This is a genomic window from Lentzea sp. NPDC058436, assembly GCF_042721515.1.
Taxonomy (GTDB): Bacteria; Actinomycetota; Actinomycetes; order Mycobacteriales; family Pseudonocardiaceae; genus Lentzea.
In genome coordinates this window covers 57029-148432 of sequence record NZ_JBHXLF010000015.1, presented here as the reverse complement: position 1 = coordinate 148432, position 91404 = coordinate 57029, and the positions used below count along the sequence as shown (strand labels likewise).

At 69.4% G+C, this 91404-nt stretch carries 95 protein-coding genes and 1 riboswitch (1 of these 96 running past the window's edge); of the genes, 65 read left to right on the top strand and 30 right to left on the bottom strand.

Going from position 1 to position 91404, the window contains the following annotated elements; all coding sequences use genetic code 11:
• Positions 1 to 453: 453 nt before the first annotated feature.
• The 7 genes from pgeF (at position 454) to ACFWN2_RS35050 (ending at position 5116) form a co-directional block, all read left to right on the top strand.
• Entirely contained in the window at positions 454 to 1158 is a 705-nt protein-coding gene (pgeF, locus tag ACFWN2_RS35080) for a peptidoglycan editing factor PgeF (protein ID WP_382434822.1), read from the top strand.
• The gene (locus tag ACFWN2_RS35075; RefSeq protein WP_382434821.1) at positions 1155 to 1853 is read left to right on the top strand and encodes a YggS family pyridoxal phosphate-dependent enzyme; all 699 of its coding nucleotides are present in this window, start codon (positions 1155 to 1157) and stop codon (positions 1851 to 1853) included. The genes pgeF and ACFWN2_RS35075 overlap by 4 nt, the downstream gene beginning before the upstream one ends.
• Before the next feature lie 67 nt (positions 1854 to 1920).
• On the top strand, positions 1921 to 2577 hold the full coding sequence (locus ACFWN2_RS35070; protein ID WP_382434819.1) for a cell division protein SepF: 657 nt from the start codon (positions 1921 to 1923) through the stop codon (positions 2575 to 2577).
• A gap of 18 nt (positions 2578 to 2595) precedes the next feature.
• Entirely contained in the window at positions 2596 to 2871 is a 276-nt protein-coding gene (locus ACFWN2_RS35065; RefSeq protein ID WP_089917696.1) for a YggT family protein, read from the top strand.
• Between the two features lie 48 nt (positions 2872 to 2919).
• Positions 2920 to 3735, top strand: coding sequence for a DivIVA domain-containing protein (locus ACFWN2_RS35060; RefSeq protein WP_089917266.1), 816 nt, complete (start codon positions 2920 to 2922; stop codon positions 3733 to 3735).
• 15 nt (positions 3736 to 3750) lie between these two features.
• Positions 3751 to 4239, top strand: coding sequence for a hypothetical protein (locus ACFWN2_RS35055; protein WP_382434817.1), 489 nt, complete (start codon positions 3751 to 3753; stop codon positions 4237 to 4239).
• 112 nt (positions 4240 to 4351) lie between these two features.
• Positions 4352 to 5116, top strand: coding sequence for a hypothetical protein (locus tag ACFWN2_RS35050; RefSeq protein WP_382434815.1), 765 nt, complete (start codon positions 4352 to 4354; stop codon positions 5114 to 5116).
• A gap of 39 nt (positions 5117 to 5155) precedes the next feature.
• On the opposite strand, the gene ACFWN2_RS35045 is transcribed toward ACFWN2_RS35050, so the two are convergent.
• Positions 5156 to 5317 carry a hypothetical protein gene (locus tag ACFWN2_RS35045; RefSeq protein ID WP_382434813.1) on the bottom strand — a complete coding sequence of 54 codons (162 nt, stop codon included), beginning with the start codon at positions 5315 to 5317 and terminating at the stop codon, positions 5156 to 5158.
• Positions 5318 to 5320: 3 nt separating this feature from the next.
• Entirely contained in the window at positions 5321 to 5665 is a 345-nt protein-coding gene (locus ACFWN2_RS35040; protein ID WP_382434811.1) for a DoxX family protein, read from the bottom strand.
• A gap of 243 nt (positions 5666 to 5908) precedes the next feature.
• On the opposite strand from ACFWN2_RS35040, the gene ileS reads away from it, so the two are divergent.
• Positions 5909 to 9013, top strand: coding sequence for an isoleucine--tRNA ligase (gene ileS / locus ACFWN2_RS35035; RefSeq protein WP_382434809.1), 3105 nt, complete (start codon positions 5909 to 5911; stop codon positions 9011 to 9013).
• A 51-nt stretch (positions 9014 to 9064) separates the two neighbouring features.
• Here ileS and ACFWN2_RS35030 read toward each other — a convergent pair whose 3' ends face one another.
• From ACFWN2_RS35030 to ACFWN2_RS35020, 3 genes are read right to left on the bottom strand one after another with little or no spacing between them, the layout of a single operon-like run.
• The gene (locus ACFWN2_RS35030) at positions 9065 to 9205 is read right to left on the bottom strand and encodes a hypothetical protein (protein WP_382434807.1); all 141 of its coding nucleotides are present in this window, start codon (positions 9203 to 9205) and stop codon (positions 9065 to 9067) included.
• Complete coding sequence (locus tag ACFWN2_RS35025; RefSeq protein WP_382434805.1) at positions 9205 to 9942, bottom strand: RNA polymerase sigma factor; 738 nt, start codon at positions 9940 to 9942, stop codon at positions 9205 to 9207. The genes ACFWN2_RS35030 and ACFWN2_RS35025 overlap by 1 nt, the downstream gene beginning before the upstream one ends.
• Positions 9939 to 10505 carry an RNA polymerase sigma factor gene (locus ACFWN2_RS35020; protein ID WP_382434804.1) on the bottom strand — a complete coding sequence of 189 codons (567 nt, stop codon included), beginning with the start codon at positions 10503 to 10505 and terminating at the stop codon, positions 9939 to 9941. The genes ACFWN2_RS35025 and ACFWN2_RS35020 overlap by 4 nt, the downstream gene beginning before the upstream one ends.
• Before the next feature lie 306 nt (positions 10506 to 10811).
• On the opposite strand from ACFWN2_RS35020, the gene ACFWN2_RS35015 reads away from it, so the two are divergent.
• Positions 10812 to 11699 carry a hypothetical protein gene (locus tag ACFWN2_RS35015; protein WP_382434803.1) on the top strand — a complete coding sequence of 296 codons (888 nt, stop codon included), beginning with the start codon at positions 10812 to 10814 and terminating at the stop codon, positions 11697 to 11699.
• Here the strand turns inward: ACFWN2_RS35015 and ACFWN2_RS35010 are convergent.
• Positions 11666 to 12142 carry an SRPBCC family protein gene (locus ACFWN2_RS35010; RefSeq protein ID WP_382434801.1) on the bottom strand — a complete coding sequence of 159 codons (477 nt, stop codon included), beginning with the start codon at positions 12140 to 12142 and terminating at the stop codon, positions 11666 to 11668. The genes ACFWN2_RS35015 and ACFWN2_RS35010 overlap by 34 nt on opposite strands.
• A 60-nt stretch (positions 12143 to 12202) precedes the next feature.
• Between ACFWN2_RS35010 and ACFWN2_RS35005 the strand changes: the two genes are divergently transcribed.
• On the top strand, positions 12203 to 12739 hold the full coding sequence (locus ACFWN2_RS35005) for a TetR/AcrR family transcriptional regulator (protein WP_382434799.1): 537 nt from the start codon (positions 12203 to 12205) through the stop codon (positions 12737 to 12739).
• On the opposite strand, the gene ACFWN2_RS35000 is transcribed toward ACFWN2_RS35005, so the two are convergent.
• A complete protein-coding gene (locus ACFWN2_RS35000; protein ID WP_382434797.1) occupies positions 12740 to 13672 on the bottom strand; it encodes a M28 family metallopeptidase in 933 nt (310 codons plus the stop codon). It lies immediately after the preceding gene.
• A gap of 140 nt (positions 13673 to 13812) precedes the next feature.
• Between ACFWN2_RS35000 and ACFWN2_RS34995 the strand changes: the two genes are divergently transcribed.
• From ACFWN2_RS34995 to ACFWN2_RS34975, 5 genes are all read left to right on the top strand, one after another.
• On the top strand, positions 13813 to 15291 hold the full coding sequence (locus tag ACFWN2_RS34995; protein WP_382434795.1) for a potassium/proton antiporter: 1479 nt from the start codon (positions 13813 to 13815) through the stop codon (positions 15289 to 15291).
• Between the two features lie 73 nt (positions 15292 to 15364).
• Positions 15365 to 15479, top strand: a riboswitch (SAM riboswitch).
• 34 nt (positions 15480 to 15513) lie between these two features.
• Complete coding sequence (locus ACFWN2_RS34990) at positions 15514 to 16845, top strand: aminotransferase class V-fold PLP-dependent enzyme (protein ID WP_382434793.1); 1332 nt, start codon at positions 15514 to 15516, stop codon at positions 16843 to 16845.
• 23 nt (positions 16846 to 16868) lie between these two features.
• Positions 16869 to 17588 carry a signal peptidase II gene (lspA, locus tag ACFWN2_RS34985; RefSeq protein ID WP_382434791.1) on the top strand — a complete coding sequence of 240 codons (720 nt, stop codon included), beginning with the start codon at positions 16869 to 16871 and terminating at the stop codon, positions 17586 to 17588.
• 100 nt (positions 17589 to 17688) lie between these two features.
• A complete protein-coding gene (locus tag ACFWN2_RS34980; protein ID WP_382434830.1) occupies positions 17689 to 18573 on the top strand; it encodes an RluA family pseudouridine synthase in 885 nt (294 codons plus the stop codon).
• A 73-nt stretch (positions 18574 to 18646) separates the two neighbouring features.
• A complete protein-coding gene (locus tag ACFWN2_RS34975) occupies positions 18647 to 19237 on the top strand; it encodes an NAD(P)-dependent oxidoreductase (protein ID WP_382434789.1) in 591 nt (196 codons plus the stop codon).
• On the opposite strand, the gene ACFWN2_RS34970 is transcribed toward ACFWN2_RS34975, so the two are convergent.
• Positions 19226 to 20122, bottom strand: a complete 897-nt coding sequence (locus tag ACFWN2_RS34970; protein WP_382434787.1) for a LysR family transcriptional regulator — start codon at positions 20120 to 20122, stop codon at positions 19226 to 19228. The genes ACFWN2_RS34975 and ACFWN2_RS34970 overlap by 12 nt on opposite strands.
• A 23-nt stretch (positions 20123 to 20145) precedes the next feature.
• Here ACFWN2_RS34970 and ACFWN2_RS34965 point away from each other — a divergent pair, with 23 nt between their 5' ends.
• Positions 20146 to 20928, top strand: coding sequence for an inositol monophosphatase family protein (locus ACFWN2_RS34965; protein WP_382434785.1), 783 nt, complete (start codon positions 20146 to 20148; stop codon positions 20926 to 20928).
• Here ACFWN2_RS34965 and ACFWN2_RS34960 read toward each other — a convergent pair.
• Entirely contained in the window at positions 20925 to 21761 is an 837-nt protein-coding gene (locus tag ACFWN2_RS34960; RefSeq protein WP_382434784.1) for an AsnC family protein, read from the bottom strand. The two genes, ACFWN2_RS34965 and ACFWN2_RS34960, sit on opposite strands and share 4 nt — an antisense overlap.
• A 304-nt stretch (positions 21762 to 22065) precedes the next feature.
• Here ACFWN2_RS34960 and dnaE point away from each other — a divergent pair, with 304 nt between their 5' ends.
• A complete protein-coding gene (dnaE, locus tag ACFWN2_RS34955) occupies positions 22066 to 25578 on the top strand; it encodes a DNA polymerase III subunit alpha (protein ID WP_382434828.1) in 3513 nt (1170 codons plus the stop codon).
• A 160-nt stretch (positions 25579 to 25738) separates the two neighbouring features.
• Here dnaE and ACFWN2_RS34950 read toward each other — a convergent pair whose 3' ends face one another.
• Both ACFWN2_RS34950 and ACFWN2_RS34945 read right to left on the bottom strand, forming a co-directional pair.
• Entirely contained in the window at positions 25739 to 27334 is a 1596-nt protein-coding gene (locus ACFWN2_RS34950; protein ID WP_382434783.1) for an MOSC domain-containing protein, read from the bottom strand.
• Positions 27334 to 27810: a CGNR zinc finger domain-containing protein gene (locus tag ACFWN2_RS34945; protein ID WP_382434782.1), complete on the bottom strand. Its 477-nt coding sequence runs from the start codon at positions 27808 to 27810 to the stop codon at positions 27334 to 27336. The genes ACFWN2_RS34950 and ACFWN2_RS34945 overlap by 1 nt, the downstream gene beginning before the upstream one ends.
• Positions 27811 to 27894: 84 nt before the next feature.
• Here ACFWN2_RS34945 and ACFWN2_RS34940 point away from each other — a divergent pair, with 84 nt between their 5' ends.
• The 5 genes from ACFWN2_RS34940 (at position 27895) to ACFWN2_RS34920 (ending at position 32308) form a co-directional block, all read left to right on the top strand.
• A complete protein-coding gene (locus ACFWN2_RS34940; RefSeq protein WP_382434781.1) occupies positions 27895 to 28740 on the top strand; it encodes a DUF427 domain-containing protein in 846 nt (281 codons plus the stop codon).
• Positions 28737 to 29393 carry an SDR family oxidoreductase gene (locus ACFWN2_RS34935; protein WP_382434780.1) on the top strand — a complete coding sequence of 219 codons (657 nt, stop codon included), beginning with the start codon at positions 28737 to 28739 and terminating at the stop codon, positions 29391 to 29393. The genes ACFWN2_RS34940 and ACFWN2_RS34935 overlap by 4 nt, the downstream gene beginning before the upstream one ends.
• 1 nt (position 29394) lies before the next feature.
• Entirely contained in the window at positions 29395 to 29799 is a 405-nt protein-coding gene (locus tag ACFWN2_RS34930; RefSeq protein WP_382434779.1) for a VOC family protein, read from the top strand.
• Positions 29800 to 29835: 36 nt separating this feature from the next.
• A complete protein-coding gene (locus ACFWN2_RS34925; RefSeq protein ID WP_382434778.1) occupies positions 29836 to 31041 on the top strand; it encodes a cytochrome P450 in 1206 nt (401 codons plus the stop codon).
• Positions 31042 to 31105: 64 nt separating this feature from the next.
• Positions 31106 to 32308: an adenosylmethionine--8-amino-7-oxononanoate transaminase gene (locus ACFWN2_RS34920; protein WP_382434827.1), complete on the top strand. Its 1203-nt coding sequence runs from the start codon at positions 31106 to 31108 to the stop codon at positions 32306 to 32308.
• Here the strand turns inward: ACFWN2_RS34920 and ACFWN2_RS34915 are convergent.
• Complete coding sequence (locus tag ACFWN2_RS34915) at positions 32281 to 32523, bottom strand: glutaredoxin family protein (RefSeq protein WP_382434777.1); 243 nt, start codon at positions 32521 to 32523, stop codon at positions 32281 to 32283. The genes ACFWN2_RS34920 and ACFWN2_RS34915 overlap by 28 nt on opposite strands.
• A gap of 36 nt (positions 32524 to 32559) precedes the next feature.
• Between ACFWN2_RS34915 and bioD the strand changes: the two genes are divergently transcribed.
• The 4 genes from bioD (at position 32560) to ACFWN2_RS34895 (ending at position 35170) form a co-directional block, all read left to right on the top strand.
• A complete protein-coding gene (gene bioD, locus ACFWN2_RS34910; RefSeq protein WP_382434776.1) occupies positions 32560 to 33279 on the top strand; it encodes a dethiobiotin synthase in 720 nt (239 codons plus the stop codon).
• Between the two features lie 70 nt (positions 33280 to 33349).
• Entirely contained in the window at positions 33350 to 34366 is a 1017-nt protein-coding gene (bioB, locus tag ACFWN2_RS34905) for a biotin synthase BioB (protein ID WP_189158691.1), read from the top strand.
• Positions 34366 to 34563, top strand: coding sequence for a hypothetical protein (locus ACFWN2_RS34900; RefSeq protein ID WP_382434774.1), 198 nt, complete (start codon positions 34366 to 34368; stop codon positions 34561 to 34563). Before bioB ends, ACFWN2_RS34900 begins: the two co-directional genes overlap by 1 nt.
• Before the next feature lie 13 nt (positions 34564 to 34576).
• On the top strand, positions 34577 to 35170 hold the full coding sequence (locus ACFWN2_RS34895) for a DUF2567 domain-containing protein (protein WP_382434772.1): 594 nt from the start codon (positions 34577 to 34579) through the stop codon (positions 35168 to 35170).
• 27 nt (positions 35171 to 35197) lie between these two features.
• Here the strand turns inward: ACFWN2_RS34895 and ACFWN2_RS34890 are convergent, their stop codons facing one another.
• The 4 genes from ACFWN2_RS34890 to ACFWN2_RS34875 form a co-directional block, all read right to left on the bottom strand.
• Complete coding sequence (locus tag ACFWN2_RS34890; protein WP_382434771.1) at positions 35198 to 35920, bottom strand: putative hydro-lyase; 723 nt, start codon at positions 35918 to 35920, stop codon at positions 35198 to 35200.
• A complete protein-coding gene (locus tag ACFWN2_RS34885) occupies positions 35917 to 37161 on the bottom strand; it encodes an MFS transporter (protein ID WP_382434769.1) in 1245 nt (414 codons plus the stop codon). Before ACFWN2_RS34885 ends, ACFWN2_RS34890 begins: the two co-directional genes overlap by 4 nt.
• Before the next feature lie 757 nt (positions 37162 to 37918).
• Positions 37919 to 38599, bottom strand: coding sequence for an LON peptidase substrate-binding domain-containing protein (locus ACFWN2_RS34880; RefSeq protein WP_382434767.1), 681 nt, complete (start codon positions 38597 to 38599; stop codon positions 37919 to 37921).
• 10 nt (positions 38600 to 38609) lie between these two features.
• A complete protein-coding gene (locus ACFWN2_RS34875) occupies positions 38610 to 39305 on the bottom strand; it encodes an NUDIX domain-containing protein (RefSeq protein ID WP_382434825.1) in 696 nt (231 codons plus the stop codon).
• 73 nt (positions 39306 to 39378) lie between these two features.
• On the opposite strand from ACFWN2_RS34875, the gene nadA reads away from it, so the two are divergent.
• Genes nadA through nadC form a run of 3 tightly spaced genes read left to right on the top strand, consistent with a single transcriptional unit; the run spans position 39379 to position 42844 of the window.
• Entirely contained in the window at positions 39379 to 40398 is a 1020-nt protein-coding gene (gene nadA, locus ACFWN2_RS34870) for a quinolinate synthase NadA (protein WP_382434765.1), read from the top strand.
• A complete protein-coding gene (locus ACFWN2_RS34865; protein ID WP_382434763.1) occupies positions 40398 to 42011 on the top strand; it encodes an L-aspartate oxidase in 1614 nt (537 codons plus the stop codon). Before nadA ends, ACFWN2_RS34865 begins: the two co-directional genes overlap by 1 nt.
• Positions 42008 to 42844, top strand: a complete 837-nt coding sequence (gene nadC / locus ACFWN2_RS34860) for a carboxylating nicotinate-nucleotide diphosphorylase (RefSeq protein ID WP_382434761.1) — start codon at positions 42008 to 42010, stop codon at positions 42842 to 42844. Before ACFWN2_RS34865 ends, nadC begins: the two co-directional genes overlap by 4 nt.
• On the opposite strand, the gene ACFWN2_RS34855 is transcribed toward nadC, so the two are convergent.
• Positions 42815 to 43243: a hypothetical protein gene (locus ACFWN2_RS34855; RefSeq protein WP_382434759.1), complete on the bottom strand. Its 429-nt coding sequence runs from the start codon at positions 43241 to 43243 to the stop codon at positions 42815 to 42817. The genes nadC and ACFWN2_RS34855 overlap by 30 nt on opposite strands.
• Positions 43244 to 43265: 22 nt before the next feature.
• On the bottom strand, positions 43266 to 44045 hold the full coding sequence (locus ACFWN2_RS34850) for a carbon-nitrogen hydrolase family protein (protein ID WP_382434757.1): 780 nt from the start codon (positions 44043 to 44045) through the stop codon (positions 43266 to 43268).
• 24 nt (positions 44046 to 44069) lie between these two features.
• On the opposite strand from ACFWN2_RS34850, the gene ACFWN2_RS34845 reads away from it, so the two are divergent.
• Positions 44070 to 45569, top strand: coding sequence for an ABC transporter substrate-binding protein (locus tag ACFWN2_RS34845; protein WP_382434755.1), 1500 nt, complete (start codon positions 44070 to 44072; stop codon positions 45567 to 45569).
• On the opposite strand, the gene ACFWN2_RS34840 is transcribed toward ACFWN2_RS34845, so the two are convergent.
• Positions 45562 to 46053 carry a hypothetical protein gene (locus tag ACFWN2_RS34840; protein WP_382434753.1) on the bottom strand — a complete coding sequence of 164 codons (492 nt, stop codon included), beginning with the start codon at positions 46051 to 46053 and terminating at the stop codon, positions 45562 to 45564. The two genes, ACFWN2_RS34845 and ACFWN2_RS34840, sit on opposite strands and share 8 nt — an antisense overlap.
• A 34-nt stretch (positions 46054 to 46087) precedes the next feature.
• Here ACFWN2_RS34840 and ACFWN2_RS34835 point away from each other — a divergent pair, with 34 nt between their 5' ends.
• Entirely contained in the window at positions 46088 to 47209 is a 1122-nt protein-coding gene (locus ACFWN2_RS34835) for an aminotransferase class V-fold PLP-dependent enzyme (RefSeq protein ID WP_382434751.1), read from the top strand.
• Here the strand turns inward: ACFWN2_RS34835 and ACFWN2_RS34830 are convergent.
• Entirely contained in the window at positions 47193 to 48488 is a 1296-nt protein-coding gene (locus ACFWN2_RS34830; protein WP_382434749.1) for a M14 family metallopeptidase, read from the bottom strand. The genes ACFWN2_RS34835 and ACFWN2_RS34830 overlap by 17 nt on opposite strands.
• Before the next feature lie 132 nt (positions 48489 to 48620).
• Here ACFWN2_RS34830 and hisD point away from each other — a divergent pair, with 132 nt between their 5' ends.
• The 4 genes from hisD to ACFWN2_RS34810 are packed head-to-tail and all read left to right on the top strand — an operon-like array spanning position 48621 to position 51791.
• Entirely contained in the window at positions 48621 to 49937 is a 1317-nt protein-coding gene (hisD, locus tag ACFWN2_RS34825) for a histidinol dehydrogenase (protein ID WP_382434747.1), read from the top strand.
• Positions 49934 to 51040, top strand: a complete 1107-nt coding sequence (locus ACFWN2_RS34820) for a histidinol-phosphate transaminase (RefSeq protein WP_382434746.1) — start codon at positions 49934 to 49936, stop codon at positions 51038 to 51040. Before hisD ends, ACFWN2_RS34820 begins: the two co-directional genes overlap by 4 nt.
• A complete protein-coding gene (hisB, locus tag ACFWN2_RS34815) occupies positions 51037 to 51636 on the top strand; it encodes an imidazoleglycerol-phosphate dehydratase HisB (protein ID WP_382434745.1) in 600 nt (199 codons plus the stop codon). Before ACFWN2_RS34820 ends, hisB begins: the two co-directional genes overlap by 4 nt.
• The gene (locus tag ACFWN2_RS34810) at positions 51636 to 51791 is read left to right on the top strand and encodes a hypothetical protein (RefSeq protein ID WP_382434744.1); all 156 of its coding nucleotides are present in this window, start codon (positions 51636 to 51638) and stop codon (positions 51789 to 51791) included. The genes hisB and ACFWN2_RS34810 overlap by 1 nt, the downstream gene beginning before the upstream one ends.
• 62 nt (positions 51792 to 51853) lie before the next feature.
• Here the strand turns inward: ACFWN2_RS34810 and ACFWN2_RS34805 are convergent, their stop codons facing one another.
• On the bottom strand, positions 51854 to 52378 hold the full coding sequence (locus tag ACFWN2_RS34805; RefSeq protein WP_382434743.1) for an RNA 2'-phosphotransferase: 525 nt from the start codon (positions 52376 to 52378) through the stop codon (positions 51854 to 51856).
• A 45-nt stretch (positions 52379 to 52423) separates the two neighbouring features.
• Here ACFWN2_RS34805 and ACFWN2_RS34800 point away from each other — a divergent pair, with 45 nt between their 5' ends.
• On the top strand, positions 52424 to 53275 hold the full coding sequence (locus ACFWN2_RS34800) for an alpha/beta fold hydrolase (protein WP_382434742.1): 852 nt from the start codon (positions 52424 to 52426) through the stop codon (positions 53273 to 53275).
• Here the strand turns inward: ACFWN2_RS34800 and soxR are convergent.
• Entirely contained in the window at positions 53219 to 53692 is a 474-nt protein-coding gene (soxR, locus tag ACFWN2_RS34795) for a redox-sensitive transcriptional activator SoxR (protein ID WP_382434741.1), read from the bottom strand. The two genes, ACFWN2_RS34800 and soxR, sit on opposite strands and share 57 nt — an antisense overlap.
• Positions 53693 to 53739: 47 nt before the next feature.
• On the opposite strand from soxR, the gene ACFWN2_RS34790 reads away from it, so the two are divergent.
• The 4 genes from ACFWN2_RS34790 (at position 53740) to hisH (ending at position 56912) form a co-directional block, all read left to right on the top strand.
• Complete coding sequence (locus ACFWN2_RS34790) at positions 53740 to 54402, top strand: thiamine pyrophosphate-dependent enzyme (protein ID WP_382434740.1); 663 nt, start codon at positions 53740 to 53742, stop codon at positions 54400 to 54402.
• The gene (locus ACFWN2_RS34785; protein WP_382434739.1) at positions 54402 to 55295 is read left to right on the top strand and encodes a transketolase family protein; all 894 of its coding nucleotides are present in this window, start codon (positions 54402 to 54404) and stop codon (positions 55293 to 55295) included. Before ACFWN2_RS34790 ends, ACFWN2_RS34785 begins: the two co-directional genes overlap by 1 nt.
• 161 nt (positions 55296 to 55456) lie before the next feature.
• Entirely contained in the window at positions 55457 to 56269 is an 813-nt protein-coding gene (locus tag ACFWN2_RS34780) for a hypothetical protein (protein WP_382434738.1), read from the top strand.
• Positions 56270 to 56279: 10 nt separating this feature from the next.
• The gene (gene hisH, locus ACFWN2_RS34775) at positions 56280 to 56912 is read left to right on the top strand and encodes an imidazole glycerol phosphate synthase subunit HisH (protein WP_382434737.1); all 633 of its coding nucleotides are present in this window, start codon (positions 56280 to 56282) and stop codon (positions 56910 to 56912) included.
• Positions 56913 to 57378: 466 nt separating this feature from the next.
• Here the strand turns inward: hisH and ACFWN2_RS34770 are convergent, their stop codons facing one another.
• A complete protein-coding gene (locus ACFWN2_RS34770) occupies positions 57379 to 58245 on the bottom strand; it encodes a hypothetical protein (protein ID WP_382434736.1) in 867 nt (288 codons plus the stop codon).
• A gap of 618 nt (positions 58246 to 58863) precedes the next feature.
• Between ACFWN2_RS34770 and priA the strand changes: the two genes are divergently transcribed.
• Positions 58864 to 59595 (top strand): bifunctional 1-(5-phosphoribosyl)-5-((5-phosphoribosylamino)methylideneamino)imidazole-4-carboxamide isomerase/phosphoribosylanthranilate isomerase PriA, encoded by a 732-nt coding sequence (priA, locus tag ACFWN2_RS34765; protein ID WP_382434735.1) that lies wholly within the window; start codon positions 58864 to 58866, stop codon positions 59593 to 59595.
• Here the strand turns inward: priA and ACFWN2_RS34760 are convergent.
• Both ACFWN2_RS34760 and ACFWN2_RS34755 read right to left on the bottom strand, forming a co-directional pair.
• Entirely contained in the window at positions 59561 to 60262 is a 702-nt protein-coding gene (locus ACFWN2_RS34760; RefSeq protein ID WP_382434734.1) for a Clp protease N-terminal domain-containing protein, read from the bottom strand. The genes priA and ACFWN2_RS34760 overlap by 35 nt on opposite strands.
• Before the next feature lie 263 nt (positions 60263 to 60525).
• On the bottom strand, positions 60526 to 60906 hold the full coding sequence (locus tag ACFWN2_RS34755; protein ID WP_382434733.1) for a PPOX class F420-dependent oxidoreductase: 381 nt from the start codon (positions 60904 to 60906) through the stop codon (positions 60526 to 60528).
• A gap of 45 nt (positions 60907 to 60951) precedes the next feature.
• Here ACFWN2_RS34755 and hisF point away from each other — a divergent pair, with 45 nt between their 5' ends.
• Genes hisF through hisI form a run of 3 tightly spaced genes read left to right on the top strand, consistent with a single transcriptional unit; the run spans position 60952 to position 62413 of the window.
• A complete protein-coding gene (gene hisF / locus ACFWN2_RS34750; protein WP_030477027.1) occupies positions 60952 to 61710 on the top strand; it encodes an imidazole glycerol phosphate synthase subunit HisF in 759 nt (252 codons plus the stop codon).
• Positions 61707 to 62066 (top strand): hypothetical protein, encoded by a 360-nt coding sequence (locus ACFWN2_RS34745; RefSeq protein ID WP_382434731.1) that lies wholly within the window; start codon positions 61707 to 61709, stop codon positions 62064 to 62066. Before hisF ends, ACFWN2_RS34745 begins: the two co-directional genes overlap by 4 nt.
• Complete coding sequence (hisI, locus tag ACFWN2_RS34740; RefSeq protein WP_382434729.1) at positions 62063 to 62413, top strand: phosphoribosyl-AMP cyclohydrolase; 351 nt, start codon at positions 62063 to 62065, stop codon at positions 62411 to 62413. Before ACFWN2_RS34745 ends, hisI begins: the two co-directional genes overlap by 4 nt.
• Positions 62414 to 62430: 17 nt before the next feature.
• Here the strand turns inward: hisI and ACFWN2_RS34735 are convergent, their stop codons facing one another.
• On the bottom strand, positions 62431 to 63033 hold the full coding sequence (locus ACFWN2_RS34735) for a TetR family transcriptional regulator (protein ID WP_382434727.1): 603 nt from the start codon (positions 63031 to 63033) through the stop codon (positions 62431 to 62433).
• 47 nt (positions 63034 to 63080) lie between these two features.
• On the opposite strand from ACFWN2_RS34735, the gene ACFWN2_RS34730 reads away from it, so the two are divergent.
• The 7 genes from ACFWN2_RS34730 (at position 63081) to ACFWN2_RS34700 (ending at position 69103) form a co-directional block, all read left to right on the top strand.
• Entirely contained in the window at positions 63081 to 64619 is a 1539-nt protein-coding gene (locus ACFWN2_RS34730) for an anthranilate synthase component I (RefSeq protein WP_382434725.1), read from the top strand.
• Entirely contained in the window at positions 64609 to 65025 is a 417-nt protein-coding gene (locus tag ACFWN2_RS34725) for a Trp biosynthesis-associated membrane protein (protein WP_382434723.1), read from the top strand. The genes ACFWN2_RS34730 and ACFWN2_RS34725 overlap by 11 nt, the downstream gene beginning before the upstream one ends.
• Before the next feature lie 132 nt (positions 65026 to 65157).
• Entirely contained in the window at positions 65158 to 65967 is an 810-nt protein-coding gene (gene trpC / locus ACFWN2_RS34720; protein WP_382434721.1) for an indole-3-glycerol phosphate synthase TrpC, read from the top strand.
• 35 nt (positions 65968 to 66002) lie between these two features.
• Positions 66003 to 67223: a tryptophan synthase subunit beta gene (gene trpB / locus ACFWN2_RS34715; RefSeq protein WP_382434719.1), complete on the top strand. Its 1221-nt coding sequence runs from the start codon at positions 66003 to 66005 to the stop codon at positions 67221 to 67223.
• Positions 67223 to 68014 (top strand): tryptophan synthase subunit alpha, encoded by a 792-nt coding sequence (trpA, locus tag ACFWN2_RS34710; protein ID WP_382434717.1) that lies wholly within the window; start codon positions 67223 to 67225, stop codon positions 68012 to 68014. Before trpB ends, trpA begins: the two co-directional genes overlap by 1 nt.
• Positions 68015 to 68265: 251 nt before the next feature.
• Positions 68266 to 68826 carry a Uma2 family endonuclease gene (locus ACFWN2_RS34705; RefSeq protein ID WP_382434715.1) on the top strand — a complete coding sequence of 187 codons (561 nt, stop codon included), beginning with the start codon at positions 68266 to 68268 and terminating at the stop codon, positions 68824 to 68826.
• A gap of 64 nt (positions 68827 to 68890) precedes the next feature.
• Positions 68891 to 69103, top strand: coding sequence for a hypothetical protein (locus tag ACFWN2_RS34700; protein ID WP_382434714.1), 213 nt, complete (start codon positions 68891 to 68893; stop codon positions 69101 to 69103).
• Between the two features lie 53 nt (positions 69104 to 69156).
• Here ACFWN2_RS34700 and ACFWN2_RS34695 read toward each other — a convergent pair whose 3' ends face one another.
• A complete protein-coding gene (locus ACFWN2_RS34695) occupies positions 69157 to 70305 on the bottom strand; it encodes an FAD-dependent monooxygenase (RefSeq protein WP_382434712.1) in 1149 nt (382 codons plus the stop codon).
• 131 nt (positions 70306 to 70436) lie between these two features.
• Here ACFWN2_RS34695 and lgt point away from each other — a divergent pair, with 131 nt between their 5' ends.
• The 3 genes from lgt to ACFWN2_RS34680 are packed head-to-tail and all read left to right on the top strand — an operon-like array spanning position 70437 to position 73526.
• Positions 70437 to 71438 (top strand): prolipoprotein diacylglyceryl transferase, encoded by a 1002-nt coding sequence (gene lgt, locus ACFWN2_RS34690; protein ID WP_382434824.1) that lies wholly within the window; start codon positions 70437 to 70439, stop codon positions 71436 to 71438.
• Positions 71439 to 71441: 3 nt separating this feature from the next.
• Positions 71442 to 72104 (top strand): response regulator transcription factor, encoded by a 663-nt coding sequence (locus tag ACFWN2_RS34685; RefSeq protein WP_382434710.1) that lies wholly within the window; start codon positions 71442 to 71444, stop codon positions 72102 to 72104.
• Between the two features lie 48 nt (positions 72105 to 72152).
• The gene (locus tag ACFWN2_RS34680; RefSeq protein WP_382434708.1) at positions 72153 to 73526 is read left to right on the top strand and encodes an ATP-binding protein; all 1374 of its coding nucleotides are present in this window, start codon (positions 72153 to 72155) and stop codon (positions 73524 to 73526) included.
• On the opposite strand, the gene ACFWN2_RS34675 is transcribed toward ACFWN2_RS34680, so the two are convergent.
• Positions 73495 to 74394 (bottom strand): TAXI family TRAP transporter solute-binding subunit, encoded by a 900-nt coding sequence (locus tag ACFWN2_RS34675; protein ID WP_382434706.1) that lies wholly within the window; start codon positions 74392 to 74394, stop codon positions 73495 to 73497. The two genes, ACFWN2_RS34680 and ACFWN2_RS34675, sit on opposite strands and share 32 nt — an antisense overlap.
• A gap of 110 nt (positions 74395 to 74504) precedes the next feature.
• Here ACFWN2_RS34675 and dctA point away from each other — a divergent pair, with 110 nt between their 5' ends.
• The 6 genes from dctA to ACFWN2_RS34645 all read left to right on the top strand — a co-directional run bounded on the left by dctA (position 74505) and on the right by ACFWN2_RS34645 (position 85196).
• Complete coding sequence (dctA, locus tag ACFWN2_RS34670; RefSeq protein WP_382434704.1) at positions 74505 to 75863, top strand: C4-dicarboxylate transporter DctA; 1359 nt, start codon at positions 74505 to 74507, stop codon at positions 75861 to 75863.
• Between the two features lie 545 nt (positions 75864 to 76408).
• Positions 76409 to 80932 (top strand): glutamate synthase large subunit, encoded by a 4524-nt coding sequence (gene gltB, locus ACFWN2_RS34665; protein WP_382434702.1) that lies wholly within the window; start codon positions 76409 to 76411, stop codon positions 80930 to 80932.
• A complete protein-coding gene (locus ACFWN2_RS34660; protein WP_382434700.1) occupies positions 80925 to 82430 on the top strand; it encodes a glutamate synthase subunit beta in 1506 nt (501 codons plus the stop codon). Before gltB ends, ACFWN2_RS34660 begins: the two co-directional genes overlap by 8 nt.
• 473 nt (positions 82431 to 82903) lie before the next feature.
• Positions 82904 to 83221 carry a hypothetical protein gene (locus tag ACFWN2_RS34655; protein ID WP_382434698.1) on the top strand — a complete coding sequence of 106 codons (318 nt, stop codon included), beginning with the start codon at positions 82904 to 82906 and terminating at the stop codon, positions 83219 to 83221.
• 60 nt (positions 83222 to 83281) lie between these two features.
• A complete protein-coding gene (locus ACFWN2_RS34650) occupies positions 83282 to 83854 on the top strand; it encodes a carbonic anhydrase (RefSeq protein ID WP_382434696.1) in 573 nt (190 codons plus the stop codon).
• A 13-nt stretch (positions 83855 to 83867) separates the two neighbouring features.
• Positions 83868 to 85196: a SulP family inorganic anion transporter gene (locus tag ACFWN2_RS34645; RefSeq protein WP_382434695.1), complete on the top strand. Its 1329-nt coding sequence runs from the start codon at positions 83868 to 83870 to the stop codon at positions 85194 to 85196.
• A 4-nt stretch (positions 85197 to 85200) separates the two neighbouring features.
• Here ACFWN2_RS34645 and ACFWN2_RS34640 read toward each other — a convergent pair whose 3' ends face one another.
• Complete coding sequence (locus ACFWN2_RS34640) at positions 85201 to 86031, bottom strand: NAD-dependent epimerase/dehydratase family protein (RefSeq protein ID WP_382434693.1); 831 nt, start codon at positions 86029 to 86031, stop codon at positions 85201 to 85203.
• Between the two features lie 85 nt (positions 86032 to 86116).
• Between ACFWN2_RS34640 and ACFWN2_RS34635 the strand changes: the two genes are divergently transcribed.
• Entirely contained in the window at positions 86117 to 86749 is a 633-nt protein-coding gene (locus ACFWN2_RS34635) for a ScbR family autoregulator-binding transcription factor (RefSeq protein ID WP_382434692.1), read from the top strand.
• Positions 86750 to 86952: 203 nt separating this feature from the next.
• Here the strand turns inward: ACFWN2_RS34635 and ACFWN2_RS34630 are convergent, their stop codons facing one another.
• A complete protein-coding gene (locus ACFWN2_RS34630; RefSeq protein WP_382434691.1) occupies positions 86953 to 87876 on the bottom strand; it encodes a ScbA/BarX family gamma-butyrolactone biosynthesis protein in 924 nt (307 codons plus the stop codon).
• A 262-nt stretch (positions 87877 to 88138) separates the two neighbouring features.
• On the opposite strand from ACFWN2_RS34630, the gene ACFWN2_RS34625 reads away from it, so the two are divergent.
• The 4 genes in view from ACFWN2_RS34625 to ACFWN2_RS34610 are tightly spaced (at most 30 nt apart) and all read left to right on the top strand, a layout consistent with a single transcriptional unit that may run on beyond the window.
• Positions 88139 to 89131 carry an aldo/keto reductase gene (locus ACFWN2_RS34625; RefSeq protein WP_382434689.1) on the top strand — a complete coding sequence of 331 codons (993 nt, stop codon included), beginning with the start codon at positions 88139 to 88141 and terminating at the stop codon, positions 89129 to 89131.
• 30 nt (positions 89132 to 89161) lie between these two features.
• Positions 89162 to 89854 (top strand): hypothetical protein, encoded by a 693-nt coding sequence (locus ACFWN2_RS34620; protein ID WP_382434688.1) that lies wholly within the window; start codon positions 89162 to 89164, stop codon positions 89852 to 89854.
• 24 nt (positions 89855 to 89878) lie between these two features.
• Positions 89879 to 90541, top strand: coding sequence for a hypothetical protein (locus ACFWN2_RS34615; RefSeq protein WP_382434686.1), 663 nt, complete (start codon positions 89879 to 89881; stop codon positions 90539 to 90541).
• Positions 90538 to 91404, top strand: partial view of an MFS transporter gene (locus ACFWN2_RS34610; protein ID WP_382434685.1) — the 5' portion only. 621 nt of this gene lie beyond the right edge of the window; only the first 867 of its 1488 coding nucleotides appear in the window; its start codon is at positions 90538 to 90540; its stop codon lies beyond the right edge, outside the window. Before ACFWN2_RS34615 ends, ACFWN2_RS34610 begins: the two co-directional genes overlap by 4 nt.

Sequence of the window (91404 nt, the reverse complement as noted above, 5' to 3'; positions counted from 1 at the left end):
GCGGCTGCCTGTTTCGTAGAAGGGTTGCGTTGGCGGTGGGGTCCCATCACGAGCCGCACCAAGAGCGGGCCACACCTGGTCAGGGGTGTCAAGCGGACGAAGAGCGTGTCCGCTTGACACCCCTGACCAGGTGCAGCAAGAGCTATGGCGCGACTCGTGATGGGACCCCACCGCCGGTTCCTCTTGGTAAGGACGGCTCGCCTGCGGCATCGCGGCAATCGTGCGGCTCGCCTGCGGCATCGCACCTGTCGCACGGCTCGCCTTTGGCATCGCACCCAACATGCGGCTTGCCTTCGGCGTCGTGCCCGCCCCCGACCTGCCTTCGGTCTCGCGTTCGATCCGGCGTGCCCGCGCCGTGTGCTCGGCTCCGGCTTGCCTTCGACCTCCCGCTCCATCCGGCCCCCATGACGTGCCCTCGCTCGGGCCGCGTGGTGTGCGAACTAGGGTGTGGGTGTGCGCATTCGTCGTGTTGTCAGCACCCGCGCCGGTGGCGTGTCCAAGGGGCCCTACGAGTCGTTCAACCTCGGTGATCACGTCGGGGACGACGTCGAGGCGGTCGAGGCCAACCGGGTTCGGCTGGCTGAGGGGATCGGACTTGCGCCCGACCGGTTGGTCTGGATGGAGCAGGTGCACGGGCGGACTGTCGCCACGGTCGACGGGCCGGTTGCCGAGGCGCTTGAGGCCACTGATGCTGTTGTGACGAAACGGGCCGGGCTCGGGCTGGTCGTGTTGACGGCTGACTGCGTGCCCGTGTTGCTCGGAGATCAAGAGGCCGGCGTTGTCGGGGCCGTGCACGCCGGGCGCGTCGGGGCTCGGGTCGGGGTGGTCGTCGAGGCGCTCAAGGCGATGATGGCGTTGGGGGCCGAGCTTGAGCGCATCGAGGTGTTGCTGGGGCCCGCTGTCTGCGGTGAGTGCTACGAGGTGCCCGCTGACATGCAGAAGGACGTCGAGAAGCACCTGCCTGGGAGTGCCTCCAAGTCGCGGAGGGGGACGCCTGCGCTGGACCTTCGGGCCGGGCTGTGGAACCAGCTCGCCAGTGCCGGTGTCGGGAAGATCGGTGTCGACCCGCGCTGCACGTTCGAGGAGAAGGACCTCTTCAGCCATCGGCGGCAGGCGCCCACCGGGCGGCTCGCGTCGGTCGTGTGGATCGAGCCGTGAACCGCGTCGAGGAGTTGAAGGAGAACCTCGCGGAGGTCGAGGAGCGCATCGCCAAGGCCTGTGAGGTTGCGGGGCGGTCGCGTGGCGAGGTGATGTTGCTCGCGGTGACGAAAACCTGGCCCGCGAGCGATGTGGAGATCCTTTATGACCTCGGTCTCCGGAATTTCGCGGAGAACCGCGATCAGGAGGCGAGTGAGAAAGTCGGCCAGTTGAGACACCTCGCGGAGGCGCGGTGGCACATGGTCGGGCGGTTGCAGCGGAACAAGGCGAAGTCCGTCGTCGAGTGGGCCGACCAGGTCGACTCCGTGGACAGCGTCCGGCTGGCCGAGGCGCTCGCGCGGGCGGCGCACGCGCGGGGCACGAAGCTCGACGTGTTGTTGCAGGTCAGCATCGACGGGGACACGTCACGCGGTGGGGTGGCCATCCCGGACGTGGCGGAACTGGCTGGCGTGATCACTCGTTCGGGTGATCTTATTCTCCGAGGTGCGATGACTGTCGCGCCCCGGACGATGAAGCCATCGCAGGCGTTTCAGGCGTTGGTTTCGGTGGTATCTGGCCTACGTGATGATCATCCCACTGCCATCGGAGTGTCAGCGGGAATGAGTGGTGACCTGGAAGATGCCATCTCGCACGGATCGACCTGTGTGCGTGTCGGAACTGCGTTGCTCGGCAACCGGCGACTAACCTCGCCCTAGGTTGTCGGGAACCTCGGGACCGTCCGCACCGTCCCTAAGAGTGGGGAACCGCCGAGGAGGGGCTGGAATGAGCGCTTTGCACAAGCTGAAGGCCTACTTCGGGATGGTCCCCGCCGAGTACGCAGACGACCCCGGCTACGACGACGACCGAGGTCGCTACGGCGACTACCGGTCCGAGTACGCGGCCGAGGCAGACGACTACGACCCGTATCCGCGGCGCAGCCGCGTGTTCACACCGGGCCGGCCCGAGCTCCAGGGCTCCGGGTACCGGCCTGACATCGACGAGTCGGACGACTACGAGCCGGAGTCGCGGCGCGGGGGCAGCCCCCCGAGCACGCGGCGCTGGAGTGCCGATGCACCCGTGCACGGCGCACTCGCTGTCGAGCCGCAGCGCGAGCCCGTGAGCAGGCTGCGTCCGGTTGCTGCCGAACCGGCAGGCAACCCGTTGGCGCGCATCACCACGCTTCACCCCCGTACCTACAGCGAGGCGCGCACGATCGGGGAGCACTACCGCGACGGCACCCCGGTGATCTTGAACCTGACCGACATGGACGACGCGGACGCCAAGCGTCTCGTCGACTTCTCGGCCGGACTCGCGTTCGCTCTGCGCGGATCCATGGACAAGATCACCAGCAGGGTGTTCCTTCTCTCACCGCCGAACGTTGACGTCACGGCGGAGGATCGCAGGAAGCTGGCGGAGGGCGGGTTCGGGAACCACGGTTAGAGTTGACCCGTGGCCCCTATCCTCCTCGTCATCTTCTACGTCCTGTTCGCGTTCTCCCTGTTCCTGACCGCGCGTGTCGTGGTCGAGATGGTGCGGACGTTCGCGAGGGAGTGGCGCCCGGCGGGCGGCGTAGCCGTGACGCTTGAGACCGTCTACACGGTCACCGACCCACCGGTCCGCGCACTGCGTCGGGTGATCCCGACTGTGCGGATCGGAGGCGTCGGGCTGGACCTATCGATTATTGTGCTGTGGCTGGTCGTTATCATTCTGATGCGATTCGCAGATCCCAGGTGACGGGGAACCGTGGGATGACCGCAGCCCAGGAGTGCGAGAGGTGATCCGATGCCGTTGACCCCCGCTGATGTGCACAATGTTGCATTCAGCAAGCCGCCGATTGGCAAGCGGGGCTACAACGAGGACGAGGTGGACGCGTTCCTCGACCTGGTTGAGGGCGAACTGGCCCGCTTGATCGAGGAGAACAACGACCTCCGTCAGCAGGTCGAGCAGCTCGACCAGCAGCTCGAGACCGCGCGTGCAGACCTCGACGACGCGCGTGCGAAGGCTTCTTCCGGCCCCATGACGAGCCGTATGCCGGTGGAGGAGCCGCGCCGCCTGGCGCCGGTCCCGCCGCCCACGGTGATGGAGCAGACGTCCCCGGGTGGTGGCGGAGACCACCACGTGCAGGCCGCGAAGGTCCTGGGTCTCGCCCAGGAGATGGCGGACCGGCTGACCGGCGAGGCGAAGGCCGAGGCGGACGGCATGCTGTCCGAGGCCCGCACGAAGTCCGAGCAGCTGTTGTCCGAGGCTCGCGCCAAGGCCGACACGATGGTCAACGAGGCGCGCACGCGTGCCGAGACCATGCTCAACGACGCGCGGACGCGTTCCGAGACGCTGGAGCGGCAGGCCCGTGAGAAGGCCACCGCGCTGGACCGTGACGCGCAGCGCAAGCACGCTGAGGTGATGGGCAACATCACCCAGGAGAAGAACACGCTCGAGAAGCAGATCGACAAGCTGCAGACGTTCGAGCGCGAGTACCGCACGCGACTGAAGACGATGCTCGAGTCGTCCCTGCGCGACCTCCAGGACCGCGGCCCGGCCGCACCGTCCGAGGGCCGTTCCCAGGGCTACTCCTTCGGCGCACGCGCCGAAGCGGGCTGAACTACTGTTCGCTAGGTGCTCTTCGTAGTTCTACTTCTGGTGCTGGCTGCCCTCGGGTTGCTCGTGCCTGCGCTGACCACGTCCAACACGATCTGGGCGTGGTCGTCCGTGGGCGCGAGCGTGCTCGCCGCCCTGGTCCTCGCTTGGGACTGGTGGCGGAGGCGACCGGGGGACCCCGCAGCCGACGCGCAGAGTGTAGATCAACTTGCTGTAGCCGATGATCAACGGGTAGTCGTGCCGGCGGTAGCCGACACGCCGCCCGCTGACGAGGAACCACCGGAAGAGGACACCGACGCGGCGGACCTGCTCGTCGTGGCCGATCTGGTGGACGAGGTCCGGGTGCTGGACGAGCGGCCCCGGTACCACCTGAGCTCGTGTTCCTGGCTTGCCGGGAGGCCCACGCTGGGCCTCCCGGTGCAGGAGGCACGGCAGCTGCAGTTCACGCCCTGTGGTGTGTGCACGCCGGACGGCGTCCTGGTTCGCCGGAGTCGTTCCGCGGGTTAGGCTCATCGGCTGCATTTCGGCGGGGTCACTACCGCTTTGATCTTCGTTGGGTTACGAACTGCGGATGCTGCCGAGATCGGTGTTCCGTGTCCTTGTGGTTGCCGTGGCCCTGGTGTTCAGTGGCGTTCCGATCGCGCACACACGAGCCGCGCCCGAGAAGTGCGAGCTCTCCTCGCGGCTGGGTGAGAAGGTGCGGTTCCCCACCAGCGACGGCTTTGACCTGCCGGGTCTGGTGCTTGGCGGCGGATCGCGCGGCGTGCTCTTCGCCGACTTCCTCGGCGCGGACGTCTGCGGCTGGATCTCGCTGGGGCAGCAGCTCGCCGACGACGGTTACCAGGTGCTCCTCTACCAAGGTCGCAGCACCGCGCCCACCATGGACGCCGACATCGGCGCGGCGGCACAGGAACTGGCCGACCGAGGTGCCACCTCGATCATCGCGGGTGGGGTGCTGCACGCGGGTGCGGCGGTCGCACTGAGAGCGCCGCGGATCAGCGGACTGGCCGGCGTCTTCCTGCTGCACCTGCCGTTCGAACCCTCCGACGGTGTCAACGTGCCGACGCGCGAACTGGAGGCCGTCAGGAAGCTCGACGTGCCCGTGTTCATCGGTGCGGACTCCGGGGGCGAGGAGCAGGCGAGGAGGTTCGCCGAGGCCGCGTCCAGGGACACGCTCGCGATCGAGCCGGACGCCCCCGGTGGCGTCGAGGTGATCAAGGATGGCGAACCGATGCGCGACAAGCTGCGGGCGTTCGTGCTCGCCAGCATGCCGGTACCCGCGTACGAGCGGTGGCGGTGGCCGGTGGGTGGTGCGGTCGCCCTGCTGGTTCTCGCGGCGCTCGGTGTCGTCGTGCACCGGCGCCGGAGAGGTCGTACTGCCTAGGCGTTCCGCCGGGACGTCCCGTGGAGGCCGAGCGGGAGGTCAGCCGCCGCCTCCGTCGCCGCGGTGACGGTCGTTGTAGTCGTGGTCGTAGCCATCGGGGAAGGGGAAGCCACCTGTGCGGTCCCTGATGGTCTGCCAGGAGAACCACGCGCCGAGCAGGAGGACGACGACGAAAGCCGCCGCTGAGATCCAGATCCACATGGCTCAGCGGTCCAGGAACAGCAGCGTGATCAACAACGCCAGCAGCACCAGGTCGAGGACCACGCCGGTCGGCTTCGAGTCGTAGCGCAGCCGCGTGATCGTGGCGCCGACCATCAGCAGTCCGAGGCCGACGGTGGCCGCGTGCGCGATCCCTTCCCACGTGACCAGACCGGCCACCAGGCCCGCCGCGCCCGCCCACTCCAGCGCGCCGATGGTGCGCCACAGCGCCGGGTTCATCCGGAAGTGGTCGCGGGCCTCCAGTGACGCCTTCGCGCCGAACAGCTTGCCCGCGCCCGTCGCGACGAACAGCACGGCCAGCACGATCGACAGCGCGATGGTCAACGTCATCCGGCGAGCATACGGTTTGCGCTCCCCCGTACCCTGTAACCACAGGCACCGATCCGGCCATCACCGGGGAGCCTCCGGAAGAACGGGCGCGAGCCTCAGTAGAACCGGACGGGACCGGCCCGTCACAGCCGAAGAACGAGAGGCCCGTGGTCAACGCGGGCAAGCGGGGTGGTACCGCGGCCCGCCGAGCCACATCGGCGTGTCGTCCTCGCGTGTCGCATCTGACCGCGAGGAGCAGTGGAGATGGCCTACCCCAGGGCCGGAGCGAACGAGGTCCCGGCGCAGCCGTCCTTTCCGAACCTCGAGCAGGACGTGCTCGGGTACTGGAAGGACGACGAGACCTTCCAGGCGAGCATCGACCGCACCCCGGCGGGTGAGCACGGCGAGAACGAGTTCGTCTTCTACGACGGCCCGCCGTTCGCGAACGGCCTGCCGCACTACGGCCACCTGCTGACCGGCTACGTCAAGGACGTCGTGCCGCGCTACCAGACGATGCGCGGCAAGCACGTCGAGCGCCGGTTCGGCTGGGACACGCACGGCATGCCCGCCGAGTACGAGGCGGAGAAGCAGCTCGGCATCACGCAGAAGCACGAGATCGACGAGCTCGGCATCGAGAAGTTCAACGAGGCGTGCCGCACGTCCGTGTTGCAGTACACGGACCAGTGGCGCGACTACGTGACGCGTCAGGCTCGTTGGGTCGACTTCGACAACGACTACAAGACGCTCGACCTCGACTACATGGAAAGCGTCATGTGGGCGTTCAAGGCCTTGTGGGACAAGGGCTTGATCTACGAGGGCTTCCGGGTGCTCTGGTACTGCTGGCGTTGCCAGACGCCGTTGTCCAACACCGAGACCAAGATGGACGACGCGTACCGCGACCGGCAGGACCCGGCCGTGACGGTGGCGCTGCGCCTGGAGTCCGGTGAGAAGGCCCTGGTCTGGACGACCACGCCGTGGACGCTGCCGAGCAACCTGGCCGCCGCCGTGCACCCCGATGTCGACTACGTGACCGTGGTGGGCTCCGACGGCGACAAGTACCTGCTGGCCGAGGCCCGTGTCGCGGCGTACGCGCGCGAGCTGGGCGAGGAGCCCGAGGTCGTCGCGCGCTACAAGGGCTCGGACCTGGTCGGCAAGAAGTACCTGCCGCCGTTCGACTTCTTCGTGGGCCGCGAGAACGCGCACCAGGTGCTCACGGCCGACTACGTGACCACCGACGACGGCACGGGCATCGTCCACATCGCGCCTGCGTTCGGTGAGGACGACAAGGTCGTGACGGACGCGGCGGGCATCGAGGTCGTCGTGCCGGTCGGACCGGACGGCAAGTTCACCGCTGAAGTGGCGCCGTACCAGGGCGTGCACGTCTTCGAGGCGAACAAGCTGATCACCCGCGACCTGAAGGAAGCGGGCCTGCTGCTGCGCCACGAGACCTACGACCACCCGTACCCGCACTGCTGGCGCTGCCAGAACCCGCTGATCCAGCGCGCGCTGTCGGCGTGGTTCGTCGCGGTCACGCAGTTCAAGGACCGGATGGTCGAGCTCAACCAGCAGATCAACTGGGTGCCGGCGCACATCAAGGACGGCCAGTTCGGCAAGTGGCTGGAGAACGCGCGCGACTGGAACATCTCGCGCAACCGGTACTGGGGCTCGCCGCTGCCCGTGTGGACCTCGGACAACCCCGAGTTCCCCCGCACGGACGTGTACGGGTCGCTGGACGAGCTGGAGCGCGACTTCGGCGTGCGTCCGGACAACCTGCACCGGCCGTTCATCGACGAGCTGACGCGGCCGAACCCGGACGACCCGTCCGGCAAGTCCGTCATGCGCCGGATCCCGGACGTGCTCGACTGCTGGTTCGAGTCGGGCTCGATGTCGTTCGCGCAGGTGCACTACCCGTTCGAGAACGCGGACTGGTTCGAGAACCACTACCCGGGCAACTTCATCGTCGAGTACAACGGGCAGACGCGCGGCTGGTTCTACACGCTGCACGTGCTCGCGACGGCGTTGTTCGACCGGCCCGCGTTCCGCGACTGCGTGGCGCACGGGATCGTGCTCGGTGACGACGGCCAGAAGATGTCCAAGTCGCTGAAGAACTACCCGGACGTCAACGAGGTCTTCGACCGCGACGGCTCCGACGCCATGCGCTGGTTCCTCATGGCGTCGCCGATCCTGCGCGGTGGCGACCTGGTCGTGACCGAGCGCGGCATCCGCGACGCGGTGCGCCAGGCCGTGCTGCCGCTGTGGAACTCCTGGTACTTCCTGGCGTTGTACTCCAACGCCGCCGGGAAGGAGGGCACGTGGCGCGTCGACTCGACGAACGTGCTCGACCGGTACGCGCTGGCGAAGACGCACGACCTGGTCCGCGACATCCAGGCGTCGATGGACGTCTACGACATCTCCGGTGCCTGCCAGCAGGTGCGCGAGTACCTGGAGGTGCTGACGAACTGGTACGTGCGACGGTCGCGGCAGCGGTTCTGGGACGGTGACCAGGACGCGATCGACACCCTGCACACCGTGCTGGAGGTCGTCACGCGCGTGGCGGCGCCGTTGCTGCCGTACACGACCGAGGTCGTGTGGCGCGGCCTGACCGGCGGGCGTTCCGTGCACCTGACGGACTTCCCGTCGGTGTCGGACGTGCCGGCGGACGACGCGCTGGTGGCGGCGATGGACGAGGTGCGCGACGTCTGCTCGACGGCGTTGTCGCTGCGCAAGGCGAACAAGCTGCGCGTGCGGCTTCCGTTGGCGCGCTTGACGGTCGCCTCCCCGGTGGCGGGCTCGCTGGAGGACTTCGCCGAGATCGTGCGCGACGAGGTCAACGTCAAGGAGGTGTCGCTGTCCACGGACGTCGACGCCTACGGGCAGTTCCAGCTGGTCGTCAACGCCCGTGCCGCCGGTCCGCGCCTCGGGCCGAACGTGCAGAAGGTCATCAAGGCCGTCAAGGCCGGCGACTGGTCCGAAGTGGACGGAAAGATCGTCGCCGCCGGTGTCGAGCTGTTCGAGGGCGAGTACGAACAGCGCCTGGTGGCAACGGATCCCGCCGCCACGGCGGCTCTGCCCGGTGGTGCCGGCGTCGTCGTGGTCGACACGGCGGTGACGCCGGAGCTGGAGGCCGAGGGCGTCGCGCGCGACCTGGTGCGCGTGGTGCAGCAGGCGCGCAAGGACGCCCGGCTCGACGTGTCCGACCGGATCACGCTGACGCTGGAGCTGCCGGAGGCGGTGCGGTCCGCGGTCGAGCCTCATCTGCCGTTCGTGCAGGCGGAGACGCTGACGACCTCGGTCGTGTTCGGTGAGGGCACGTCCGAGGGCACGGTCGGCGACGGCGCCAAGGTGAAGGTCGCGGTCGCGAAGGCCTGATCGAACGGTTCGTGGTGTGGGCTCCTGCGACAGGGGAGCCCACACCACGGCTCAGGCGGCTTCGGGCAGTGCGGTGCGGTCCAGCGCTGCCAGCACCCGGTGGGAGAGATGGGCCGGAGGCGGGTCGACCACGTCGACCAGTCTGGTCAGCCACGCGATGATCGCCAGGTCGGTCTCGTCCAACTCGGTCATCAGACACCCCCCTCCGCGGTGAGTCCCTCCTGGAGCGAGGTGAGGCAGCGGCCTCTCGTCGGTCCGATGCTGCCGCGGGGCATCTCCAGCGCCTCGGCGACCGCCTGGTACTCGGCTCGGCCCGCGAGCACGGTGAGCCGCAGGAGCTCCTGGCAGCGCCGGCTCAGCCTGCTGAACGCCCGCCACAGCCTGCGGTCGCGGTCGTCGAGCAGGACCTCCTCCTCCGGCAGCCACTGCGCGCCGGGCACCTCGGCGTTGTCCGAGGACAGAGCCGACCGGCCGTGAGCCTCCTGCCAGTGCTTTCGCGCCTCCCTGCGGGTGGTGACGACCAGCCAGCCGGCGAGTGCACGAGGCTCGGTGAGCCGGTCCACGTGCCTGAGGAACGACAGCCAGACGGTCTGGACGACGTCCTCGGCGGTGCTCCTGTTCAGGCCGTGTCCTCTGGCGACGTGCCAGAGCATGGGCGTCAACTCCGTGACGAGGACGTCCAGGGCGTCGCGGTTGCCTTCGCGTGCCGCACGGATGCACTGCGCGTGCCGCTCAACGCCCTTCAGGCCTTCCCAGGGGACGACGGGGAGCTCGCGATCGGGCGTCGCGCCCAGCGCGATGATCGCGGCGGCGCCGACCTCGTCCGGTGCGGTGTCCTCCGGGATGATCTCGGTGAGCTCCGCGTGCAGGTCGTTCAACCGGCGGGCGGCGGCGTCGCCGTTGACCCGTGCTTCGGGCTTCGAACTCATGCTTCCCCCTTGGCGGCGCGGCGCGGTCCACGAGCCCGTCGTTCCTGATTGCCGACCTTCTCGCTGATCTGGGCACGCGCACGGGACACGTATCCGCGAGCGGCGTCGCGGTCGCAGCCGAGCACCTCGGCGATCTGCTCGTAGTCGAACGACCAGAACCGCAGGGCCAGTGCGGTGCGCAGTGCCTCCGGCAGAGCGGCGATGGCGGCGAGCGTGGCGTTGAGCTCCTGCGAGATCTCGGCGTCGCGGTGGCGCTGGACGAGAATCCGGAAGGCGCTGCCGTAGCGGCCGATCAGTTCGTCGTTCAGGTCTCCTGGACGTTCGCGCCGCCTTCGGGACTGGTCGATGAGGGAGTTCCTGATCGCGGCGGCCAGCCACGCGCAGCGCCGGGACGGCTCGATCGCCGGCCAGTTCCGCCAGGCGCTGACGAAGGCGTCCTGCACCGCGGCCTCGTGGTCGAGGCCCGGTGACCACGTGGCGGCGAACCTGCACATCCGAATGCGCTCCTGGTTGTAGAAGTCGCTGAACGCCGCGGCGTGGTCGTCGGAGTCGGAGGACGTCATCACGACCGATCCGAGTCAGTGCGCGTTCGACGTCGTATCTGCCCGCCTACCACGGTATCGAGGGTGGTTAGGGGGTCCACCATCTCGTACCTCCCCTCATCGAGGCCTGTCCGTCGGCCGCGTTTAGCGGCTCGGTATCAGGTAGACGCAAGCGGAACGGGATTGTGAACGCTGGATGTTCGCACGCGTGCGTGGTGCGGAAGTCAGCTCGCATGCAACACCTCGTGCCGAGGCGGACACCTACAGCCGAACGGTCGATCTCTTCGAGAGGGGTGGCACGTGGTTGCTGGGGGATGGCGTCTGACGATGGGCGCCGCGGTACTGGCCACGATTGCGGTGGCGGCACCCGCCGCACAGGCGGACACCGGGTGCGTGTGGGGCATGAAGAGGCTGCCGATCCCGGCCGGCCAGTCGTCGTACGGCGCGCTCGCCGGCGCTGGTGACTGGCTTGCTTCCTCCGGGGGTACGTCGGTCGTGATCTGGCACCACGAGGTCGCTCGGACCGTCGAGTTCCCCGTCGACAGGGCGACTCCCGGCATCAACCGGCACGGTGTGCTGATCAGCCACGGTGAGGACGGCGTGTGGCGTGGTGAGGAGAAGCTCGGGGAGTTGCCCGGCGGGCCGTCGACGGTGAAGTCGATCAACGCCGACGGCGACGTCGTCGGCACTTCCGGAGGGGTGCTGGTGGTGTGGCCCGCCGGGTCCACCTCTCCGGTGGTGCTCGAAGGCTCCGACGACGGGCGGACCTGGTGGCCGCTGGGGATCGACGACGACGGCAACGTCGTCGCCACCACCAACTTCGACCAGGGAATGCTGGGGTACGTGTGGAACGGGCTGGGGGAGCGCTCCGAGCTCAGGCCGTTGCCGGGTCAAGACCGGACGGTTCCCACGTTGGTCGAGAACGGTCGCGTCTACGGGTACTCGCAGTCGTGGAGCGGGCCAGGCGCGGCGCCGTCGGTCGAGTGGAACCTGAGCGGCGAGGTCGTCCGCACCACGGACGAAGGCCCCGTGTTCGACGTCAACGCTGCGGGTGACGAGTTGCTGGCCTGGAACTCGGCGGTCCGGCGTGCCCACGGCCGGGTCGACCGCTGGTCCTACCCGTACTCGATGCCCTTCCCGAGCGTGCTCGCCGACAACGGTGACCTGTACGGCGGTGCGTACTACGAGGGGCCGTCCAAGCTGTTCTGCCGCTGACGCTTCATCGTCACGACGACGAGCCGCCGCACCAGCCGGACCCGCGGTGACCACCGCGCCGGTGCGGCGGGCTCGCGGCCCGCCGCGCGTTCGCAGGCGTCGAACAGGTCCTCGATGCACGCGTCGTGCAGCCACCGGATCACCAGCGCCCACCGCACCCGGTCTGCGAAGCCGAAGTCGCCGACGAGCTCGTGCCGGAGAACGTCGCCCGACGCCGAGAGCGTGTGCGAGCCGGAGAGCTTGGTGAACTCGAAGGTGATCGACTCGCCGGGCACGAAGTCCGTGCAGCGGTACCGGATCGGGCCGTGCCCGCCGTCCGCGCCGACGCCCAGCGGGCGGTCGAACTCCTGCTTTCCCCACGCGGGCGGCCAGAGTTCCTGGACGCGGTCGACGAACGGGCCCGCGGGCACGCCGAGGTCGCGGGTGTGGACGTTCCTGATCATGAGGATCCCCTTCCATACGCTGCCGTATGTTCCTGAAAACGTACGGTAGCGTATGGAAGCGTGGTGCGGCGGAATCGTGACGACTGGACTGAGATGGCGCTGAGAGCGCTCGCCGAGGGCGGCCTGGGCGCGGTGGCGGTCGAACCGCTGGCGGCGCGGGCCGGTGCCACGAAAGGCAGCGTCTACCACCACTTCCCGAACCGCGAGGCGTTGCTGCGGGCGACGGTCGAGCGGTGGGAGCGGGAGCACACCGAGAAGGTCATCGAGCTCGTCGAGTCCGAACGGACCCCGCAGGACAAGCTGAAGACCCTCTTCGCCATGGTGCTCGACCGCACGCGCAAGGGGTCGGTGGAGATGGCGTTGCAGGCGGGCGCGGCCGACGAGGTGATCGCGCCGGTCCTGCGGCGCGTCACGGAGAAGCGGATCGGCTACCTGACGGAGTTGTTCAGGCAGCTCGGGTTCGGCAAGGCCCAGGCGAGGAAGCGCGCGTTGATCGCGTTCAGCCTCTACCTGGGCCAGGCGCAGCTGTGGACGACGCTGCCCGGCCTCGCCGAACCGGTGCTCGACGAGGCCGTGCAGGTGCTCACCGCCAGGTGATCAGGCCGCGGTCGCCCAGAGCGCGCTCGCGATCACGTCGGCGTTGCGGTCGAGCGCCGTGACGTTGATGTTCGACGTCGTGTCGCACGAGCGGTGGTAGCAGCGGTCGAAGGCCTGGCCGGCCGTGCCGCCCCACTTCGACGCCTGCGCCGAGGTCTTGATGCCCTCGGCGCCGGTGAAGGTGCCGCCGGTCGGGATGCCCGCGCGGGCGAACGCCGCGTGGTCGGAACGGCCGCCGACGTTCGTCAGCTCGGTCTGGACGCCCAGCGCGGTGAAGCCCGCCTGCAGCCGCTGCGTCAGCGCCGCCGAACCGGAGGGCTGACCGCTGGAGCTGTAGACGAAGTAGCCGGGGTTCGGCGAGCCGGTCATGTCGAAGTTCAGGTACGCCTTGATCCTCGACTTGTCGGTGCTGCTCAAGGAGTTCACGTAGTACGTCGAGCCGACGAGGCCGAGCTCCTCCGCGCCCCACCAGCCGAACCGCAGGTGCTTGGTCGGCTGGAAACCGGTGGCCTTCACCTGGAGGGCGACCTCCAGGAGCGACGCGGAGCCGGTGCCGTTGTCGTTGATGCCGGGGCCCGCCGAGACGCTGTCGAGGTGGCCGCCCAGCATCACGACGTTGTTCGCGTCACCGCCGGGGTAGTCCGCGATCAGGTTGTAGCCGGTGGCGCCGTTGGACGTGAACGACTGGACGCGCGTCGTGTAGCCGGCGGCGTCGAGCTTGCCCTTGACCCAGTTGATCGAGGCCAGGTACCCCGGTCGTCCGTGAGCGCGGTTTCCGCCGTTGGCGTTCGCGATGGACTGGAACTGGTTCAGGTGGGCTTGTACGTTCGCGACGTTGATGTTCGGCGCCGCCAGTGCGGCCGGTGCCGCTGCTTGCGCTGCTGTGGTTCCGGTCACCATCAAGGCGGCCGCCAGCGCGATCAGGATCCTCATGGTTCAACTCCGTGCAGGGTTAGGGATTGAGCCACTGATCAACATGCTCCGTCGTGCATGGGCTCGGTAGGGGCGAACGGCTGGAGTTGTTAACTCGTCTGATTCGTCGGAATCGGTGGTGATCAACCAGAATGGTCCAGGTGGGTGACGTCACGGTTGTTCTGGGCATCGGCGCTGCCGTACTGCTGATCTCGGTGATCGCGGTGCGGGTGTCGACGCGGCTCGGACTGCCCTCGCTCCTGCTGTACCTCGGCATCGGCGTGCTGCTCGGCGAGTCGGTGTTCGGCATCAAGTTCGACGACGCCGACCTGACGCAGTCGCTCGGCATCGCGGCGCTGGTGCTGATCCTGACCGAGGGTGGCATCACGACGCGCTGGAACGCGGTGAAACCCTCGCTGTGGCTGGGCGTCGCACTGTCCACAGTGGCCGTTGTGGTCAGCGTCGCGGTGACCGGCACCGCGTTGCACTTCCTGCTCGGCCTCGACTGGCGGATGGCGTTGCTGTGGGGCGCGGTGCTGTCGTCCACGGACGCGGCCGCCGTGTTCAGCGTCCTGCGCTCGCTGGGTGTCGGGGCACGGCTCACGGGCGCGCTCGAACTGGAGTCCGGCCTCAACGACGCGCCGGTCTACATCGCCGTCGTGCTGCTGGCCTCGTCCGACCAGATCTCGTGGACCGCGCCGCTGCTGGTGATCTACGAACTGGGTGCGGGCGCGCTCATCGGCGTGGTGCTGGGCTTCTTGGGCGGAGCGGGGCTGAAACGCGCGGCGTTGCCCTCCACCGGTCTGTACCCGCTCGCCACGGTGGCGGTGTGCGTGATGGCCTACACGGCGGGCGATCTCGTGCACGCGTCCGGTTTCCTGGCCACGTACGTCGCCGCGCTGGTCCTCGGCAACGCCCGCCTGCCGCACCGCGCCGACACCCTGTCGTTCGCCGAGGGGCTCGGCTGGCTCGCCCAGATCGGGCTCTTCGTGCTGCTCGGCCTCTACGCCTCGCCGTCGCGGCTGCTCGACGTGCTGTTCCCGGCGCTGGTCGCGGGTGTCGTGCTGACGTTCGTGGCGCGGCCGTTGTCCGTCGTGCTGTCCTCGCTGCCGTTCAAGGTGCCGTGGCGGGAACAGGCGTTCCTCTCCTGGTCGGGGCTGCGCGGCGCGGTGCCGATCGTGTTCGCGCTGATCCCGCTGATCCAGGGCGTCGAAGGCGCGCGGGAACTGGTCGACGTGGTGTTCCTGCTGGTCATCGTGCTGACGGTGGTGCAGGGCACGACGCTTCCGTTCCTCGCGCGCAGGCTCGGGCTCGTGAAGGCGGGGGAGGCGGTGGAGGTCCAGGTCGACTCGTCACCGCTCGACGAGCTCGGTGCCGAGCTGCTGCAGGTGCACATCCAGCGCGGGTCGAAGCTGCACGGCGTCTACATGTCCGAGCTGAGGCTGCCGAGCGGTGCCACGGTGAGTCTCGTCGTGCGCTCCGGGAAGAGTTTCACGCCACAACCGACGACACGGCTGCAGACCGACGACCAGTTGCTCATCGTCACCACTGAAGAGGTGCGCGACGCCGCTGAGCGGCGCGTTCGTGCCGTCGACAGGGCCGGTCGCTACGCACGGTGGAAGGGCGAGACCGGGGATTGATCGGTCTCCGAGCGTTCTCAGCATGTGAATCGGGTGTCGACGGGAGGATCACCCTCCGCTAACGTCGTCGGCAGGTCATGAGAGCCAGCGTCAAGCCCAAGCTTGCTGGCCGGCAACCCTCCAACCGCGGTGGGGTGCCCTTGGTGAGGACCTGGTCCGGCGCGTGGGGCGCCGGTCAAGCGCGGGCCTCCAGTGCGGGCCCCTGGCCTCGGAGGCAGCACGATGACGCTCGCGATCACCCCTGGAACCACCACCGCCGTCCCGGCTGTCGTCGGCGCCGACCTGCGCGTTCCGCTGGTCACCGGGGAGCGCGTGACGTACGCCAACCTCGACCACGCGGCTTCGGCGCCCTGTCTGCAGGAAGTGCGCGACGCCGTCGACGAGCTGCTGCCCTGGTACGCCAGCGTGCACCGCGGCGCCGGCTTCGCCTCGCAGGTCTCGACCCGCGTCTACGAGCAGGCCCGCGACCGCATCCGCAAGTTCGTCGGGGCGCACGCCTCCGACGCCGTCGTCTTCACCCGCAACACCACCGACTCGCTGAACCTGTTGGCGCGCAGCGTTCCCCGCAACACCGCCGTCGTCCTGTTCGACAGCGAGCACCACGCGGCGCTGCTGCCGTGGCGTGGGCCCAACGTTCAGCGCGTTCCCGCACCGTCTTCGTCCGGCGCCGCAGTTGTCGCGCTGGACCGGGCGTTGGCCGCCGCCCCGGTCGGCCCTCGGCTCGTGATCGTCACCGGGGCGTCCAACGTCACGGGGGAGCTGTGGCCGGTCGCCGAGCTCGCGAAGGTCGCCCGCCGCCACGGCGCGCGCATCGCGCTCGACGCCGCCCAGCTCGCCCCGCACCGCCCGATCAACGCCCGTGAGCTGGGCGTCGACTACATCGCGTTCTCCGGGCACAAGATCTACGCCCCGTTCGGCGCCGGTGTGCTGGTCGGCCGCGCTGACTGGTTGCAGCAGGCCCAGCCGTACCTGGTCGGCGGTGGCGCGACCTCGAAGGTGACCGACCACGGCGACCGCCTCGGCGTGGCCTGGTCCGCGGTGCCCGAGCGGCACGAGGCCGGCAGCCCGAACGTCGTCGGCGTGCACGCGCTGGCCTCGGCGTGCGAGATCCTGTCGCGGCACTGGGAGCAGACCGTCGCGCACGAGCAGGAGCTGCTGACGCGTCTGCAGGACGGGCTGCGGTCCATCCCCGGCTTCCGCGAGCTCGCGATCCTGACCGACGCGGACAAGGTCGGCGTCGTGAGCTTCACGATCTCCGGCTTCGACGCGGGCTTCCTCGCGGCGGCGCTGTCCGCCGAGTACGGCATCGGCGTGCGCGACGGGGCGTTCTGCGCGCACGTGATCGTGGGTCGTCTCGTCAAGCAGGTCGGATCGCACGAGCAGCGTGCCGTGCGCGCGTCGATCGGCCTCGGCACGACGGCCGAGCACGTCGATCGTTTGGTCGCGGCGCTGCGCACTCTCGTCACCGAGGGTCCGAAGTGGACCTACGCGCAGCAGGACGGCCGCTGGGTTCCCGAGAACGACGACCGAACCCTGCCGCCGTTCCTCGCGTAGTCCCTGTCGTGGACACTGACCTGGTGAGTGACGAGCCCAAGGCCCAGGAGGACGAGGCCGCGAAGGTCGCTGACAAGCCTGCGGAAGAGCAGGTCAGCGAGCCGGAGAAGGCCGCGGAGCCCGTGGCCGCCGACAAACCCGCCGAGTCCGCCGCGAAGGTGGAGGACGACGCCGAGGAGTTCTCGATCACCGGCTCGCTGCCGGAACCGAGGATCAGGACCCTCGGGATCCTGGCGGGCGGTGTGCTGGCCCTGGACGTGCTCACCAAGGTCGTGTCGGTGGCGTTCCTGGAGGGCGCGGACCCGATCAAGCTGTTCGGCGGCGTGCTCTACCTGACGTTCGTCCGCAACCCCGGCGCCGCGTTCGGCCTCGGCGAGGGCATGACGTGGGTCCTCGCGCTGATCGCGCTGGGCGTCGCCGGGTTCATCTTCTGGATCTCGCGCAACCTGCGCTCCGAGAAGTGGGCCGTCGGCCTCGGCCTGGTGCTGGGCGGCGCCGTCGGCAACCTCGCCGACCGGATCTTCCGCGAGCCCGGCCCGATGCGCGGCCACGTGGTCGACTTCCTGTCGCTGTTCGACCCGTACGGCCGGGTGTGGCCCGTGTTCAACGTCGCGGACATGGCGATCATCGGCGGTGGCGTGACGATCATCGTGCTGGCGCTGCTGCAACACGACTACGACGGGACCGTCCACCGCGATGCGCCCGCGCTCGTGGAGTCCGACGGTCTGCAGGAGTCGAAGTAGCTGCTCCTGGTAGTTTCAGCGGGTTCTGCAAGGAGAAGAAGGTCGAGGCCCCCGCGTGAGCGGTTACCGAACGCTGCCGATTCCCGACGGACTGGACGGCATGCGCGTCGACGCCGGCCTCGCGAAGCTGCTCGGCCTGTCCCGCACCGCCGTCGCGGCCATCGCCGACGCCGACGACGTGCTGGTCAACGGTCGTGTCGTGGGCAAGTCCGACCGGCTCACCGCCGGGTCGATGCTGGAGATCACGCTGCCGGCGCCGCCGCAGCCGATCACCGTCCAGGCGATCCCCGTCGAGGGCCTGGTGATCATCCACGAGGACGACGACATCATCGTCGTGGACAAGCCCGTCGGCGTCGCCGTGCACCCGTCACCCGGCTGGACCGGGCCGACCGTCGTCGGTGGTCTCGCCGCCGCCGGCCACCGCGTCGCCACGTCCGGTGCCGCCGAGCGCCAGGGCGTCGTGCACCGGCTCGACGTCGGCACGACCGGCGTGATGGTGGTCGCGAAGTCCGAGTCCGCGTACTCCGCCCTGAAGCACGCCTTCAAGGAGCGGACCGTCGACAAGGTCTACCACGCGATCGTGCAGGGCCACCCGGACCCGATCAAGGGCACCATCGACGCCCCGATCGACCGCCACCCGAGGCACGACTACAAGTTCGCCGTGATGCAGGACGGCAAGCCGTCCATCACGCACTACGAGGTCATCGAGGCCTTCCGCGCGGCGTCGTTCGTCGAGGTCCACCTGGAGACCGGGCGCACGCACCAGATCCGCGTGCACTTCTCGGCGCTGCACCACCCGTGCGTGGGCGACCTGACGTACGGCGCCGACCCGACGCTGGCCAAGCGCCTCGGCGTGACGCGGCAGTGGCTGCACGCGCGGCAGCTCGGTTTCCACCACCCGGCGGACGGCCAGTGGGTCTCGTACACGTCGGAGTACCCGGCTGACCTGGCCACTTCGCTGGAGAAGCTGCGCGAAGAGGGCTGATTGCGTCTGAGTAAACCACCGGTTAGCAACGTTGCACTTGATGTTAACCGGTGTGCTCAATAGCGTTTTCGGCATGGAGCTCACCATTCTCGCGGCCTCGGGCCGCACCGGTCTCGCCCTCACCCGCCAGGCGCTGGAGCGCGGCCACACCGTCACCGCGATCGCCCGCGACCCCTCCCGCATCACCGTCGACCACCCGAACCTGCGCAAGGTCGCCGGTGACGTGAGCGGTCCGTTGAGCATCGACGCGGACTCGGTCGTGGTGTCCGGCCTCGGCACCGACACCCCCGGCGTGCTGCTCGACGGCGCCAAGGCCGTGCTCGCCACCGCTCCGCGCCGGGTCGTCTGGCTCGGCGCGTACGGAACGGGCCCGTCGGCCGAGGCGGCGGGCCCCGGTGCGGAGGTGCTGGGCAGGTTCTTCGGCGACCGGATCCCGGACAAGGTCGCGGCCGACACCGCCGTCCTCGACGCCGGTGGCACCGTCTTCCACGCCGGGGTGCTCACCGACGAGCCGGCGGGCCCGCGCCGCACGGTCGGCCTGGACGAGGCGCCGCCGTTCGACCTCGGCGCGAAGGTCAGCAGGGAGACCGTCGCCGCCGCGATGCTCGACGAGGCCGAGAACCCGCGCTTCGCCGGCGCGGTCGCGTTGCCGCTAGCGGGCTAGGACCTCGGTGACGGTCGCCCGCACCTGGTCGCGCAGCCAGGCGTGGGCCAGGTCCGAGTCGTAGCGCTGGTGCCAGTTGCAGTGGATCGGCGCCTCCGGCGACTCGGCCGGCAACGGCCACGTGACCAGTCCGAACGCCTCGATCAGCGGCCGGCACAGAATGGTCGTGGTGGTGACCAGCGCGTCACTCGCCGCCGCGATCTGCAGGGCCGAGTGGACCGTCGCCACGGTCGCGATCACCCTGCGCTGCAAGCCTTCCGCGGCCAGCAGGTCGTCGATCGGGGCGGTGAACCTGCCGCGCCGTGAGACCAGCACGTGCGGATAGGCCGCGTACGCGCGCAGATCCAGTTCGGTGCACGGGTGGCCGGACCGCATCATGACGGCGAGCGGGTCGGTGCCGAGCACCTCCGAACGGAACTCGGGCAGGTCGGGCGCGCCGCCGCCGAGTTCGAGGTCGACCCGTCCGTGCCGCAGGTCGTCGGTGTCGGCGGAGTTCTCGGCGAGGACCCGCAGCCGCACCCCCGGCGCCTGCCCGGCGACCCGTCCGACCAGCACCGGCACCACCGACGAGGCGAGGGCGTCGTGGCACTGGATCGTGAACGTGCGCTCCAGTTCCGCCAGGTCCAGCTCACGGCTCGGCGCCAGCACGGCGTTGGCCTGCCGCACCAGCCGGTTCACCTCTTCGGCGATCCCGAGCGCGTACGGCGTGGGCGTCATCGTGTGGCCCGTCCGCACGAGGATGTCGTCGCCCGTGACCTTCCTGATCCGCCCCAGCGTCCGGCTGACGGCGGGCGAGGACAGGTGCAGCCGTTGCGCCGCACCCATCACGCTGCCCTCTTCGAGGAGGGCGTCCAGCACGGTCAGCAGGTTCAGATCCGCTTGCATGACAGACAATCTTGGAGGAAGCCGTGAACACCGACACCACCGCTCTCGTTCCCGCCGTCACCGCCGCTGTCCGCCGCGCCGGTGAGCGGATGCTGAAGCGCTACTCCCCGGAGTCCCGCGCCTCCAGCCTCGCCGAGATCATCGACGCCGTCCGGGCCAACGACGCCGCCGTGGTCGACCTCCTGAAGCCCGCACTGGCCGAGATCCGCCCGGAAGCCCGCTGGCTCGACGACGAACACGGCTCCGGCCCCCTCCCCGACGGCGAGTGGTGGCTGATCGACCCCGTCGGCGGCAACATGAACGCCGTCCACGGCATGACCGACTGGAACATCGGCGTGAGCCTCGTCCGCGACGGCCGCCCTGTCCTCGCCGTCGTGCACTTCCCGCTGTTCGACGAGCTGTTCACGGCCACCGAGGGCGGCGGCGCGTTCCTGAACGGCGTGAAGCTCCAGGTCTCGGACAAGACCTCGCTGGACGGCGCGCTGGCCGGCACCGGTCAGGCCCAGCCGGGGCAGGGGCCGGAGATGGCGGACCGGGTCGGCGCCTCGTACGCCGCGATGGCGAAGCACGCGCTCTACGTCCGGATCTCCGTGCCGGTCACGCACCAGCTCGCCCAGGTCGCCGCCGGACGGATGGACGTGCACTGGCAGTACGACAACGTGCGCGCGCACGCCTCAGGTGTGTTGCTCGTGCTGGAGGCGGGCGGGATCGTCACCGACCTCGACGGCAAGCCGTGGGAGCTGACGACCCGCGAGTACCTGGCAGCCGCGCCGGGAGTGCACGCTGCCGCACTCGAAGTGCTCTAGTCCTCGACGGTCCAGACCAGGGTGTTCAGGTCGACCTCCGGGCGCACGCTCCAGCGGACCTGGATGATCTCGGTCGGCTCCGGCAGCACGAACACGCTGTGCCCGCCCGCCGTCTCGCCCGGCTGCACGCCGAGCTTGTGGGCGGGCCGCGAGGACAGCGAGACCGGCGCCTTCGTCACGGTCTCGCCGGTCTTCGTCACCAGCACCAGGTACATGTCCGGCAGCGAGGTGTACGGCACCTGGGAGGTGTTCGTCACCTCGGTGTGCACGACCACGGACCGTTCGCCCTCGGCGAGCTTGTAACCGGCCGCGGTGAACAGGAAGTCCGCCGGGTCGACGACCTCGACCAGCTGGATCGAGAGGCGGGCGCCTTCGAGGCTGTCCGCCTCCAGGGCCGAGCCGATCTTGCCGGTCCGCGAGACGGCCCTGGGCTGCGGCTGGTCGGCGCGCACCCAGCCGGCGGACTGCGGCGGGCCCCAGGTCTGCTGCGGTTGCGGCTGCGCGGGGAACGGCTGGCTGATCGGGCCCTGCGGACCGTAGGGCTGCTGCTGGACCGGGTGCGGGCCGCTCTGGTGCACCGCGTACGGACCGGACGGCGGGCCGCCCAGGTAGTTGCCGTAGGCGGCGGCGTTCGCGAGGGCCCTGCGCACGCCGTTCGGGTCGCACTCCACACCCACCAGCAACGGCAGGCCGCTGCCCGAGAGGGTGATCAGGCGCATGGCGGCCTCGCGCGGGTCCATCCCCAGGCGCTGGGCGATCTCGTGCACGGCGGCGCGACCTGACTCGGCGAGAACGGCGAGCAGGCGGGCGTCTACGGGATCGGGGGGCACCACGAATTGAACGCTACCTGGCTGCCCCGACCGTCGTGTCACCGCGTACCCGATCGAGATCAAGGCAACGTGCGCCGTCGTGCGCGATTTGAGGGGTACCCAGGCCGTACAATGCCGCGTTCCGCGCCCCAGAAGATCTTGGATTCCCGGCGGCGGGGTGGCGTGCTCCAACCGGGTCCGGTCGGCTAGTCTCGACGAGCGCCAGGGGCCTTCCCGTTCCCCTCATTCGCGCTAAAACGCTTGCCATACAAGGGGGTTGCCGGTGGCGGACTCGTTTGTGCATCTGCACGTGCACACCGAGTACTCGATGCTCGACGGTGCGGCCAAGGTGGCCCCGTTGTTCGAGGAGGCCGGGCGTCTCGGCATGACGGCGGTCGGCATGAGCGACCACGGCAACATGTACGGGTCCGACGAGTTCTACCAAACGGCGATGAAGACCGGCATCAAGCCGATCATCGGCATCGAGGCCTACCTCGCGCCGCACAACCGCCTGCACAAGAAGCCGGTCGCCTGGGGCGACCCGAGCCAGCGCGGCGACGACATCTCCGGTGCCGGCGCCTACACGCACATGACGATGTGGGCGCGCAACGCCGACGGGTTGCGGAACCTGTTCCGGCTGCACACCGAGGCCAGCAAGACGGGCTACTACTACAAGCCCCGCATGGACCGCGAACTCGTCGCGGAGCACGCCGACGGCATCATCGCGACGACCGGCTGCCCGTCCGGCGAGGTGCAGACCCGGCTGCGTCTGGGCCAGCCCGCCGAGGCGCTCCAGGCCGCCGCCGACTACCAGGAGATCTTCGGCAAGGAGAACTTCTTCCTGGAGCTGATGGACCACGGCCTGGACATCGAGACCAGGGTCCGCGAGGGCCTGCTGGAGATCAGCCGCAAGCTCGGCATCCCGCCGCTCGCGACGAACGACAGCCACTACGTCACCAAGGACCAGGCGGACACGCACTCCGCGTTGCTCTGCGTGCAGTCCGGCAAGATGCTGACCGACCCGAACCGGTTCAAGTTCGACGGCGACGGCTACTACCTGAAGTCGTCCGAGGAGATGCGGCAGATCTGGAAGGACCTGCCGGAGGCGTGCGACAACACGCTGCTCGTCGCGTCGATGGTCGAGTCGTACGAGGACATCTGGAGCGTCAAGGACCGCATCCCGAACTTCGAGGTCCCCGAGGGCGAGGACCAGGCGTCCTGGTTCCGCAAGGAGATCCGGCGCGGCCTGGAGTGGCGGTTCCGCGACTCGTCGGTGCCGGAGGAGTACATCAAGCGCTGCGACTTCGAGGCCCAGGTCATCATCGACAAGGGCTTCCCGGCGTACTTTCTCATCGTCGCCGACCTGATCAACTACGCGCGCAGCGTGGGCATCCGCGTCGGTCCCGGCCGTGGTTCGGCCGCGGGTGCCGCCGTGTCGTGGGCGATGGGCATCACGAACATCGACCCGATCCCGCACGGCCTGCTGTTCGAGCGGTTCCTGAACCCCGAGCGCACCGCCATGCCCGACATCGACATCGACTTCGACGACCGCCGTCGAGGCGAGATGATCCGGTACGCCAGCGAGAAGTACGGCGCCGACAGGGTCGCGCAGGTGATCACGTTCGGCACCATTAAGACGAAGGCGGCGCTGAAGGACTCGGCGCGCGTGCACCACGGTCAGCCGGGCTTCGCGATCGCCGACAAGATCTCCAAGGCGCTGCCGCCGCCGATCATGGCGAAGGACATCCCGCTCAACGGCATCGTCAACAAGAGCCACCCGCGCTACGGCGAGGCCGCCGAGGTCCGCTCGCTGCTCGAAACCGACGTGCAGGTGAAGGAGATCTTCGACACCGCGCTCGGTCTCGAAGGCCTGATCCGCAACGCCGGTGTGCACGCCTGCGCGGTCATCATGTCGAAGGACCCGCTCACCGACTCCATCCCGCTCTGGTACCGCGACGACGGCTCGTTCATCACCGGCTGGGACTACCCGTCGTGCGAGAACATCGGCCTGCTGAAGATGGACTTCCTCGGGCTGCGCAACCTCACGGTCATGGGCGACGCCGTCGACAACATCGAGGCGAACCGCGGCAAGGAGGCGGTGCCGGACTTCGACAAGCTCCCGATGGACGACCCGGAGACCTACGCGCTGCTCGGCCGCGGTGACACGCTCGGCGTGTTCCAGCTGGACGGTGGCCCGATGCGCGACCTGCTGCGCCGCATGCAGCCGACGACGTTCGAGGACATCGTCGCGGTCGGCGCGCTGTACCGCCCCGGCCCGATGGGTGTGAACGCGCACAACGACTACGCGGACCGCAAGAACGGCCGTCAGGAAGTCAAGCCGATCCACCCGCAGCTGGAGGAACCGCTCAAGGAGATCCTCGGCGAGACGCACGGTCTGATCGTCTACCAAGAGCAGATCATGTTCATCGCCCAGGAGGTCGCGGGCTACTCGATGGGCCGCGCGGACGTGCTCCGCAAGGCCATGGGCAAGAAGAAGGCCGAGGTTCTGGCCAAGGAGTTCGAGGGCTTCCAGGAGGGCATGCGCAACGACCCGCGCGGCTTCTCGGACGAGGCGATCCAGGCGCTGTGGGACACGATCCTCCCGTTCGCCGGCTACGCGTTCAACAAGTCGCACGCGGCCGCGTACGGCCTGATCTCGTACTGGACGGCGTACCTCAAGGCGAACTTCCGCGCCGAGTACATGGCCGCGCTGCTCACGTCGGTCGGTGACAACAAGGACAAGTCCGCGGTCTACCTCGCGGAGTGCCGCCGTCTCGGCATCAAGGTCCTCCCGCCGGACGTCAACGAGTCGGCGCTGCGCTTCGGTGCGGTCGGCACGGACATCCGCTTCGGCATGGGCGCGATCCGCAACGTCGGCGCGAACGTCGTCGAGTCGATCATCAAGTCCCGCAAGGAGAAGGGCGCCTACACGTCCTTCACGGACTTCATGGACAAGTCCGAACTGGTGGCCTGCAACAAGCGCGTGATCGAGTCGCTGATCAAGGCGGGCGCGTTCGACTCGTTCGGGCACCCCAGGCTCTCGCTGATCCAGGTGCACGAGGACGCGGTCGACGCCGTCGTGCCGATCAAGCGCAAGGAGGCCGAGGGCCAGTTCGACCTGTTCGGCGGCGACAGCGCCGACGACCAGGACGACAGCACGTCCCCGTTGGCGCACCTCAAGTTCGGCACGGAGGAGTACCCGCGCAAGCAGATGCTCAGCCTGGAGAAGGAGATGCTGGGGCTGTACGTGTCCTCGCACCCCCTCGACGGTGCCGAGCGGATCCTGCGCAAGTTCGCGCCGCGCCCGATCGCCGTCGTGCTCGACGACCCGCCCAAGGAGGGCGAGCTGATCGTCTCGGGCATGATCTCGTCGATCGAGCGCCGGGTGAACAAGAACGGCCTGCCGTGGGCGATCACGGTGATCGAGGACCTGGACGCGTCCATCGAGGTCTTGTTCTTCCCGAAGTCCTACGAGGTGCTGCGCGACGACCTGGAGCTCGACTCCGCCGTGTGCGTGAAGGGCAGGGTGAACTGGCGCGAGGACAAGATGGCGATCTTCGGCGACGGTGTCGTCCCGCTCGACATCAGCGACGCGGAGGCGAACCCCGGAGCGGACCCGCCCCTCGTCCTCGGGCTGCAGACCAAGACGCTGACGCCCGAGCTGATCGCGGAGCTCAAGATCGTGTTCAAGTCGCACGAGGGTCAGGTCGCCGTGCACCTGGAGGTGCAGAAGCGCGACAAGTCGAAGGAGATGCTGGTGGTGGACAACTTCCGGGTCAGCACCACGCCGTCGCTCTTCGGCGACCTCAAGACGATCCGCGGCATCACCATCCAGCGCTAGTGCGGTGATCACTAACCCTTGCCGGGTTGTGTGCGGTCCAGGGCGATGCATCGTGGTGCCTCTCCCACGTCCTCGTACTGGTTGTACGGGGGCGTGGGGGAGGTGCCGCGAGGCGTCCACCTGGGCCGTGCACAACCCGGTGAGGATTGTGGTCACCGCACTAGAGGTCCAGGACCAGGTCGGATTCCGGTCGCGCGCAGCAGATCAGCGCGTGGCCGGGGGCCGGCGGTTCCAGCGGGTCCGGCTCGGTGCGGACCTCGCCGGACAGCACCGGTGTCACGCACGTGTGGCAGACGCCGGTGCGGCACGACCAGCGCGTCGGGACGTCGCACGCCTCGGCCAGGTCGAGCAGCGACCGGTCGTCGCGCCACGCCACCGTGAGGCCGCTGCGGGCGAACGTGACCTGCGGGCCGGTGCCCTGCGGTGAGGGTTGGTGCGGCGCAACGGTTTGGGTGCCGGTGAGTCCCGGGTTGATCGCGGTGCGGGCGCCGAAGAGCTCGCTGTGGATGCGGGCCGGGTCGATGCCGAGGCCGACGAGAGCCTCGCGCATGTCGTCCATGAACGCGTTGGGGCCGCAGAGGTACGCGCTCGCGTTGGCAGGCAGGCCTTTCAGGAGGTCGTGGGTCAGCCGGCCGTTGTCGGAGAAGTGGATGCGCGTGTGGCTCGGGGCGAGCCGTCGCACCTCGTCGGCGAACGCGTGATCGGCTGAGCGCGTCGTGTGGACCCACCACACCTCGCGGCCGGATCCCTTGAGGGCGTGCAGCATCGCGAGCACCGGCGTGACGCCGACGCCCGCTGACAGCAGGACCACCGGTTCGTCGCCGGGTTCGAGCACGAAGTCGCCTCTCGGTGCCGCCACTTCGAGCGTGTCACCAGCCTTCACGTGCTCGTGAAGCCACGTGCTCACGACGCCGTCGCGCTTGACGCTGATCCGGTACGAGTCCGCCGAGAGCGAGTAGCTGCGCACACCCGCCGGCGTCCGCACGGTCAGGTACTGGCCCGGTTCGGGTCGCGGGCCGTCGCCGGCGAGGTGGAACGACCTGATGGACGGGCTCTCCCGCACGACCGCGTCGACTCGCAACGGCCGGAACCCCTCCCAGCCAACGGTTTCCGGTGCCGGGGGAGTGAGCAGGTCGCGGAACGAGCCCTGCCAGCCCGGGCTCAGCGCCGGGATGTCGACGGCCTTGCGGAGCTGCTCGGCGTCGCGGTCCGGCAGGTAGAGGAGCGCGTCGATCGCCGCGACGCTCATCCGGTGCCGTCCGACGCGGGTGCGCACGATCTCGTCGCCCGCCTGGACCTCGCCCTCGGTGATCACGCGCAGGTAGAAGCCGGGGCGGCCGTGCGCGACCATCAACGACGGCATGCGCGGCTCGTCCAGCCGCATGCCGACGCGGTAGCAGGTGACGCGCGGCTGGGTGACCTCGAACTCGGCCGCGCCGATGCGGAACCTGTCGCCGATGTGCACCTCGGTGTCGGCCAGACCCTCGACGGTGAAGTTCTCGCCGAACTGGCCGTGTTCGAATTCCCGGCCCAGCTCCGCGTTCCAGTGCTCGTACGACTCCCGTTGGTACACCAGGACAGCGCGGTTCTCGCCGCCGTGCCCGCCGAGGTCGCCCTGGCCGTCACCGTCGACGTTGAGCCTGCGGACCACCAGCGGCCCGTCGACCGGGTGCTTGAAGATTCCGGTGTGGACGGTCCTGCCGTGCCAGGAGACGTCCTTCGGCAGCCCGACGTTGAGCGAGAGCAACCGCGCCATCACCGGTCTCCTCGGGTGCGCTGGTAGTGACGACGGGCCTTCATCCTGTTGCCGCACACCGCCATCGAGCACCAGCGGGCGCTGTTCGGCTTGCTCTGGTCGAGCAGGAACAGGCGGCAGTCGGGGTTCTCGCACGGCCGCAACCGACCAGGGCTCGACAGCCGCAGCGCGTCCCACTCCAGCACCGCCCGTGCGGCGGCGGTGCGACCTTCCGGCAGATCGAACTCCCAGGTCACCCCGGACGCGTCGACACCCGCGCGTTGCCGGACGTCTTCGAGGAACGGGGCCAAAGCGACCGGTCCCTCCTGGCCGCGCACCACGGCCTGGAGCGCGTCGCGTGCCGCGATCAGCGCCCTCAGTTCGTCGTCGGAGGCGGGCTGGTCGTGCGCCGTCAGCCAGCGCGGACCCTCCTCCGCGAGCACGTCGTGCTGCCCGTCGTCCAGCACGGGCGTCGTGTTCAGCAGGTCCAGCAGCATTCCTAACCTCCAAAGTGACCCTTGACAGGTTATAGGACGGTCTGCCTAACTATCAATCATCATTTAAGGGGTTAGGAGATGGTCATGGGTCTGTCGTGGCAGCAAGGACCGCTGGGTGCGAAGGCGGTGGGGACGTTCCTCACGCCGGAACCGTTGCCGGAGCGGCTGTTGTTCGCCGAACCGCTGCGCCGCCGGATGCGCGTGCGGCTGGGCGGGGAGTGGGTCGCGGACAGCGAGGACGTCGTGCTGCTGCACGAGCCCGGTCGTTATCCGGTCGCGTACTTCCCGCGCGATGACGTCACGGGTCTCTCCGAGGAAGCGCGCACGACGAACCACCGCGACCTCGGTGCGACGGCGTGGTTCGCCGTGAAGGACGCGAAACACGCGGCGTGGCAGCACGTCGACCTGCCCGGCCACGCGAGTGTGCTGGCAGATCGTGTCGCTTTCGCCTGGCGCGCAATGGACGCGTTCTACGAGGAGGACGAGCGCATCGTCGGGCACGCGGCCGACCCGTACCACCGCATCGACATCCGGCAGACCTCGCGCCACCTCGTCGTGCGCGACGGCGACCGGGTCGTGGCGGACACGACACGGCCGCTGGCGCTGTACGAGTCGGGTTTCGCGCCGCGCTGGTACGTGCCGCGCGAGGACGTCGACGCGTCCGCTCTGCAGCTCGCCGACGGCCAGACCTTCTGCCCCTACAAGGGTTTGGCGAGCTACTACGACATCGGCGACCGCGGGCGCGCCGCCTGGTCGTACCCGGAGGCGTGGGCCGAGGTGGCTCGGGTGAGCGACTGGGTCTCGTTCGAGCCCGACGTCGTCGACGTCTACCTCGACGACCGCAAGCTCGCTCTCGAACCAGGCCAGACCGTTGTGCCGCACGGCGTCGACCGCGGACTCACCCCGGAAGAGATCGAGGAACAGCGATGAAGGTGCTGGTCGTCGGACGCGACAGCGGGATCGCCGGAGCGGTGGCGGCGAAGGTGCGTGCCGCCGGCGGCACGGTCGTCCTGGCCGGGCGCAACCAGGACGAGCACGTCGACCTCACCGACGAGAGCAGCGTCGCCGCGCTCGCTGACCGGATCGGCGGCGTCGACCACGTCGTGTCCACCGCGTCCGCCAGGGCGCGCGGGACGGTCGCCGACCTCGATCGCGATGCCGTCAGGGCCTCGTTCGACGTGAAGGTCGTCGGCGCGATCCTGCTGGCCAGGCACTTCGCCCCGCGCATGCCTCGCGGCGGTTCGTTCGTCTTCCTCTCCGGCGCCTCCGCGCGCAAGGTCATGCCGGGCATGCTCGCGGTGGGCGCCACCAACGCCGCTCTCGACGCGGTGACCAGGGGCCTCGCCGTCGAGCTCGCGCCGATCCGGGTCAACGCGATCTCGCCCGGCACCGTCGACACCGGCGCCTACGACGGGCTCGGCGAGAGGAGGAAGGCGGCGCTGTTCGCGTCCCGCGAGGCCACGAGCCCGGCGGGGCGGGTCGGACGGGCGGAGGAGATCGCCGACGCGGTGCTCTTCGCGCTCACGACCCCGTTCATGACCGGCGTCTCGCTGGCTGTCGACGGCGGAGAGGTGCTGGTCTGAGATGGACTACCGCATCGAGGTGCTCACGCTGCCCGTCAGCGACGTCGACAGGGCCATCGCCTTCTACACGAAAATGGCCGGATTCGAGTTGGATGTCGATTATCGGCCCAATGACCACTTCCGCGTCGTGCAACTCACCCCGCCGGGATCGGGCTGTTCGATCCAGTTCGGCACGGGCTTCGGCGCGTATCTCGTGGTGAGCGACATCGAGGCCGCGCACCGCGACCTGAGTGCGAAAGGCCTGGACGTGAGTCCGTTGCGGCACAAGGCGGGCATGCCCGACTGGCAGGGCGGGTTCGTGCCCGGCAGTGATCCCGCGCACCGCAACTACGCGAGCTTCTTCGACTTCACCGACCTCGACGGCAACGTGTGGACGGTTCAGGAACGAGGGTCGCTTGAGAAATAGTGGCGAGGAGTGAGTAAACGGGGTTAACTGGGTGAGGTGACGACACTCACCCAGTTGCCCGACGACTACGTCCAGAACCCGCACGCCGTGCACGACATGCTGCGTGCGGAGGGGCCGGTGCAGGAAGTCCACATGCCGCGTGGGCTCAAGGTCTGGCTCGTGACCCGGTACGACGAGGCGAAGATCGCCCTCACCGCTCCTGAGGTCAGCAAGAACGTCGTGGAGGGCGGTCACCTCATGATCGCGCACTCCACCGACCCCGGGCAGGTCCGCAAGTTCGAACCCACCTTCTCCGGGAACATGCTCAACCTGGACCCGCCCGACCACACCCGCCTGCGCAAGCTCGTGACCAAGGCGTTCACCGCCCGCCGCGTCGAGCTGCTGCGCCCGCGCGTGCAGGAGATCTCCGCCGAGCTCATCGCAGGGCTGAACGACGGCGACGAGGTCGACCTGCTGGACGTCTTCGCGTTCCCGCTGCCCATCACGGTGATCTGTGAGCTGCTCGGGATCCCGATCGACAACCGCGACGACTTCCGCGAGTGGTCCAACCAGCTGCTGTCCTTCGGCACGCCGGAACAGGTCCAGGCGGCGGCAGGCTCGATGGCCGCGTTCCTGCACCAGCACGTCACGGCCATCGCCGAGGCCGAACCGAACGACACGTTCTTCTCCGCCCTCGTGCACGCCGACGAGTCCGGCGACCGGCTGAACACCGAAGAGCTGATCTCGATGGCGTTCCTGCTGCTCGTGGCGGGCCACGAGACGACGGTGAACCTGATCGGCAACGCGGTGCTGTCGTTGCTGCAGAACCCGGACCAGCTGCAGATCCTCAAGGACCGCCCGGAGCTGATCCCGGCGAGCACCGAGGAGTTCCTGCGGCTGGAGGGACCGGTCAACGTCGCGACCTTCCGCTACACCAAGGAAGCCCTCGACCTCGGCGGCGTCACGGTGCCCGCGGGCGAGATCCTGATGGTGTCGCTGGTCGCCGCGAACCGCGACCCCGAGCGCTACGAGAACCCCGACCAGCTCGACGTGACGCGGTCCGCGCAGGGCCACGTGGCGTTCGGTCACGGCATCCACTTCTGCGTCGGCGCGCCACTGGCCCGCCTGGAGTTCGACGTGGCGATGACGCAGCTGCTGGCGCGGTTCCCGAACCTGACGCTCGCCGCGGAGCCGGAGACGTTGGTGTGGCGGGACAGCACGCTGATCCGCGGCCTGCACACGTTGCCGGTGCGCCTCGCCTAATGTCGGGCAGGTGGACGACCTGCTGAAGCTCGACCAGGCGCACGTCTGGCACCCGTACGGCCCGATGCCGGGCACCCAGGAACCGCTGCTCGTCGCGGAGGCCTCGGGTGTCCGGCTCACGCTCGCGGACGGACGTGAGCTCGTCGACGGCATGTCGTCCTGGTGGGCGGCCATCCACGGCTACCGGCACCCCGTGCTGGACGCGGCCGTCACCGGGCAGCTCGGCCGGATGAGCCACGTGATGTTCGGCGGGCTCACGCACGAGCCTGCCATCCGGCTCTGCGAGAAGCTCGTCGAGATCACGCCCGAGCCCCTGCAGCACGTGTTCCTCTGCGACTCCGGCTCCGTGTCGGTCGAGGTCGCCGTGAAGATGTGCCTGCAGTACTGGCGTTCGCAGAACCGGCCGGAGAAGAGCCGGCTGCTGACGTGGCGCGGCGGTTACCACGGGGACACGTTCAACCCGATGTCCGTCTGCGACCCCGACGGCGGGATGCATTCGCTGTGGCGGGGAATTCTGCCGCAGCAGGTGTTCGCGGACGAGCCGCCCGCCGAGATGGACACCGCGTACGTCCAGCACCTCGCCGACCTGGTCGAGGAACACGCCGACGAGCTGGCCGCGATCATCGTCGAGCCGGTCGTGCAGGGCGCCGGAGGCATGAGGTTCCACGACCCGCGCTACCTGCACGTGTTGCGAGAGCTCGCGTACACACACGACGTGCTTCTCGTGTTCGACGAGATCGCCACGGGGTTCGGGCGCACGGGCGAGCTGTTCGCCGCGGACCACGCGAACGTCAGCCCGGACGTGATGTGCCTCGGCAAGTCGCTGACCGGCGGTTACCTGACGATGGCCGCCACGCTGTGCACGTCACGGGTGGCGGACGGGATCAGCAAGGGCGAGGTGCCGGTGCTGGCGCACGGGCCGACGTTCATGGGCAACCCGCTGGCGTCGGCGGTGTCGCTGGCGTCGATCGACCTGCTGCTGTCCCAGGACTGGAAGCGTGAGGTCGCCCGCATCTCCGCAGGGCTTTCGAACGGACTCGCGCCCGCACGCGCGTTGCCCGGCGTTCGGGACGTGCGCGTGCTGGGCGCTATCGGTGTCGTGCAGCTGTACGAGCCCGTGGACATGGCACGAGCCACACGAGCGGCTGTGGACGCGGGGGTGTGGCTGCGGCCGTTCCGCGACCTGATCTACACGATGCCGCCGTTCGTCAGCACGGACGACGACATCGCGGCGATCTGTCAGGGCGTGATCGCGGCCGCGAGCTGAGTGTCGGTCGGCTCGACCAGGAAGTCGCCGTTCGGGAGCACCACGACGGGGATGTTCTTCCGGCCGGCGATCTCGACCGCCCTGTCCCGCGCCGCGTCGTCGTGCTCGACGTCGACGTAGGTGAACGGCACGTCGTTGCGGGTCAGCCAGGACTTGGCCCGGCGGCAGTCACCACACCATTCGGCGCCGTACATCACGATCGGTTGCTCGGTCATGCCCTCACGGTAGGTGACGCCCTAGGGTGGTTGCCTGTGAGCGTGCTGGTGATCACCGGAACCGGGACAGAGGTCGGCAAGACCGCCGTCACCGCGGGCATCGCGGCGCTGGCCAGGGCAGAAGGCAGACGGGTCGCGGTGCTCAAGCCCGCGCAGACCGGCCTGCTGCCCGGCGAGCCGGGTGACGTGGCGGAGGTGGCGCGGCTGGCGGGCGACGTGACGACCCGTGAGTTGGCCAGATATCCCGACCCGCTGGCCCCGGCCACCGCGGCCAGACGCGCGGGCATGGCCACCGTGCACCCCCAGGACGTCGCCGCCGCGGTCACCGCGCTCGACGAGACCCACGACCTGGTGCTGGTCGAGGGCGCGGGCGGGCTGCTGGTGCGGTTCGACGAGGGTGGTTCGACGCTGGCGGACATCGCGTGGGCGGTGAACGCGCCGGTCCTGATCGTGGCGCAGGCCGGGCTCGGGACGCTGAACACGACGGCCCTGACGGCCGAGGCGTTGCAGCGGCGCGGGCTGGAGTCGATCGGTGTCGTGGTCGGCAGCTGGCCGCTGCACCCCGACCTGGCGTCGTTGACGAACCTGGCCGATCTGCCCGAGGCGGCGGGCGCCCCGTTGCTCGGCGCGCTGCCTCAGGGTGTGACGAAGCTCGGTTCGGTGGACTTCCTGGCGGTCGCCAAGAGATCGTTTTCACCGTGGTTCGGCGGGGCGTTCGACCCGGACACGTTCGCCGCTCAGTTCGCGGTCCAGTGACCTACGTCGCTCCACGATGAAGGATTCAGTGCGGCATAGTGCACGCCAGGCCACAGGAGGAGGAGAGACCGTGACCGCAGCACCGGAACAGATCGACGTGCTCGACGAAGCTCGTGAGCAGGTGCTCGAACGAGGCGTCGGGCTCACCGAGGCTCAGGTGCTGAAGGTGCTGGAGCTCCCCGAAGAACGCATCCCGGACCTGCTGGCGCTGGCGCACGAGGTCCGTGAGCGCTGGTGCGGCCCCGAGGTCGAGGTCGAGGGCATCGTCTCGCTCAAGACCGGCGGCTGCCCCGAGGACTGCCACTTCTGCTCGCAGTCGGGCCAGTTCCCCTCGCCAGTGCGTTCGGCGTGGCTGGACATCCCCGGCCTGGTGCGCGCGGCGCGTCAGACCCGCGACACCGGCGCGACGGAGTTCTGCATCGTCGCGGCCGTGCGCGGCCCGGACAAGCGCCTGCTCTCGCAGGTGCGCGACGGCATCAAGGCCATCCGCGCCGACGGCAACGACATCCAGATCGCCTGCTCGCTCGGCATGCTCACACAGGAGCAGGTCGACGAGCTCGTGGCGATGGGCGTGCACCGCTACAACCACAACCTCGAGACGGCCCGCTCGCACTTCCCGGAGGTCGTGACCACGCACTCCTGGGAGGAGCGCTGGGACACGCTGCGGATGATCCGCGACGCCGGCATGGAGGTCTGCTGCGGCGGCATCATCGGCATGGGGGAGACGCTCGCGCAGCGCGCGGAGTTCGCCGTGCAGCTCGCGGAGCTGGAGCCCGACGAGGTGCCGCTGAACTTCCTCATCCCGAACCCCGGCACGCCGTACGAGAACTACCCGGTCGTGGAGGGCGCGGAGGCGTTGCGCACGGTCGGCGCGTTCCGGCTCGCGCTGCCGCGCACGATCCTGCGGTTCGCGGGCGGCCGTGAGCTGACGTTCGGCGACCTGGGCGCGAAGCAGGGCATGCTCGGCGGCATCAACGCGATCATCGTCGGCAACTACCTGACGAACCTCGGCCGTCCGGCGCAGCAGGACCTCGACATGCTCGAAGAACTGTCGATGCCCATCAAGGCGCTGAGCCAGACCCTGTGATGATTGCTCTCGTGTACTGCTCCTTCTGCGGCAAAGAGGAAGCTGACGGCGACCACGCGTTCTGCCGTCAGCGCCTGACCCTGATCGACCCGCCGCGGTACTGCGCGGAATGCGCGCGCCGCATGGTCGTCCAGGTGACCCCGGACGGCTGGACGGCGCGCTGCAGCCGCCACGGAGAGACCGCCTCGGCTCGGTAGTAACCTCTCGCGAATGGACGAGAACGCAGCGCCGGTGCGCATCGAACCCGTGCCGGAGCCGCCGTACGTCTACCACTACTACCTCCGGCCACGGCCGAAGGTGGTGGTGAAGCGGGATCTGCTGCCGGGCCTCGTGGTGGCGCTGACGACGTTCGCGTTCGGGCTGCCCGCCGCGTACCTGTGGTCGTGGCTGGCCCCGGCGCAGCTCAAGATCGTGTCGCCGCAGGACAGCAACTTCTACCCGATCGGGGTGGAGAGCTACCACCGGCTCGACGCGCTGATGGTGTTCGTGCTGATCGGCATCGGCGCGGGCGTGATCACCGGTATCGCGACGTGGCTGCTGCGGCAGCGGCGCGGCCCCGTGGTGATGCTGGGCATGACCGCCGGCTCGTTCGCGGCGGGGTGGATGGCGCAGTGGATGGGCGGCAAGCTCGCCGCGAGCGCCTACCCGATGCCGTCGTCGATCAAGCCGAACGACACGTTGCTCATCGCGCCCGCTCTGGAGACGTGGTGGGGAATCCTGGCGTGGCCGCTGGGCGCCGCGCTGGCGTACGGCTGCTGCGCGGCGTGGAACGGCCTGGACGACCTGGGGCGACGCCTCGGCTGAGTGCTCGAGGCGCCGTCCTCCAGCGGCCTATCCGACCCGATAGGCGAAGTCCGGCATGTCGGTCACGAACATCTGACCTGGCGCGTGCGTGATCGCGAACGGCGGCTTCGACTTCATCAGCACCGCCTGCGGCGTCACCCCGCACGCCCAGAACACAGGCACGTCACCGGGTTCCGGCTCGACCGCGTCACCGAAGTCGGGCGTGTGCACGTCGTCGATCCCGAGCAGGTGCGGATCTCCCGCCCCGACCGGAGCGCCGTGCACCGCCGGCATCAGCGACGTGACCTTGTACGCGATGTCCACAAGGGACTCCGGGATCCAGCGCATCGACACGACCATCGGGCCGTGCAGCCTCCCCGCGGGCCTGCACTGGACGTCCGTGACGAACATCGAGACGTTCTTGCCCTGGTCGACGTGCCGCAGCGGCACCCCGGCGTTGGTGAGCGCCGTCTCGAACGTGAAGCTGCAGCCGACCAGGAACGTCACCAGGTCGTCGCGCCAGAACTCGGTGGCGTTCGCCGGTTCCGCCACGAGCTCGCCGTTCTCCCAGATCCGGTAGCGCGGCGCGTGGGTCCGCACGTCGGCGTCCTGCTTGAGCGCGCTGACCGTCTCGCCGGCGTCCAGCACGTCGAGCACCGGGCACGGCTTCGGGTTGCGGTGGGTGAAGAGCAGGAAGTCGTAGGCCCAGTCCTTGGGGATGGCGATCAGGTTGGCCTGCGCCTGTCCCGGCGCCTGTCCCGCGGTCGTCATTCCAGCTCCTTGTTGACGGTCTCCGGCAGCCAGATCAGCGCGATCACGGCGATTCCGTACGCGGCCGCCCCGAACAGCATCGCACCGCCGATGCCGAGCCGGTCGGCCATGAACCCGACCAGACCGGGGAACACCGCCCCGAACGCGCGCCCGAAGTTGTACGTGAAGCCCTGACCCGTGCCGCGGAGTTGGGTCGGGTAGAGCTCGGACAGGTAGCTGCCGAACCCGCTGAAGATGGCGGACATGCAGAACCCGAGCGGGAAGCCGAGGAACATGACCAACGTGTTGGCGCCGTTGGGGATCTGCGTGTACGCCACGATCAGCAACGCGCTGGCGATGGCGAACACCGTGAAGGTCTTCTTGCGCCCCAGGTAGTCCGTGAGATAGCCGCCGCACACGTACCCGATCCACGCGCCCGTGATGAGGAACGCGAGGTACCCGCCCGTGCCGATGATCGTGAGGCCGCGCCCGGTCTGCAGGAACGCCGGCAGCCACGTCGCGAGCGTGTAGTACCCGCCCTGCACACCGGTCGCGAGCAGCGCGGCGAACAGCGTGGTCTTGAGGATCGGGCCCTGGAAGATCTTCGGGAACGTGCCCTTCTCCTTGAGCTGGGCCTTGGCCTCCGGCGCGTCGTCGACGTTGCGGCGCACGTAGAAGATGAGGATCGCGGGCAGCGCGCCCGTCCAGAACATGATCCGCCAGCTGATCGCCGGGTCGGCCAGGCTCGCCACCAGCGTGTTGACGACGACCGCGAGCCCCCAGCCCACGGCCCAGGCGCTCTGGATGAACGCCACCGTGCGCCCGCGGTACTTCGGCTTGCAGTACTCGGCCACGAGGATCGCCCCGGCCGCCCACTCACCGCCGAAGCCCAGGCCCTGCAGCGCGCGGAAGACCAGCAACGTCTCGTAGTTGGTCGCGAACCCGCACAGCACCGTGAAGAACGCGTACGCCGCCACGGTGATGATGAGTGTTTTCGATCGGCCGAACCGGTCGGCCATGACGCCCGCCACCGCGCCGCCGATGGCGCTCATCAGCAGCGTGCTGGTGCCCAGCAGACCGGCTTCCGCCTTGGTGAGGCCGAAGTAGCCGGTGATCGCGACCAGGCTCAGGGGCAGGACCCAGTAGTCGTAGGAGTCCAGCCCGTAACCGCCGAAGGCGCCGACGAACGCGCGCCTGCCCTTCTGGCCGAGACTGCGGAACCAGGCGAAACGGCCTGTGTCCTCGGTCGTGGACGTGCTCATGGGACACCTCGCAGCGTGGTGGAGGAGTGGTCGAGTGTGATGTGGACCTCAGAGTAAGGATTGTTCAACAATCCCACAAGGCTACATTTCAACGATCCGACGATCGGCGTGGTGGAGTTGGGCTTGATGGCCGCCCTCGGGCAGCCCGGCAGGCGGCAGTCGCTGACTGCCGCACACGTGCTCGATGGCTGCCTGCCGCATACCTGCTCGATGGCCGCCCGCGGCGTAGCTGCTCGATGGCTGCCCGCCGCATACCTGCTCGATGGCCGGCCGCCGCGTAGCAGCCCACTGGCCGACCGCTGCGCCCTGGCCGTGGCCACCCGTCGGCCGCCAGACTGCTCCGGCCGCGTATCAATCCCGGCCGTCGCCTACGCCCGTCGCACCGGAACCGCTTTTGGCCCCGCCTCAACCTGGCCGCGGCCCCTGACCCCGGCCGTGCCTCAACCCCGACTCCGCCACCGATCCTGGCCGCAGCCCGCCCCCGACCGCACCGCATCCCGGCCGCCCAGCCGCCGCTCGGTCGCGCTCCCCAGCCGCGACCCCGAATGCCGCTCTCCGGCCGCCCCCGCCGCGACCCCTCAGCCGCGCGCCCTAGCCGTTACCCCGAGCGTCGCGCTCCCCAGCCGCGACCCACGAGCGCCGCGCTCCCCAGCCGCGACCCACGAGCGCCGCGTTCCCCAGCCGCGGCCCGTCAACCGCACTCCCCAGCCACCACGCCCGAGCGCCGCGCCCTCAGACCGCAGACCCCAGCCCACCCCTAGTTCTGGCTGGGCACGTGCCCGAACTCCGTCAAAGGCACCGGCACAGCCTTCAAAGCGCTCAAAATCCCGGTCTCCCGGTGCAACATCCGCCGGACCAACCGCAACCGCCGAGCCGGCGACCTCTCCTCCAGCAACCGCTGCCGATCCTCCACGGGCAGCAGGCAGTCGGCCGCCAGCAGGTACGACAACGCCCCCAACTCCACGTCCGAAGCGGGCGACGACCAGTCCTCCTGGTGCCAGGCCGCCCCGCAGTACCGCTCGTGCGCCGCACGAGCCCCGCGTTCCAGCAACGGCACCACCTCCAGCGCCGCCTCGGGCACCGGAGCGTCCTCCAGGTACTCGACGGTCCCGAGCAGGTACGGCGCCGTGGTGGTGTCGACGTCGAGCAGCCGGAACCGGCGCACGCCGCGCGTCACGATGTCGAAGCGGCCCTCGGGCAGCGGGCGGGCGTCGAGGAGGTCGGCCGAGCAGCCGATGTCCTGCAGGGACTGGACGTTGTCGGCGCCCACCTCCCAGCCCTCCTTGATGCACACGATGCCGAACGTGCGCCCGAACAGCGAGCCGGTCATCAGGTCGACGACGAGCTGGCGGTAGCGCGGTTCGAAGATGTGCAACGGCAAAGACGCCCCCGGCAACAGCACGGTGCCCAGGGGGAACAACGGAAGCGTCTCTGCCACGCGTGCAACGTTACGTGCTGCCACCTCCGCCTGCTGGACGGCCGGATCCCGGCGGTCTCAGCACGGCGAACGGATCGGTCACCTTGATTCCCTTGGCGCTGAACCGGAACAGGGCCGCCGGACGGCCTCCTGACGGGCCTGGGGGAGCGGTGCCACCTGTGGGTTCCAGCAACAACCGGCGCGACAGCACGCGTTGCAGGTTCGTCGCGGACACCCGGTAACCCAGTGCCGCGGAGTAGTGGTCGCGCAGCAGCGAGATCGTGAACTCGGGGGGCGCCAAGGCGAAGCCGACGTTCGTGTACGACAGCTTCGAGCCGAGCCGGTGCCGTGCGCGCACGACGATAGACGCGTGGTCGAACGCCATCGCGGGCAGCTTCTCGACGCAGTGCCACTCGGTGTCGGACGGGACCTCGGGGTCGACGTCCGAGGGCACCAGGCCCAGGAACGCCGTCGCGACGACGCGCGGGCCGGGAACGCGGTCCGGGGCGCTGAAGACGGCCAGCTGTTCGACGTGTGACAGTTGTCGCACGTCCACTTTCTCCGCCAGCTGACGGCGGATGGAGGACTCGACGTCCTCGTCCACCCGCAGCTCGCCACCGGGCAGCGACCAGCGGTGAGCATGTGGTTCCCGTGCGCGCTCCCACAGCATGACCTGGAGTGACGCACCTCTCACCCGCAGCACGGCTGCCAGAACTTCGTGCCCCACACCTGCCACCCGGCTGATACTATCGGCCACGTTTTCGACCACTAGGCGAAAACCCCGGATCGAGGAGGCAGTGATGGTCGCTACCGCAACCGTGGAGCGAACCGCGTCAGGCGTGTACGGCGGAGTCGAGCCGAACGCGGCGTGGCGGGACGAGGTGTTGCGCCTCGCGAAGGAGCGGGACGCCGTCATCCTGGCGCACAACTACCAGCTGCCCGAGATCCAGGACATCGCCCACCACACCGGCGACTCCCTGGCGCTCAGCCGGATCGCCGCGCAGTCCGACGCGCAGACCATCATCTTCTGCGGCGTGCACTTCATGGCCGAGACCGCGAAGATCCTCGCCCCGCAGAAGACCGTGCTGATCCCGGACGAGCGCGCGGGCTGCTCGCTCGCCGACTCGATCACCGGCGCGCAGCTGCGCGAGTGGAAGGCGCAGCACCCCGGCGCCGTCGTCGTGTCCTACGTGAACACCACGGCCGAGGTGAAGGCCGAGACGGACATCTGCTGCACGTCCTCGAACGCCGTCGACGTCGTCGCGTCGATCCCCGCCGACCGCGAGGTGCTGTTCTGCCCGGACCAGTTCCTGGGCGCGCACGTCAAGCGCGAGACCGGCCGCGAGAACCTGCACATCTGGGCGGGCGAGTGCCACGTCCACGCCGGCATCAACGGTCCCGAACTGGCTGAGCGCGCCGCCGCGAACCCGGACGCGGACCTGTTCATCCACCCGGAGTGCGGCTGCGCGACGAGCGCGCTCTACCTGAGCGGCGAGGGCATCGTCCCGGCGGAGAAGGTCAAGATCCTCTCGACCGGCGACATGATCAGCGCGGCCCGCAGCACCAACGCGAAGAAGGTGCTCGTCGCGACCGAGGTCGGCATGCTGCACCAGCTGCGCAAGGCCGCCCCGGAGATCGACTTCCGCGCCGTCAACGACCGCGCGTCCTGCACCTACATGAAGATGATCACGCCGGCCGCGCTGCTGCGGTGCGTGCGCGACGGCCTGGACGAGGTGCACGTCGACCTGGAGACCGCCCAGCGCGCCCAGGGCGCCGTGCAGCGCATGATCGAGATCGGCCAGCCCGGCGGCGGTGAGTGATGGCCGCGCGCTGGGAGGCGCGAGCCGACCTGATCGTGGTCGGCACGGGCGTGGCGGGTCTCACCGCCGCGCTGCGGGCTCGTGAGCTGGGACTTCGCGTCCTGGTCGTCACGAAGGCCGCGGGCGACGACGGCAACACGCGCTGGGCTCAGGGTGGCGTCGCCGTCGTCATGGAGGACCAGCACGACCCCGGCGACTCGGTCGCGAGGCACATCGAGGACACGCTGACGGCGGGCGCGGGCCTCTGCGAGGACGCGGCCGTCGCGGCGATCATCACCGACGGTCCTGCGGCCGTCGCGAAGCTGCGCGAACGCGGTGCCGTGTTCGACGCGAAGCCGGACGGCCTGCTCGAACGCACTCGCGAGGGCGGCCACAGCGCGTTCCGCGTGGTGCACTCCGGCGGTGACGCGACCGGTGCCGAGGTCGAGCGCGCGTTGCTGAAGGCCACTGTGGACGGACGGGTTCCCCTGCTGGAGAACCACGTCGCGGTCGACGCGGTGAAGACGCCGCTCGGTGCCGTGGCCGGACTTCTCGTGCTGGACGGCAACGGCGTGCCCGGTGTGCTGACCGCACCCGCCGTGCTGCTCGCGACCGGTGGCCTCGGCCAGATGTACCAGGCCACCTCGAACCCTTCTGTGGCAACGGGTGACGGTCTCGCGCTCGCGCTCAGGGCCGGCGCTCTTGCCGCGGACGTCGAGTTCATCCAGTTCCACCCGACCGTCCTCTACACCGGCCGCGGCGCGCGAGGCCGTTGCCCGCTCGTCACGGAGGCCGTGCGCGGTGAGGGTGCCGTGCTGGTCGACGCGACGGGCGCCCGTGTGATGAAGGGCGTGCACCCGCTGGAGGACCTGGCCCCGCGCGACGTCGTGGCGGCCGCGATCACCCGGCACATGGCGACCGAGCCCGGCGGTGTCGACGACCACGTCTTCCTGGACGCGACGGCGTTGCACGACATGGCGACGCGCTTCCCGACGGTGTACTCGGCGTGCGTCTCGGTGGGCGTCGACCCGGCCGTGGACCCGATCCCGGTCGCCCCGGCGGCGCACTTCGCCTGTGGTGGCGTGGTGTCCACCGTCGACGGCCGCACCGGCGTGACCGGTCTGTACGCGGTCGGCGAGGTGGCCCGCACGGGCCTGCACGGCGCAAACCGCCTGGCCTCCAACAGCCTTCTCGAAGGCCTGGTCTGCGGCACCCGTGCCGCCGAGACCGTGGCCGCGGACCTCGCGATCGGCCTGATCGCACCCGCGCGCGCCGTGGACCCGGTCCTCCCGACCGCCCCGGTCGCGGACCGCGACCTGCTCCAGCGCGTGATGTCCCGCTACGCCGCCATCGGCCGCGACGCCGAGGGCCTGGCCGTGGTCGGCTCCGTGCTCGACGTGTCCACTGTGGACAAGCAGCTGGAGTCGCGCGAACTGGTCGAGGACGCGGCGCTGACCACGGCCGCCCGCGCCCTGATCGCCGCGGCCCAGCAACGCACCGAGTCACGCGGCTGCCACGTGCGCACGGACTTCACCGAGCGCTCCGACGCGTGGCGGCGCAGCCAGCTCGTCCGGCTCACCCCGACCGGCCAGCCCGTGCTGGCCGATCCTGTTCTGGCGGAGGGTGTCGCATGACCATCGACTGGGACGACGCGAACAGGGTCATCCAGCTCGCGCTGGAGGAGGACCTCCGCTACGGCCTCGACGCCACGACGCTGGCGACCGTGCCCGAGAAGGCCGTCGCCACCGCCGAGATCACCCCGCGCGCGGCGGGTGTGCTGTGCGGGGTTTCCGTGGCACGCACGGCTTTCCAGCGCTACCTGCCGCAGGTCGAGGTGGTCTCCGAGGCCGAGGACGGTTCCAAGGCCGTCCCCGGCGAGCCCGCCCTGGTGCTCACCGGCCCGACCCGCGGCCTGCTCACCGTCGAACGCACGGCGCTGAACCTGATCTGCCACCTCTCGGGCATCGCCACGCAGACCGCTCGCTGGGTCACCGCGATCGAGGGCACCGGCGCCGCCGTCCGCGACTCGCGCAAGACGTTGCCTGGCCTGCGTCTGCTGCAGAAGTACGCGGTCCGCGCCGGCGGCGGCGTGAACCACCGCATGGGCCTCGGCGACGCGATCCTCATCAAGGACAACCACGTCGCCGCGGCCGGTTCGGTGGGGGCCGCGATCCGCGCGGCCCGCGCGCACGCCCCCGAACTGCTGATGGAGGTCGAGGTCGACAGCCTGGAGCAGCTCGACGAGGCGCTCGCCGAGGGCGCGGAACTGGTGCTGCTGGACAACTTCACGCCCGAGCAGTGCGCGCGGGCGGTCGAGCGCAGGCCGGACGGCGTGCAGCTGGAGGCGTCCGGCGGGCTCACGCTGGACGTGGCCCGCGCGTACGCCGAAACGGGCGTGGACTACCTCGCGGTGGGCGGCCTCACGCACTCCAGTCCGTCACTCGACCTCGGCATGGACCTGCGCTAACGGCGGCCGGTACCGCTCCACACCCACGCCGCGGGCGCCGGGGAAGTTCTGCACCCGGCGCCAGTCGGCGCTCTTCGACCCGACCCCGTTGCCGTCGCTCAACGCCTCGACGTGGTCCTCGGCGCTGGCCCACTCCGCGTAGTTGATGACCTGCCTGCCGTCCGCGCGGATGTGGAACGCCGCGGAAATCCCGCCGGGATGCGGCTTCGGCTCACTCGCGAGTGCCACGAACACGGAATCGACCCACGCCCGTGCGGTGGCCTCGTCGTCGGTTTCGATCGTCACCAGCACAACGCATCCCACGGCGCGGTCAGACCGTCCGCCGCTGACGCGGTAGACCCGGTGACCGTCGATCTCGTTGCGGTTGTGGACGAACGCGGGCAGCTCGGGAAGTGTCATGCCCCGATCCTGTGGGCTCGACCTAACTGGAGGTCAAGCGCCGGTTCGCGAGCACCGGCAACGACTCGCGGGCCTTCGTCACGGCGTCGAAGTCCAGGTCGACGATCGTGTCGGACACCTGTTCCGACAGCTGCACCACGACGTTGCCGAACGGGTCGGCGACGGTCGAGTACCCGATCCCGGTGGGCGCCACGACCCCGAGATCACCGGGAAACGCCTGCCCGCACGCCACCACGAACGACGTGCAGTCCAACGCCCGTGCCCGCACCAGCAGCTCCCACTGCTCCTTCTTGCCCGTCCCCGCGCCCCACGAGGCCCCGACGAGCACGGCCGACGCCCCCTTGTCGGCCAGCGCGCGGAACAGTTCGGGGAAGCGGATGTCGTAGCAGGTGGCGACGCCCAGCGTGACGCCGTCGACCTCGAACGTCACCACCTCGGACCCCGGCGCGACCGTGCGCGACTCCTGGAACCCGAACGCGTCGAACAGGTGGATCTTGTCGTACCCGACGTGCAGGTCGGGTCCGGTCACCAGCAGCGTGTTCGTCACCCGGTCACCGGAAGGCGTGAACATCCCGGCCACGACCACCACGTCGTGCTGCACGGCGATCTCGTGCACCGCCGAGGCCCACGGACCGTCGAGAGGCTCCGCGACGGGCCCGAGAGGCACGCCGAAACGGCACATCGTCGCCTCGGGCAGCACGACGACCCGCGCCCCCTCGGCCCTGCGCACCGCGTCCCGCACGAGCTCCAGGTTGGACCTGGGATCGGTGGTCGAGCTGATCTGACTCACGGCGATGCGCATGAGCCTCACTGTAGGGTCCGACTCGTGCGTTCCCCACTGCTCCTAGTCGTGTTGCTGGCCGTCGCGGGCTGCACCGAGACCGCCACGCCTCGCCCGGACGGTGGGTCGAACGGCACGTCGATCGTGCTGGCCGACCGCGACGAGCCGACGACGCTGAACCCGCTGCTCGGCTACGGCGCGCAGGGTGTGTCGAAGATCTACGACGGCCTCGTCGAGCACCGCCAGGACGGGTCGCTGACCCCGCAGCTCGCGGCCGACCTGCCGCAGCCGGCGGCGGACGGGCTGAGCTGGACGGTCAAGCTGCGCGGCGACGTGAAGTTCACCGACGGCAGCACGTTCGGCGCCGAGGACGTCGTCGCCACCTACACCGCGGCGCTGCAGACGTCGGTGAAGGAGCGGTTCAGCACGCTCAAGGGCGTCGAACAGCTCGACCCGTCGACGGTCCGGTTCAGCCTCACGCAGGTGCACTCCGCGTTCCCGCACCTGCTCGTGCTCGGCATCCTGCCCAGCGAGCAGGCGAAGCAGGACGGTCAGCCCGTCGGCACGGGCCCGTACAAGGTCACCGAGTGGAAGAAGGGCGACCGGCTGCTGCTGGAGTCCAACGACAGCTACTTCGGCGGCGCGCCCAAGGTCAAGAAGGTGACGGTCGTCTTCGTCACCGACGACAACCAGCGCGCCCGCCGCATGCAGGACGGCGAGTTCGACGGCACGGTGCTGCCGCCCAAGATCGCCTCGTCGTTCGCCGGCAAGTCGGGCCTCAACGTGCAGTACCACCGCAGCGCCGACTACCGCGCCGTGCGGCTGCCCGCGGCCAACCCGGTCACCGGCAACGCCTCCGTCCGCCTCGCGCTCAACTTCGCCGCGAACCGCCAGGCCATGATCGACAGCCTGCTCGACGGCAAGGGAACCACCGCCTACACCCCGGTGCCGGACGCGCTGGCCGAGGAGTTCGACACGACCGCGAAGTTCCGCTTCGACAAGGCGGAGGCGGCGCGGCTGCTCGACGTGGGCGGCTGGGTGCCCGGCGCGGACGGCATCCGCGTCCGCGAGGGCGTCGCCGCCCGCTTCACGCTGATGTACCCGCTGGGCGACGACCTGCGCGCCGACCTCGCGACGGCGTTCGCGGCCGACGCCAAGGCCGTGGGCGTGGACGTGCAGCTCGCCGGCCTGTCGTGGGAGGCGATCCGGCCGCGGATGGCACAGGACGCCCTGCTGTACGGCGAGGGCTCGCCGTTCGACCCCGACCTGATGCTCTACGACCTGCGCGGCCAGGGCAGCCCCGCCGCCGACGCCGCGCTCGAGAACGGCCGCAAGCTCATCGACCCGGCGCAGCGTGCCGTGGCGTACAAGCTCTTCCAGCAGGCGTTCGTCGCCGCGCCGTCGATGGCGGTGCTGGTCTTCCCCGAGCACGCGTACGTGGTGCGTGACTCGTGGAACGGCTATCTGCCCGTGGTCGACCCGAACTCCTACGGCGCTCTCGCGTGGGGCCCGTGGTGGAACCTGGAGAAGTGGGAGCCTAAGTAGTACGGGCGTTGATCTCGCGGACGGCGCGGTCCGGGTCGTCCGCCCAGAACTCGACGCGCTCGACCTGCCGGGCGCCCGTCTTGCCGAGGTCGACGAGCTGCGGCTCGTGGAACGGCACCGACACGTTCGTCCTGGTCAGCGACTGGATGACGAGCGCGTCGCCGATCACCTCGACGCTGCGCTGGCCCTTGTGGCTGCGCTCCGCGACCTGAGCGGGACCGAGGTCCGCGGTCGGGATGCGCCAGTCGAAGAACCCCAGCTGGCGCAGGCGCAGCTCGTCGTCGGAGACGGTGTGCGGCTGCTTCGTCAGCACGTAGAGAGCGCCCACGCACACGACCGTGTTCAGCACGCCCAGGACGATCAGCGTGATGAGCAGCCACGGGATGTCCAGGCCGAACGCGACCAACGCGATCCCGACCGCCGTGATGATCAGGAACCGCACGTACCGCGGCTTCATGCGCTTGCCGTAGGGGATCTCCACCATGGCCGTGAGCCTATTTCGTGGCAGAGTGCGGGACGTGGGTGACCTGATCTTCCTGGACAGCGCCGGTTCCTCTCTCCCGCCCGCCGAGGTGGTCGACGAAGTCGTCGGGCACCTCCGCAGGGAGACCGAGATCGGCGGCTACCGCGCCGCCGCGGAACGCCGTGACGACGTCGAGGCGGGCTACGTCGTGCTGGCCGAGCTCTTCGGCTGCGAGCCGTCCGAGGTGGCGTTCACCGACAGTGCGACCCGGTCGTGGCTCACGGCCTTCGACGCCGTGCCGCTCGCGAAGGGCGACCGGATCCTCGTCACCGAGGTCGAGTACGGCGGCAACGCGGTGCCGATGCTGCGCCGCGCCGAGGAGACCGGCGCGACGGTCGAGGTGATGCCGTCCGACCGGCACGGGCAGGTCGACGTCGGAGCCCTGGACCTGGACGAGCGGGTCAAGCTGATCTCGCTCGTGCACGTGCCGACCAACGGCGGCCTGGTCAACCCCGTCGACGAGATCACCGCGGCCGCGCACGAGGTGGGCGCGCTGGTGCTGCTCGACGCCTGTCAGTCGACGGGCCAGATCGACCTGCGCGCGCTCGACTACGACATGCTCGTCTGCACCGGCCGGAAGTGGCTGCGCGGACCGCGCGGCACGGGCGCGCTCGTGGTGCGCGACGAGGTCAGGAAGAGGCTGCGGCCGCGGCTGATGGACCACAGCGCCGCCGAGTGGGTCGCTCCCGACCGCTACGAGCCGCGCGGCGACGCGCGGGTGTTCGAGCTGTGGGAGTACAGCGTCGCGGACAGGCTGGGCCTGATCGCCGCCGCCAGGTACGCGCTGGCCAAGGGCCTGGACGTGATCGAGGCCGAGGTAGGGGACCGCGCCAGGCGCTTGCGCGAAGGGCTCGCGGCCCTGCCCGGCATCACCGTGCGGGACCTGGGCGAACGCCGGTCCGGCATCGTCACGTTCACGAGCGACCGGGTGCCCGCGATGGAGCTGAAGGACCGGCTGTGGCAGCAGGACGTCGCCGTCACGGTGTCGCAGCGCGGCTCGACGATGTTCGACATGACCCGGCGCGGCCTGGACGAAGTAGTGCGGGCCTCCCCGCACTACTTCGTCACCCACGACGAGGTCGATCAGGCGCTGGAGATCATCAGCAGGACACGTTGATGACGCGCTTCACGCAGTCCGAGTAGCCGACGAACATGTCGACGGCGCGGTCGTTGCGGCTCGTCTGCGCCGCGATGACCGTGTCACGCGGGTAGAAGCCGTTGAGCCCGCCGCTGCTCGGGTACATCTCGAAGGTGTAGGACCAGATCTTGTGCTGGCCCCACATCCAGTCGTCGATGCTGCCGTCGGTGATGTACAGGTCGCTCGCCTGCTCCGGCGTGTAGCCGTTGGTGGCGGCCATCTGCTGGCCGAGCGTGCGGAACGCCCGTTCCTCGGTCGCGTCCAGGCCGGGCGCGGTGTTCGCGGTGGTGTAGCCGAAGGGCCACAGCACGAGCTCCGAGAACGAGTGGAAGTCGATGTTCGTCTTGATCTGCTGGACGCCACCGACCACGCGGGAGTCGACGAAGTTCTTGACGGCCGTGGTCTCCGGCGCGGAGAACGCCGACGGGCCGCGGTAGGTGTCCGACGTCGTGCTGCCGCTGGAACCGCCGCAGCAGCCCCACTTGTAGCCCCAGTTGCGGTTGAGGTCGGTGCCGTTGCCCTGGCGGTTCTTGCGCCAGCCGCGGAACGAGCCCGTGGCGATGTCGTACTCGACGCCGTCCGGGTTGACCATCGGGACGAACCAGACCTCGCGGCTGTCCACCAGGTTCTTGATGGCCGGCGTGGAGTAGTTGTCGGTGTAGCGCTTGATGATCTGCAGGCACTGCTCGACGGTGATGTGCTCACGGGCGTGCTGGTTGCACGTGAAGATCACCTCGGGCTCGGCCTCGTCGGTCGCGACGTTGTCGCTCACCTTGAGGGCCCAGATGTCGCGGTTCTGCGCGCTCTTGCCGATGCTGCGCAGGCTCGCGAGCGTCGGGTGGTCGCGCACGGTCTGCTGCAGCTCCGCGGTCATCTCCGCGAAGTTGTGGTAGCCCGCGTAGCCGGACGGGAAGTCCTGCGTGCCGATCTGGCCCGGCTTCGGGTCGGAGAAGTCGACCTTGCCGAGGCTCTTGAGCTCCTGCTCGAAGTCGCCGACGTACTTGATCGGCAGTCCGGTGGCCTGCAGGGCCCGGTACTGCGACTTGTCCGCGACGACCGAGACCGTGGTGAGCTTCGTCGCGCCGAGCACGTCCACGCCGCTCTGCGCGATCTGGGTGCGTTCGGCGGAGGTGTTGGCGGTGATCTCCAGCAGGTAGCGGCCGGAGTCGGCCGTGCTGGGTGTCGCCATGCCCGCGACCAGCACGGGCAGGCATATGGCGAGCACTGCGGCGATCTTGCCGCGGCGCTTGGTGATCATGGTTCCTCCATCATCAGCAGGGGTTTGCGACGGAGTGGTGCTCGACCGAGCGTGGCCGGGGCGTCACAGGCTGAGTAGCGCCGATAGCGGGCTGACCGTTGACAGATTTCTGCAGGAACTAGGCTGTCGGACATGCTGAACCGCATCGACCTGCGAGGTCGTTCCACGACTCCCGCTCAGTTGCGCGCCGTTGTGCCGCGCGCAGAGGTGGACGTGGACGCGGTTCTGCATCATGTACGCCCTGTCGTGGACGCGATCGCGGAGCGCGGTGTCGAGGCTGCTCTGGACTACACGGAGAAGTTCGACCAGGTTCGTCCGGCTTCCGTTCGTGTGCCCGCTTCGGAGATCTCGTCCGCTTTGTCCTCGTTGGACCCGGCCGTGCGCGAGGCCCTGGAAGAGGTCATCACGCGCACCCGGCGCGTGCACGCCGACCAGAAGCGCGTCGACACGACGACCCAGGTGGTGCCCGGCGGCACCGTCACCGAGAAGTGGGTGCCGGTCGCGCGCGTCGGTCTCTACGCGCCGGGCGGTCTCGCGGTCTACCCGTCGACGGTCGTCATGAACGTGGTGCCCGCCCAGATCGCCGGCGTCGAGTCGCTGGTCGTCGCCTCGCCGCCGCAGGCCGAGTTCGGTGGCCTGCCGCACCCGACGATCCTGGCCGCCGCCGCGCTGCTCGGCGTCGACGAGGTGTGGGCCGTGGGCGGCGCGCAGGCCGTGGCGCTGCTGGCGCACGGCGGCGTGGACACCGACGGCACCGAACTGGCTCCCGTCGACATCGTCACCGGCCCCGGCAACATCTACGTGACGGCGGCCAAGCGGCTGCTGCGCGGCCTGATCGGCATCGACTCCGAGGCCGGTCCCACCGAGATCGCGATCCTGGCCGACTCGTCTGCCGACGCGGTGCACGTGGCCGCCGACCTGATCTCCCAGGCGGAGCACGACCCGCTGGCCGCCTCGGTCCTGGTCACCGACTCGGTCGAGCTGGCGGACGCCGTCGACGCCGAGCTGGAGCGCCAGATCGGCGCGACCAAGCACGTCGAGCGGATCCGCACGGCGTTGCGCGGCAAGCAGTCCGGCACGGTGCTGGTGTCCTCTGTGGACGAAGGTGTCCGCGTGGTCGACGCCTACGCCGCGGAGCACCTGGAGATCCAGACGCGCGACGCGCGCGAGGTGGCGGCGCGGATCCGGTCCGCCGGCGCGATCTTCGTCGGCGCGCACTCGCCGGTGTCGCTCGGCGACTACTGCGCCGGCTCGAACCACGTGCTGCCGACCGGTGGCTGCGCGCGGCACTCGTCCGGGCTGTCCGTGCAGACGTTCCTGCGCGGCATCCACGTGATCGACTACTCAGAGGAAGCCCTGCGCGAGGTCGCGGACAAGGTCGTCGCGCTGGCCAACGCGGAGGACCTGCCCGCGCACGGGCAGGCCGTCACAGCGAGGTTCTCCCGATGAAGCCTGTTGTCGGCGCGAGGGTGGAGCTGTCCGACCTCCCCCTGCGCGAGGACTTGCGCGGCCGCACGCCCTACGGTGCCCCGCAGCTCGACGTCCCGTACCGCCTGAACACCAACGAGAACCCGTACGAGCCGACGGACGCGCTGGCGGCCGACGTCGTCGCCGCGATCGCCGAGATCGCCGGCGACCTGCACCGCTACCCGGACCGCGACGCGGTGGCGTTGCGCGACGACCTGGCGGCGTACCTCACCGAGGCCACCTCGGTCACGCTGACGTCCGAGAACGTCTGGGCCGCCAACGGCTCGAACGAGATCCTGCAGCAGGTCCTGCAGGCGTTCGGCGGGCCGGGCCGGGTGGCGCTGGGCTTCGAGCCGTCGTACTCGATGCACCCGATCATCGCGGCGGGCACCCGCACCGAGTGGTCGCCGACCCCGCGCCGCGCCGACTTCTCGCTGGACGTGGAGAAGGCCGCCGCGATCATCGCCGAGACGCGTCCTGACGTCGTCTTCGTGACGTCGCCGAACAACCCGACGGGCCAGTCGATCCCGCTTGAGGACCTGCGGCTGCTGATCTCCGCCTGCACCGGCATGATCGTGGTGGACGAGGCGTACACGGAGTTCTCGCCGCAGGAGAGCGCGATCAAGCTGCTGGACGAGTTCGGCTCGCGGCTGATCGTCTCGCGCACGATGTCGAAGGCCTTCGCGTTCGCCGGCGGCCGCCTCGGCTACCTGGCGGCCGCTCCGGCCGTGGTCGACGCCCTGCAGCTGGTGCGCCTGCCTTACCACCTGTCGGCGTTGACGCAGGCCGCCGCGCGCGCCTCGCTGAGGCACGCCTCGGAGACCCTGGGCTCGGTGGCGAAGCTGGCCGCCGAACGCGACAGGGTGTCCGCGGCGCTGACGGAGCTGGGTTTCCAGGTCGTGCCGTCGGACGCGAACTTCGTGCTGTTCGGCTGGTTCGAGAGCGCGCGGGAGACCTGGAAGTCCTATTTGGACCACGGCGTGCTCATCAGGGACGTCGGAATCGCGGGTCACCTGCGGGTGACCATCGGAACGCCCGAGGAGAACGACGCTTTCCTCGCGGCCAGCAAGGAGGTCAGCCGGTGAGTCGGGTCGGCAAGGTGGAGCGCATCACCAGGGAGTCGTCGGTCTACGTGGAGATCGACCTGGACGGCACCGGTCAGGTCGACATCAACACGGGTGTGCCGTTCTACGACCACATGCTCACCGCGTTCGGCGTGCACGGCAGTTTCGACCTGATCGTGCGCGCGACCGGTGACACGCACATCGACGCCCACCACTCGGTCGAGGACATCGCGATCGTGCTGGGGCAGGCGCTGCGGGAAGCGCTGGGGGACAAGAAGGGCATCCGCCGCTTCGGCGACTGCTGGATCCCCATGGACGAGACGCTCGCGCACGCCGCGGTCGACGTCTCGGGCCGCCCGTACACCGTGCACAAGGGCGAGCCGGAGCAGTTCAACAGCTTCGTGATCGGCGGCAACTACCCGTTCGTGCTGAACCGGCACGTGTTCGAGTCGCTCGCCTTCCACGCGCAGATCGCACTGCACGTGCGCGTTGAGTACGGCCGCGACCCGCACCACATCGCCGAGGCCGAGTACAAGGCCATCGCGCGTGCCCTGCGCGTGGCCACCGAGCCCGACCCCCGCGTCGGCGGCATCCCGTCGACCAAGGGCGTGCTCTGATGCCGAAGGAAGTCGTCGTCATCGGCCTGCTGGCCCTCGCGGGCTTCCTGGCCGGTGGCGTCTACACCACGTGGAAGACCGCCAAGGTCCTGGCGATCACCCTGCTGGTGCTGCTCCTCGTGGCGGTCGGCGGCGCTGTTCTCTGGCTGCTCTGACGCTCTCGGGAGTGTTGCTGCCGAAGAACATGTCCACGCCGAGCACGTCGTGCCGTTCGGCTTCACGCCTGGTCCAGGTAGCGCGCGGGAACGTGCTGGGCGAGCCACACGCCGTTGGCGCTCAGCCGGAACTCGTGCCCGTCCGCGTGCATCTGCTGGGCGTCGACGGTCAGGATCAACGGCCGTCCCCGCCGGGACCCGACCCTGCGCGCGGTCTCGCGGTCGGGGGAGAGGTGCACGTCGTGGCGTGCCATGGGCCGCAGGCCGTCCCGCATGATGTCGTCGAGGTACTGCGCGACCGTGCCGTGGAACAGCTGGTCCGGCGGGGTCGCCGTCGGCAGGCCGAGGTCCACCTCGACGCTGTGGCCCTGGTTCGCGCGGATGCGGTCGCCGTCGATCGTGAAGCGCTTCTTGTCGTTGCGGTCGACGACCTCGCGCAGGTCCGCCTCTGAGACGCCGAGCGCGGCCAGCAGGTCGGCCACGGGCACCCAGCCGGCGGGGTCGAGGGTGAGGCCGACGCGCTCGGGCTGGTGCCGGAGCGCTTTGGACATCCGCTTCGAGAGGCGGATCATTCTTTCGTCTTCCATTTGCTCCTCAGGAAACCACAACGCGTCCACCGGTTTTGCGGTTTCATGGGCCGGGTGTGGCGCGAGCGGCTGGTTCCAGGAGAGCCCGAGATCTTCGTTGCGTGGCAGGAGTGGCCGCAGGACAGGGCATTGCTCGTCATCCACGGCGGCCCCGACTGGGACCACAGCTACCTCCGCGACCCGCTCGCCGAGCTGGACTGTCAGCTCCTGCTGCCGGACCTGCGCGGCTGCGGCCGGTCGGGCCGGGTGGCCGAGTACCACCCGGACGGCGTGATGGACGACCTCGTGCGCGTGCTCGACGCGTTCGACGTCGAGCGTGCCGACGTGCTCGGGCACTCCTACGGCGGCATGGTCGCGCAACGGTTCGCGATCACCCATCCGTCCCGTGTGCGCAGCCTGATCGTGTCGGGCAGCAGCGTGCTGCCGATACCTCCGGACGTCAGCGCGAACGCGCGTGATCCCTGGCAGAAGGACGGCCTGACCCCGGACGACGTGCGGGCCGAGGCGATCGCGGCGGCGCCCGCCAACGTCTTCCGCACCGAGGCGATGCCCGGTTACCTGCGGCGGCTGGAGGACGTCCGGTTCGGCACCGAGTGGTTGCGGCAGCTCCAGGCGGGGACGCTCGTCACGCCGCGACTCCCCGAGGCGGCTCAGCACCTCGCCGCGCTCGACATCCCGGTGCTCCTGCTGCACGGCCGCCACGACAGGACGTTCCCGGTCGGTCTCGTCGAACCGACGCTCGGGCTGATCCCGCGGGCACGCGCCGTGGTGCTGGAAGAGGCCGGCCACATGCTGCACGTCGACGACCCCGAGGGCTACCTGTGCGCGGTGCGGGAGTTCCTAGACGGTGCCGCCTTCGAGGGCGGGCTTGAGCTTGGGGGCGCCCGGCCCGTATGAGGCCTGCTCGTCGTCGATGTTCTGCAGGGCACAGCTGCGCAACGACAGGCAGCCGCACCCGATGCAGCCGGTGAGGCGGTCGCGCAGCCGGTAGAGGGCGTCGATGCGGGCGTCGAGCTCCGTCTTCCACGCGCGGGAGAGGCGTTCCCAGTCGGACTTCGTCGGCGTGCGGTTGTCGGGGAGCTGCGCGAGGGCGTCGCGCACGTCCTCCAGGGTCAGGCCGACGCGTTGGGCGGTGCGGATGAACGCCAGCCGGCGCAGCACCGAGCGCAGGTAGCGGCGCTGGTTGCCCGCGGTGCGCACCGAGGTGATCAGACCCCTGTCCTCGTAGAAGCGCAGGGCGGTGTGGGGGACGCCGCTGCGTTCGGCGACCTGGCCGATGGTCAGCATTTCCGGCAGCTTGCTCACACCGATCATGGTAACCGCTTGACCTCCAGCATGGTCGAGGTTGAACAGTTGGTGGCATGCAACGGATACCAGGGCTCTTCGCGAGGATGACCGGGGACGAGAAGCACGAGTGGGCGGCGGCTTCCACGATCGACGTGCTCTGGGTCCTCTACGACAAGGTCCTCAACGTCACGCCCGAGACCGTCGACGACCCTGACCGCGACAGGTTCCTGCTCTCCAAGGGACACGGCCCGATGGCCTACTACGCCGTGCTGGCGGAGAAGGGGTTCATCGAGGAGTCCACTTTGGACGACTGGACGTCGTGGGACAGCCCGCTCGGCCAGCACCCCGACCGGGTGCTCGTGAAGGGCGTGGAGATCAGCAGCGGATCGCTCGGCCACGGCCTGCCGATCGCGGTGGGCACCGCCATCGGGCAACGCGTCGCGGGAAGCCGCGGGCGGACGTTCGTGCTGGTCGGGGACGGCGAACTGGACGAGGGCAGCAACCACGAGGCGATCGCGGTGGCGTCAAGGCTGAAGGTCGCGAACCTCACCACGATCGTGATCGACAACCAGTCCGCGATGTACGGCTGGCCCGGTGGCATCGCCCGGCGCTTCGCCGTCGAGGGCTGGCAGACCGCCGAGGTCGACGGCCGCGACCACGAGGCCGTCTTCGCCGCGCTCACCGCCCCGCACGACCGCCCGTACGCGGTGGTCGCCACAGTCGAGAAGAGCTACTGATGACCACCATGCGCCAGGCCTTCGTCAGCACGGTCAACAACGGGATCGCCACCGACCCGCGGATCGCCGTGGTGACCGCGGTGATCTCCAGCAACGAGTTCCCGCGGGAGAACGAACGCGTCGTGGACGTCGGGATCCGCGAGCAGACCATGGTCGGGGTGGCGAGCGGCCTCGCGCTCGCCGGACTGCGGCCGGTCGTGCACAGCTACGCGCCGTTCCTGGTCGAGCGGCCGTACGAGCAGATCAAGCTCGACATCGGACACCAGGACGTGGGCGCGGTGTTCGTCAGCATCGGAGCGTCCTATGACGACCCGGTGTGGGGCCGCACGCACCAGTCGCCCGGTGACGTCGCGTTGTTCGACACGCTGCCCGGCTGGACCGTGCACGTGCCCGGACACGCGGACGAGGTCACGCCGTTGCTCCAGCGGGCGTTGAAGGACGACGACCGGGTCTACATGAGGCTTTCGCTGCACGAGAACACCCAGGCGCATCCGGTGGGCGAAGGGTTCACGACGCTGCGTCACGGCAAGCGCGGCGTGGTGCTCGCCGTCGGGCCGATGCTCGACCGCGTGCTCAAGGCCGTCGAGTCCGAGAACGCCGACGTCACCGTGCTCTACGCGGCCACGGTCCGACCGTTCGACTCGGACGGACTGCGCAAGGCGGTGCGGGACACCGACCACGTGGACGTGATGGTGGTGGAGCCGTACCTCGAAGGAACGTCTTCTCATCTTGTTTCCGAGACCCTGCAACATATTCCGCACCGTGTGCGTTCTATAGGAGTCAAAAGGCACGCGGAGCTCCGCAACTACGGCACGGCCGAAGATCATGACGCCGCGCACGATCTCGACGTGGTCGGGCTGGGGAGCGCTGTGCGGAGTTTCTTCAGGGGGTGAAGGAACATGTTCGCAGTCATGGGGGATGACTGGACCGGAGCGCCTTCGCGCACCGTCTGAGTGGGGGACGCGGTGGTGACGACCGGCCGAATTCCCGGTCGCACCACCGTGTTCGGCACGTCTGCACATGCGCGCGAGGCGCACCAGGAATGATGTTGTGCGTGAGAATGCTGATCTGGACCTCGTTGAACGCCGCCGAGCTGCAGAAGGCCATGCACAGCGGCAACGTGGGCCCCGCGGCGCTCGTCCCGGTGCAGTCGGGCACGGTGCTGCTGCCTCCTCCGGCGACCAGGCTGAACGAGGCCGCGTACATGACGAACAGGGTGCGCAAGATCGGGAACGGCGCGGCGCTCGCCGTCTGGAACGACGACGCCGCGCTGCTCTACCTGTTCACCACGGCGCTCGGCCGCGCGTCGATGTGGGGATCGCGCGAGGCGGTACTGCGGTTGTCGGAGCAGGCCAAGCAGTCGGGAGCGTTCGGGCGGGCGTTCGACCGCATGACCGCGGGCATGGTCGACCTGCGCGAGAAGGAGAAGTGGCAGCACGACGCGATCGACAAGCTCACCGCGCTGCACCCGGCGGCCGGCCGCAAGGCGCCGCTCGAACGCATCCGCGACTTCGAGAACGGCCACGCGGCCATCCCGGACTTCTTCCGCGCCGCCGGACTGGGGGAGGTCGCACGGGTGGCCGAACTGGCCGAGCAGGGTCGTGCGGACTTCGTGCTGCAGACCCTCGAACCGCCGCGCGCGCAGCTGTGGCCGCTCGCGGCGATCCTTCCGTTGATGGTGATGACCGCGCTGGTGACGGTGCTGCTCGGCATCCCGGCGATGGTCTACTACCTCGTCGGCGCACTGCTCCTCGTGGTCATGTCGACGTTGCTGGTCGTGCTCCGGCGCCGGCTCGTGAGCAGGAAGCCGATCAACACGGTGCTGCCCGTCATACCGGTCACGCAGGGCGCGGTCCCCACCGACTAACCTGGTGGGCGTGGCACGCGTCGTCGTACTTGACTATGGCTCCGGCAACCTGCGCTCGGCCGAGCGCGCGCTTCAGCGCGTCGGCGCCGAGGTCGAGGTGACGTCGGACGCGAAGGCGGCACGCGCGGCGGACGGCCTCGTCGTGCCCGGCGTCGGCGCGTACGCGGCGTGCATGGAGGGCCTCAACTCGGTGCGCGGCGCCCGGATCATCGGCGAGCGCCTCGCCGGCGGCCGTCCGGTGCTCGGCATCTGCGTGGGCATGCAGATCCTGTTCGACCGCGGCATCGAGCACGGCGTGCTGACCGAGGGCTGCGGTGAGTGGCCCGGCACCGTCGAGCGCCTCGAAGCGCCGATCGTGCCGCACATGGGCTGGAACACGGTTCGCACGCCAGAGGGTTCGCAGCTGTTCGAGGGCCTCGACAAGGACACGCGGTTCTACTTCGTGCACTCCTACGGCGTGCGCCGCTGGGAACTGGAGCCGGCGGAGCACCTCAAGGCGCCGCTCGTGACGTGGGCCGACCACGCGGGCGACGAGTTCGTCGCGGCCGTCGAGAACGGGCCGCTGTGGGCGACCCAGTTCCACCCGGAGAAGTCCGGTGACGCCGGGGCGCAGCTGCTGAAGAACTGGCTGACCACTCTGTGAGCGGAGGGCGCGATCGACATCGAGGAGTTCCACGAGTTGTTCGGGGGCGGCTCGGTTCGCGCAAAGCTCGATTGGGACGTCCTCCGAGCGGGTGACTCCGCTGTGCATGTTGCGGTGAGCAGGTCGCGAGCGGAGCTGGGAAGCGTCTACACAGTCTGGTACGACAGCAACCGAAGCTTCTGTGACTCTGACGCGGTGCCGCTGCGGGTTCGGGATGCGGCAGAAGCGCACCTGGCCGGTCGCGAGCCCCGCATCGCGGCGATGCAGGACGCATTTTGTGCGGTGGCATCCCCGGTTCAGCTTACGTTGCCACTTTACGAGCTCAGCGACGGCACCAGGCTGCTTCTGGATGGAACGCATCGATCGGTGGCCGCGTTCAGGGCTGCGATGCCTGTGCGGCTGTTGCTTGTCTCGGTGGCTGGTCCAATGGATCCTCTGGTGCTGCCAGACCTGCGGCATCACGCGGCTAGTTCAAGTCGTCAGAACTGACCTCCTCCGGGTACTTCGTCACGGCACGTCGCATCGCCAGGTCGAATGCCAGGTTGCGCACCGCGTACCAGCGTTCACCGCGCCGTAGCTTCGTTATCTGGCGCAATACTGCGACCGCGGAAAACAGGCACAGCACTCCGATGACGACACGCATGGTCATTGAGATTCGCGGGAACACAGCTGCTTCCGCGGCCGCGAGGGCCAAGGGGATGAGCGTCGCGGTGAGGATGTTGATTTCAAGTTCGATCGCATCGATGTTGAGCACCGGTGAGAAGCGCCGCAGCCAGAGTTTGCTGTACTCGAAGGCGTGCAAAGATTCCTCTGAACGATGTCCCCCGCCGGCGGTCAGCGCGAGTCGGCTGTCGGGCGATGGGTCGGACTCGTCGAGCCAGCTCAGAACGGGATGCAGCTCCACGCACTCAGCGGTCATTCCCTCCCCTAGGACCTGTTTCATGCGTTCGAGGTCCGACACGGCCCTGGTCTTCCGCTTTCTCCGCCACCATCGGACGATGCGTTCGACTCGCCCCACGACGGCGAATCCGGCCGCGCGAGCCAGGTAACCGATCACAAAACTGCCTCCGATGCCCAATGCGGCGAAGAGCACCGTTCCAGAGCCCTGGATCTTGCCGAGGCTGGAGAGGAGAAAAACGACGTCGTGTCCTGCGTGTGGAACGAAGTGCACTCCTAGAATCGCCAGCTCGGTCATGGCGACGATGCCGGGCAGTATGACACTGGTGAGCTGCAATGCTACGTAGAACGTCAGTCGACCGGACATGGAATTTCCTGCTGCTGTGAAGCCGCTCATCGGGTCCACTTGTCCGCCTTGTTGTTCGGGCCGGTTCAAGTCAGTGAACGTAGGCGGTCTGGCTGATGTCTGCGTCGACCAAAAGGCTGAAGCAGGGTGGGTGGACCGGTGTGCATCTGCTGGCGAACGGCCACCACGTCGGCGGGCGTACATCTCATCACCGCTGCTTCATGGCAACTGTGCCAACTCCGACAACGCCGACTCGTCTTGCGGCATGAAGAAGAACCTCGATCGGCCACGGAGAATCAGACCTGTCAGTGCGGGCCTGGTGATTGGTGGATTGTGGTCGCGCCTAGTGTCCAATCAAGACGTTGCTTCAGAGGTCATGCTATGTGCCGAAGTCTCTGTTGTTGCGTTGCTGCGCCTGCTTCAGTGGCTGACTGATGGGCGCTGACAACAGACCTCGTGAGTTGAGTTCCGCGGCGGCGTCGTCCTTGAGAACTGTGCGCCGGTCGACAGCCCCAAGGTGCGTCTTCGGCCAGGAAGGTGACGTCGATTCAGCCGAGCGTTCGTGCCGAAGACCTTCCAAGCCGGCCGTCGCCGGCTCTTCTCGGCGCGTTCGCCGAGATCATGGTTGTAGCGCTAGGCATGTCGCTGGCGTCGGAGAGCTCATGAGCGCGTGCTCGGCCTTGTGCCGGGGGACGCTAGGCTGCTCGGGTGACGTTCACACTCCTCCCCGCTGTTGACGTTGCCGACGGTCGTGCCGTCCGGCTCGTGCAGGGCGAAGCCGGTACCGAGACGAACTACGGCGAGCCGCTCGACGCCGCCTTGCAGTGGCAGCGCGACGGGGCGGAGTGGATCCATCTCGTCGACCTCGACGCGGCCTTCGGTCGTGGGTCGAACCGCGAGCTGGTCGCCCGTGTCGTCGGCGAGCTGGACGTCAAGGTGGAGCTGTCCGGCGGCATCCGCGACGACGCGTCCCTGGAGGCCGCCCTGGCCACCGGATGCGCTCGCGTGAACCTCGGCACCGCAGCGCTGGAAGACCCGGAGTGGTGCGCGAAGGCGTTGGCGGCGTACGGCGAGAAGATCGCCGTGGGTCTCGACGTCCGCATCACCGAGGAAGGTCACCGGGTCAAGGGCCGCGGCTGGACGTCGGACGGCGGCGACCTCTGGGAGGTCCTCGACCGGCTCGACCGCGACGGCTGCACCCGTTACGTGGTCACCGACGTGTCGAAGGACGGCACGCTGACGGGCCCGAACCTGGAGCTGCTGCGCGAGGTCTGCGCCCGCACCGACGCCCCCGTGATCGCGTCCGGCGGTGTGTCCACTGTGGACGACCTGGTCGCGCTCTCCCAGCTGTCGCGCGACGGCGTGGAGGGCTCGATCGTGGGCAAGGCCCTGTACGCCGGCGCCTTCACGCTCCCGGAAGCACTCGCTGCGGTCCGTTGACCACGCTCTCGATGTGAGCGGCCGCGGCCGCGTGCGTCACACCCGTGTTGTGGAGCACGTCGGCCGCGGTCCCGTCGGTCGCGAGCAGCACACCGAGCAGGACGTGCTCGGTGCCGATGAACATGTGGCCCATCCGGAGCGCCTCGCGCACGGCCAGTTCCAGGGCCTTCTTGCAGTGCGTCGTGTACGGCTGCTTCTCGGGCCGTCGCTGGGCCTCGGTGTCCAGGCGGTTGAGCGTGGCGATGCGCGTGCTGCCGTCGCCCGACTCCAGCTTCGCGATGGTCTTGGCCGCCAGGCCGGCCGACTCGTCGAGCAGCCCGAGCAGCAGGTGCTCGGTGCCGATCCGTTCGCTGAACCGCGCGTGGTGCCTCGCCAGCGCGAGGACCCGCCTGGAGCGCTGGGTGTAGCGCTCGGTGCTCGGCTTGCCCAGGTCCGGTGACTCCTTGGGCACGAACCTCTTCTGCGCGGCCTGCTTCGTGACGCCGAGGCTCTCGCCGATCTCGGCCCAGCTCGCGCCGCCCCGCCGCGCCTCGTCCACGAAGTGGCCGATCAGGTGGTCGCCGAGCTCGCTGAGCTGACTGCTCATCTCGACGGCCTTCGCCAGCCGCAGGAGGGCGTCGTCCGCTTCTTGAGCGACCGTGACGATGAGGTCGGTCAACTGGATCACGCCGTCAACTCTAGGTTGACGGCATCAGGGCGGTCAACCTCGCGTTGACGCTCAACCTCGTCTCAACGTTGACGAGTCACGTCCACGTTGAATCAACATTGACCACGTCAGCCGGTGTTGATGCGTCAAGTCGACATGGACGGATGACAACGTTGTCATCTCGGCGGCGAGGGTCCGTCAAGTGCATGTTGACGGACCCGTCGAGGTTGATCCGGTGCTGTCAACGTTGAGTCAACGTTGATTCGCGCCGTCGATGTTGACGCTCAGCTCGCCGCGGTGATGGCGATGCCGATCGACCCGGTGCGTCCGCGGCGCAGCTTGCTGCCGAACACGGTCAGCCAGCCGAACAAGCCGTACTTCTTCGTGATGCGGGACCGGACCCCGTCGCTCGCGTCGTCGTCCAGCAGCCGCGCGTGAGCCTTGATCGACGGGCCCTTCGGGTTGCCGCGCACGTCGCACGGCCCGATCTCCACGTCGCCGCTGCGGCGGATCCGCTTGACCTTGCCGGTGTCGAGGCCGCTCCACGCGTAGATCACGTCGTCGTTCTCGCCCGGCGCGACCCAGACCGGCGTGGGCACCGGGGTGCCGTCCTTGCGGAACGTCGTCAGCAGCAGGTACTTGCCCTTGCCCAGTTCGGCGATCATGGCCGCGCAGCGTAGTCCTCCGGCCTGCCTTGTAGGCTTTCCCGCATGTCAGTCGCGGTCCGTGTCATCCCCTGTCTCGACGTCGACCGGGGCCGGGTGGTGAAGGGCGTCAACTTCACCAACCTCGTCGACGCGGGCGACCCCGTCGAGCTGGCGAGGGCCTACGACGCCGAGGGCGCGGACGAGCTGACGTTCCTCGACGTGACGGCCAGCAGCGGCGACCGCGAGACGACGTTCGACGTGGTCCGCCGCACCGCCGAGCAGGTGTTCATCCCCCTCACGGTCGGCGGCGGCGTGCGCAGCCCCGAGGACGTCAACAAGCTGCTCCGCGCGGGCGCGGACAAGGTCAGCCTCAACACCGCCGCCATCGCGCGCCCGGAGCTGCTCAAGGAGTGCTCGGAACGCTATGGCGCGCAGTGCATCGTGCTGTCGGTCGACGCGCGGCGCGTGCCAGGAGGCACCGGCTTCGAGGTCACCACGCACGGCGGCCGCAACGGCACCGGCATCGACGCGATCGCCTGGGCCGCGAAGGGCCAGGAGCTGGGCGTCGGCGAGATCCTGCTGAACTCGATGGACGCCGACGGCACCAAGGCCGGGTTCGACCTCGAACTCCTCGAACTGGTGCGGCGCGAGGTCGACGTCCCGCTGATCGCGAGCGGCGGCGCCGGCGCGATCGACCACTTCCCGCCGGCCGTCGCCGCGGGTGCCGACGCCGTGCTCGCCGCGAGCGTCTTCCACTTCGGCCAGCTCCGCATCAGCGAGGTCAAGGACGGCCTGCGCCAGGCCGGCGTCGTGGTGCGATGAAACCCGTCGAGGTGCGCGTCGCCTCGGCGGTCGCGTTCGGCGGCGCACTGGTGTTCTTCGCGGTCGGCCTCGTCCTGTGGCGCACCACGGGGGACGCGGACGTGCTGAAGCTGCCGTCGTTCCTCGCGCTCGTCGAGCTGCCGATCGCGGCCGCGCTGCTGCTCAGGATCCGGTTCATGCACTACCCGGCGATGATCGTGTTCATCCTCGTCGGGCTGCTGCACCTCGTCATCGTGCTGGCCGACGGGCCGGCGTGGGCCCGCGTCGCGTCCGGCGTGCTGTCCGCCGTGCACATCTACGGAGTGGTCCTGCTCAACACCGGACCGGCTCGTGAACACCTGGGAGGTCCCCGATGAGCAGCCCGCTCGACCCCGCCCTCGCCGAACGCCTCAAGCGCACCCCGGACGGCCTCGTGTGCGCGGTCGCCCAGCAGCGCGGCACCGGCGAGGTGCTCATGGTGGCGTGGATGGACGACGAGGCGCTGCACCGCACCCTCACCACCCGCCGCGCGACGTACTACTCGCGCAGCCGCCAGCAGCTGTGGGCGAAGGGCGAGACCTCCGGCCACACCCAGTACGTGCACGAGGTCCGGCTCGACTGCGACGGCGACACGCTCCTGCTGACCGTCGACCAGGTCGGCGCGGCCTGCCACACGGGCGACCGCACGTGCTTCGACGCCACGGTGCTGCTCGCGGCGGAGTGATCTGACGGCGGAGTGATCTAGTCGAGGTCGCCGGTGAGGTAGCGCTGCAGGTTCGGCCCGATCGCCTTGACGACCGTCTCCATGTCGGCCGACGCCAGCGGTTCGAACCCGACGACGTAGCGGACGATGCCCAGCCCGACCATCTGGGTCGCGCACAGCGTGGCGCGCAGTTCGCGTTGCTCGGCGCCGATCTCGGCGAGCACGTTCTTGAAGATCGCGTTGATCAGGAACTGCTTCAGCGCGCCCGCCACCTCGGGCTGGCTGGTGACGCTGCGGATCAGGGCGGCGAACGTGCCGCCTCCCGTGGCGTCCCACACCGTCACGAAGGTGCGGATGATGCGCTCGCCCGCCTGCTCGACGGGGCCGTCGAGCAGGCGCTTGAGGATCTCGGCCGGGTCGAACGGGAGCTGCAGCACGGACTGGGCGAACAGGCCCTCCTTGCCGCCGAACCAGTGGTTGACCATGGCGGCGTCCACGCCCGCCTTGGCGGCGATCGCGCGTACCGTGGCACCGTCGTAGCCCTTTTCGACGAACACCTCGCGGGCCGCCGCGACGAGCGCGGCCTTGGTGTCCTCGCCCGCGGCTCGGCGGCCTCGACGTTTCTGGTTGACTTGCTCCACGTGGCCCATAGTTCAACAGATGTTGAATTTATGCAACAATCATCGGCATGGTGAGCGTCATCGGGGCTGTGGCCGCCGCTGGTCTGGGGGCCGTGAGCCCAACGCGCGAGGAGTTCCGAGAGCTCGCGGTCAACCGCCGGGTGATCCCGGTGGTCCGCAAGCTGCTCGCGGACGCGGAGACCCCGGTCGGTCTGTACCGCAAGCTCGGAGCCGACCAGCCCGGCACGTTCCTCTTCGAGTCGGCCGAGAACGGTCGCTCGTGGTCGCGGTGGTCGTTCATCGGCGTGCGGTCGTCCGCGGCGCTCACGGCGACCGGTGGTGAGGCGTTCTGGACGGGCACGCGGCCCGTCGGGCTGCCCGACGGCGGCGACCCGATGAAGGCGTTGCGCGAGACCATCGAGGTGCTGCGCACGGACCCGTTGCCCGGCATGCCCCCGCTGACCGGCGGCATGGTCGGCTACATCGGCTACGACGCGGTGCGGCGGCTGGAGCGGCTGCCCGTCATCGCCGAGGACGACCTGAAGCTGCCCGAGATGGTCATGCTGCTCGCGACCGACCTCGCCGCGCTCGACCACCACGAGGGCACCGTCACGCTCATCGCGAACGCGATCAACTGGGACGACTCGACCGAGCGGGTCGACGCCGCGTACGACGACGCGGTGCGCCGCCTCGACGAGATGACCACGGCGCTGCACACGCCCGCGCCGCCGACCGCCGCGGTGTTCTCGCGGCCCAAGCCGGAGTTCCGGCGTCGGCGTTCGCAGGCCGAGCACTTCGCGGCCGTGGAGAAGGCCAAGGAGGCCATCCGGGCTGGCGAGGCGTTCCAGGTCGTCGTGTCGCAGCGGTTCGAGATCGACACCGACGCCGACGCGCTTGACATCTACCGGGTGCTGCGCGCGACGAACCCCAGCCCCTACATGTACCTGCTGCGCCTCGACGGCTTCGACATCGTCGGGTCCAGCCCCGAGTCGCTGGTCACGGTGCGCGACGGCAAGGCGACCACTCACCCCATCGCGGGTACCCGCTGGCGCAGCGAGGACCCCGAGGAGGACGCCCTGCTCGAGAAGGACCTCCTCGCGGACCACAAGGAACGCGCCGAGCACCTGATGCTCGTCGACCTCGGCCGCAACGACCTGGGCCGCGTCTGCAAGCCGGGTTCGGTGCACGTCGTCGACTTCTTCAAGGTCGAGCGGTACAGCCACGTCATGCACATCGTGTCGACCGTGACCGGTGAGCTGGCGGAGGGCAAGACCGCCTACGACGCGGTCGCCGCCTGCTTCCCGGCCGGCACGCTCTCCGGTGCGCCCAAGCCGCGCGCGATGGAGCTGATCGAGGAACTGGAGCCCACGCGCCGCGGTCTCTACGGCGGCGTCGTCGGCTACTTCGACTTCGCCGGGGACGCGGACACCGCCATCGCCATCCGCACGGCCCTCGTGCGCGACGGGGTGGCGTACGTGCAGGCCGGTGGCGGCATCGTGGCGGACTCGGACCCGCTGGCCGAGGACAACGAGTGCCTGAACAAGGCGGGCGCGGTGCTGGCCGCGATCGCCACGGCGCAGACGATGGCTCCGGCAGTTGAGCACTAGCCGCCTCTCCGGACGCAGTCCTTTGTGGACCGCCGCGCTCCTGCTCGTGGGCGCGGCGGGTGCCTTCTGGGGTGCGGGCTCGGTACCGGTCGCGCTGCTCTGCCTCGCGGCCGTCGCCGCCGTCGTCGCGCTGAGCGGGGTGGCACGCCGGGTTCTCGGCGTGCTGCTGGTCGTCGTCGGCGTCGTGGCGGCGTTCTCCGGCCACTGGCTCGCGATCGTCGGTGGAGTCCTCGTGGTGGCCTCCGGCGTGCTTCAAGTGCTGTTGGGGGGCCGCATGCCGAGGATCGGCATGGGCGGGCAGAAGGCCCGCGCGCACGACCCCGAGACGGACATGTGGCGCGCCCTGGAGCGCGGAGACGACCCGACCGACGACAAGAGCGACCCCGGACGTTCCTCGAACGAGTGAAGATCATTCATCCGCGTTCGCGCATGTGACACGTGCACAGCCTCGGTTAGCTGCGTGGACAGGTGAACCCCGGTGGCCGGTGCGTTACTCCGCCGGGGTTAGCATCCCTGTAGCGGGAAGGGGTTCAAGACTGTGACGGTTCTCGAGTCGATCCTCGAAGGTGTGCGTGAGGATCTCGCCGCTCGTGAGGCTCAGTTGTCCTTCGACGTCGTCAAGGAGCGTGCGGCCAAGGCCGCCCCGCCGCTCGACGCGCTGTCGGTGTTGCGCGGGCCGAACGTGGGTGTGATCGCCGAGGTCAAGCGCCGCAGCCCCTCCAAGGGCGCGCTGGCGGAGATCCCGGAACCGGCCGAGCTCGCCGCCTCGTACGAGGCGGGCGGCGCGTCGGTGATCAGCGTGCTGACCGAGCAGCGCCGCTTCGGCGGGTCACTGGCGGACTTCGACGCGGTGCGCAGGGCGGTGAAGATCCCGCTGCTGCGCAAGGACTTCATCGTGTCGCCCTACCAGGTGCACGAGGCGCGCCTGCACGGCGCGGACCTGGTGCTGCTGATCGTGGCCGCGCTGGAGCAGAACGCGCTCGTGTCGCTGCTCGACCGGGTGGAGTCGCTCGGCATGACGGCGCTCGTCGAGGTGCACACGGCCGAGGAGGCAGACCGCGCCCTGGAGGCGGGGTCGTCGGTCATCGGGGTGAACGCGCGCAACCTCCACACGCTGGAGGTCGACAAGGACGTGTTCGGCAGGATCGCGCCGGGGCTACCCTTCGAGACGATCAAGATCGCCGAGTCGGGCGTGACCGGGCCCGGCGACCTGATGTCGTACGCCGGCGCGGGTGCCGACGCGGTGCTCGTCGGCGAAAGCCTGGTGACCAGCGGAGACCCCAAGGCCGCCGTGAACAAGCTCGTGACCGCGGGCTCTCACCCCGCGTGCCCCCGGCCCAGCCGGTAGGGCACGGTTGATCCAAGCGCTAGAGGAGCTACCCGATGGGCCAGTTCACGCCCACACCGCATGATCCAGACGCACGCGGCCACTTCGGCCCGTGGGGCGGCCGGTTCGTCCCGGAGGCCCTGATCGCCGCGGTGGACGAGCTGGCAGCCGAGTACGACAAGGCGCGGCTCGACCCGGAGTTCGTGAACGAGTTCCAGCGGCTGCTGAAGGACTTCGCGGGTCGTCCGTCGTTGCTGACCGAGGCGCCGAAGTTCGCGGAGCACGCGGGCACGCGGGTGTTCCTCAAGCGCGAGGACCTCAACCACACGGGGTCCCACAAGATCAACAACGTGCTGGGCCAGGCGCTGCTGACCAAGCGCATGGGCAAGAAGCGCGTGATCGCGGAGACCGGCGCCGGCCAGCACGGCGTGGCGACGGCGACGGCGTGCGCGCTCCTCGGGCTCGACTGCGTCGTCTACATGGGCGAGGTCGACACCGAGCGGCAGGCTCTGAACGTCGCCCGCATGCGCCTGCTCGGCGCCGAGGTCATCCCGGTGAAGTCCGGGTCCCGCACCCTGAAGGACGCGATCAACGAGGCGTTGCGCGACTGGGTCACCAACGTCGACGGGACGCACTACCTGCTCGGCACCGCCGCGGGCCCGCACCCGTTCCCGCTGCTGGTCCGCGACTTCCACCGCGTGATCGGCATCGAGGCGCGCGAGCAGATCCTCGAGAAGGCCGGTCGCCTGCCCGACGCCGTCGTCGCCTGCGTGGGCGGCGGCTCGAACGCGATCGGCATCTTCCACGGCTTCATCGACGACACCGACGTCCGCCTCGTGGGTGTCGAGCCCGGCGGTTCCGGCCTCGACAGCGGCAGCCACGGCGCGACGCTGACGGCGGGCACGCCCGGTTCGCTGCACGGCGCGATGTCGTACGTCATGCAGGACGAGGACGGCCAGATCACCGAGGCGCACTCGATCTCCGCCGGTCTCGACTACCCCGGCGTGGGCCCGGAGCACTCGCACCTGAAGGACATCGGCCGCGCCGAGTACTTCCCGGTCACCGACGCCGAGGCCATGGAGGCGTTCGCCCTGCTCTCGCGCACCGAGGGCATCATCCCGGCGATCGAGTCCTCGCACGCGCTCGCGGGCGCGCTGAAGCTCGGACCGTCGCTCGGCCCGGACGGCCTGCTGGTCGTGAACCTCTCCGGCCGCGGTGACAAGGACATGGACACGGCCGTGAAGTACTTCGGCCTCGCTGACGGGGGACAGGCCTGATGTCGACGTTGTCCGACGTGTTCGCCGCCGCGAAGGCGGAGTCGCGCGCCGCGCTGATCGGCTACCTGCCCGCGGGTTTCCCGACGGTGGACGGCTCCAAGGACTACCTCCGTTCGATGGTCGAGGCCGGGTGTGACCTGGTGGAGGTCGGCCTGCCGTTCTCCGACCCGGTGATGGACGGCCCGACGATCCAGGCCGCCGCCGAGCAGGCGCTGTCCGCAGGCTTCCGCGTGCGGGACCTGTTCGACGTGGTGTCCGCTGTCTCCGACGCCGGTGGGCGTGCGGTCGTGATGACGTACTGGAACCCGGTGCTGCGCTACGGCGTCGACGCGTTCGCGCGCGACCTCGCCGCGGCCGGCGGGCTCGGCATCATCACGCCCGACCTCGTCCCGGACGAGGCCGAGGACTGGATGGCCGCGTCCGAGGCGCACGGCCTCGACCGGACCTTCCTGGTCGCGCCGTCCTCGACCGAGGACCGCATCGAGATGACCGCGCGCTCCTCCTCCGGCTTCCTGTACGCCACCGCGGTCATGGGCGTCACGGGCGCCCGTGACGTCGTGTCGTCCGCCGCTCCCGAACTCGTCGCACGGGTCCGTGAGCACACCACGCTGCCCGTCGGCGTCGGGCTGGGTGTGCGCTCGGGTGCGCAGGCCGCCGAGATCGCCGGTTTCGCGGACGGCGTCATCGTCGGGTCGGCGTTCGTGTCTGCCGTGGCCGAGGGCGACACCGCGGTGCGCGCACTGGCCGCAGACCTCGCCAAGGGCGTGCGATCGGCTGTCGCGACGGTCTGATCCTCCTTTCGCTCGGTGAAGCCGCTCGGCCTGCTGGCCGGGCGGTTTTGCTTTGTGCCGGCAAGCCCTTGTTTTACCTCCAAGAGGATGACATGGATTCGAACACCTGATCGAGTGAACCTTGTGCGGATGGGGTCGGAACCCCACTTCGGCGTCGCTCTGACCTGCGATCGTGGCGTCATGCACAAGCCAGCCATCCACCCGGCGTGCCACACTGGTACTCGCCGGGCGGTTTTCGGAGGTGAGGCCCAGTGGCAGCTCCAGCAGAGACGGCACCAGCCCAGTACCTGCTGCCGAGGCACGCGGGTCCGTGGTCGCTCGACGACGTCCTGTCGCTCCCCGAGGACAACAGCCAGCGCGTCGAACTCGTCGACGGGATGCTCCTCGTGAGCCCGCTGGGATCGTATCGGCACCAGCAGCTGGTGTTCGATGCTGCGGCCGCCTTGCGCGCAGCCTGCCCTGAGTACCTCCAGACGACGATCGAGCTGAACGTCCTGTTGTCCAGCGGGCGTCTGGTGATCCCGGATTTCACCGTCGTGAGGCCCAGAGAAGCGGGAGTCATGTTCCCGGTCTCCGACGTGGTGCTGGTCGGTGAGGTCTTCTCGCCCAGCACCCGGCTGAACGACCAGGGCCTGAAGCGCAGCCTCTACGCCGAGGCGGGCATCGAGTACTACCTGATGGTCGATCCGGAACCGCGTGTCGTCGAGGCGACGCTGCTGGAACTCCAGGACGGCGAATACGTCGAGATCGCCGTCAGCAAGGGTGGCGTGCTGGAGACCGAGCAGCCGTTCCCGGTGACCATCACGTTCTAGCCGTGGACCTCCTCGTCCATCGGCTGTGAGACATGGTGGACGCGCGGTCTGACCCGTCGAGGGCGTGCTGGCGGCCGTCGTGACGGTGCCGGCGGCGGAGGTCCTCCTCATCGGGGAGGTGTTCTTCCGGAGCACCAAGGTGAACGAACTGGTGCTCAAGAGCCAGGTGTGCGCGGAAGCCGGTATCTCGTACTACCTGATCATCGATCCGGCCAGGGCCATCTCCATGGCGACGTTGTTCGAACTCGAAGAAGGCGCGTACGTCGCGATCGCGTGAAGCGTGAACGGCGTGCTGACCTTCAAGCGTCCGATCACGATCGAGCTGGACTCCTAGGCGTAGAGCCACTCCAGGCGTTCGTGCAGGTCGGCGACGGTCCACGAGGCGAACATCGCGTCACGGGCCGCAGCCGCCTCCCCGGCCGGGTGGTAGACCTCCCTGCCCATCAGCCGTGAGACGTGGTGGACGCGCGCGGTCCGCTCCGAGCGGAGCGCCACGTACCGCGCGAGAGAGCCGGCCACGTCGTGGGAGTCGAACGCGGAGGAGAGGCACACGGCGTCCTCCAACGCCTGGCAGGCGCCCTGGGCGGCGTACTGCAGCACGGGGTGGGCGGCGTCGCCGAGCAGCACGACGCGGGAGTCCTGCCAGGTCGTGATCGGCGGGCGGTCGCACAGCACCCACGCCCGCCACTCGCCGGCGAGTGCCATGACCTGGGCCGCGTCGTTGCAGAGCGGGGTGAAGTGCCGCAGCACCTCGGCGTGCTCGACGGGCTTGCCGGTCATGGGTTCCGTGGCGCCGTTGTCCACCGTGGCCACGAGGTTCACGTACCGTCCGCCGGCGATCACGTACCAGACGACGTGGTAGCGCGGGCCTGCCCAGAGAGTGACGACGTTGTCCTTCAACGACTGCGGCACGTTCTGAGCCGGGATGACCGCGCGGAAGGTCGTGTGGCCGGAGACCGGCGGTTCCCCGTCGCCGACGAGCTGCCGCCGCACCACCGACCGCAACCCGTCCGCACCGACCAGCGCATCCCCGCGCACGTGGTCACCCGACCGCAGCACCGCCGTGACACCGGACGCGTCCTGCGCGTACGACTCCACAGCGCTGTCCACCCGGAGGTCGACCCGCTCGTCGTCGAGGCAGGCGGCGAGCAACGGCGCGAGCACGTCGTTGCGGTGCACCACCGCGTAGGTGCCGAACCGCGCCTGGAAGTCCGAGTCGAACGGCAGCGCGGCGATCAGCCGTCCGGACACGCCGCACCGCAGGCGCCCCTCGTCCACGTGCACGGCGCGAGCCCGCACGGCGGCGCCCACGCCCAAAGAGTCGAGCATGCGGAACCCGTTGGGTCCGACCTGGATTCCGGCGCCGATCTCCTCGAACGCCGCCGCGGCCTCCAGCACCGTGACGCGGTGCCCGGCTCGGGCGAGCCCCACCGCCGTCGCCAGTCCGCCGATGCCGCCGCCGACCACCAGGACCGTCATGTCCGCCCTTTCGCGAGCCCACCGAGACCGCGTCCGAGTATCTCGGGTCGGGGCCGCCGGGCCCAGGATCGGATAACGATCGAGCGTCCCCACGAGGCGCTCACAGGGCGACCGGTACGGTGGGCGCCGTGTTGGACGCCCTTCTGGCCACGATCCCGAGTCCCGACCGCGGTGTTTGGTACCTCGGTCCGCTCCCCATCAGGGCCTACGCGCTGTGCATCATCGCCGGCATCATCGTCGCCATCTGGTGGGGTGAGCGCCGCTGGGTCGCCCGCGGCGGTATCAAGGGCGAGGTCACCGACATCGCCGTGTGGGCCGTGCCGTTCGGTCTCGTCGGTGGACGGCTGTACCACGTCATCACCGACAACCAGAAGTACTTCGGGCCGGGCAAGAACCCGCTCGCGGCGCTGGAGATCTGGAACGGCGGGCTCGGCATCTGGGGCGCGATCGCGCTCGGTGCCGTCGGCGCGTGGATCGGCTGCCGGCGCAGGGGCATCCCGCTGCCCGCGATGGCGGACGCGCTGGCGCCCGGCATCGTCGCGGCGCAGGCCATCGGCCGGCTCGGCAACTACTTCAACCAGGAGCTCTACGGCGGCGACACGACGTTGCCGTGGGGTCTGGAGATCTACCGCCGGGTGACGCAGGAGGGCCGTGAGGACGCGCTGGCTGGTGTCGCCATCGACCACACGCCGATCCAGGTCGTGCACCCGACGTTCCTCTACGAACTGCTGTGGAACCTCGGCGTCGCGTTCCTGATCGTGTGGGCCGACCGCAAGTTCCGCCTGGGCCACGGCCGGGTCTTCGCGCTGTACGTCGCGGGCTACACGGCCGGCCGGTTCTGGATCGAGCTGATGCGCACCGACGAGGCCACGCTGATCCTCGGCACGCGCGTGAACGTGTTCGTGTCGGCGATCGTGTTCTTCGGCGCGGTCGCGTACTTCATCATCGCCAAGTCCCGCGGTGAGCGGGAGGACATCGTCGCGTTGCGGGGCACGGGGGAGACCGCCGAGACCGGCGAGCCCGCCGAAGCCGCGGACGACGTGGCGGAGGACGAGCCCGTCGCCGAGGACGGCAGCGACGTCACCGAGAAGGACAAGAAGGACTCCCCGGCGGAGTCCGTCAAACCGGAGTGAATCTTGCGCGTGCTCGTCGTCGAGGATGACGACCGGGTGGCCAGAGGCCTGCTGACCGCTCTGCGGCACGCGGGTTACGAGGTGCATCGGGTGGCCACGGCCGCCGACGCGCTGCGTGCGGCGCCCGCCGACGTGGTGTTGCTGGACCTCGGCCTGCCCGACGGCGACGGCCTGGACGTGCTGCGCGAGCTGCGGCACCGTCCGGGCACGGCCGTCATCACGGTGACCGCGCGCGGTGAGGAACGCGAACGCGTGCTCGGCCTGCGCGCGGGCGCCGACGACTACGTCGTGAAGCCGTTCGGCACGTCCGAGCTCCTCGCCAGGATCGAGGCCGTGCTGAGGCGAACCCGCGCCCACCGCGCCGAGCCGGAGGCCGAGGCTCCCGTCGAGGTCGGGCCGCTGCACATCATCACGTCGACGCGCACGGTCACGCTGGCAGGCGAACCGCTGTCGCTGACCCGCAAGGAGTTCGACCTGCTCGCCCTCCTCGCGACCCGCAAGGGCGAGGTCGTGAGCCGCGACTTCATCGTCGACCAGGTGTGGCAGGCGCACTGGGAGGCGCCGTCGCGGACGCTCGACACGCACATCGCGGCGCTGCGGGGCAAGCTCGGCGACCACGTCAAGATCGAGACGGTGCGCGGGGTGGGCTACCGCCTCGCCACGTGACGAGTCTCCGAGAGACATCCGCTGGGCCGTGCGGAACAATCTGAACCGATGCTCCGCCGACTGCTCGTCATCACCGTTCCGCTGCTCGTCGCCCTGGTCGCGGCGCTCGGCATCCCTTTGGCGTCCGCGGTGGTGCAGCGGGAGACGCAGACGACGTACCTCGACCGCCTCGGTGACGCCAGCAGGTTCGCCTCGCTCGGCGAGAGCGCGTTGCAGTCGGGCCGGTTGGAGGCCCTGAGCCAGGAGATCCAGGGCTACGACCACCTCTACGACGTGCCCGTCGCCCTCGTCAGCGCGGACAGGCGGATCCTGCTGGCCTCCCGGCTGGAGTTCGACCCCACCAAGGACCCCGAGGTCACCACCGCGCTCGACACGGCGCTGAACGGGGGCGTGCGGCCGGAGCCCGGGTACTCGGGCTGGCCGTGGCGCACCGGTCCGATGGTCGTCGTCGAGCCGGTCGGAAGGGACAGCGAGGTGGTGGCCGCCGTCATCACCATCTCGCAGACGGCAGGCCTGCGGTCCGAGGTGTTGCGGCAGTGGGGGTTGCTGGCGCTGGCCGGTCTCGCGCCGATGTTCGCCGTGGTCGCCGCCGCCTGGCCGATGTCGCGCTGGGTGCTGCGGCCGATCGGCAGGCTCGACGAGGCCACCGCGGCCGTCGCCCAGGGCAACCTCGAGGTGCGGGCGGACGAGGTCGGCGGGCCGCAGGAGCTCAGACGGCTCGCCCGCAGTTTCAACACCATGGTCGACGTCGTCGGCAAGGCGCTGAACAGGCAGAAGGCGTTCGTCGCCGACGCGTCGCACCAGCTGAGGAACCCGCTGGCGAGTCTGCGGCTCGCCGTGGACAACCTCGAACCGCACGTGGAGGGGGAGCACGCGCGCGAGGCGCACCAGATCGCGGTCGAGGAGGCCGAGGAGATGGGACGCGTGCTCGACACGCTGCTGGCCGCGACCCGGCTCGACAGCGCCCGGCAGACCGAACCCGTCGAGATCGACCAGCTGCTCACGACGCACCGGCCGGCGTGGCAGGCGCTCGCGAGCAAGGCGGGGGTCGCCCTGAAGATCGACATCCCGGCCGGGCTGACCATGCAGGAACCGCCGGGTGGCCTCGGCAGCGTGCTCGACGAGCTCGTCAGCAACGCCATCCGGCTCTCCAACGCCTCCGAGGTGGCGATCACCGGCAAGCACGGTGAGCTGCACGTCGTCGACAACGGCGACGGTCTCACCCCCGAGGAACGGGAGCTCGCGCTGCAACGGTTCTGGCGCGCCACCAAGCACCAGAACATCGCGGGCACCGGCATGGGACTCGCGATCTGCGCCGAGCTGATCGAGTCGGCCGGCGGCACGCTCACCCTGCACGACGCCGAACCCGGCCTGGACGTGAAGGTCGCTCTCAGCGCTTCACGGAACGGAACCACCGCTTAGCGCCGTCGTGCAGCGGTACGAGGCCGGTCGCGATGCCGGTGCGGACGTTTATCCGCGACGCCTCCGGGTGCCCCTCCACGATCCGCGCGGTCTCGGTGAACACCGTGCGCGTCACGACCTCCACGACGTCCGCGCTCAGCGACTCGCGCGCCAGCAGCAGGTTCGGCACCGCGAACGTCTGGTTCGCCGCCACGTCCTCGTAGATCGTGCTCGGGATGGTCGCGGGGATGTACGGGCCCTTGAACGCGTCGGCGAGCTTGATCGCCTCCTGCGGGATGTCGATCAGCCGGACGTTGCCCTGCAGGTCGGTGATCGCGGGCGTCGGGATGCCGGTCAGCGCCAGCAACGCGTCCAGCGACCCGTTCGCGACCCGGCGGGAGGCCTCCGCGTGCGCCATGCGTTCGTCCACTGCGGACAGGCCGAAGAAGTCCAGCATCCGCTCGGCGGTGAACTCCGTGCCGGAGCCCTTGGGGCCCAACGAGATCCGCTTGCCCGCCAGGTCGCCGAAGGTGTTGATCGGGGACGTGGTCGGCACCGCGATCTGCATGAAGCTGTCGTAGAGCCTGCCGACCGCGCGGACGCTCTGCGGGTCGTCGATGGGGTCCAAAGAGGACAGCGCGAGCTGGGCTTCACCTGATCGCAACAACTGCAGGTTCTCCACCGACGCGGCCGTCGGGATGGCGGTCACCTTCGTGCCGGGCAGCTGCTCGGCCAGCGCGGCCGCCAGAGCCCCGCCGACCTCGCGGAACACGGCGCCCTCCGGCCCGGTCGCGAGCACCAGCTCAGCGGGGGCCTCGACCTTGCGCGGGGTGCACCCGGCAAGAGCCAGACCGGCCCCTAGCAGAAGCGTGCGACGGCTGAGCGACACCGATGAAGCCTAGCTGTTACGTCAGGGCTGTCTGAAGTTTCCCGACGCCCGCTTGTCGGGCCTGGTGGCGCGGCTCACTCTCTGTCCAACGCGTAGTTCAAGGAGGAACAGTGGCCACCACGACCACAGGGCGCAAACCGATCTACAAGCACCTCTACTTCTGGGTGCTCGTCTCCATCGTTCTGGGCGCTGCCGTCGGCTTCCTGTTCCCCAAACAGGCGTCCGAGATGAAGTGGCTCGCCGACCTGTTCGTGAACCTCGTGAAGGTCGTCATCGCGCCGACCATCTTCGCGACGATCATCGTCGGCATCGCGGGCCTCGGCAACCTCGCCAAGGCGGGTGGCCTCGCACTCCGCACGATCCTCTACTTCACCGCGATGACCACGGTGGCGCTCGCCATCGGCCTCATCGTCGTGAACATCGTGCAGCCGGGTCACCACGGCGGCGAGATCACGCTCAACGCGAGCCAGGCCGACGCGACGCTGAAGTCCGCGTCGACCGCGGAGACCGGTGTCACCGGCTTCATCCTGAGCCTCGTACCCAAGTCGTTCGTCAGCGCGTTCACGGACGGCCAGCTGATCCAGGTGCTCGTGGTCGCCATCCTCGTGGCCGTCGCGGTCGCCGGCATGGGTGAGCGCGGCGCCAAGGTCGTCTCCGCGATGGAGACGCTCTCCAAGGTGATGTTCGGCATCATCAAGATCGTCATGTACGTCGCCCCGATCGGTGCCTTCGGCGGTATCGCCTACACGGTCGGCAAGTTCGGCGGCAGCGTCCTCGGCAAGCTGCTGTGGCTGATGGGCTCCTTCTACGCCACCTGCCTCCTGTTCGTCATCGTGGTCCTCGGCCTGGTGGCGAAGTTCGCGGGCTTCAGCCTCTTCAAGTTCCTGCGCTACATCAAGGACGAGATCCTGATCGTGCTCGGCACCTCGTCGTCCGAGTCGGTGCTGCCGCGCATGATGGTCAAGCTGGAGGCGGCGGGCGCGCAGAAGTCGGTCGTCGGCCTCACGATCCCGACCGGGTACTCGTTCAACCTCGACGGCACGTGCATCTACCTGACCATGGGCGCGATCTTCATCGCCCAGGCCACTGGTCACGACGTGTCGATCGGCGTCCAGATCGGCCTGCTGCTGTTCATGCTGATCGCGTCGAAGGGCGCGGCGGGCGTCACCGGTGCCGGCCTCGTCACCCTGGCCGCCTCGCTGCAGGCCTTCGAGGCCCACTCGGCCATCCCCGCGGTCGGCATCGCGCTGATCGTCGGCATCGACCGCTTCATGTCCGAGGCCCGCGCCATCACCAACGTGATCGGCAACGGTGTCGGGTCGCTCGTGGTCGCCGCCTGGCAGAAGGCCCTCGACAAGGACCAGCTGACCCGCGTGCTGAACAACCCCGACAGCGTCGACGTCGACGACTTGCTCTCGAAGCAGACCGGCGCGGACGACGACAAGAAGGAGCCGGCCGCGGCCCACTGAGAACGTCCGTGGCCGGAGGCGACTCTTCCCGCCTCCGGCCACGAGACCTCTCCGACCTCCATGAATGCCGAGGTCCCGCTCTCCCCGCATGCGGCGCGGGGTGAACGGGGCCTCGGTTTCGTTTGGGGCCACCGGCGTGCGATCTGCCTGAATGGACGGTGCCGGTGCGACCGGGTTCCGGTGACGTGAGCGTCCGCTAACTGGGACGGCAGGCGGCTGAACAGCCAAAACGAGTACGTACCCGGCTCATCCAGTGGCAAACCGCGAATGTAGCGCAGCTCTCATCCGACTGGCCGTAGTTGAACGTTCGGTTACGCTTACCCGGCTGTAACGAACGCCGACGTTGGCCGCAATGTCGCTCCGCAGCCAGGAATCGTTACACATCCATGACCTAGATCACCCATTGGCGGGTGTCCCTGGGTTTCGCGGCTGTTAAAGTCGCGTCAACACGCGGGCCATCGTCGTCCCGTGCTCCCACCTGTTGGTTCGAGGTCTGAGCACGAGGACTTTGTTCTTTCGCGAGGACGACGAAGGAGGTCTGCGCAGTGATCTTCTCCGCCATCCCCGGCCCCCAGGGTCTCTACGACCCGGCTGATGAGCGCGACGCCTGTGGTGTCGCCATGGTGGCCGACATCCAGGGCAGGCGTTCTCACGGCATCGTCGCGGATGCCCTGACAGCGCTGGCGAACCTGGAGCACCGGGGCGCCGCCGGCGCCGAGCCCACGTCGGGCGACGGTGCTGGCATCCTTCTGCAGCTGCCGGACGAGTTCCTGCGTGCTGTCGTCGATTTCGACCTGCCCGAGCGCGGGCAGTACGCGGCGGGCATCGCCTTCCTGCCGTTCGAGTCCGAAGAACGCGTCGCCGCGATGCAGGAGATCGAGCGCATCGCCGAGCAGGAGAGCCTCGTCGTTCTCGGCTGGCGCGACGTTCCGGTCGACCCGGAGAAGGCGAACGTCGGCCCCACGGCCATGTCGGTGGCGCCGCACTTCGCGCAGCTGTTCGTGAAGGGCACGCGCGACGAGTCCGGCATCGCGCTGGACCGCCTCTCGTTCTGCCTGCGCAAGCGGGTCGAGCACGAGGGCAGCGTCTACTTCCCGTCGCTGTCGGCGCGCACGATCGTCTACAAGGGAATGCTGACGACCGAGCAGCTGCCGGCGTTCTTCCCTGACCTGCACGACGAGCGCCTCTACACGGCGATCGCGTTGGTGCACAGCCGTTTCTCCACGAACACCTTCCCCTCGTGGCCACTCGCGCACCCGTTCCGGTTCGTCGCGCACAACGGTGAGATCAACACCGTCCGCGGCAACCGCAACCGCATGCGCGCCCGCGAGGCGTTGCTGGACAGCGAACTCGTCGACGGCGACCTCGCCAGGCTGTTCCCGATCTGCAACCCGGACGGTTCGGACTCCGCGTCGTTCGACGAGGTGCTGGAGCTGCTGCACCTCGGCGGCCGCAGCCTGCCGCACGCGGTGCTGATGATGATCCCCGAGGCGTGGGAGAACCACGCCACGATGGACCCGAAGCGCCGCGCGTTCTACCAGTTCCACGCTTCTCTCATGGAGCCGTGGGACGGCCCGGCCTGCGTCACGTTCACCGACGGCACGCTCGTCGGCGCGGTGCTGGACCGCAACGGCCTGCGTCCCGCCCGCTGGTGGCAGACCGCCGACGGCCGCGTCGTCCTGGCGTCCGAGACCGGTGTGCTCGACGTGCCGTCCGACCAGGTGGTCGCGAAGGGCCGCCTGCAGCCCGGCCGCATGTTCCTGGTGGACACCGAGCAGGGCCGCATCGTCGACGACGAGGAGTTCAAGTCGGGGCTCGCGTCGGAGCAGCCCTACGACGAGTGGCTGCACGCCGGCCTGCTCGACCTCGCCGACCTGTCGGACCGCGAGCACGTGGTGCAGAGCCACGAGTCCGTCGTGCGCCGCCAGCTCACCTTCGGCTACACCGAGGAGGAGCTGCGGATCCTGCTCACGCCCATGTCGATCATGGGCATGGAACCGCTGGCGTCCATGGGAACGGACACCCCGGTCGCGGCGCTCAGCCAGCGCTCCCGGTTGCTCTACGACTACTTCGTGCAGAACTTCGCGCAGGTCACGAACCCGCCGCTGGACGCGATCCGCGAAGAGATCGTCACGTCCGTCAAGCGCGTGATGGGTCCCGAGCAGAACCTGCTCGACCCCGGCCCGGTGTCGTGCCGCCACGTGACGCTCGACTACCCGGTCATCGACAACGACGAGCTCGCGAAGCTCATCCACATCAACGACGACGGCGACCTGCCGGGCTTCGCCTGCACCGTCCTGTCCGGACTGTACGAAGTGGACGGTGGCGGCGAGGCGCTGACCGCCGCGATCGAGCGCGTGCGTCGCGAGGCGTCGGAGGCCATCGCGAACGGTGCTCGGACGCTGGTGCTCAGCGACCGCGACTCGGACCACCGCATGGCGCCGATCCCGTCGCTGCTGCTCGTCTCCTCGGTGCACCACCACCTGGTGCGCACCAAGGAACGCCTGCGCGTCGCGCTCGTCGTCGAGTCCGGTGACTGCCGCGAGGTCCACCACGTCGCCGCCCTGCTGAGCTACGGCGCCGCCGCGGTGAACCCGTACCTCGCGTTCGAGACGATCGAGGACCTGATCAGCCAGGGCGCCATCACCGGCGTCCCGGCGCACAAGGCGATCCGCAACTACGTCAAGGCGCTCGTCAAGGGCGTCCTGAAGATCATGTCGAAGATGGGCATCTCGACGGTCGGCGCCTACACCGCGGCGCAGATCTTCGAGGCCGTCGGCCTGTCGAACGACCTGCTGGACGAGTACTTCACCGGCACGCAGTCGAAGCTCGGCGGCGCCGGCCTGGAGGTGCTCGCCGAGGAGGTGGCGGTGCGCCACCGCCGCGCGCACCCGGAGAACCCGACCGACCGCGTGCACCGCAGGCTCGAAGTGGGTGGCGAGTACTCGTACCGCCGCGAGGGCGAGCTGCACCTGTTCACGCCCGAGACGGTGTTCCTGCTGCAGCACGCCACGAAGACGCGCAAGGAGGAGGTCTTCCGCCAGTACACGGCGGAAGTCGAGCGCATCTCGCGGCAGGGCGGCACGCTGCGCGGGCTGTTCAAGTTCCGGGGCGAGGGCCGCACACCGATCCCGATCGACGAGGTCGAGCCCGTCAGCGCGATCGTCAAGCGCTTCAACACCGGTGCCATGTCGTACGGCTCCATCTCGGCGGAGGCGCACGAGACCCTCGCCATCGCGATGAACCGCCTCGGCGGTCGTTCGAACAGCGGTGAGGGCGGCGAGGACCGCGAGCGCCTGTACGACCCGGAACGCCGTTCGGCGGTCAAGCAGGTCGCGAGTGGACGGTTCGGCGTCACGAGCGAGTACCTCGTGAACTCCACGGACATCCAGATCAAGATGGCGCAGGGCGCGAAGCCCGGCGAGGGCGGCCAGCTGCCCGGCTTCAAGGTCTACCCGTGGGTCGCGCGCACCCGGCACTCCACGCCGGGCGTCGGTCTGATCTCGCCGCCGCCGCACCACGACATCTACTCGATCGAGGATCTGGCGCAACTCATCCACGATCTTAAGAACGCGAACGAGCAGGCTCGGGTTCACGTGAAGCTCGTCTCGTCCATCGGCGTCGGCACCGTCGCCGCCGGTGTGGCGAAGGCCCACGCGGACGTCGTGCTGATCTCGGGCTACGACGGTGGCACCGGCGCCTCGCCGATGAACTCGTTGAAGCACGCGGGAACGCCGTGGGAGATCGGCCTCGCCGAGACCCAGCAGACGTTGCTGCTCAACGGGTTGCGCGACCGCATCACCGTCCAGGTCGACGGCGCGATGCGCACCGGCCGTGACGTCGTGGTCGCCGCGCTGCTCGGTGCCGAGGAGTTCGGCTTCGCCACGGCGCCGCTGATCGTCGCGGGCTGCGTGATGATGCGCGTCTGCCACCTGGACACGTGCCCGGTCGGCGTCGCCACGCAGAACCCCGACCTGCGCGCCCGCTACACCGGCCAGGCCGACCACGTCGTGAACTTCTTCGAGTTCATCGCGCAGGAGGCCCGCGAGATCCTGGCCGAGCTCGGTTTCCGCACGATCGACGAGGCGGTCGGTCACGCGGAGCTGCTCGACAAGGACGAGGCGATCGAGCACTGGAAGACCGCGGGCCTGAACCTGGACCCGGTCTTCGAGGTGCCCGAGACCCCGTACCCGACGGCGAAGCGCCGGATCCGCGAGCAGGACCACGGCCTCGACAAGGCCCTGGACCGCACGCTGATCCAGCTCGCAGAGGCGGCGCTGGAGGACGCGCACCAGGTCAACCTGGAGCTGCCCGTCCGCAACGTCAACCGCACCGTCGGCACGCTGCTCGGCGCCGAGGTCACCCGCCGCTACGGCGGCGAGGGCCTGGAGGACGACACGATCCGGGTCAAGCTGACCGGTTCGGCCGGCCAGTCGCTCGGCGCGTTCCTGCCGCGCGGCATCACGCTGGAGATGGTCGGCGACGCGAACGACTACGTCGGCAAGGGCCTGTCCGGCGGGCGGATCATCGTCCGGCCGCACGACGACGCTCCGTTCCGCGCCGAGCAGCAGGTGATCGCGGGCAACGTGATCGGCTACGGCGCGACCTCCGGTGAGGTCTTCCTGCGCGGCCGCGTCGGCGAACGCTTCTGCGTCCGCAACTCCGGCGCGTTGCTGGTGGCGGAGGGCGTGGGCGACCACGCGTTCGAGTACATGACCGGTGGCCGGGCCGTGGTGCTCGGGCCGACCGGGCGCAACGTCGCGGCCGGCATGTCCGGTGGCATCGCGTACGTGCTGGACCTGGATCCCCTGTCGGTGAACCAGGAGATGGTGAATCTGCAGCGCCTCAGCGCCGAGGACCTGCGTTGGCTCAAGGACGCGGTCACCAAGCACCACGACGCGACGGGTTCCGCCGTCGCCGCGTCGCTGCTCGGGGACTGGACCCGCCGGGCCGGTGCGTTCACGAAGGTCATGCCCGGTGACTACCAGCGCGTTCTCGAGGCCATGCGCCTCGCGCGCGCCGAGGGCCGGGACGTTGACGCGGCTGTCATGGAGGCGTCTCGTGGCTGATCCACAGGGATTTATGAAGTACACCCGCTCCGACGCGCCGAAGCGTCCGAAGCCGGAACGCTTGCAGGACTGGAACGAGGTCTACCTGCACGAGGACCCGCAGGAGCGCAACGCCGCCGTGCGCACGCAGGCGACGCGGTGCATGGACTGCGGCATTCCCTTCTGCCACAGCGGAACCGCGGGCTGTCCACTCGGGAACCTCATCCCCGAGTGGAACGACCTGGTGCGCCGCGGCGACTGGGAGCTGGCCTCGGACCGCCTGCACGCCACCAACAACTTCCCGGAGTTCACGGGTCGTCTGTGCCCGGCACCGTGTGAGGCCGCCTGCGTGCTGGCGATCTCGCACGACGCCGGTGGCGCCGTCGCGATCAAGCGGGTCGAGGAGACCATCGCGGACATGTCGTGGGAGAACGGCTACGTGCAGCCGTCCCAGGCGACGGTGTCCTCGGGCAAGCGCGTCGCGGTCGTCGGTTCCGGTCCCGCCGGACTCGCCGCCGCGCAGCAGCTGACCCGCGCGGGCCACGAGGTCGTCGTGTACGAACGCGACGACCGCCTCGGCGGCCTGCTGCGGTACGGCATCCCCGAGTTCAAGATGGAGAAGAAGGTCCTCGACCGCAGGCTGTCGCAGCTGCGCAAGGAGGGCACGAAGTTCGTCACCGGCTGCGAGGTCGGCGTCGACATCACGGTCGAGCAGCTGCGGGCCGAGTTCGACTCGGTCGTGCTCGCCGTGGGCGCTCTGCGCGGCCGTGACGACAAGACGACCCCGGGACGTGAGCTCAAGGGCGTGCACCTCGCGATGGACCACCTGGTCCCCGCGAACCGCGCCGTCGAGGGTGACGGCCCGTCGTCGTACTCCGCCGAGGGCAAGCACGTCATCGTCATCGGTGGCGGCGACACGGGCGCCGACTGCTACGGCACCGCGACCCGCGAGGGCGCGCTGTCCGTGACGCAGCTCGACCAGTACCCGATGCCGCCGTCCGTCCGCGACGACGACCGCTCGCCGTGGCCGGTGTGGCCGCACGTCCTGCGCACGTACCCCGCGCACGAGGAGGCAGGCGAACGCCGCTTCACCGTGGCGGTCAAGCGCTTCGTGGGCGACGACGAGGGCCACGTGCGGTTCATCGAACTGCAGCAGGTGCGCGTCGAGAGGGACTCGTCCGGCCGTCGCTCGGTCGTGCCGCTGTCCGACGAGGTCGAGGTCCTGCCCGCGGACATGGTGCTGCTGGCGATCGGCTTCGAGGGCGTCGAGCACATGCGTCTGCTCGACGACCTCGGCATCTCGCTGACGCAGCGCGGCACGATCTCGTGCGGCTCCGACTGGCAGACGACCGCGCCCGGCGTGTTCGTCTGCGGGGACGCCCACCGCGGCGCTTCCCTGGTGGTGTGGGCGATCGCCGAGGGGCGGTCCGTGGCGAACGCCGTGGACAACTTCCTCACGGGTTCCTCGAACCTGCCTTCGCCCGTCATCCCGAACCAGCTTCCGCTCGCTGTGGTCTGACAACGGCGTCCGACAGCGGAGAGCAGCATGACGCCCCGCGCGACAACGACGTCGCGCGGGGCGTTCGCCTTTTCCGGGGGCGTGCGCGTACCGCAGTTCCCGGCTTGAATCCTGTCAATGGGGTGAACTTCCGGGAAAATCGCGCATTCGGCGCGTAGCCTCTGACGGATTGGTGTCACGATCGCCACATTCCGAGTAGTGCTGCCGGCGAACCCGTGCGTTCGGTCGGTCTCATTTGGCATGTGGTCACGGATTGTATTGGTAGCCTATGGATCGCCGGCTCGGACACACTCTTTCGGCATAGCGGAACCGCGCGAAGATCACTCTGCGCATATGTGTCTTTCCGTGAGACGAGAAGACCTTTCGGGTGAAACTTCGGTGTGGTCCGGGCCAAGTTGACTTCGCATATCGCGGAAGTTGTCCATTTCGGGCGAAACTGATAGCTGTAGATCGACTCGGTTGGGGGTGTGAGCATGCGCAGCGTTCTTCTCGCTGTCGTCGTCGCCCTGTGCGCCGTGCTCGCCCCGGCCGTGTCGACGGCGTCGATCGGCGCGCCACCACCGAAGTCGAAGACCTCCGCTCCCAAGGAGGAGGCGCCCCGCGAGGAGCGCGAGACGAGCCGCCTGCGTCTGCTGGTCGCCTCCGTCGACCGCACGTCCAGGGTGGCCGTTCCGTCGTTCGTCACCGTGTTCCTGCCGCGCTCCGTTCCCGGTGTGCTCGTTCTCGTGTCCAACGCCGAACCGATAGCGGTCTGGCGCACACCTCCCGCGTTGCAGGTGTTCCGCAACTGATCGGTCCTCTCTCCCCGGATCGAAACCGAACACCTTTTTCCTACGCAGTGAGGGACTCCAATGGACTTCCATCGCTTTGTTCAGCATGCCCGCGCACACGCCGCTTCGCGTTCCAGCGCACTCGGCCGCAAGCTCGCAGCGGGCCAGCAGCCCAGCACGATGTTCATCACGTGCGCGGATTCGCGCATCGTGACCGCCGCTATCACGGGTGCCGAGCCCGGTTCGTTGTTCGAACTGCGGACCGCCGGCAACGTCATCCCGCCCTACTCGCTGACCTCGCCCAGCAGCGAGATGGCGACCATCGAGTTCGCCGTGCTGCAGCTCGGTGTCAGCGAGATCGTCGTGTGCGGTCATTCGCACTGCGGCGCGGTCGGCGCGTTGAACGGCGGCGGCATCGACCACCTGCCCGCGATGCGCGGGTGGCTGCGCCCCGGACAGCCGCGTCAGGCGTCCGGCCCCGCCATGCGCCCGGAAGGACAGGAGCACGTGCGCGCCCAGCTGGAGGTCCTGCTGGCGTACCCGTTCGTCGCCGAGAAGGTGGCGAAGGGCGAGCTGCGCGTCCACGGCTGGTTCTACGACATCGAGACCGGCGAGGTCTCCGCGTGTGCCGAGCACGCGTTCCTTCCGCTCTAGGGGTCTCGACGTGATGAAGAAGCATTGGACCGATCTCGGCGCGTCGGTCGTCGTGTTCCTCGTGGCGTTGCCGCTGTGCGTGGGCGTGGCGGTGGCGTCCGGGGTGCCGGCCGAGCTCGGCATCGTGACCGGTGTGGTCGGCGGCATCGTCGTCGGCCTGCTGCCGGGCAGCACGATGCAGGTGAGCGGACCGGCCGCCGGTTTGACGGTGCTGGTGGCGGATGCCGTCAGCCGGCACGGACTGCAGGCGCTGGGCGTGATCGTTCTCGGCGCCGGACTGCTGCAGATCGCACTGGGCTTAGCCCGGTGCGGGCGCTGGTTCCGCGCGATCTCGCCCTCGGTGGTGCAGGGCATGCTCGCGGGCATCGGGCTGGTCCTGATCTTCGGCCAGCTCAAGCACCTGATCGTCTCGCCGGTCGCGGCCGCGCTCGGCCTGCTCACCGTGCTGATCATGTTGCTGTGGCAGCGCACGCCGATGCGCGTGGTGCCCGGCATCCTCGTCGGCGTGGTCGTCTGCACGGGGATCGCGACGGTGTTCGCGTCCTCGGTCGAGAAGATCACGGTCGGCACGCTCTCGACGGACGTGCACCTGCCGAACTTCTCGTTGCTCGACACCGGGGTCGTCGGCACGGCAGTGGTGTTCGCCCTCGTCGCCTCTGCCGAGAGCATGTTCAGCGCCGCCGCGGTCGACCGCATGCACAGCGGCCCGCGCACGCAGTACAACAAGGAACTGGTGGCGCAGGGCGTCGGCAACTCGATCTGCGGCCTGCTCGGCGCGTTGCCCATGACGGCGGTGATCGTGCGCAGCGCGGCCAACGTGTCGGCAGGAGCCCGCACGAAGGTGTCCCGGGTGATGCACGGCGTGTGGCTGCTGCTGTTCGTGGTGCTGCTGCCGGGGTTGCTGACGCTGATCCCGATCGCCGTGCTGGCAGCGGTCCTGGTGCACGCCGGGTGGAAGCTGCTCGGCCTGCGTGAGGTCGTCACGTTGTGGCGCACCGACAAGGCCGAGATGTTCATCTTCCTGCTGACCGCGGGCCTCATCGTGGGCACGGACCTGCTGACCGGCACCGTGGCCGGTCTGCTCGCCGCCGTGATCAAGACCGCCTGGGACGTCTCCAGGCTGCAGGTGACCGTGACGGCGGAGGGGGTGGCGTTGCGCGGCAACGCGACCTTCCTGCGGCTGCCCGTGCTGCTGGACGAGCTGGAGCGGGTCGACCGCGAGCACGTCCGGATGGACCTGAGCGGGGTCCGGCACCTCGACCAGGCCTGCGGGCAGGCGATCGACCAGTGGGTCGACCAGTCGCGCAAGGCGGGCAGGACCGTCGAACTGGTCGGACGGTGAGGCCCTAACCGGGCGATGTGGTCGCCGGGAACGCCCGGTCGAACTCGGGGCCGGGCTCCACGCCGGTGAGCTGCCAGATCCGCTCCGACCGGTACCAGTGGTCCTCGGTCATCATCGCCAGGTGCCGCTCCGGCACACCCGTGCCCTGACCCCGGCCGTCGGGAACCGGGTCGCCGAACACCCGTGCCACGGCCCGCGCGATCACCCGCGCGGGCCTTGGCCGCGGGTGGTTCGCGTGCAGGACGAGCGGCCCCTGCAGATCGGCGACGGCGAGCGCCGCCATCAGTTCGCCCAGGACGGGCGCGGCGATCGTCGAGATCAACGCGCTGCCGTCACCCGGCCAGCCGCCCAGCGTGCGCACGAGGTGCCGCACGGCGGGCGCGAACCACCTGTCTCCCTTGCCGTGGACCAGATGCGGCCGCACGACGACGCCACCGGCGGCCAGGACCGCCTCCTCGGCAGCGAGCCTGCTGCGGCTGAGCGCGGACACCGGTGCCGGCGTGAGCGCACCCTCCGGCACGTCCCGATGCGGCCCGTTGCCGTAGACCGCCGCGGTGCTGAGGTAGACGAACCTGCGGCCCGCCGCGGCCCGGACGAGCGCTTCGGTGCCACGCCGGTTGACCTCGTCGCACATCTGCTCGTCGGACCCGATGTACGACGCCGCGTGCACGACGGCGTCCACGCCCTCGCAGGCGGCGGACAACGTGGCCGGCCGGGTCAGCTCGATCGGGAAACCGGCGCCCGTGCGGGTCGCGTAACGGACCGGCGATCCGGTCAGAGCGGTGCGGATGTGGCTGCCGATGAAGCCGGTCGAGCCGGTGAGCAGGATCATCATGGTCCTCGGAGGCGCGGGCGCCATTGGGAAAAAACCAACCGTACGGTACTTTACAAGTCTGTCCGTGTGGTGAATGGAGCGTGACGTGGCCAAGCAACTCAGGGCCGAGTTGACCAGGGAGTCGATCGTCGTCGGCGCTGCCGAGACCTTCGAGCGGTTCGGCTACGGGAGCGCCAGCCTGAGCGACGTGATCGCACAGGCCAAGGTCACCAAGGGCGCGCTGTACTTCCACTTCAGCTCCAAGGAGGAACTCGCGCGGGCGGTGATCGACGCCCAGCACGAGATGACGATGGCGTCGGTCAAGGAGATCCTCGAGCGCAAGGCGCCCGCGCTGAACCTGTTGATGGGGCTGTCGAGGGAGATGACCAGGCAGCTGCTGGAGGAGCCGGTGGTGCGCGCCGGGGTGAGGCTCACCCTGGAGCACGGCACGTTCCGCACGATCAGCGACCCCTACCGCGAGTGGATGGACACCACCGAGCAACTGGTCCGCCGGGCGCAGGAGGAGAAGGACGTCAGGGACGGCATCTCGCCGGAGGAGGTCGCGCGGTTCTTCGTCGCCGCGTTCACCGGTGTGCAGCTCGTGTCGCAGGTGATGACGAACCGCCGCGACCTCGGCCGCCGGGTGCACGAGATGTGGCAGCTGTTGCTGCCCGCGCTCGTGCAGCCCCGCAAGCTGCCGCACTTCCACAACCTCGCCGCGACCGAACTGGGGCAGTGAGTGGCTTCGGCCGCTGGCGAAGCCACTCACGCCGCAGGGTTGCGGTTGAAGCTGCCGGATTGCGTCTGATGCCACTGACCTGCGCCATTGGCCTGCGGCCACCAACTGCCAGCCACCGGTCTGCGGCCATCAGCCACCGGGTCTGCGTCGCTCGCCCACGCCACCGCCCCGACCGATCCCTCGGCCTCCTGAACCACCCAGGCTCAGGCGGCCATCGTCAGCACGGCCTCGGCCGCGACCTCCCCGTCCTGGACGGCGCGCACGGACAGCACCGCCACCGCCGGGGAGAGCCACTTCAGCACCTCGGCGCTGACCAGGCACTCCCGGTCGAGCTCCAGGAACCGCGGGAACGACGCGTCGAGGTCCAGCGGCTGTGCCGCGGGCCTGCCCAGCACCGCGCGGCCCGCCTGGCGCATCGCCTCCAGCGTCACCATGCCCGGCACGTGGTCGAGCGGGTGGTCGAACAGCACCGGGTGCCCGGTGTGCACCCGCAGCGGCCACGTCCAGCGGCCGGCGGGTTCGCCGAGCACCACGTCGTCGTCGCCGGTCACGCCCACGATCTCCGGTGTGATCGGCGCCGGTGAGCAGGCGGGGCCGGGCAGGCGCGGGTCGCCGCCCCAGCGCAGCCGCGCGTACACGCCGGGGCCGGCCACCCGGACCCAGCCCGAACCGGTCGCGATCCGCACGCCGTTGCGGCGGAACGTCATGTCGAGCCGCATGCCGTTGACGCCGCGCGCCCTGCGCAGCACGTCAGCCACCTCTACCTCGATCAGCAGGTCGGCCGGTTCGTCGCCGACCGCCATCTCGTCCTGGTGGACAGCCAGCGTCATCCGGTCCATCAGGAAGCTGTGTCCGAGAGGGACGTCGTAACCCTTGTGCGCGAGCAGGATCCCCGCCTGCCGCACGGTCTCGGCGACCAGCATCGGGTCGTGCCTGCCGCGGCGCGGTGCGTAGAAGCTGTGGCTGCGCGGCCATTGCGCGCCGACCAGGAACGAGTCCTCCCCGACCCGTGCCCAGTCGGTCAGGAACACCTCTGCGAGCGCCTTGCGGTGCACCAGGTCACGCGACACGCACGAGTTGAACGAGACCAGGCCCGATATGTCCCACGGCGTCTCGACGGTCGTCATTGCAGTTCCCCCATGTCTTTCCCCCATTGGTCGTTCGGGGCCGACGCTAGCAGAAGAAAAACCGACCGAAAGGTTTCTTGGGCAGCTCGGGTGGCCGCAGTTGACCGTGACCCTCGCCACCTCGCTGCCTGCATATGTCCTGAGCTGCGGGCTTTGGGTGAGTGCAAGCGGAGTAGTGGGGCGCGGGACACTGTTTGGTTGACAAAACGGGGCGGTTGGTTTGTTATGGAGACACCGGTGACCGAGCAGGGAGTGGAAAGTCATGGATCAGCGCAGGATCGGGGCTCGCGGGCCGCTGGCGGGGGCCGTCGGTCTCGGGTGCATGGGGATGTCGGAGTTCTACGGGCCGTCCGACGAGCAGTCGTCGCTGGACACCGTCCGGGCCGCGCTGGACCTGGGCGTCTCCCTGATCGACACCGCGGACATGTACGGCAGCGGGCACAACGAGGAACTGGTCGGCCGTGCCGTCAAGGGGCGCCGGGACGAGGTCGTGCTCGCGACCAAGTTCGGCATCCGCCGCAACGGCGAGGACCCGCGCCTCGGACGGCTCGTCGACTCCAGCCCGCAGTGGTGCCGCGAGGCGGTCGAGCTGTCGTTGCGCCGGCTCGGCGTTGATCACATCGACCTGTACTACCTGCACCGCCGCAACCCGGAGGTGCCGATCGAGGACACCGCCGGCGCGATGGCGGAGCTCGTGGCGGCGGGCAAGGTGCGCCACATCGGCCTCTCCGAGGTCAGCGTGGACACGTTGCGCAGGGCGCACGCCGTGCACCCCGTCGCCGCGCTGCAGACCGAGTACTCGCTGTGGACCCGTGACGTCGAGGACGAGGTCCTGCCGGCCGTGCGCGAGCTCGGCATCGGCCTGGTCGCGTACTCGCCGGTGGGCCGCGGCTTCCTGACCGGCAAGATCACCGCGCCGTCCGACCTGGACGAGACCGACTTCCGGCACTCGCACCCGCGGTTCCAGGAGGAGAACCTCGTTCGCAACCTCGCGCTAGTGGAGAACCTGCGCGCGCTCGCGGAGGCGTTCGGGTGCACTCCCGTGCAGCTCGCGCTCGCCTGGTTGTTGTCGCGCGGCGAGGACGTCGTCCCCATCCCCGGCACCCGCCGCGTCCGCTACCTGACCGAGAACGCCGCCGCGGCCGATCTCGTGCTCGACCCCGCGCAGATCGCCGCCATCGACGAGGCCGTGCCCGCGCACGCCGTGTCCGGGCCTCGTTACGACCCGGCCGGCATGCGCACGCTCGGCCACTGATCCGCTCCACCACAAGACGAAGGAAACGACGTGACCAAGCTCAGCCAGCTCAAGCTCGCCGCCGTCAACATCGACGGCGTCCTGCTCAACGACACCTTCTCCCCGGTGATCTACGACTTCATCGTCAAGCGCGGCGGCACCTACACCGCCGACACCGAGCGGTCGATCTTCTCCCAGCCGCAGCTCGCGGCAGGGCAGGGCATGGCCAACGCCGCGCGCATGCCGTGGACCGCGCAGGAAGCGCTGAAGGTCTACTTCGAGGAGCGCGACGCCTACGTCGCCGACCACCCCGTCCGCCTCCTCGACGGCGCGATCGACCTCGTGCGCCGCCTGCGCGACCTCGGTCTGCAGACGGTCTCGTACGGCGGTCTGGGCAAGGAGCACTTCGACCACTTCCTGGCCGACCACCTCGACCTGTTCGACGGTCCGAAGTACGTGTGCACCAACGACTTCCGGCCCGGCATCCGGGAGATCACTACGGAGGTCTTCGACCTCAAGTCCGACCAGGTGCTGTTCATCGACGACGTCGCCCGCGTCGCCGAGATCGCCAAGGCGCTGAACGTGCCGTTCATCGGCCACCCCAGCGACTTCGAGCACTCGTTCCAGCCGCAGCTGATGGCCGAGACCGGTGCCCGTTACGTCGTCGACGACCTCGCCAAGATCGACGACGCCATGCTGCGGCGGATCGACGCCGAGGCCGCCACCGGGTCCGTCTGGGCCTGATCCGACATCCGCTGGGGGACAAGGGTGATCGTCAGGACATCGGGCACCGTGCTGCTCGACTTCGACGGGGTGATCAGTCCGAACGCGAGCGAGCTGCTGCTCGGCGCGTTGCACGGGGCGATCAACCGGCACACACCTGTGCCGTTCGAGACGACCGCGTTGCTGTTCAAGGCGATCACCACCTTCCCGGCACGTGCCGGTCTGGGGATGGTGTTCGACGGGCTGGGCCTGGGGGAGCGGTTCGCCGAGGAGTCCGCCGCGATCTGGCAGGCGACCGAGGTCGGTGGCGTGGAGTTCGCACTGGCCGAGGGGATCGGGGAGTTCTGCGCGGGCAGGACGGTCCGGGTCTGCTCCACGATGGACGCTTCGACGCCACGCCGCGCGCTCGTCGACGGGCTCTTCGGTGACGAGGACTTCCTGCCGATCGGCCACCGTTCGAAGGCCGACGCGGCCACTTTCACGGCGTTGCGGGAAGAACTCGGCGAGCTGCCCGGCCCGTGGGTGCTCGTCGACGACTCACCGCTCGCGCTGCGGGCGGCCAAGCTCGCGGGCCTCACCACCGTGCTGATGCGCGGCAACGTCTTCACGCCAGAGGACACGACTCCGTTCGCGCCCTTCATCGACGCGGAGGTGAGCTCGTTCGCCGAGCTCGCACCGCTACTCGAAACCACCGAGGTGTTCTCATGAGTTCAGCTGTCGTCGCTGAGCACCAAGCCCCGGCGCGGGCGGGCTCGACCCGCACGCTCGCGGCTGTCGCGCTGGCCACCGTGATGCTGCCGATGGCGGTGACCGGACCCGGTGTCGCCCTGGGCGAGCTCGCCTCGTCCGTCGGGGCGTCGGCCGGCGCGGCACAGTGGGTGCTCAACTCCTACAACATCGCGTTCACCGCCTTCATGCTCGCCGCCGGGTCGCTCTCGGACCTGTTCGGCCGCCGTCGCGCGCTGCTCGCCGGGATCGGGGTGTTCAGCCTGGCCTCGCTCGTCGCCGGGGTGGCGCCGTCGATCCTGGTCGTCGACGTCGCCCGTGCGGTGCAGGGGCTCGGTGCGGCCGCGATCCTGACGTCCGGTTCGGCGATGCTGGCGCAGACGTTCAGCGGTGCAGCGCGCGCCAAGGCGTTCGGTGTGCTGGGCGCGTCGCTCGGCTTCGGTCTCGCGCTCGGCCCGGTGATCTCCGGCGCGCTGCTGGCCGTGTCGAACTGGCACGCGATCTTCCTCGCGAACGTCGTGCTGGGCGTGATCTCGTTCGTGCTCGCCTGGCCGCTGGGCGAAACGCGTGATCCGGGCGCGCGCGAGGTGGACGTGCCCGGCATGGTGCTCTTCACCGCGGCGCTGTTCCTGCTGACGTTCGCGTTCCTGCAGGGGCCACAGCACGGCTGGCTGAGCGTGGCGACGCTGTCCTGCCTGGCCGGCAGCGTGGTGGCGCTCGGGTTGTTCGGCTGGGTCGAAACCCGCGTCAAGCACCCGATGTTCGACCTGAAGCTGTTGCGCCGCAAGACCTTCATCGCGGTGATCATGCAGCCGATGAGCATCGTGTTCACCTTCGCCGCACTG

Excerpts from the sequence above, each read along its gene's own strand:
- ACFWN2_RS35070 (WP_382434819.1), top strand. The coding sequence starts at position 1,921 with ATGAGCGCTTTGCACAAGCTGAAGGCCTACTTCGGGATGGTCCCCGCC.
- ACFWN2_RS35060 (WP_089917266.1), top strand. The coding sequence starts at position 2,920 with ATGCCGTTGACCCCCGCTGATGTGCACAATGTTGCATTCAGCAAGCCG.
- ACFWN2_RS35045 (WP_382434813.1), bottom strand. The coding sequence starts at position 5,317 with ATGTGGATCTGGATCTCAGCGGCGGCTTTCGTCGTCGTCCTCCTGCTC.
- ACFWN2_RS35040 (WP_382434811.1), bottom strand. The coding sequence starts at position 5,665 with ATGACGTTGACCATCGCGCTGTCGATCGTGCTGGCCGTGCTGTTCGTC.
- ileS (WP_382434809.1), top strand. The coding sequence starts at position 5,909 with ATGGCCTACCCCAGGGCCGGAGCGAACGAGGTCCCGGCGCAGCCGTCC.
- ACFWN2_RS35030 (WP_382434807.1), bottom strand. The coding sequence starts at position 9,205 with ATGACCGAGTTGGACGAGACCGACCTGGCGATCATCGCGTGGCTGACC.
- ACFWN2_RS35025 (WP_382434805.1), bottom strand. The coding sequence starts at position 9,942 with ATGAGTTCGAAGCCCGAAGCACGGGTCAACGGCGACGCCGCCGCCCGC.
- ACFWN2_RS35020 (WP_382434804.1), bottom strand. The coding sequence starts at position 10,505 with ATGACGTCCTCCGACTCCGACGACCACGCCGCGGCGTTCAGCGACTTC.
- ACFWN2_RS35015 (WP_382434803.1), top strand. The coding sequence starts at position 10,812 with ATGGGCGCCGCGGTACTGGCCACGATTGCGGTGGCGGCACCCGCCGCA.
- ACFWN2_RS35010 (WP_382434801.1), bottom strand. The coding sequence starts at position 12,142 with ATGATCAGGAACGTCCACACCCGCGACCTCGGCGTGCCCGCGGGCCCG.
- ACFWN2_RS35000 (WP_382434797.1), bottom strand. The coding sequence starts at position 13,672 with ATGAGGATCCTGATCGCGCTGGCGGCCGCCTTGATGGTGACCGGAACC.
- ACFWN2_RS34990 (WP_382434793.1), top strand. The coding sequence starts at position 15,514 with ATGACGCTCGCGATCACCCCTGGAACCACCACCGCCGTCCCGGCTGTC.
- ACFWN2_RS34980 (WP_382434830.1), top strand. The coding sequence starts at position 17,689 with ATGCGCGTCGACGCCGGCCTCGCGAAGCTGCTCGGCCTGTCCCGCACC.
- ACFWN2_RS34975 (WP_382434789.1), top strand. The coding sequence starts at position 18,647 with ATGGAGCTCACCATTCTCGCGGCCTCGGGCCGCACCGGTCTCGCCCTC.
- ACFWN2_RS34970 (WP_382434787.1), bottom strand. The coding sequence starts at position 20,122 with ATGCAAGCGGATCTGAACCTGCTGACCGTGCTGGACGCCCTCCTCGAA.
- dnaE (WP_382434828.1), top strand. The coding sequence starts at position 22,066 with ATGCTCGACGGTGCGGCCAAGGTGGCCCCGTTGTTCGAGGAGGCCGGG.
- ACFWN2_RS34950 (WP_382434783.1), bottom strand. The coding sequence starts at position 27,334 with ATGGCGCGGTTGCTCTCGCTCAACGTCGGGCTGCCGAAGGACGTCTCC.
- ACFWN2_RS34945 (WP_382434782.1), bottom strand. The coding sequence starts at position 27,810 with ATGCTGCTGGACCTGCTGAACACGACGCCCGTGCTGGACGACGGGCAG.
- ACFWN2_RS34940 (WP_382434781.1), top strand. The coding sequence starts at position 27,895 with ATGGGTCTGTCGTGGCAGCAAGGACCGCTGGGTGCGAAGGCGGTGGGG.
- ACFWN2_RS34935 (WP_382434780.1), top strand. The coding sequence starts at position 28,737 with ATGAAGGTGCTGGTCGTCGGACGCGACAGCGGGATCGCCGGAGCGGTG.
- ACFWN2_RS34930 (WP_382434779.1), top strand. The coding sequence starts at position 29,395 with ATGGACTACCGCATCGAGGTGCTCACGCTGCCCGTCAGCGACGTCGAC.
- ACFWN2_RS34920 (WP_382434827.1), top strand. The coding sequence starts at position 31,106 with ATGCCGGGCACCCAGGAACCGCTGCTCGTCGCGGAGGCCTCGGGTGTC.
- ACFWN2_RS34915 (WP_382434777.1), bottom strand. The coding sequence starts at position 32,523 with ATGACCGAGCAACCGATCGTGATGTACGGCGCCGAATGGTGTGGTGAC.
- ACFWN2_RS34900 (WP_382434774.1), top strand. The coding sequence starts at position 34,366 with ATGATTGCTCTCGTGTACTGCTCCTTCTGCGGCAAAGAGGAAGCTGAC.
- ACFWN2_RS34895 (WP_382434772.1), top strand. The coding sequence starts at position 34,577 with ATGGACGAGAACGCAGCGCCGGTGCGCATCGAACCCGTGCCGGAGCCG.
- ACFWN2_RS34890 (WP_382434771.1), bottom strand. The coding sequence starts at position 35,920 with ATGACGACCGCGGGACAGGCGCCGGGACAGGCGCAGGCCAACCTGATC.
- ACFWN2_RS34885 (WP_382434769.1), bottom strand. The coding sequence starts at position 37,161 with ATGAGCACGTCCACGACCGAGGACACAGGCCGTTTCGCCTGGTTCCGC.
- nadA (WP_382434765.1), top strand. The coding sequence starts at position 39,379 with ATGGTCGCTACCGCAACCGTGGAGCGAACCGCGTCAGGCGTGTACGGC.
- ACFWN2_RS34865 (WP_382434763.1), top strand. The coding sequence starts at position 40,398 with ATGGCCGCGCGCTGGGAGGCGCGAGCCGACCTGATCGTGGTCGGCACG.
- nadC (WP_382434761.1), top strand. The coding sequence starts at position 42,008 with ATGACCATCGACTGGGACGACGCGAACAGGGTCATCCAGCTCGCGCTG.
- ACFWN2_RS34855 (WP_382434759.1), bottom strand. The coding sequence starts at position 43,243 with ATGACACTTCCCGAGCTGCCCGCGTTCGTCCACAACCGCAACGAGATC.
- ACFWN2_RS34850 (WP_382434757.1), bottom strand. The coding sequence starts at position 44,045 with ATGCGCATCGCCGTGAGTCAGATCAGCTCGACCACCGATCCCAGGTCC.
- ACFWN2_RS34840 (WP_382434753.1), bottom strand. The coding sequence starts at position 46,053 with ATGGTGGAGATCCCCTACGGCAAGCGCATGAAGCCGCGGTACGTGCGG.
- ACFWN2_RS34830 (WP_382434749.1), bottom strand. The coding sequence starts at position 48,488 with ATGATCACCAAGCGCCGCGGCAAGATCGCCGCAGTGCTCGCCATATGC.
- hisD (WP_382434747.1), top strand. The coding sequence starts at position 48,621 with ATGCTGAACCGCATCGACCTGCGAGGTCGTTCCACGACTCCCGCTCAG.
- ACFWN2_RS34820 (WP_382434746.1), top strand. The coding sequence starts at position 49,934 with ATGAAGCCTGTTGTCGGCGCGAGGGTGGAGCTGTCCGACCTCCCCCTG.
- ACFWN2_RS34810 (WP_382434744.1), top strand. The coding sequence starts at position 51,636 with ATGCCGAAGGAAGTCGTCGTCATCGGCCTGCTGGCCCTCGCGGGCTTC.
- ACFWN2_RS34805 (WP_382434743.1), bottom strand. The coding sequence starts at position 52,378 with ATGGAAGACGAAAGAATGATCCGCCTCTCGAAGCGGATGTCCAAAGCG.
- ACFWN2_RS34800 (WP_382434742.1), top strand. The coding sequence starts at position 52,424 with ATGGGCCGGGTGTGGCGCGAGCGGCTGGTTCCAGGAGAGCCCGAGATC.
- soxR (WP_382434741.1), bottom strand. The coding sequence starts at position 53,692 with ATGATCGGTGTGAGCAAGCTGCCGGAAATGCTGACCATCGGCCAGGTC.
- ACFWN2_RS34790 (WP_382434740.1), top strand. The coding sequence starts at position 53,740 with ATGCAACGGATACCAGGGCTCTTCGCGAGGATGACCGGGGACGAGAAG.
- ACFWN2_RS34785 (WP_382434739.1), top strand. The coding sequence starts at position 54,402 with ATGACCACCATGCGCCAGGCCTTCGTCAGCACGGTCAACAACGGGATC.
- ACFWN2_RS34755 (WP_382434733.1), bottom strand. The coding sequence starts at position 60,906 with ATGATCGCCGAACTGGGCAAGGGCAAGTACCTGCTGCTGACGACGTTC.
- hisF (WP_030477027.1), top strand. The coding sequence starts at position 60,952 with ATGTCAGTCGCGGTCCGTGTCATCCCCTGTCTCGACGTCGACCGGGGC.
- ACFWN2_RS34745 (WP_382434731.1), top strand. The coding sequence starts at position 61,707 with ATGAAACCCGTCGAGGTGCGCGTCGCCTCGGCGGTCGCGTTCGGCGGC.
- hisI (WP_382434729.1), top strand. The coding sequence starts at position 62,063 with ATGAGCAGCCCGCTCGACCCCGCCCTCGCCGAACGCCTCAAGCGCACC.
- ACFWN2_RS34730 (WP_382434725.1), top strand. The coding sequence starts at position 63,081 with ATGGTGAGCGTCATCGGGGCTGTGGCCGCCGCTGGTCTGGGGGCCGTG.
- trpB (WP_382434719.1), top strand. The coding sequence starts at position 66,003 with ATGGGCCAGTTCACGCCCACACCGCATGATCCAGACGCACGCGGCCAC.
- trpA (WP_382434717.1), top strand. The coding sequence starts at position 67,223 with ATGTCGACGTTGTCCGACGTGTTCGCCGCCGCGAAGGCGGAGTCGCGC.
- ACFWN2_RS34695 (WP_382434712.1), bottom strand. The coding sequence starts at position 70,305 with ATGACGGTCCTGGTGGTCGGCGGCGGCATCGGCGGACTGGCGACGGCG.
- ACFWN2_RS34680 (WP_382434708.1), top strand. The coding sequence starts at position 72,153 with ATGCTCCGCCGACTGCTCGTCATCACCGTTCCGCTGCTCGTCGCCCTG.
- ACFWN2_RS34655 (WP_382434698.1), top strand. The coding sequence starts at position 82,904 with ATGCGCAGCGTTCTTCTCGCTGTCGTCGTCGCCCTGTGCGCCGTGCTC.
- ACFWN2_RS34650 (WP_382434696.1), top strand. The coding sequence starts at position 83,282 with ATGGACTTCCATCGCTTTGTTCAGCATGCCCGCGCACACGCCGCTTCG.
- ACFWN2_RS34645 (WP_382434695.1), top strand. The coding sequence starts at position 83,868 with ATGAAGAAGCATTGGACCGATCTCGGCGCGTCGGTCGTCGTGTTCCTC.
- ACFWN2_RS34640 (WP_382434693.1), bottom strand. The coding sequence starts at position 86,031 with ATGATGATCCTGCTCACCGGCTCGACCGGCTTCATCGGCAGCCACATC.
- ACFWN2_RS34630 (WP_382434691.1), bottom strand. The coding sequence starts at position 87,876 with ATGACGACCGTCGAGACGCCGTGGGACATATCGGGCCTGGTCTCGTTC.
- ACFWN2_RS34625 (WP_382434689.1), top strand. The coding sequence starts at position 88,139 with ATGGATCAGCGCAGGATCGGGGCTCGCGGGCCGCTGGCGGGGGCCGTC.